The 111,481-nt window shown below is 65.1% G+C and carries 108 protein-coding genes, 4 tRNA genes and 8 pseudogenes (2 of these 120 running past the window's edge); 61 read left to right on the forward strand and 59 right to left on the reverse strand.

Annotated elements, in window-relative coordinates; all coding sequences use genetic code 11:
- Both G5B40_RS08970 and G5B40_RS08975 read right to left on the reverse strand, forming a co-directional pair.
- A protein-coding gene (locus G5B40_RS08970) for a TAXI family TRAP transporter solute-binding subunit (RefSeq protein ID WP_165097687.1) crosses the window boundary here: on the reverse strand, positions 1-543 show its 5' portion. It extends 417 nt beyond the left edge of the window; only the first 543 of its 960 coding nucleotides appear in the window; its start codon is at positions 541-543; its stop codon lies beyond the left edge, outside the window.
- 236 nt (positions 544-779) lie between these two features.
- Positions 780-2,105, reverse strand: coding sequence for an aspartate aminotransferase family protein (locus G5B40_RS08975; protein ID WP_165097689.1), 1,326 nt, complete (start codon positions 2,103-2,105; stop codon positions 780-782).
- 136 nt (positions 2,106-2,241) lie between these two features.
- On the opposite strand from G5B40_RS08975, the gene G5B40_RS08980 reads away from it, so the two are divergent.
- From G5B40_RS08980 to G5B40_RS08995, 4 genes are all read left to right on the forward strand, one after another.
- A complete protein-coding gene (locus G5B40_RS08980) occupies positions 2,242-3,216 on the forward strand; it encodes an HpcH/HpaI aldolase/citrate lyase family protein (RefSeq protein WP_165097691.1) in 975 nt (324 codons plus the stop codon).
- A 126-nt stretch (positions 3,217-3,342) separates the two neighbouring features.
- On the forward strand, positions 3,343-3,831 hold the full coding sequence (locus G5B40_RS08985; RefSeq protein WP_165097693.1) for a heme NO-binding domain-containing protein: 489 nt from the start codon (positions 3,343-3,345) through the stop codon (positions 3,829-3,831).
- Positions 3,832-3,920: 89 nt separating this feature from the next.
- The gene (locus G5B40_RS08990) at positions 3,921-4,880 is read left to right on the forward strand and encodes an acetyl-CoA carboxylase carboxyltransferase subunit alpha (protein WP_165097695.1); all 960 of its coding nucleotides are present in this window, start codon (positions 3,921-3,923) and stop codon (positions 4,878-4,880) included.
- A gap of 281 nt (positions 4,881-5,161) precedes the next feature.
- A complete protein-coding gene (locus G5B40_RS08995; protein ID WP_165097697.1) occupies positions 5,162-5,569 on the forward strand; it encodes a carboxymuconolactone decarboxylase family protein in 408 nt (135 codons plus the stop codon).
- 6 nt (positions 5,570-5,575) lie between these two features.
- Here the strand turns inward: G5B40_RS08995 and G5B40_RS09000 are convergent, their stop codons facing one another.
- The 4 genes from G5B40_RS09000 to G5B40_RS09015 form a co-directional block, all read right to left on the reverse strand.
- On the reverse strand, positions 5,576-6,277 hold the full coding sequence (locus G5B40_RS09000; RefSeq protein WP_165097699.1) for a hypothetical protein: 702 nt from the start codon (positions 6,275-6,277) through the stop codon (positions 5,576-5,578).
- A gap of 180 nt (positions 6,278-6,457) precedes the next feature.
- Positions 6,458-7,549, reverse strand: a complete 1,092-nt coding sequence (locus tag G5B40_RS09005; protein WP_165097701.1) for a 5-(carboxyamino)imidazole ribonucleotide synthase — start codon at positions 7,547-7,549, stop codon at positions 6,458-6,460.
- Positions 7,542-8,036, reverse strand: coding sequence for a 5-(carboxyamino)imidazole ribonucleotide mutase (gene purE, locus G5B40_RS09010; RefSeq protein ID WP_165097703.1), 495 nt, complete (start codon positions 8,034-8,036; stop codon positions 7,542-7,544). The genes G5B40_RS09005 and purE overlap by 8 nt, the downstream gene beginning before the upstream one ends.
- A 61-nt stretch (positions 8,037-8,097) precedes the next feature.
- Positions 8,098-8,331, reverse strand: coding sequence for a YdcH family protein (locus G5B40_RS09015; RefSeq protein WP_425500079.1), 234 nt, complete (start codon positions 8,329-8,331; stop codon positions 8,098-8,100).
- Between the two features lie 87 nt (positions 8,332-8,418).
- Here G5B40_RS09015 and G5B40_RS09020 point away from each other — a divergent pair, with 87 nt between their 5' ends.
- The 8 genes from G5B40_RS09020 (at position 8,419) to G5B40_RS09055 (ending at position 15,165) form a co-directional block, all read left to right on the forward strand.
- Positions 8,419-9,243, forward strand: a complete 825-nt coding sequence (locus G5B40_RS09020) for a S49 family peptidase (protein ID WP_165097705.1) — start codon at positions 8,419-8,421, stop codon at positions 9,241-9,243.
- A gap of 3 nt (positions 9,244-9,246) precedes the next feature.
- Positions 9,247-9,459: a hypothetical protein gene (locus G5B40_RS09025; protein ID WP_165097707.1), complete on the forward strand. Its 213-nt coding sequence runs from the start codon at positions 9,247-9,249 to the stop codon at positions 9,457-9,459.
- A gap of 40 nt (positions 9,460-9,499) precedes the next feature.
- On the forward strand, positions 9,500-10,444 hold the full coding sequence (locus G5B40_RS09030) for a calcium/sodium antiporter (RefSeq protein ID WP_165097710.1): 945 nt from the start codon (positions 9,500-9,502) through the stop codon (positions 10,442-10,444).
- Positions 10,445-10,490: 46 nt separating this feature from the next.
- On the forward strand, positions 10,491-11,276 hold the full coding sequence (locus G5B40_RS09035; RefSeq protein WP_165097712.1) for an SDR family oxidoreductase: 786 nt from the start codon (positions 10,491-10,493) through the stop codon (positions 11,274-11,276).
- Positions 11,277-11,545: 269 nt separating this feature from the next.
- Complete coding sequence (locus G5B40_RS09040; protein WP_165097714.1) at positions 11,546-11,683, forward strand: hypothetical protein; 138 nt, start codon at positions 11,546-11,548, stop codon at positions 11,681-11,683.
- Positions 11,680-13,596, forward strand: a complete 1,917-nt coding sequence (uvrC, locus tag G5B40_RS09045; protein WP_165097716.1) for an excinuclease ABC subunit UvrC — start codon at positions 11,680-11,682, stop codon at positions 13,594-13,596. Before G5B40_RS09040 ends, uvrC begins: the two co-directional genes overlap by 4 nt.
- 73 nt (positions 13,597-13,669) lie before the next feature.
- Positions 13,670-14,149, forward strand: a complete 480-nt coding sequence (locus G5B40_RS09050) for a GNAT family N-acetyltransferase (protein ID WP_165097718.1) — start codon at positions 13,670-13,672, stop codon at positions 14,147-14,149.
- Positions 14,146-15,165 (forward strand): histone deacetylase family protein, encoded by a 1,020-nt coding sequence (locus G5B40_RS09055; protein ID WP_165097720.1) that lies wholly within the window; start codon positions 14,146-14,148, stop codon positions 15,163-15,165. Before G5B40_RS09050 ends, G5B40_RS09055 begins: the two co-directional genes overlap by 4 nt.
- Before the next feature lie 13 nt (positions 15,166-15,178).
- Here G5B40_RS09055 and G5B40_RS09060 read toward each other — a convergent pair whose 3' ends face one another.
- The 7 genes from G5B40_RS09060 to G5B40_RS21385 form a co-directional block, all read right to left on the reverse strand.
- A complete protein-coding gene (locus G5B40_RS09060) occupies positions 15,179-16,159 on the reverse strand; it encodes an ABC transporter ATP-binding protein (RefSeq protein ID WP_165097722.1) in 981 nt (326 codons plus the stop codon).
- The gene (locus G5B40_RS09065; protein WP_165097724.1) at positions 16,156-17,139 is read right to left on the reverse strand and encodes an ABC transporter ATP-binding protein; all 984 of its coding nucleotides are present in this window, start codon (positions 17,137-17,139) and stop codon (positions 16,156-16,158) included. The genes G5B40_RS09060 and G5B40_RS09065 overlap by 4 nt, the downstream gene beginning before the upstream one ends.
- 1 nt (position 17,140) lies before the next feature.
- Complete coding sequence (locus G5B40_RS09070; RefSeq protein WP_179961612.1) at positions 17,141-17,995, reverse strand: ABC transporter permease; 855 nt, start codon at positions 17,993-17,995, stop codon at positions 17,141-17,143.
- On the reverse strand, positions 17,995-18,969 hold the full coding sequence (locus tag G5B40_RS09075; RefSeq protein ID WP_165097726.1) for an ABC transporter permease: 975 nt from the start codon (positions 18,967-18,969) through the stop codon (positions 17,995-17,997). Before G5B40_RS09075 ends, G5B40_RS09070 begins: the two co-directional genes overlap by 1 nt.
- A gap of 53 nt (positions 18,970-19,022) precedes the next feature.
- Entirely contained in the window at positions 19,023-19,721 is a 699-nt protein-coding gene (locus G5B40_RS21375) for an ABC transporter substrate-binding protein (RefSeq protein WP_281350572.1), read from the reverse strand.
- 65 nt (positions 19,722-19,786) lie between these two features.
- Positions 19,787-20,020 (reverse strand): ABC transporter substrate-binding protein, encoded by a 234-nt coding sequence (locus G5B40_RS21380; RefSeq protein ID WP_211907435.1) that lies wholly within the window; start codon positions 20,018-20,020, stop codon positions 19,787-19,789.
- Between the two features lie 142 nt (positions 20,021-20,162).
- Positions 20,163-20,642, reverse strand: coding sequence for an ABC transporter substrate-binding protein (locus G5B40_RS21385; RefSeq protein ID WP_211907436.1), 480 nt, complete (start codon positions 20,640-20,642; stop codon positions 20,163-20,165).
- Between the two features lie 6 nt (positions 20,643-20,648).
- On the opposite strand from G5B40_RS21385, the gene G5B40_RS09085 reads away from it, so the two are divergent.
- From G5B40_RS09085 to G5B40_RS09125, 9 genes are all read left to right on the forward strand, one after another.
- A complete protein-coding gene (locus tag G5B40_RS09085; RefSeq protein WP_246209841.1) occupies positions 20,649-21,809 on the forward strand; it encodes an amidohydrolase family protein in 1,161 nt (386 codons plus the stop codon).
- 214 nt (positions 21,810-22,023) lie between these two features.
- Entirely contained in the window at positions 22,024-22,476 is a 453-nt protein-coding gene (aroQ, locus tag G5B40_RS09090; RefSeq protein WP_165097730.1) for a type II 3-dehydroquinate dehydratase, read from the forward strand.
- Positions 22,477-22,502: 26 nt separating this feature from the next.
- Complete coding sequence (locus tag G5B40_RS09095; RefSeq protein ID WP_165097732.1) at positions 22,503-23,441, forward strand: DUF2092 domain-containing protein; 939 nt, start codon at positions 22,503-22,505, stop codon at positions 23,439-23,441.
- Between the two features lie 15 nt (positions 23,442-23,456).
- The gene (locus G5B40_RS09100) at positions 23,457-24,080 is read left to right on the forward strand and encodes a hypothetical protein (RefSeq protein ID WP_165097734.1); all 624 of its coding nucleotides are present in this window, start codon (positions 23,457-23,459) and stop codon (positions 24,078-24,080) included.
- 259 nt (positions 24,081-24,339) lie between these two features.
- The gene (locus G5B40_RS09105; protein WP_165097736.1) at positions 24,340-25,764 is read left to right on the forward strand and encodes an amidase; all 1,425 of its coding nucleotides are present in this window, start codon (positions 24,340-24,342) and stop codon (positions 25,762-25,764) included.
- Between the two features lie 118 nt (positions 25,765-25,882).
- Positions 25,883-26,896 carry an alpha/beta fold hydrolase gene (locus G5B40_RS09110; protein WP_165097738.1) on the forward strand — a complete coding sequence of 338 codons (1,014 nt, stop codon included), beginning with the start codon at positions 25,883-25,885 and terminating at the stop codon, positions 26,894-26,896.
- 107 nt (positions 26,897-27,003) lie between these two features.
- Positions 27,004-27,711 (forward strand): ABC transporter permease, encoded by a 708-nt coding sequence (locus G5B40_RS09115; protein ID WP_425500090.1) that lies wholly within the window; start codon positions 27,004-27,006, stop codon positions 27,709-27,711.
- Positions 27,704-28,513 carry an ATP-binding cassette domain-containing protein gene (locus G5B40_RS09120; RefSeq protein ID WP_179961613.1) on the forward strand — a complete coding sequence of 270 codons (810 nt, stop codon included), beginning with the start codon at positions 27,704-27,706 and terminating at the stop codon, positions 28,511-28,513. Before G5B40_RS09115 ends, G5B40_RS09120 begins: the two co-directional genes overlap by 8 nt.
- Positions 28,510-29,337: an ABC transporter substrate-binding protein gene (locus G5B40_RS09125; RefSeq protein WP_165097744.1), complete on the forward strand. Its 828-nt coding sequence runs from the start codon at positions 28,510-28,512 to the stop codon at positions 29,335-29,337. Before G5B40_RS09120 ends, G5B40_RS09125 begins: the two co-directional genes overlap by 4 nt.
- Positions 29,338-29,399: 62 nt before the next feature.
- Here G5B40_RS09125 and G5B40_RS09130 read toward each other — a convergent pair whose 3' ends face one another.
- The 9 genes from G5B40_RS09130 to G5B40_RS09165 all read right to left on the reverse strand — a co-directional run bounded on the left by G5B40_RS09130 (position 29,400) and on the right by G5B40_RS09165 (position 37,582).
- Positions 29,400-30,257, reverse strand: a complete 858-nt coding sequence (locus G5B40_RS09130) for a helix-turn-helix transcriptional regulator (RefSeq protein WP_165103440.1) — start codon at positions 30,255-30,257, stop codon at positions 29,400-29,402.
- Positions 30,258-30,339: 82 nt separating this feature from the next.
- Positions 30,340-30,462 carry a hypothetical protein gene (locus G5B40_RS21390; protein ID WP_281350573.1) on the reverse strand — a complete coding sequence of 41 codons (123 nt, stop codon included), beginning with the start codon at positions 30,460-30,462 and terminating at the stop codon, positions 30,340-30,342.
- A 61-nt stretch (positions 30,463-30,523) separates the two neighbouring features.
- Positions 30,524-31,747, reverse strand: coding sequence for a formate dehydrogenase subunit gamma (locus tag G5B40_RS09135; RefSeq protein ID WP_165097747.1), 1,224 nt, complete (start codon positions 31,745-31,747; stop codon positions 30,524-30,526).
- Positions 31,748-31,847: 100 nt separating this feature from the next.
- Positions 31,848-32,441, reverse strand: a complete 594-nt coding sequence (fdh3B, locus tag G5B40_RS09140) for a formate dehydrogenase FDH3 subunit beta (RefSeq protein ID WP_165097750.1) — start codon at positions 32,439-32,441, stop codon at positions 31,848-31,850.
- Positions 32,442-32,455: 14 nt separating this feature from the next.
- Positions 32,456-35,356 (reverse strand): formate dehydrogenase subunit alpha, encoded by a 2,901-nt coding sequence (locus G5B40_RS09145; RefSeq protein WP_165097752.1) that lies wholly within the window; start codon positions 35,354-35,356, stop codon positions 32,456-32,458.
- 101 nt (positions 35,357-35,457) lie between these two features.
- Positions 35,458-35,640, reverse strand: coding sequence for a twin-arginine translocation signal domain-containing protein (locus G5B40_RS09150; RefSeq protein WP_165097755.1), 183 nt, complete (start codon positions 35,638-35,640; stop codon positions 35,458-35,460).
- Positions 35,641-35,690: 50 nt separating this feature from the next.
- Positions 35,691-36,308 (reverse strand): TorD/DmsD family molecular chaperone, encoded by a 618-nt coding sequence (locus G5B40_RS09155; RefSeq protein WP_179961614.1) that lies wholly within the window; start codon positions 36,306-36,308, stop codon positions 35,691-35,693.
- Between the two features lie 108 nt (positions 36,309-36,416).
- A complete protein-coding gene (locus G5B40_RS09160; protein WP_165097758.1) occupies positions 36,417-37,016 on the reverse strand; it encodes a DUF3306 domain-containing protein in 600 nt (199 codons plus the stop codon).
- The gene (locus G5B40_RS09165; protein WP_246209772.1) at positions 37,013-37,582 is read right to left on the reverse strand and encodes a DUF3305 domain-containing protein; all 570 of its coding nucleotides are present in this window, start codon (positions 37,580-37,582) and stop codon (positions 37,013-37,015) included. The genes G5B40_RS09160 and G5B40_RS09165 overlap by 4 nt, the downstream gene beginning before the upstream one ends.
- A 123-nt stretch (positions 37,583-37,705) precedes the next feature.
- Here G5B40_RS09165 and G5B40_RS09170 point away from each other — a divergent pair, with 123 nt between their 5' ends.
- The 5 genes from G5B40_RS09170 to G5B40_RS09190 all read left to right on the forward strand — a co-directional run bounded on the left by G5B40_RS09170 (position 37,706) and on the right by G5B40_RS09190 (position 42,309).
- On the forward strand, positions 37,706-39,682 hold the full coding sequence (locus G5B40_RS09170; protein WP_165097761.1) for a 4Fe-4S binding protein: 1,977 nt from the start codon (positions 37,706-37,708) through the stop codon (positions 39,680-39,682).
- 169 nt (positions 39,683-39,851) lie between these two features.
- Positions 39,852-40,061, forward strand: coding sequence for a DUF6494 family protein (locus G5B40_RS09175; RefSeq protein WP_165097763.1), 210 nt, complete (start codon positions 39,852-39,854; stop codon positions 40,059-40,061).
- Entirely contained in the window at positions 40,058-41,128 is a 1,071-nt protein-coding gene (locus G5B40_RS09180; protein ID WP_165097766.1) for an Mrp/NBP35 family ATP-binding protein, read from the forward strand. Before G5B40_RS09175 ends, G5B40_RS09180 begins: the two co-directional genes overlap by 4 nt.
- Entirely contained in the window at positions 41,125-41,829 is a 705-nt protein-coding gene (locus tag G5B40_RS09185) for a biotin/lipoate--protein ligase family protein (protein ID WP_165097768.1), read from the forward strand. Before G5B40_RS09180 ends, G5B40_RS09185 begins: the two co-directional genes overlap by 4 nt.
- Positions 41,830-42,309 carry a DUF6505 family protein gene (locus G5B40_RS09190; protein ID WP_165097770.1) on the forward strand — a complete coding sequence of 160 codons (480 nt, stop codon included), beginning with the start codon at positions 41,830-41,832 and terminating at the stop codon, positions 42,307-42,309. It begins immediately after the preceding gene.
- A gap of 5 nt (positions 42,310-42,314) precedes the next feature.
- Here the strand turns inward: G5B40_RS09190 and G5B40_RS09195 are convergent, their stop codons facing one another.
- Both G5B40_RS09195 and G5B40_RS09200 read right to left on the reverse strand, forming a co-directional pair.
- Positions 42,315-43,823, reverse strand: coding sequence for a phosphomannomutase/phosphoglucomutase (locus tag G5B40_RS09195; protein WP_165097772.1), 1,509 nt, complete (start codon positions 43,821-43,823; stop codon positions 42,315-42,317).
- The gene (locus tag G5B40_RS09200; protein ID WP_165097774.1) at positions 43,810-45,219 is read right to left on the reverse strand and encodes a mannose-1-phosphate guanylyltransferase/mannose-6-phosphate isomerase; all 1,410 of its coding nucleotides are present in this window, start codon (positions 45,217-45,219) and stop codon (positions 43,810-43,812) included. The genes G5B40_RS09195 and G5B40_RS09200 overlap by 14 nt, the downstream gene beginning before the upstream one ends.
- A 99-nt stretch (positions 45,220-45,318) precedes the next feature.
- Between G5B40_RS09200 and G5B40_RS09205 the strand changes: the two genes are divergently transcribed.
- The 3 genes from G5B40_RS09205 to G5B40_RS09215 all read left to right on the forward strand — a co-directional run bounded on the left by G5B40_RS09205 (position 45,319) and on the right by G5B40_RS09215 (position 48,146).
- Positions 45,319-46,656 carry a nucleotide sugar dehydrogenase gene (locus G5B40_RS09205; protein ID WP_246209775.1) on the forward strand — a complete coding sequence of 446 codons (1,338 nt, stop codon included), beginning with the start codon at positions 45,319-45,321 and terminating at the stop codon, positions 46,654-46,656.
- Positions 46,656-47,903, forward strand: a complete 1,248-nt coding sequence (locus G5B40_RS09210; RefSeq protein ID WP_165097776.1) for a glycosyltransferase family 4 protein — start codon at positions 46,656-46,658, stop codon at positions 47,901-47,903. The genes G5B40_RS09205 and G5B40_RS09210 overlap by 1 nt, the downstream gene beginning before the upstream one ends.
- A 66-nt stretch (positions 47,904-47,969) precedes the next feature.
- The gene (locus G5B40_RS09215; protein WP_211907437.1) at positions 47,970-48,146 is read left to right on the forward strand and encodes a zinc-finger domain-containing protein; all 177 of its coding nucleotides are present in this window, start codon (positions 47,970-47,972) and stop codon (positions 48,144-48,146) included.
- Positions 48,147-48,261: 115 nt separating this feature from the next.
- On the opposite strand, the gene arfB is transcribed toward G5B40_RS09215, so the two are convergent.
- On the reverse strand, positions 48,262-48,684 hold the full coding sequence (arfB, locus tag G5B40_RS09220) for an alternative ribosome rescue aminoacyl-tRNA hydrolase ArfB (protein ID WP_165097781.1): 423 nt from the start codon (positions 48,682-48,684) through the stop codon (positions 48,262-48,264).
- 255 nt (positions 48,685-48,939) lie between these two features.
- A complete protein-coding gene (locus tag G5B40_RS09225; protein WP_165103458.1) occupies positions 48,940-49,554 on the reverse strand; it encodes a queuosine precursor transporter in 615 nt (204 codons plus the stop codon).
- Positions 49,555-49,691: 137 nt separating this feature from the next.
- On the opposite strand from G5B40_RS09225, the gene G5B40_RS09230 reads away from it, so the two are divergent.
- From G5B40_RS09230 to G5B40_RS09270, 9 genes are all read left to right on the forward strand, one after another.
- Positions 49,692-49,766, forward strand: a tRNA-Glu gene (locus tag G5B40_RS09230).
- A gap of 683 nt (positions 49,767-50,449) precedes the next feature.
- Complete coding sequence (locus G5B40_RS09235; protein WP_246209777.1) at positions 50,450-51,457, forward strand: thiamine pyrophosphate-dependent dehydrogenase E1 component subunit alpha; 1,008 nt, start codon at positions 50,450-50,452, stop codon at positions 51,455-51,457.
- Positions 51,457-52,431 carry an alpha-ketoacid dehydrogenase subunit beta gene (locus G5B40_RS09240; protein WP_165097783.1) on the forward strand — a complete coding sequence of 325 codons (975 nt, stop codon included), beginning with the start codon at positions 51,457-51,459 and terminating at the stop codon, positions 52,429-52,431. Before G5B40_RS09235 ends, G5B40_RS09240 begins: the two co-directional genes overlap by 1 nt.
- Positions 52,432-52,456: 25 nt before the next feature.
- The gene (locus tag G5B40_RS09245) at positions 52,457-53,473 is read left to right on the forward strand and encodes a DctP family TRAP transporter solute-binding subunit (protein WP_165097785.1); all 1,017 of its coding nucleotides are present in this window, start codon (positions 52,457-52,459) and stop codon (positions 53,471-53,473) included.
- Between the two features lie 54 nt (positions 53,474-53,527).
- On the forward strand, positions 53,528-54,049 hold the full coding sequence (locus tag G5B40_RS09250; RefSeq protein ID WP_165097787.1) for a TRAP transporter small permease: 522 nt from the start codon (positions 53,528-53,530) through the stop codon (positions 54,047-54,049).
- Positions 54,046-55,344 (forward strand): TRAP transporter large permease, encoded by a 1,299-nt coding sequence (locus G5B40_RS09255; protein WP_246209780.1) that lies wholly within the window; start codon positions 54,046-54,048, stop codon positions 55,342-55,344. Before G5B40_RS09250 ends, G5B40_RS09255 begins: the two co-directional genes overlap by 4 nt.
- A 28-nt stretch (positions 55,345-55,372) precedes the next feature.
- Complete coding sequence (locus G5B40_RS09260; RefSeq protein ID WP_246209783.1) at positions 55,373-57,115, forward strand: thiamine pyrophosphate-binding protein; 1,743 nt, start codon at positions 55,373-55,375, stop codon at positions 57,113-57,115.
- Positions 57,116-57,136: 21 nt separating this feature from the next.
- Complete coding sequence (locus G5B40_RS09265; RefSeq protein WP_165097791.1) at positions 57,137-57,946, forward strand: hypothetical protein; 810 nt, start codon at positions 57,137-57,139, stop codon at positions 57,944-57,946.
- On the forward strand, positions 57,943-58,734 hold the full coding sequence (locus tag G5B40_RS09270) for an IclR family transcriptional regulator (RefSeq protein ID WP_165097794.1): 792 nt from the start codon (positions 57,943-57,945) through the stop codon (positions 58,732-58,734). The genes G5B40_RS09265 and G5B40_RS09270 overlap by 4 nt, the downstream gene beginning before the upstream one ends.
- On the opposite strand, the gene G5B40_RS09275 is transcribed toward G5B40_RS09270, so the two are convergent.
- The 13 genes from G5B40_RS09275 to G5B40_RS09335 form a co-directional block, all read right to left on the reverse strand.
- A complete protein-coding gene (locus tag G5B40_RS09275) occupies positions 58,724-59,797 on the reverse strand; it encodes a TonB family protein (RefSeq protein WP_165097796.1) in 1,074 nt (357 codons plus the stop codon). The two genes, G5B40_RS09270 and G5B40_RS09275, sit on opposite strands and share 11 nt — an antisense overlap.
- Positions 59,794-60,174, reverse strand: coding sequence for an ExbD/TolR family protein (locus G5B40_RS09280; protein ID WP_165097798.1), 381 nt, complete (start codon positions 60,172-60,174; stop codon positions 59,794-59,796). The genes G5B40_RS09275 and G5B40_RS09280 overlap by 4 nt, the downstream gene beginning before the upstream one ends.
- 4 nt (positions 60,175-60,178) lie before the next feature.
- Positions 60,179-60,562: an ExbD/TolR family protein gene (locus G5B40_RS09285; protein WP_425500080.1), complete on the reverse strand. Its 384-nt coding sequence runs from the start codon at positions 60,560-60,562 to the stop codon at positions 60,179-60,181.
- A 2-nt stretch (positions 60,563-60,564) separates the two neighbouring features.
- On the reverse strand, positions 60,565-61,182 hold the full coding sequence (locus G5B40_RS09290) for a MotA/TolQ/ExbB proton channel family protein (protein WP_246209784.1): 618 nt from the start codon (positions 61,180-61,182) through the stop codon (positions 60,565-60,567).
- A 4-nt stretch (positions 61,183-61,186) separates the two neighbouring features.
- Entirely contained in the window at positions 61,187-61,495 is a 309-nt protein-coding gene (gene hmuQ, locus G5B40_RS09295) for a heme-degrading protein HmuQ (RefSeq protein ID WP_165097802.1), read from the reverse strand.
- The gene (locus tag G5B40_RS09300; protein WP_165097804.1) at positions 61,495-62,313 is read right to left on the reverse strand and encodes an ATP-binding cassette domain-containing protein; all 819 of its coding nucleotides are present in this window, start codon (positions 62,311-62,313) and stop codon (positions 61,495-61,497) included. Before G5B40_RS09300 ends, hmuQ begins: the two co-directional genes overlap by 1 nt.
- The gene (locus G5B40_RS09305; protein WP_165097806.1) at positions 62,306-63,379 is read right to left on the reverse strand and encodes a FecCD family ABC transporter permease; all 1,074 of its coding nucleotides are present in this window, start codon (positions 63,377-63,379) and stop codon (positions 62,306-62,308) included. Before G5B40_RS09305 ends, G5B40_RS09300 begins: the two co-directional genes overlap by 8 nt.
- Positions 63,380-63,382: 3 nt before the next feature.
- Entirely contained in the window at positions 63,383-64,264 is an 882-nt protein-coding gene (locus tag G5B40_RS09310; RefSeq protein WP_165097809.1) for a heme/hemin ABC transporter substrate-binding protein, read from the reverse strand.
- Between the two features lie 314 nt (positions 64,265-64,578).
- Positions 64,579-65,295: an ABC transporter ATP-binding protein gene (locus G5B40_RS09315; protein ID WP_165097812.1), complete on the reverse strand. Its 717-nt coding sequence runs from the start codon at positions 65,293-65,295 to the stop codon at positions 64,579-64,581.
- The gene (locus tag G5B40_RS09320; RefSeq protein WP_165097815.1) at positions 65,292-66,026 is read right to left on the reverse strand and encodes an ABC transporter ATP-binding protein; all 735 of its coding nucleotides are present in this window, start codon (positions 66,024-66,026) and stop codon (positions 65,292-65,294) included. The genes G5B40_RS09315 and G5B40_RS09320 overlap by 4 nt, the downstream gene beginning before the upstream one ends.
- Positions 66,023-67,246: a branched-chain amino acid ABC transporter permease gene (locus G5B40_RS09325; protein WP_165097818.1), complete on the reverse strand. Its 1,224-nt coding sequence runs from the start codon at positions 67,244-67,246 to the stop codon at positions 66,023-66,025. Before G5B40_RS09325 ends, G5B40_RS09320 begins: the two co-directional genes overlap by 4 nt.
- Positions 67,233-68,501, reverse strand: a complete 1,269-nt coding sequence (locus G5B40_RS09330) for a branched-chain amino acid ABC transporter permease (protein WP_165097821.1) — start codon at positions 68,499-68,501, stop codon at positions 67,233-67,235. Before G5B40_RS09330 ends, G5B40_RS09325 begins: the two co-directional genes overlap by 14 nt.
- Positions 68,502-68,606: 105 nt before the next feature.
- The gene (locus G5B40_RS09335) at positions 68,607-69,848 is read right to left on the reverse strand and encodes an ABC transporter substrate-binding protein (RefSeq protein ID WP_165097823.1); all 1,242 of its coding nucleotides are present in this window, start codon (positions 69,846-69,848) and stop codon (positions 68,607-68,609) included.
- Between the two features lie 217 nt (positions 69,849-70,065).
- On the opposite strand from G5B40_RS09335, the gene G5B40_RS09340 reads away from it, so the two are divergent.
- Positions 70,066-70,989, forward strand: coding sequence for an aminotransferase class IV (locus G5B40_RS09340; protein ID WP_165097825.1), 924 nt, complete (start codon positions 70,066-70,068; stop codon positions 70,987-70,989).
- A gap of 96 nt (positions 70,990-71,085) precedes the next feature.
- Here G5B40_RS09340 and G5B40_RS09345 read toward each other — a convergent pair whose 3' ends face one another.
- From G5B40_RS09345 to G5B40_RS09355, 3 genes are all read right to left on the reverse strand, one after another.
- A complete protein-coding gene (locus G5B40_RS09345) occupies positions 71,086-72,642 on the reverse strand; it encodes a hypothetical protein (RefSeq protein ID WP_165097827.1) in 1,557 nt (518 codons plus the stop codon).
- A gap of 71 nt (positions 72,643-72,713) precedes the next feature.
- Positions 72,714-73,598 (reverse strand): glycosyltransferase family 2 protein, encoded by an 885-nt coding sequence (locus G5B40_RS09350; protein WP_165097829.1) that lies wholly within the window; start codon positions 73,596-73,598, stop codon positions 72,714-72,716.
- A complete protein-coding gene (locus G5B40_RS09355; RefSeq protein ID WP_165097831.1) occupies positions 73,595-75,964 on the reverse strand; it encodes a glycosyltransferase family 2 protein in 2,370 nt (789 codons plus the stop codon). Before G5B40_RS09355 ends, G5B40_RS09350 begins: the two co-directional genes overlap by 4 nt.
- A gap of 731 nt (positions 75,965-76,695) precedes the next feature.
- On the opposite strand from G5B40_RS09355, the gene G5B40_RS09360 reads away from it, so the two are divergent.
- Positions 76,696-76,772: transfer RNA gene (locus tag G5B40_RS09360), tRNA-Arg, on the forward strand.
- Positions 76,773-76,841: 69 nt separating this feature from the next.
- On the opposite strand, the gene G5B40_RS09365 is transcribed toward G5B40_RS09360, so the two are convergent.
- The 6 genes from G5B40_RS09365 to argH all read right to left on the reverse strand — a co-directional run bounded on the left by G5B40_RS09365 (position 76,842) and on the right by argH (position 83,377).
- Positions 76,842-77,138, reverse strand: coding sequence for a hypothetical protein (locus G5B40_RS09365; RefSeq protein WP_165097833.1), 297 nt, complete (start codon positions 77,136-77,138; stop codon positions 76,842-76,844).
- Between the two features lie 445 nt (positions 77,139-77,583).
- Positions 77,584-80,172, reverse strand: a complete 2,589-nt coding sequence (locus G5B40_RS09370) for a TIGR02302 family protein (protein ID WP_165097835.1) — start codon at positions 80,170-80,172, stop codon at positions 77,584-77,586.
- Positions 80,173-80,225: 53 nt separating this feature from the next.
- Positions 80,226-81,494, reverse strand: a complete 1,269-nt coding sequence (gene lysA, locus G5B40_RS09375) for a diaminopimelate decarboxylase (RefSeq protein ID WP_165097837.1) — start codon at positions 81,492-81,494, stop codon at positions 80,226-80,228.
- On the reverse strand, positions 81,494-81,793 hold the full coding sequence (locus G5B40_RS09380) for a DUF2834 domain-containing protein (protein WP_165097839.1): 300 nt from the start codon (positions 81,791-81,793) through the stop codon (positions 81,494-81,496). Before G5B40_RS09380 ends, lysA begins: the two co-directional genes overlap by 1 nt.
- A gap of 31 nt (positions 81,794-81,824) precedes the next feature.
- Positions 81,825-81,956 carry an LptM family lipoprotein gene (locus G5B40_RS21395; protein WP_281350574.1) on the reverse strand — a complete coding sequence of 44 codons (132 nt, stop codon included), beginning with the start codon at positions 81,954-81,956 and terminating at the stop codon, positions 81,825-81,827.
- Positions 81,953-83,377: an argininosuccinate lyase gene (argH, locus tag G5B40_RS09385; protein ID WP_246209785.1), complete on the reverse strand. Its 1,425-nt coding sequence runs from the start codon at positions 83,375-83,377 to the stop codon at positions 81,953-81,955. The genes G5B40_RS21395 and argH overlap by 4 nt, the downstream gene beginning before the upstream one ends.
- 30 nt (positions 83,378-83,407) lie before the next feature.
- Between argH and G5B40_RS09390 the strand changes: the two genes are divergently transcribed.
- Both G5B40_RS09390 and G5B40_RS21185 read left to right on the forward strand, forming a co-directional pair.
- Entirely contained in the window at positions 83,408-84,010 is a 603-nt protein-coding gene (locus tag G5B40_RS09390; RefSeq protein ID WP_165097841.1) for a TlpA disulfide reductase family protein, read from the forward strand.
- A 613-nt stretch (positions 84,011-84,623) separates the two neighbouring features.
- Positions 84,624-84,791 (forward strand): annotated as a pseudogene (locus G5B40_RS21185) (transposase); the annotation flags it as partial.
- 53 nt (positions 84,792-84,844) lie between these two features.
- On the opposite strand, the pseudogene G5B40_RS21190 reads toward G5B40_RS21185, so the two are convergent.
- Both G5B40_RS21190 and G5B40_RS21525 read right to left on the reverse strand, forming a co-directional pair.
- Positions 84,845-84,964 (reverse strand): annotated as a pseudogene (locus G5B40_RS21190) (IS5/IS1182 family transposase); the annotation flags it as partial.
- A 140-nt stretch (positions 84,965-85,104) separates the two neighbouring features.
- Positions 85,105-85,242, reverse strand: a pseudogene (locus tag G5B40_RS21525) (amidase family protein); the annotation flags it as partial.
- A gap of 272 nt (positions 85,243-85,514) precedes the next feature.
- On the opposite strand from G5B40_RS21525, the gene G5B40_RS09405 reads away from it, so the two are divergent.
- Positions 85,515-87,203, forward strand: coding sequence for a Na/Pi cotransporter family protein (locus G5B40_RS09405; RefSeq protein WP_165097847.1), 1,689 nt, complete (start codon positions 85,515-85,517; stop codon positions 87,201-87,203).
- Here G5B40_RS09405 and G5B40_RS09410 read toward each other — a convergent pair.
- Positions 87,200-88,138 carry a LysR family transcriptional regulator gene (locus tag G5B40_RS09410; protein ID WP_165097849.1) on the reverse strand — a complete coding sequence of 313 codons (939 nt, stop codon included), beginning with the start codon at positions 88,136-88,138 and terminating at the stop codon, positions 87,200-87,202. The two genes, G5B40_RS09405 and G5B40_RS09410, sit on opposite strands and share 4 nt — an antisense overlap.
- A gap of 201 nt (positions 88,139-88,339) precedes the next feature.
- On the opposite strand from G5B40_RS09410, the gene G5B40_RS09415 reads away from it, so the two are divergent.
- The 6 genes from G5B40_RS09415 (at position 88,340) to G5B40_RS09440 (ending at position 95,015) form a co-directional block, all read left to right on the forward strand.
- Entirely contained in the window at positions 88,340-89,092 is a 753-nt protein-coding gene (locus G5B40_RS09415) for an HAD-IIA family hydrolase (RefSeq protein ID WP_165097851.1), read from the forward strand.
- Positions 89,089-90,015: an ABC transporter permease gene (locus G5B40_RS09420; RefSeq protein ID WP_165097853.1), complete on the forward strand. Its 927-nt coding sequence runs from the start codon at positions 89,089-89,091 to the stop codon at positions 90,013-90,015. Before G5B40_RS09415 ends, G5B40_RS09420 begins: the two co-directional genes overlap by 4 nt.
- Before the next feature lie 4 nt (positions 90,016-90,019).
- On the forward strand, positions 90,020-90,901 hold the full coding sequence (locus tag G5B40_RS09425; protein ID WP_246209786.1) for an ABC transporter permease: 882 nt from the start codon (positions 90,020-90,022) through the stop codon (positions 90,899-90,901).
- A 47-nt stretch (positions 90,902-90,948) separates the two neighbouring features.
- Entirely contained in the window at positions 90,949-92,499 is a 1,551-nt protein-coding gene (locus tag G5B40_RS09430) for an ABC transporter substrate-binding protein (protein WP_165097855.1), read from the forward strand.
- Positions 92,500-92,561: 62 nt separating this feature from the next.
- Positions 92,562-93,389 carry a metallophosphoesterase family protein gene (locus G5B40_RS09435; RefSeq protein WP_165097857.1) on the forward strand — a complete coding sequence of 276 codons (828 nt, stop codon included), beginning with the start codon at positions 92,562-92,564 and terminating at the stop codon, positions 93,387-93,389.
- Between the two features lie 3 nt (positions 93,390-93,392).
- Positions 93,393-95,015: an ABC transporter ATP-binding protein gene (locus G5B40_RS09440; protein WP_165097860.1), complete on the forward strand. Its 1,623-nt coding sequence runs from the start codon at positions 93,393-93,395 to the stop codon at positions 95,013-95,015.
- Between the two features lie 77 nt (positions 95,016-95,092).
- Here G5B40_RS09440 and G5B40_RS09445 read toward each other — a convergent pair whose 3' ends face one another.
- A complete protein-coding gene (locus G5B40_RS09445; protein ID WP_246209787.1) occupies positions 95,093-95,455 on the reverse strand; it encodes a DUF2190 family protein in 363 nt (120 codons plus the stop codon).
- Positions 95,456-95,612: 157 nt separating this feature from the next.
- On the opposite strand from G5B40_RS09445, the gene G5B40_RS09450 reads away from it, so the two are divergent.
- Positions 95,613-95,813 (forward strand): site-specific integrase, encoded by a 201-nt coding sequence (locus tag G5B40_RS09450; protein ID WP_165097862.1) that lies wholly within the window; start codon positions 95,613-95,615, stop codon positions 95,811-95,813.
- A gap of 133 nt (positions 95,814-95,946) precedes the next feature.
- On the opposite strand, the gene G5B40_RS09455 is transcribed toward G5B40_RS09450, so the two are convergent.
- Positions 95,947-96,023, reverse strand: a tRNA-Pro gene (locus tag G5B40_RS09455).
- Between the two features lie 105 nt (positions 96,024-96,128).
- On the opposite strand from G5B40_RS09455, the gene G5B40_RS09460 reads away from it, so the two are divergent.
- Positions 96,129-96,203 (forward strand) — tRNA-Gln (locus tag G5B40_RS09460).
- Positions 96,204-96,386: 183 nt separating this feature from the next.
- On the opposite strand, the gene G5B40_RS09465 is transcribed toward G5B40_RS09460, so the two are convergent.
- A complete protein-coding gene (locus G5B40_RS09465; protein ID WP_165097865.1) occupies positions 96,387-97,652 on the reverse strand; it encodes a recombinase family protein in 1,266 nt (421 codons plus the stop codon).
- Positions 97,559-97,816 (reverse strand): annotated as a pseudogene (locus G5B40_RS21195) (IS21 family transposase); the annotation flags it as partial. The pseudogene G5B40_RS21195 and the gene G5B40_RS09465, both read right to left, overlap by 94 nt.
- A gap of 110 nt (positions 97,817-97,926) precedes the next feature.
- Here G5B40_RS21195 and G5B40_RS09470 point away from each other — a divergent pair.
- Together G5B40_RS09470 and G5B40_RS09475 are read left to right on the forward strand one after the other, a co-directional pair.
- Positions 97,927-98,082, forward strand: a pseudogene (locus tag G5B40_RS09470) (integrase core domain-containing protein); the annotation flags it as partial.
- A gap of 12 nt (positions 98,083-98,094) precedes the next feature.
- Positions 98,095-98,223: pseudogene (locus tag G5B40_RS09475) on the forward strand (IS6 family transposase); the annotation flags it as partial.
- Positions 98,224-98,321: 98 nt separating this feature from the next.
- Here the strand turns inward: G5B40_RS09475 and G5B40_RS09480 are convergent.
- The 3 genes and pseudogenes from G5B40_RS09480 to G5B40_RS09490 all read right to left on the reverse strand — a co-directional run.
- Entirely contained in the window at positions 98,322-99,263 is a 942-nt protein-coding gene (locus G5B40_RS09480) for a ketopantoate reductase family protein (RefSeq protein ID WP_211907438.1), read from the reverse strand.
- A 59-nt stretch (positions 99,264-99,322) separates the two neighbouring features.
- Positions 99,323-99,898, reverse strand: coding sequence for a helix-turn-helix domain-containing protein (locus G5B40_RS09485; protein ID WP_165097868.1), 576 nt, complete (start codon positions 99,896-99,898; stop codon positions 99,323-99,325).
- A gap of 83 nt (positions 99,899-99,981) precedes the next feature.
- Positions 99,982-100,862: pseudogene (locus tag G5B40_RS09490) on the reverse strand (transposase); the annotation flags it as partial.
- Between the two features lie 168 nt (positions 100,863-101,030).
- Here G5B40_RS09490 and G5B40_RS09495 point away from each other — a divergent pair.
- The 7 genes and pseudogenes from G5B40_RS09495 to G5B40_RS21200 form a co-directional block, all read left to right on the forward strand.
- Positions 101,031-101,570, forward strand: coding sequence for an amino acid synthesis family protein (locus G5B40_RS09495; RefSeq protein WP_165097870.1), 540 nt, complete (start codon positions 101,031-101,033; stop codon positions 101,568-101,570).
- Positions 101,571-101,586: 16 nt separating this feature from the next.
- A complete protein-coding gene (locus G5B40_RS09500; RefSeq protein WP_165097873.1) occupies positions 101,587-102,462 on the forward strand; it encodes a 2-hydroxy-3-oxopropionate reductase in 876 nt (291 codons plus the stop codon).
- An 85-nt stretch (positions 102,463-102,547) separates the two neighbouring features.
- Positions 102,548-103,693, forward strand: coding sequence for a TRAP transporter substrate-binding protein (locus G5B40_RS09505; RefSeq protein ID WP_165097875.1), 1,146 nt, complete (start codon positions 102,548-102,550; stop codon positions 103,691-103,693).
- An 88-nt stretch (positions 103,694-103,781) separates the two neighbouring features.
- A complete protein-coding gene (locus G5B40_RS09510; protein ID WP_165097877.1) occupies positions 103,782-104,354 on the forward strand; it encodes a TRAP transporter small permease subunit in 573 nt (190 codons plus the stop codon).
- On the forward strand, positions 104,351-106,252 hold the full coding sequence (locus G5B40_RS09515; RefSeq protein WP_211907439.1) for a TRAP transporter large permease: 1,902 nt from the start codon (positions 104,351-104,353) through the stop codon (positions 106,250-106,252). The genes G5B40_RS09510 and G5B40_RS09515 overlap by 4 nt, the downstream gene beginning before the upstream one ends.
- Positions 106,253-106,265: 13 nt before the next feature.
- On the forward strand, positions 106,266-107,552 hold the full coding sequence (locus tag G5B40_RS09520) for a glycerate kinase type-2 family protein (RefSeq protein WP_165097879.1): 1,287 nt from the start codon (positions 106,266-106,268) through the stop codon (positions 107,550-107,552).
- Positions 107,553-108,001: 449 nt separating this feature from the next.
- Positions 108,002-108,416 (forward strand): annotated as a pseudogene (locus G5B40_RS21200) (transposase); the annotation flags it as partial.
- Between the two features lie 143 nt (positions 108,417-108,559).
- On the opposite strand, the gene G5B40_RS21205 reads toward G5B40_RS21200, so the two are convergent.
- A complete protein-coding gene (locus G5B40_RS21205; RefSeq protein WP_246209789.1) occupies positions 108,560-109,456 on the reverse strand; it encodes a transposase in 897 nt (298 codons plus the stop codon).
- A gap of 53 nt (positions 109,457-109,509) precedes the next feature.
- On the opposite strand from G5B40_RS21205, the gene G5B40_RS09535 reads away from it, so the two are divergent.
- Positions 109,510-111,481: the 5' portion of a tetratricopeptide repeat protein gene (locus tag G5B40_RS09535; RefSeq protein WP_165097885.1), read on the forward strand. The gene runs 215 nt beyond the window's last position; 1,972 of the gene's 2,187 nt are visible here — the first part of the coding sequence; its start codon is at positions 109,510-109,512; its stop codon lies beyond the right edge, outside the window.

Here is a 111,481-nt window from a genome sequence, read left to right on the forward strand (position 1 = left end):
CGCCGCCGACTGTTCGGCGGGCTTCAGCTCCGACGCGAGGGCGAAATCGTCCATCGTCCAGCCCATGGCGTTCAGCACGACCTCCATCGTCGCGCGCTGGCCGGAGCCGGGATTGCCGACATTGACGCGCTTGCCCTTAAGGTCCTCGAAGCTTTCGATGCCGGCGTCCGCGCGTGCGATCACGGTGAAGGGTTCGCCGTGCACCGAGAAGACCGCGCGCTCCTTGTCGAACTTGTCGCCCTCGAACTGCGACGTGCCGTTATAGGCGTGGAACTGCCAGTCGGACTGGGCGACGCCCATGTCCATGTCGCCGGCCTTGATCGCGTTGATGTTCGCGATCGAGCCGCCGGTCGATGGCGCGGTGCATTTCAGATTGTGGTCGGCCGTGCCGCGGTTCACCAGCCGGCAGATCGACTGTCCGACGACGTAATAAACGCCGGTCTGGCCGCCGGTGCCGATGGTGATGAACCGCTCCTGGGCCAACGCGCCCTGCGCGCCGAGCGTCAGCGCCGCTGCGGCGGCCGCCAGTTTGAGTACTTTCATCTCAATCTCCCTGATCGTTTCTCGCGCCCGGGGAATGATCCCGCGCTTCGTCGCGCAATTCGGTCTGGCGACGAAAAACCGAAGCGGCGGGCGCCGCCTAGCTTCGTCACACCGACGTTAACAGGTGAAAGCGGGAGCGCAACCGTATTGAGGCCTTACGCCCAACTCTTCTCACTGGACGAGAATTCGTAACCGCGCTTATAGTTGCGACCGTCGTTCATCAGATATTTCAAACATCAACTACTTATCGCCGCACCGATCGCAGTGTCGAGCCGATCGACAAGCATCTCCATCTCCGCATCCTCAATGATGAAGGGCGGCGCGAGCAGGACATGATCGCCCGCGCGCCCGTCCACCGTGCCGCTCATCGGATAGCACACCAGACCGGCTTCGAAAGCCGCCGCCTTCACTTTCGCAGCGATCCGGCGCGCCGGGTCGAACGGCGTCTTGCTCTCCCGGTCCGCGACCAGTTCGACGCCGCGAAAAAGCCCGCGCCCGCGCAGATCGCCGACATGCGGATTCTGGCCGAACCGCTCTGCGAGCAGCGCCGCGAATCTTTCGCCTTTCTCGCGCACCGTCGGGATCAACCCGCGTCCGAGCAGCGCCCGCACCACCGCCAGCCCCGCGGCCGTCGCGGCCGGATGGCCGAGATAGGTGTGGCCGTGCTGGAAGAACCCGCTCCCCGCCTCGATCGTGCGATAGATCTCGCCCGAGCAGAGCATCGCCCCGATCGGCTGGTAGCCGGCGCCGAGCCCCTTGGCGATGCAGATGATGTCGGGCGCGACCCCCTCCGCCTCGCAGGCGAAGAGATGGCCGGTCCGCCCCATGCCGCACATCACCTCATCGAGAATCAGCAACACGCCGTAGCGGTCGCAGATCTCATGGATGCGTTTGAAATAGCCCGGCGCCGGCGTCAGCGCCCCCGCCGTGGCTCCGACCACCGGCTCGGCGATGAACGCCATCACGCTTTCCGGGCCGAGGCGGAGGATCTCCGTCTCCAGCTCGTCCGCGGCGCGCCGTCCGTATTCCTCCGGGCTCTCGCCCTCGCGCATCAGGCGGTATTCGTAGCAAGGGTCGATATGGGAGACGTCGAGCAGCAGCGGTGCGAACTGCGCCCGGCGCCATTCATTGCCGCCCGCCGAAAGCGCGCCGATGGTGTTTCCGTGATAGCTTTGCTTGCGGGCGATGAGCTTTCCGCGCTCCGGCTCGCCCTTTTCGACGAAATACTGCCGCGCGAGCTTGATCGCCGCTTCGGTCGCCTCCGACCCGCCGGAAACGAAATAGACCCGCTCGATCCCCTCCGGCGCATGCTCGATCAGGAGATCGGCCAGCGCCTCCGCCGGCTCGGACGTGAAGAAGCCGGTATGGGCGAACGCAATCCGGTCGAGCTGCGCCTTGATCGCTTCGATCACCTCCCGGTCGCCGTGGCCGAGACAGGAGACTGCGGCCCCGCCAGAGCCGTCGAGATAGCGTTTTCCGTCAGCGTCGATCAGCCAGCAGCCTTCACCGCCCACGGCGACGGGCGGGAGGATGCGGGTGTGGCGAGGAAAAACATGGCTCATGGCGAAACTCCTTCCGAGTCGCCGCGCAGCATACACGCCTCGACGCGCGCCGCTCCAGAATTGACATGCGGCGGCGCAACACAATAACCCTCACAGCCGGTCCTCCGACACATTCTTTCGCACCGAAAGGTCCCCGATGAGCTTCACAGTCCAGCCCGCCGGCCCCGCACGCCCGAACCGCTGCCAGCTTTTCGGCCCCGCCACGCGCCCGACGATTTTCGAGAAGATGGCGGCTTCGGCCGCCGACGTGATCAATATCGACCTCGAGGACAGCGTCGCCCCGGCCGACAAGGCCGCAGCGCGCACGACCGCAATCGAGGCGGTGAACGACGTTGACTGGGGCGCGAAGACCCTTTCAGTCCGGATCAACGGACTCGACACCGGATTCTGGCACCATGACGTCATCGACCTGATCGAGAAGACAGGCGACCGGCTCGACCTGATCATGATCCCGAAAGTCGGCAACGCGAAGGATATCTACGCCGTCGATGCGCTGGTCTCGGCCTGCGAGCAGGCGGCGCGAAAGTCCAAGCGGATCGGCTTCGAGGTGCTGATCGAGACTGCGGCCGGCGCGCAGAATGTCGGCGAGATCGCCGCCGCTTCGCCCCGGATCCAGTCGATGAGCTTCGGCGTCGCGGACTACGCCGCCTCCATGGGCATGAACGTGACCGGAATCGGCGGCACGCAGGACGACTATCACATGCTTGCAAACGACGAGGGCCGCACGGTCAACATGGTCGATCCCTGGCACTACCCGATCGCTCGCATGGTCGCGGCCTGCCGTCAGCATGGCGTGCTGCCCGTCGATGGGCCGTTCGGCGATTTCTCGGACGATGAGGGGTTTCTCGCGCAGGCGAAACGCTCGGCGACGCTGGGTTGCGTCGGCAAATGGGCGATTCATCCGAAACAGGTGGCGCTGGCGAACCGGGTATTCACCCCGACGCCGGCGAAGGTTGAGCACGCCCGCCGCATCCTCGCCGCGATGCGGGCGGCGGAGGAAGGCGGCCAGGGCGCCGCGGTGCTCGACGGCAAGCTGATCGACCTCGCCTCGTCGCGCCAGGCGCGGGTGATCGTGACACAGGCGGAACTGATCGAGGCGGCGGGCGGCTGAGCCGCCCGCAACCGACAAGTGTAGTTCTGCACTCCCTCGCGCGCTCGTCCGGGTCTTATATCCGGCCCTGAAGATGTTTGTGATTCGAAGGGGGGGGGCGCCGTGCTTGGCCTGATGAAGTCAGAGTTGCGAAAGTTTGCCCGCGACATCGCCACCGCGGATATCGCCGCGCGTTTCGAACAGATCGGCGACGATCGGTCGCTGCCGGAAATGATAGGACGCCTCGCCGAAATGACTGGCGAAGCGACCGGCGAGCTTCGCCACGCCTTCGGGCGCCGCGCATTCGAGCGGTTCGCGGAACTCTACCCGGATTTCATTCCGACCAATGTCGGGGCGCTCGACTATCTGCTGACCATCGAGCGGCATGTTCATGACGAAATGCGCTTTCTCTATCCAACCGCGCAACCACCCCAACTCTGCTGCGAGAGGGTCTCGGAAACCCGCTTGGTCATTCGCTACAGCTCCGAGGAACCGATCGCGGAGATGTGCGCCGGCATGCTCGAAGCCGCGCTGGCGCATTTCGAGGCCCGCGCCCTCGTGACCCGGCGGGACGAGACGGAGTGCGCCGACGGAGCGGCCGCGGTGTTCGATGTCGCGCTCCTCCCCGCGGCCTGAATCCGAATGGGTCGCCGGAGGCGGGCGCGAATTGCAATCGACCACCCCTCCGGACTATATCCCGGCGCATGAACGCGGCGGAGCGCAACATGCAGAGCTATCTCGAATTCGAAAAGGATCTCGCCGATCTTGAAGGAAAAGCGGTTGAGCTCCGGATGCTCGCGAAAAAGGGCGGCGGCGTCGATGTCGAGGGTGAAGCGAAACAGCTAGACGCGAAGGCGGCGCAACTCCTCGCCGAACTCTACTCCAACCTGGACCCCTGGCAGAAATGTCAGATCGCCCGTCACCCGGCGCGCCCGCACGCGCTCGCCTATGTGAAGACGCTCTTCACCGAGTTCACCCCACTCGCCGGCGATCGGAATTTCGCCGAGGACCATGCGGTGATCGGCGGCCTCGCGCGGCTCAACGATCGTCCGGTGATGGTGATCGGGCAGGAGAAAGGCGCGGACACCAAATCGCGGATCGAGCGGAATTTCGGCATGGCGCGGCCCGAAGGCTACCGCAAGGCGGCGCGGCTCATGGCTTTGGCGGACCGGTTCGCGCTCCCTGTCGTGACGTTGATCGACACGCCCGGCGCCTATCCCGGAAAAGGGGCCGAGGAGCGTGGCCAGTCCGAGGCGATCGCGCGCTCGACCGAAATGTGTCTGAAGCTTGGCGCGCCGCTCGTCGCGGTGGTGATTGGCGAGGGCGGCTCGGGTGGCGCGGTCGCGCTGGCGGCGGGCGACCGCGTGATGATGCTGGAGCATTCAATCTATTCGGTGATCACGCCTGAAGGCTGCGCCTCCATCCTCTGGAAGGATGCCGAGAAGATGCGCGAGGCGGCGGCGGCGTTGAGACTGACCGCGCAAGATCTAAAAAAGCTGGGTGTCGTCGATCGGGTGGTTAAGGAGCCGACCGGCGGCGCGCAGCGCGACCCTATGGCTGCGATCAGGGCCGTTGGAAACGCGATCGACCAGGAGCTGAAAGGGCTTGCCGGCAAATCGCCGGAAGAGCTGCGCGCCGCGCGCCGGAAGAAATTCCTGGAGATGGGCGATGCGACCCTGCAATAACAGGCGACGGAAGACTGGGCGGAGTCGGCGTTCCGCGGCTTTTTTGGAACGAATTTGCCTCCGGGGGCTTTTCTAATTCGTATTGCCGCTCCACATTGAAAGAAGGGTGCGGGTGGAATTGCTCGATCCGGACAGAGGGAGACGAACCTTGAAATGGTCCGACATCGCCGACGCATTATCTGAATGGCTCGACCGGGTCGCCGGCGGGCACGCGCCACAACCGGTTCCCGTGAAGGTCCGCGACGACCACGCCCCGCGCCGGCGTTGAACGGGCGCGCGGGATGGCGACCGTCAAGCTCCTCACCGACGATGAGTTGAGCGCAGACGCCGCGGCTGTGTTCGCGGATATCCGCGCGACGCGCGGTTCCGATTTCGTGAATAATTTCTGGCGCTCGCTCGCCAACGATCCGCCGACGCTCAGGGCCACATGGGAGCGGCTGAAAGCCGTCATGGGTTCGAGCGACGAAGGCGGACTCGATCCGCTAACGAAGGAACTCGTCTATATCGCGGTCTCGATCGCGAACGGCTGCACCTATTGCGTGCACTCCCACACCGCCGCAGCCCGCGCCAAGGGGCTGACCGACGCGCAATACGGTGAGTTCCTGCAGGTCGTCGGCATGGCGTCCCAGACAAACGCTCTGGTGACCGGGCTTCAGACCCCTGTGGACGATGTTTTCAAGCCGGAGTAGGCTGGCTCAAGCCAGCCATCCCGCATAGCGACGGATGAGGATCGCCGCCGCGATCGAGCCGCCCGCGACAACGAGATAGAGCGGCCAGCCCTGCAGACCGGATCGCGCGGCTACCGCCGCGACCGCCGGATGGATGAGATATATGCCAAGCGAAGGCGATCCCAACCAGGTCGAGTCCGGCGTTCCCGGCCGAGCCGCCAGGATGGCGGCAAGGACGACGAGAGCGGCGATGCCGAGTTTCCACACCGTCATCGGACCCGGGCCCAACGACGCGGCCAGCACCACCGCCACGACAGCGAGCGCGAGCACGAGCGATGGCGACCACCAGCGCATCGCCAGGCCGACAATGGCGGCCGGCGCGACGAACATCCATTCCCGCAACGGGGGCGAGAGACTCACCGCCCCGACGCGCCAGAATACAATGAATCCGATAACGACCACCGCAACCCGCGCGATTGTGGATTCCAGAACCTGGGCTAACGCGACGAACGCGAATCCGAACGGCAGAAACCAGAGATGGATCGAAGGGCCAGTCGTCAGCATCCACCAGTCGAACTCGTCTGACAGCGGATGACCGCTCGCAATCGCGTCCGCCATCTTGAGCGCGCCGTAGATAGCCGACCATATCAGCCAGGGCGTCAGTAATCGGCGCGCGCGCTCGGCAAGCGGCCGGCCTGCGCCGAAATAGACGAGAAGCATCATGAACATCAGTAGCGCGGCATGGCCGACCGCGGCGCCCGGGGCTCGGACATGAAACCAAAGGATTCCAAGCGCGCCTACGAAACGGAGCCGATCGATATCGCCATACCGCGCGCTTCGCGCCGACCTTCCGCGAGGCTCCGCCACCGCTTTCCCGGGCTCGGTCGGAAAGCCCATGGTCTTATAAGCCTAGAGGGAGGAAGACGGAGCGGCGATCGCCCGCAGCCGGGTTGTGTGACCCATCTTGCGCCCCGGCCGCATCTCCGCCTTGCCGTAGAGATGGAGCGCCGTGCCCGGCGCGGCCGAGAGCCGCGCCCAGTCCAGCGCCTCGTCGCCGATCAGGTTCTCCATCACCGCATCGGCGTGGCGCGCGGGGTCGCCCAGCGGCCAGAGGCATACCGCCTTGACGTGCTGGCGAAACTGGTCGTTCGCGGTCGCCTCGATGGTCCAGTGGCCGGTATTATGGACGCGGGGCGCGATTTCGTTGACCAGCAGCGCGCGAGAATCCGTCTCGAAGAATTCGACGCCGATCACCCCGACATAATCGAGCGCCGCGAGAATGCGCGCTGCGATTTCCTTCGCCGCCGCCGCAGTCGCCGCGTCACAACCGGCCGGAACCGTAGTGCTTCTGAGAATACCGTCTTCGTGGACGTTCTCGCCCGGATCGAAACAGGCGACGGCGCCGTCCGCGCCGCGCGCCGCGATCACACTGATCTCACGACTGAAGCGAATGAGCCCTTCCAGAACCGCCGGCGCGCCGCCCATCGCGGCGAGAGCGCCGGGCGCGTCGCCGTCTCCGGCGATCCGCGCCTGCCCCTTGCCGTCATAGCCGAAGCGGCGGGTCTTGAGAATCGCCGGCGTTCCGACCCTCTCCAGCGCGGCAGCAAGAGATTCCGCGTCGTCGACCGGGGCGAAGGGCGCGGTGGCGACGCCGATGCGGTTGAGAAAGCGTTTCTCCGTCACTCTGTCCTGCGCCACCGCCAGCGCCTTGCGTCCGGGCCGAACCGGAACCAGTGGCTCCAGCGCATCCACGACCGCCGCAGGCACGTTCTCGAACTCATAGGTCACGACATCGACGGCGCCGGCGAAGGCGCGGAGCGCGCCCGCATCGTCCCAGGCGCCCCGGGTGCAACGGGCGACGTCGGCGGCGGGCGGGTCCGCCTCGGGCGCGTAGACATGCGCCTTCAGCCCGAGTTGCGCCGCCGCGATGGCGAGCATCCGGCCGAGTTGTCCGCCGCCGAGAATGCCGACGGTTCCGCCTGGCGCGACGGCGTCAGTCATCCTTCGGCTCTTTGGCCACCGCTGCGGTCTGCGCCGCGCGCCAAGCCTCAAGCCGCGCCGCCAGCGCCTCGTCCGTGGTCGCGAGAATCGCGGCGGCCAGAAGCCCGGCGTTAGCCGCGCCCGCCTCGCCGATCGCCAGCGTCCCGACCGGCACGCCCTTCGGCATCTGGACGATGGAGAGCAGGCTGTCGCGACCCGACAACGCCTTCGAAAGCACCGGGACGCCAAGAACCGGCAGCCGCGTCTTCGCCGCGATCATCCCGGGCAGATGCGCGGCGCCGCCAGCCCCCGCAATGACTACGCGCAGGCCGCGCTCCGCCGCCGCTTCGGCATAGGCGAACATGCGGTCCGGGGTGCGGTGCGCGGAAACGATCCGCGCCTCATGCGCGACCTCCAACGCCGACAGGATCTCCGCCGCGTGACGCATCGTCGGCCAGTCGGACTGGCTTCCCATAACGATACCGACGAGGGGGGCGGGCTCGACCATGCAACTCTCTCCAAGATCTGGCCCGCACTATAGCCGCCGACGGGTGCGCGACAAGCGCGCCTCAGGCGATGATATCGGGGGTGAGCTCGTCCTCGAGCCGCGAGATTTCGTCCTTCAACGCCAGCTTCTGTTTCTTCAACCGCCTCAGATCCAGCGAATCGCGCCCTGCGACCGAATGCTCCAACGCGGCGATCGCATCGTCGAGCGAGCGATGCCGGCGGCGAAGCTCCTCCAGCTTAAAGCGGAGAACCTCTCGCCCGTCCATCAGGTTGCCCGATCCGGTCATGTCTCGCATGTTACTCCACGCCCCGTAGGGCGGATCCCGCCGGAAAGCCCGTTCCGCCAGTTGTCCGCACGCCGCATCACGCCTAAATAGGCCTCCATGTTGAACGCTCTCAGCGACGGATTCGCAAGTCTCATCAAACGCCCGCCGCTGGTGAGCGTGCTGCGCCTGAACGGCGCCATCGGCGCCGCCGGGTTCGGTCGCGGATTGACGGACGCCGCGCTCGCGCCGCTCATCGCGCGCGCCTTCGCGCCGAAACGGCTCGTCGCCGTGGCGCTTTCAATCAACTCTCCGGGCGGCTCGCCGGCCCAGAGCGCGCTCATCGCGGCGCGGATCAGACGGCTGGCGGATGAGAAATCCGTCCCCGTGTTCGCCTTTTGCGAGGATGTCGCGGCGTCGGGCGGGTATTGGCTGGCGACGGCCGGCGACGAGATTTACGCCGACGCCAATTCAATTCTCGGCTCGATCGGCGTGATCTACGCCGGGTTCGGCTTTCATACGCTCCTCGAGAAGCAGGGGGTCGAGCGGCGCGTGCACACCGCCGGCCGGTCGAAATCCATGCTCGACCCGTTCCGCCCCGAGCAGGCCGACGACGTGGAGCGGATCAAGCGCCTTCAGGGCGTTATCCATGGCAATTTCATCGATCAGGTCCGCGCGCGCCGTGGTGCGAAACTCGGCGAGGGCGACCTCTTCACCGGTGAGATCTGGGTCGGGCGGGAGGCCGAGGAGATCGGCCTGATCGACGGGATCGGGCATCTTGTCCCAACCATGAAATCCCGCTTCGGCGACAATGCGAAGTTCAACGTGATCGAGCCGAGACGCAACCTCTTCCGGCGTCTCGGCGCACCCGGGGTGGAGGAGGCGCTGGGAAGCGCCGCCGGGCTGATCGAGGAGCGCGCACTTTTCGCGCGCTACGGGCTCTGAACGATGCTGACGAAGATACTGATTTTCGTCGCCGTGCTGATCGGCGTCTTCGTCGTCGCCCGTATGGGCGCTTCGAGCGCGATCAAACCGAATCTCCGCTCCAAAAAGAAAGCGTCGAAACTGAAGGACGCCGAAGATCTCGTCCCCTGCCCGGTCTGCGGCGCCTGGTCGGCGCGCGGAGAGGGCTGTCCCTGCGGCGGCGCCCCGACACCATGATCGAGGCCGCGCGTTCCGATTCCGTGAGGCGCGACGCCTCATGCTGATTGACCTTTCGCTGGTATTCGCGGGCCTCGCGCTTCTGGTTTTCGCCGGCGATGTTCTCGTCAAGGGCGCCGTATCGCTCAGTCTTCGACTGGGCGTGCCGGCGCTGGTCGTCAGCCTCACCGTCGTCGCGTTCGGCACCTCGGCGCCTGAACTGCTGGTTTCGATCGAAGCGACGCTGGACGGGGCGACCGACCTGGTCTTTGGCAATATCGTCGGCTCCAATATCGCGAACGTCTATCTCGTCCTCGGCATTCCCGCGCTGATCGCGCCGATCGCGGTCAGCCAGAACGGCGTGATGCGCAACTTCGTGCTGATGATCACGGCTTCTCTGCTGCTACTCGCCGTCTGCGGCTATGGCGGCCTCTATTTCTGGACCGGAATCGCCTTTCTCTCGCTCCTCTGCGCGGTGCTCTACGACACCTATTTGATGGCGATGAACGGCAAGGTCGCGCTCGATCTCGAAGAGATGGCGCCCGATTGCCTTTCCGGCCCGAAGATCGCGGGGTGCATCGCAGCAGGGGTGATCGGCCTGCCGATCGGAGCGCATATGCTGATCGCGGGCGCACAATCGGTGGCGATCACTATGGGCGTCTCCGAGGCGGCGATCGGGCTCACGCTCGTCGCCGTGGGAACGTCGCTGCCGGAGTTGGCGACGACGGTCATGGCGGCGCTGCGCCGGCACGCCGACGTCGCCATCGGCAACGTTATCGGCTCCAACATGTTCAACATTCTCGGCGTGTTCGGCGCCGCCGCGCTGGTCGGCGACCTGCCGACGCCGCCGGGGTTTCTCGAACTCGACCTCTGGATCATGCTGGGTTCATCGTTGATCCTTGCGCCCTTCATCATCATGCGGCGAGAGATCGGCAGGATCGCGGGGCTGGCCTTCATCGCCGCCTATGTCGTTTACTGCGTTCTGGCGTTGGGTCCGCGCATGTGACCGGTCGGGCCGCGCGTCTCAGGCGAAAGCTGCGAGGAGGATTGGGATGAAACCGGGCGCTGCGCTTGTCACCGGCGGCGCGAAACGGCTCGGCCGCGCCATGGCGCTGGCGCTGGCGGAGGACGGATGGGACGTCGCGATCAGCTATCTCGGTTCCAAGCCGGAAGCGGAGGCGACCGCGGACGAGATTCGCGCGTTCGGCCGGCGCGCCGCCGTCCTCTCGGCCGATCTGACGGTGGAAGCCCAGACGGAGGCGCTGATCCCCGCCGCAACCGATGCGCTCGGCGCGCCGCTCACCTGCCTCGTCAACAACGCCTCGATCTTCGAGTTCGACGATCTCGATTCGATGAACCGCAAGGGCTGGGACCGGGCCATAGAGAGCAATCTGCGCGCGCCGGTTCTTCTCACGCAGCAATTCGGCGAACAGGCGCCCGCTCCAATGACCGACGCCGCGGGCGAGCCTGCCGCCGGCGCGGTCGTGGTCAACATGATCGACCAGCGGGTGCTGAAGATGACGCCGAAGTTCATGTCCTACTCGATCGCAAAATCGGCGCTCTGGGCGTTCACCCGCATGGCGGCGCAAGGGCTCGCTCCGCGCGTCCGGGTGATGGCGATCGGCCCGGGGCCGACCCTGCGCGGCCTGCGCCAGTCGGAGGCGCATTTCGCAGCGCAGCGTGCGGCGACCATACTCGGCCGCGGCGCCGGACCCGACGAGATCGTGGCCGCGCTTCGCTTCATCCTCGCCTCTCCAGCGCTCACCGGGCAGATTCTGGCGATGGACGGCGGTCAGCACCTCGGGTGGAGAACTCCGGATGTGCTTGGCGTCGAGTGACTTAGAAGCGCCGCCTCAGAACCGCTTGAAACCCTCCGAAATCGACTCGACAAGCTGGCTTTTCCACTTTCATGCGCTTCGTGAGCGATTCGTCATCCGGCCGCGAATATCATCGCAGCGTGACAACTCGACATTCTTAAAGGCCAACAAATCCAAAAGGTTAACGTGGCAGCCTGTTTTTTGGGCAACCTGGCAAAACCGTTACGATTCCTTCATGAATCCGGACCGGGTCGATATTATGGACAGATTTATCCACAGGAATCGGGGATATGAAAATCGTTGATCCGGCGCAGGAACTGGGGCAGGCGCTACGCCGCGCAGATTCGCCGCAGCGCAGCGTCGTGCCGCTTGCTACGCCGGAAGCCCTGTCACGCCTGACCGAAAACCGGATAGACTGCCGCCGATGACCGAAACGAACGCGCCACAGTCCCCGCTTGGCTTTGACGAGGACGCCTCCAACCTGGCCCGCGACGCGACGACCGGGCCGGAGGTGATCCGAAGCTATCTTTTGCGCCTGCCTGCGCGTCCCGGGGTCTATCGGATGCTGGGGCTGAAGGGAGAGGTTCTCTATGTGGGCAAGGCCCGCTCACTGAAAGCCCGCGTCTCAAACTACACCCGCCTTCAGGGCAACAGCACGCGCATCCAGCGGATGATCCTCTCGACCGCGTCGATGATGTTCGTCACCACCCCGACCGAGACCGAAGCTCTGCTGCTCGAAGCCAATCTCATCAAGCAGCTCAAGCCGCGCTACAATGTCATTTTGCGCGACGACAAGAGCTTCGCGCATATCGTCGTCGGCGCGGACCATCCGTTTCCGCAGATCAAGAAGCATCGCGGCGCGCGCACGCGCGCAGGGCGCTATTTCGGCCCGTTCGCCTCCGCCGGCGCCGTGAACCGGACGCTGAACCAGTTGCAGAAGGCGTTCCTGTTGCGGACCTGTTCCGATTCCATGTTCGAGAACCGGACCCGGCCCTGCCTTCTCTATCAGATCAAGCGCTGCTCGGCCCCTTGCGTCGGACTGATCGACGAGGCGGATTACGCGAAGCTCGTCAAGGACGCATGGCGTTTTCTCGAAGGCCGTTCGACCGGCGTGCAGGAGGAACTCGCGGTGCGAATGCGCGAAGCCTCGGCGGCGATGGAGTTCGAGCAGGCGGCGATCTATCGCGACCGGATCGCCGCGCTCACCCGCGTCCAGCAGAACCAGGGCGTAAACCCGGAAACCGTGGAGGAGGCCGATGTCGTCGCGGTCCACGCCGAGGGCGGGCAAGCCTGCGTGCAGGTGTTCTTTTTTCGCTCTCATCAGAACTGGGGCAACCGCGCCTATTTTCCCCGCACCGGCTCCGACGCGCCCGAGGAGGAGATCCTCGCCGCGTTTCTCGCGCAGTTCTACGTCGGCAAGACGCCCGCGAAACTAGTGCTGACCAGTCATGAGCCAGAGGATTCCGATCTCGTCGCCGAGGCGCTGAGCCTCGCGGCCGGGCGCAAGGTCACGCTCGCGCGCCCACAGCGCGGCGAAAAGCGGCTTCTGCTCGAACACGCGCTGACCAACGCGAAGGAGGCGCTGGCGAGGCGTATGGCCGAGAGCGCGGCGCAAACGAAGCTGCTCGCCGGGGTGGCGGAGGCGTTCGGACTTGAGAGCCCGCCACGCCGGATCGAGGTTTACGACAATTCGCATATCCAGGGCGCGCACGCCGTCGGCGCCATGATCGTCGCCGGGCCCGAGGGTTTCGAGAAGAAAGCCTATCGCAAGTTCAACATCAGGAACGCCGCCGTCACCCCCGGCGACGATTTCGGCATGATGAAGGAGGTGCTGACAAGGCGCTTCCAGCGCCTGCTTCGTGAAGATCCGGACCGCGAGAGCGCGGAATGGCCCGACCTGATCCTGATCGACGGCGGCGCCGGACAGGTCGCCGCGGTGCGCGAGGTGATGGCGGAACTCGGGGTCGAGAACGTGGCGATGATCGGCGTCGCGAAGGGGCTGGAGCGCGACGCCGGGAAGGAGGAGTTTCACAAGCCGAGCGGCGGGCGTCCGTTCATGCTGCCGCACCGTGACCCGACGCTCTATTTCGTCCAGCGTCTGCGCGACGAGGCGCACCGTTTCGCGATCGGCGCGCATCGGGCCAAACGCTCGAAAGCGATCGGACAAAACCCGCTCGACGACGCGCCGGGGATCGGCCCAGCCCGAAAGCGCGCCCTACTCGCGCATTTTGGCTCCGCCAAGGCGGTCGCGCGCGCCGGACTCGCTGACCTGAAGGCGGTGGAGGGCATTTCCGGTAAAATGGCGCAGGCGCTCCACGACTTTTTCAACGACGGAACCTGAGCGGGGTGGTGTTGACGAGCGCGCCCGAAAGACCGCACCCTGCGGCCAATGCATTCCGAAGGCCGCGCCCACGATGACCGCCCTTGCGATCAGACAAGCCGAGGCGAAAGACGCAAGCCGCCTCAACGCCGCCCTGAATGCGCTTTCAGCGCATCTCGGCGACCGGCACCGGGCGAAAGACTCCCATATCGCGAAGGCGGGATGGGGCGACGCGCCCGTCTTTCGCGCCGTGCTGGCCGAAGAAGGGGCGAAAGTCGTCGGCGTCGCGCTATACTCGGCGATCTTCTCAACCATTCGCGGCGGAACCGGGCTCTATGTCTCCGACCTTTGGGTTGCGGAGGATCTGCGCGGAACCGGACTCGGGAAGCGGCTGCTCGCGGCAGCCGCCGGGGATGCGGAGCGGGTTTGGGACGCCGGTTTCATGAAGCTCTCCGTTTATGAAAGCAATGAAGGCGCCCGCGCCGCCTATCTGCGGATGGGCTTCACGGCGCACGAAAATGAAACGAACCTGTCGCTCGACGCGGCCGGACTGGAGCGATTGAGGACAGAATGAAAGCCGTATTCGACGAGCGTCAGTGGCGCCACGACCCGAAGCACTTCATGGCGAACGGGGCGATTTCGGCCAACCCGGAGCAACCGGAGCGGATTCGCGTCCTGCACGAGGCGGCGTTGAAGGCCGGCTGCGCGTTCGAAGCGCCCGCCGATAGCGGCCTCGGCCCGATCGCCGCGATTCACAGCGCTGAATATCTTCAGTTTCTGGAGACGATCTATTCCCGCTGGCGCCGGATCGAAGGCGCAGGCGAAGAGGTCATCCCGAACATTCATCCCGACCGGCGCGCGGCGGGCTACCCGAAATCAGCCGTCGGGCAAGCGGGCTATCATCAAGCCGACACCGCTTGCCCGATCGCCGAGGGGACATGGGAGGCGGCTTACTGGTCGGCGCAGACCGCTATCCACGCCGCGGGTCTCGTGCTGGCGGGGGAGTGCGCGGTCTACGCTCTCTGCCGCCCGCCGGGGCATCATGCGTTTGGCGACATGGCCGGGGGTTTCTGCTTTCTCAACAACGCCGGGATCGCCGCCGAGCGGCTCCGCGCCGCCGGCCTTCGTCCGGCGATCCTCGATGTCGACGTGCATCACGGCAACGGCACGCAGGGCGTCTTCTATGCCCGGGACGACGTCTTGACCGTCTCCATCCACGCCGACCCGGCGCGCTTCTATCCGTTCTTCTGGGGCCATGCGCAGGAGCGCGGCGAAGGGCCGGGGCTTGGCGCGAATTTCAACCTGCCGCTAGAACGCGGAACCGGCGACGAGACGTATCTGGAGGTGTTGGCGGCCGCCCTCACCCGTATCCGCAGTTTCGGCGCCGACGTGCTCGTCGTCGGGCTTGGACTCGACGCCCATGTCAACGATCCCTTCAAGGGCCTCGCCGTCAGCACCAGCGGCTTCGCGCGGATCACCGCCGCGATCCGGGGCGCCGGCCTTCCGATGCTGCTGGTTCAGGAGGGCGGCTATCTTTCCGACGATCTCGGCGCGAACCTGACCAGCGCGCTAGAGGGCGCCGTCGGCTGAATTCCGGCCGCCTTCAGGCCGCGCCTTCAGGAAAATGGCAGGCGACGCGCCCGGCCCCGAGCGGGGCGAGTTCCGGCCGCTCCTCCCGGCAGATCGCCTGCGCCTTCGGACAGCGCGCGGAGAAGGCGCAGCCAGGCGGCGGGTTGATCGGGCTCGGCGGGTCGCCCTTCAGCTTCGCCGGCCGCACATAGCCCCGCGATTTCCGCCGCGCGAGCGACGGCGCGGCGGCCAGCAGCGCCACCGTGTAGGGGTGGCGCGGCGCGCTGAACAGCGCCTCGCGAGGCGCCTGCTCGACGATCCGGCCGAGATACATCACCGCGATGTCATGACAGATCTGCCGCACCACGCCGAGGTCGTGGCTGATGAACAGGAAACTCAGACCCAATTCATCTTGCAGCTTCACCAGAAGATTCAGGATCTGGGCCTGAATCGCGACATCGAGCGCCGAGACTGGCTCGTCGCAGACAATGAGTTTCGGATTGGTCGCCAGCGCCCGCGCGATGGAGATCCGCTGGCGCTGCCCGCCGGAGAACTGATGCGGAAAGAGATTGAGCTGATCGCGCCGAAGCCCGACCAACCCAAAAAGCTCCTCGACCCGCGCATCCCGGCTGGCGGCGTCGCCGACCTTCAGAAGGTCGAGCGGTTCGCGAACGATATGATTCACCCGGTCGCGCGGATTGAGCGAGGAATAGGGATCCTGAAAGATAAGCTGGATGTCTTTGCGCCGCTCGCGCATCGCCTCCGGCGCGAGGGTGAAAAGATCCTCGCCCTGAAACAGCACCTTGCCGGTCGCGGGGCCGGTCAGCCGAATCGCCGCCATCGCGGTTGTTGTCTTGCCGGAGCCGCTCTCTCCGACGATGCCGAGCGTCCGGCCCGCCTCCAGCACGAAATCGACGTCGCGCACGGCGGAGAGGTGCTGGCGCGGCGCGAACAGCGAACGGCGCGGCATCGGGAAACTGACGGTCAGCGCGCGGGCTTCGAGGATCGCGCTCATATCCGCCCCTCCTCCACGGCGTGGCAGGCGGCCGGGTGACCCGCCTCGCCGGAGAGGCGCGGCGATTCCCGGTCGCACCGCTCGAACCGATATGCGCAGCGCTCGGCGAAAGCGCAACCGTCGCCGAGAAGATGGAGCGGCGGCACGACGCCCGGAATCTCCGCCAGCGGCGGCGGCGTCCCGCTCTCGCCCTTGCCGATATTGGGGATGCAGGCGATCAGCCCGCGCGCATAGGGATGTTTCGGATCGTCGAGAATGGCGTCCGCCGCGCCTTCCTCGATCACCCTTCCGGCGTACATCACCGCCACCCGGTCGGCCATTTCCGCGATCGCGCCCATGTCGTGGGTGATGAGGATGATCGCCGTGCCGAGATCGCGCTGGATGTCGTTCAGAAGGTCGAAGATCTGCGCTTGCACGGTGACGTCGAGCGCCGTCGTCGGCTCATCCGCGATCAGCACCTTCGGACGACACGAGACCGCCATGGCGATCATCACCCGCTGGCGCATGCCCCCTGAAAGCTGGTGCGGAAAATCCGCCGCGCGCCGTTTCGCTTCGGGAATCCCGACGCGGTCGAGAAGCGCCACCGCCTCCTTCATCGCTGCGCCGCGGCCGGTCTTGCGATGCAGCATGATGGCCTCGGCGATCTGATCGCCGGCGGTGAACACCGGATTGAGCGAGGTCATCGGCTCCTGGAAGATCATCGCCATCTCGGCCCCGCGCAACTGGCGCAACCGGCGCGGCGAAGCGCCGATCAACTCCTCGCCATCCAGCCTGATCGAGCCGGCGGCGACCCGCCCGGGCGGCGAGGGCACCAGCCCCATCGCGGAGAGCGCGGTGATCGACTTGCCGCAACCGGATTCCCCGACGACGCCAAGCGTCTCGCCCGCTTCCACCTGAAGTGAAACGCCGTCCAGCGCCGTCACCGGACCATAGCGGGTGGAAAACTCGACCCGCAGACCCTCGATATCGAGAAGCGCCATCTCAGCGCTCCCTCAGTTTTGGGTTGAAGGCGTCGTTCAGCCCGTCGCCGATCAGCGAAACTGCAAAGACGGTGAGAAAAATGGCGATTCCCGGAAAGGTCACCGGCCACCACGCCGTCAGGATATAGGCCCGGTTCGCGCCGATCATCAGCCCCCAGCTCATGGTGTTCGGATCGCCAAGCCCGAGAAAGGAAAGCCCGGCCTCGAAGAGGATCGCGACGCCGATGGTCAGCGTCGCCGAGACGATCAGCGGCGGCAGCGCGTTCGGCAGGATCACCCGCCACATGATCCGCCCGTTCTGCGCGCCGATGGCGCGGGCGGCGGTGACATATTCGAGCCGCTTGATCTTCAGGAACTCCGCCCGCGTCAGCCGCGCGGTCTGCGGCCAGCTCACCACGCCGATGGCGATGGCGATGATGGTGAGCGAGGGTGAGAAGAGCGTCACCAGCACCATCGCGAAGAGAAGCGCCGGCAGAACCTGAAAGAACTCGGTGAAGCGCATCAGCGCGTTGTCGACGCGGCCGCCGAAATAGCCGGACATGGCCCCGATGGAGACTCCGATGACCATGGTCAGCAGCGCCGCCGCACCGCCAACCGCCAGCGTCGGCCCGCCCCCCATCAGAAGTCCGGCGATGAGATCGCGGCCGAGATAGTCGGTCCCGAGCATGAATTCCGGCGTCACGCCCGGCGGCTCATGCGGCGCCCAGACGATCTCATAGGGGTCGCCGCCATAAAAGAGCACGCCGTAGAGCGTCAGAAGAACGATCACGATCAGCAAGCACAGCCCGGCCATCGCCGGCCTGTTCCGCCGGAACATGATCCAGGCTTCGCGGATCGGGCTCTGGGCTTCGGCCATCAGTTCTCTCCCCGAAGCCGCGGATCGGCGATGCGATAGGCCAGATCGGTGACGATATTGGCGATCACGACCATCGCCGCGGCGCAGAACAGAACGCCAAGCAGCAGCGTGTAATCCCGTCTCAGGATCGCGTCGAACGCCAGCGTGCCCATCCCCGGCCAGTTGAACACAGTCTCGACCAGCAGCGCGCCGGAGATCAGGCCCCCGAACTGCAACCCGGCGACTGTGATGATCGGCAGAGCGGCGTTGCGCAGCGCATGATGGAAGAGCACCGAGCGCTCGGAAGCGCCCTTGGCGCGCGCCGTGCGCACATAATCCGCGCCGAGCACGTCCAGCATCGAGGCGCGCGCCAGCCGCGCATAGATCGCGAGAAAGATGACCGCCAGCGAGAAGGCCGGCAGCGCGAGGTGATGCAGGATGTCGATCATCCGCTCAATCCAGCTCGCGTCGCGCAGGCGGATATCCGCCATTCCCTCGACCGGGAAGATTGGAATGATGGAGGCGAAAAGGATGATCAGCATGATCCCCATCCAGAAGACGGGAACCGCGTACCCAATCGTCGAGATGACGGCGACGACGCCCGAAAGCGGCCCGTTCGGCTTGCGCGCGGCCATGACCCCCGCCGCGGTGCCGATCACGATGGCGATGATTTGCGCGGCGATCACCAGCAGAAGCGTCGGCCCGATCCGCGCGCCGATCAGCTCCGCCAGCGGCCGGTTGAAGAAGTAGGATTCTCCGAGATCGCCTTGCGCCATATCGCCGAGATACCGCCCGAGCTGCACATAAAGCGGCTGATCCAACCCGTAATCGGCGCGGATCGAGGCCATTACCTCCGCCGTGGCGCCGCCCATGTCGCCGGCGATCACCTCGGCCGGGTCGCCCGGCGCAAGACGGATAAGAAAGAAGTTCAGGATGACGACCCCGGCCATCAGAAGCACGCCGTAGCCGAGTCGTCTGATGATGTACCCGGCCATGTCGCCTCCCCTTCAGCGAGCGCCGGGCGACAGGGCCGCCCGGCGCTCGCGCGTCATTCTTTCGGCTCTTTCCAGTAAACCTCATCCATCGGCGACATCGGCCCCCAGATTGTCAGCGGCGGATCGCCGAGCCGCTTGTCATAGGCGGTGTGATAGGGTGAAGCATTGATCCAGTAGACCGGCATGTCTTCGGCCACGATGCGCTGGAACTCGGTGTAGAGCGCCTTGCGTTTCGCCGGATCGACCTCCACCGCCGCCGCATTCAGTATCTCGTCGACCTTCGGGTTGGAATAGGACTGGGTGTTGGACCAGATCACGCCCTTGACGATGTTCGAGGAGAGGTAGGTGCGATGGACGCCGATCACCGGGTCGCCCCAGTTGAACACCACATCCATCGTCATATCGAAATCATGGCCGGAGATGCGCCCCGCCCAGGTCGGAAAATCAGGCGAGGGCCGGACTGTGACGTCGATCCCGATCTTCTTGAGCTGTGATTTCAGATATTCGGCGACGTTCTTCTGCTGCTCGTCGACACCGGGAAGATAATCGACGGTCAACTCCATCCCGTCGCCGAACCCGGCTTCCGCCACTAAAGCGTTCGCCTTGTCGAGATCGACGTCATAGGGCTCGATCGTCTCGTCGAAAAACGGAGAGGATTCGATGATCGGGCTGCGCTGCGGTTTGGCGACGCCGCGCATCAGCGCCTTGGTGATGAACTCCCGGTCCACCGCATAGGCGATCGCCTGGCGCACCCGCTTGTCCGAGAGCTTCTCGGACGCGGTGTTGAACGCGAGCCAGTTATCGGGCCGATGCCGGCTTAGCCCTGATCGGTCACCTCCAGCCAGTCCACCGCTTCCATCCGCTTGATTCCGGTGGAGGTGGTGATGAACGGAAACATGTCCGCCTCGCCGTTTTCCATCGCGATCATCAGCGCGTTCTGGTCCTTCACGATACGAATGATGATCTCGTCGAGCTTCGGATAGCCCTCACGGAGGAAATTCGGATTCTTCTTCAGGATCGTCGCCTCGCCCGGCGTGAAACTCTCCAGCATGAACGGCCGGAGCCGACCGGCGCGGTGTTGGCGGGGTGGCTCTTCATGCCCTGCCCGTCATCATAGATGTGCTTCGGTATGACCGGGGCGAGCGCGGGTGAGAGAGCGAGCAGGAGCGCCGGGTGCGGCTGCGACAGCTTGATCACGGGGTGTAGTCGTCCGGCGTCTCCACCGCCTCGACCGGCGCGAACATGGTCTTGAAGGGATGGTTCGCCTTCGTCGTCTTAATCGAGAAGGCGACATCTTCGGAGGTGACTGGAACCCCGTCATGGAAGGTCGCGTTGTGAACGAGGTTGAGCGTGACCGTGAGCCCGTCCTCCGACACATCCCAGCTTTCCGCAAGATAGGGCTGCGGGTTCCAGTTCTCGTCATATCGCAAAGGCGAGGCGAAAATCTGCGTCGACGGCATCGCAGTGGCCGTGCCGGACTGCACCGCGCCGTTCAGATGCCGCGGCGCCTGGGTTGACAGAATAATCAGTGAACCTTCCGCCTTCAGCGGCGCGAATGGCGCCAGCATGGCGAGAATAGCGGCGGCGCCGACTGCGCCAAGCAATGGGGCGGCGACCAGATCGACGAGCGGCTCGCCGGGGCGGTGCTGACGCCCGGTTTCGTCGAGGGGCACGCGCACATGATGGCGGGGGCGATGTGGCGCTATCCCTATGTCGGCTATCACGACCGGATCGACACCGATGGCAAACTCTGGCCCGGCCTCTCCGCCATCGACGATGTCATCTCCGGGCTGAAAAAGGCCGCGAAAGCGATGACCGTCGCCGGCGAGCCACCGGAAAAACCGCTCTTCGCCTGGGGGTTCGACCCGATCTTCCTGCCAACCGAGCGGCTGAACCGCCGCCATCTCGACGCCGTCTCGGCGACCCGCCCGATCGTCGTCCAGCACTCGAATTTCCACCTGCTGACCGCGAACTCGCCGGCGCTGGCGCTTGCGGGCTACACGCGCGAGACCAACGTCACCGGCGTCGCCAAGGGGCCGGATGGCGAGCTGAACGGCGAATTGCAGGAAATGGCGGCGATGTTCCCGTTGATGCGCCGGGTGGGTGTGGATTTCCGCGCGCTCTCCGCCCATCTCGACAGCATCAAGGCCTTCGCCAGCATCGCGCGGCAGACCGGCACGACAACGATGACCGACCTGCACGCCGAACTTCCCGACAAGGACCTCGCGACGCTGTTCGCCACCACCGGGGCGGCGGATTTACCGCTCCGCATCGTGCCGATGCTGGGCGCGGCGATGATGCCGCCGAAAGAGGTCGGCCCGCGGGCGCTGGAGCTCAGGGCGAAAGCCACAGACATGCTGCGGCTCGGCGGCGTGAAACTGGTGCTCGACGGCTCGATCCAAGGCTACACCGCCCGGCTCCGCTGGCCCTATCACGTCAACGGCGCGCCGAACGGCATCTGGGTCATCGCGCCGGAACAGGCCGAGGAACTGATCCTCGAGCCGCGCGAAGCGGAAGCGCCGAACGCCTCAGACCACGATCATGCGCACGGTCACGATCACGGCGCGGCCTATCGGTCGTGGTCGACGACGGGCGGCTATCTCACCCGCGCGGATCTGGAAGCGCTTCTAAACGGCCCGCCGGCCGGACTCTTCCGTTTCAAAGGCCGCATCGCGCTCAAGGGCGGCGGCGCGGTCAAGGCGCATCTGGTCGGCCGCCTTCACGAGTTGACGCCATGCGACGCCGCGCCGACCCGCGCCGTCGCGATCGGCCTTGCGCCCGCTTTCGAGCCGGAAGCATTCCGCCTGCGCTGGGATCGGATCGTCTCGCCAACGCCATGAGACGACTAGCCCCCGAGACGATCCGCGAACCCACGCGCGAGGCCATGCATCAACGCCACTGCGTCAGCCCCGGCGCAGAGTTTTCCGATCTCACGCCCGAGCCGGGGCGCGAGCGAGTCGCCGCCGCGAATTCCGGTCGCCCGTCCACCGGCAAATGCTGTATGTCCGGCGGGTCCCATCGGTTCACCATGCAGAAACGACCGAAAGCCCCGATATGCCAGAACTCGTCTATATCCTGAACGGCCCCAACCTGAACCTCCTCGGCAAACGCCAACCGGAGATCTATGGGCGCGAGACGCTCTCGGATGTCGAAGCCGCCTGCCGAGAGACGGCCGCCACGTTCGGCCTCGATATTCGTTTTCACCAGTCAAACGCCGAGCATCAGATCATTGACTGGATCCACGAAGCGCGCGAGGCGGCCTGCGGCGTCGTGATCAACCCCGCCGCTTTCACCCACACTTCCGTCGCGATTCTCGATGCGCTCAACGCGTTCGAAGGGCCGGTTTTCGAAGTGCACATCTCCAATGTCCACAAACGCGAATCGTTTCGCCACCATTCCTATGTCTCGCACCGCGCGGACGGCGTGATCGCCGGGTTCGGCGTCGATGGCTATACGCTCGCGCTCCGGCGCCTCGGCGCGCTGATCGCTTCGCGCCGCGACGCCTGACGCCGCGTCCCCGGTGTGAAGGAGTCGTGATTTCAATTGCGAATTGCGCCGGATTGTTCAATCCTCAATCAGCGTGGGAACATTTGGCGCGCCCCCGCCCGCCATATTTCGCGCCGCCGACAGGCGAAAGAACACGATTTGAAAGGCGAATTATGACCAGAACGATCTTCAGTCAGGGTGCGAGGCTGGCCGCCGCCGCGGCGTTTGGCGCCGCGCTCTTCGCCGGCGGCGCCGTCGCCCAGAACGCTGAAACCACCACCGAAGCCGCCGACGAGGCGCCGGCTGTCGATCCGGAGGTGGTGCAAGCCGTAAAGGATATGGGCGCTAAACTGCGTGAATTGCCGGCTTTCTCCATCAAGGCCGCCCTGTTGTGGGAGGAGGTGTTCGAGAGCGGCGAGAAGACCGCGGTCATCGAACAGGTCCGGATCGACGCCGACCCGCCGCACGGATTGCGGATCGAGCGATTTTCGGAAGAACGGTCGCGCATCTTCTATTTCAACGGCGAAAAAGCGACGCTCTGGTCGCCCAAGATCCGTTACTACGCCGATGCCGAGTTCAAGGGCACGATCGCGGAAATGATCGCGTTCGCGTCCGAGAAACATGATCTCGAACTGCCGTTGGCGGATCTCTTCCTCTGGGGCACCGAATCGGATGATTTCGACGCCATCACCGCCGCGCGCTATGTCGGCCAGACCCTCATGGGCGATCGCGTCTGCGATCATTATGCGTTCCGGCAGGAAGATATCGACTGGCAAATCTGGATCGAGGACGTCGAAGCTCTGCTGCCCTGTGGGTACATGATCGTCGACAAGACGGACGACGCGCACCCGATATTCCAGGCTACCGTGACGGTGACCCCAAAAACGGAATTCGCCGACCAGCGCTTTACCTTTGCGCCCCCGGAGGAGTCCCAGCGGATCACTTTCGCGACGGCTGAAGACATGACCGCTAAAGACAAAAAGTAATTCAGGAGAACCGAAATGCGGTTTCTTATTCCATCGATCGCCGCCGTCGCGCTGGCGCTTCCGACCACGCCGATCATGACGAACTTCACCGCCGCCGTCGCGCTCACGGCGCCTCTGGTCCTGACGATGTCGGCCGAACCCGCGGAGGCGCGCGGCGGCAGAGGCGGCGGCAGAGGCGGCGGAGCGCGTGGGGGCGGCAGAGGCGGCGGAGCGCGAGCCGGCGGCGGCCATCGCGGCGGCGGCGCCGTCCGCAGCGGCGGGCGCCAGAACGTCCACAAGAACGCGAACCGCGGCGGCAACCGCAATGCGAACGCCAATCATAACCGCAACAACAACACCAACCGAAATCGCAACAACAACGTCAACCGAAACGTCAATCGCGATATCGACCGCTCGCGGCACGTGGATATCGACGTCGATCATCACTATCGTGGCGGCGGTTGGGGCTATGGCGCCGGAGGCTTCGTCGCCGGCGTGGCGACGGCCGTTACGATCGGCGCGATCGTCTCCACGCTTCCGCCGAATTGCACGACCTACACCTATTCCGGCATCGGCTACCGGGAATGCGGCGGCACGTGGTATCAACCGCAATATAGCGGATCGAACGTGACCTATATCGTGGTCAACGATCCGCGATAAGACGCCAGCCGGCGGGCGCGCCACGCCCGCCGGACAAACCGCTGTTCAAGACGAAAGCATGTGATCGGGCGTCGCCACGGAGCCGGAGTTTTTTTCCGAATGCCGAGGTGAGTCGCCAGGCGCGGCGGACGCGCAAAGAGCGGGACGGCGCACATTCCGCCAGGATCGTGTTTGACACGCGCCGTGGTATTCGCACCTCCTGACATGACACTGCGAAACCCGACGCTTTCGTCGGCGGCGGAATAAGGGGGGTCGCCCGATGATGACGCATGACGAATGGGTGGATCAGGATCTCGTCGGGCTCGCGGCGCTCGTCGCCGCCGGCGATCTCAGCCCGCGCGACGTGTTGCTGACCGCAATCCGCGAAATCGAGGCGATCAACCCCGCCATCAACGCCGTCGTCGTCACCCAGTTCGAAGAAGCCCTGGCTGAACTCGACGCGCGAAAGACGCGACCGCGCTTTCTCGGGGCGCCATGGCTTGCGAAGGATCTCCACGCGCCGGTGAAAGGCCTGCCGCTCGCCAATGGTAGTCGACGCTTTAAGGGGCAGGTCTTCGATTTCGATTCGACCACTTTCAGTCGCATACGCGCCGCCGGCTTCGGCATTCTCGGCCGCACCAATTCGCCCGAGTTCGGGCTGTCCGTCTCCACCGAGCCGGATCTCTGGGGGGCGACGCTCAACCCCTGGAACCCGGGCCGGAGCGCCGGCGGCTCCAGCGGCGGATCGGGCGCTGCGGTCGGCGCGGGGCTGCTGCCGGCCGCGCACGCGACCGACAGCGCAGGTTCGATCCGGGCGCCGGCCTCGTGCAACGGCGTCGTCGGGCTGAAACCCACGCGCGGGCTGAACGCCTTCGGCCCGCACCGGGGCGACCCGAATTTCGGCATGAGCCACGAGCACGCCGTCACACGCTCGGTGCGCGACTGCGCCGCCCTCCTCGACATCACCACCGGCCCGGATGTCGGCGCGCCCTATTTCACACCAAAGCCCGAAACCCCGTTCGAACGGCTGATCGAGACCCCGCCGAAGCAGCTTCGCATCGGGTTCATCACGCAGACATTCGACGGAAAACCGGTCCACGGCGAATGCGCCGCGGCGGTCGAAAGAACCGCCAAGCTTCTCACGGACATGGGCCATCACGTCGATGCGGCGGGGCCGGATTTCGATTCGTCCCTCCTGACAGACACGATGATCCGAATCCTCTTCGGCTCTCTTGTCGCGATGTTTCCAGGCGATCCGGGGGCGGAAGAGGAATTCGGGTTGGAGCCGATCACGCGCGCAGCGCTCGCTTTCGCGCGCGAGACGACACTGGCCGAGCATCTGACCCGGACCATGGTGATGAACCGGGAGGTGCGGAAACTCTCGGCGTTCTGGGAGCGGTTCGACATCCTCGTCACGCCGACGATGGCGACGCCGCCGGTCCCGCTCGGAACGCTGGACACCCGCCATGACGATCTGGAACGGTTCCTTGAAACGCTTTCCAGCGTCTGCCCGTTCACCGCGCCCTTCAACGCCACCGGCCAGCCGGCGATTAGCTTGCCGATGCACATGACGCCCGACGGGCTCCCGGTCGGCGTTCAGTTCGTCGGTCGCTTCGCGCGTGACGACACAGTGCTCGCCCTCGCCGCGGCGCTGGAGCGCGCGGCGCCCTGGGCCAGGCCACCCACCGTTAGCGCCAGCGCCTAGGCGACGCCGCCGGCGCGGCCCCGGATCGGAAAGACCGCGCTGGCCGATCATCGCTTCCGCTGGACCTCAACCGCCGCCGCGGCCTAGCGTTGCGGCGAAGCGAAAGGGGAGGATACAGATGAACGAGCTTCAGATTTTCGAGCTGGGGCCAGTGACGCTCGCCTCGGGCGTTCGCCTCCCCGCCGCACATCTCGCCTATCGGGTCTATGGCGAACTGAACACCGCGAAATCGAACCTCATTCTCTATCCGACCTCCTATGGCGCCCATCATACTGACATAGACTGGCTGATCGGACCGGGGCGCATCCTCGACCCGGAGACCCATTGCATCGTCATTCCGAACCAGTTCGGCAACGGGCTCTCAACCAGCCCAAGCAATTTGCCGGAACCCTTCACGCATGGCCGCGCGCCGGTTTTCACCCATCTCGACAACATCGCGGCGCAGGATCGGCTTATACGCGAGGAACTCGGCGTCGAGCGGATCGCGCTCATCTATGGTTGGTCGATGGGCGGGCAGCAGGCGCTCCACTGGGGCGCGCTTCACCCCGACCGGGTGGAGCGGATCTGCGTCACCTGCACCTCCGCCCGCACCAGCCCGCACAACAAGCTCTTTCTTGAGGGTCTGCGCGCCGCGCTGACCGCCGACCCCGGCTGGTGCGACGGCTGGTTCCGGGACCGCCCGATTCGCGGTCTCCGCGCCTTCGCGCGCATCTACGCCGGCTGGGCGATGAGCCAGGCGTTCTACCGTGAGGAAGTCTGGCGTGAGGCCGGTTTCGCTTCCCGCGAGGATTACCTGATCCGCGCGTGGGAGGGGAATTTCCTGCGCCGCGATCCGACCGATCTCCTCTCGATGATCGAAACCTGGATCCGCTCAGATATTTCCACGAACGAGACCTACAAGGGCGATCTTAAGGCTGCGCTCGGCGCGATCCGCGCGCCGACGATCGTCATGCCTTCCGACACCGACCTCTACTTCACCGCAGAGGACAGCCGGATCGAAACCGCGTTGATGCCGAACGCCGAGTTGCGGCCCCTCCGCTCGATCCACGGCCATCGCGCCGGCAACCCGAGCGACTCGCCCGAAGACGAAGCCGCCATCAGGGGCGCCGTGCGCGAGTTGCTCGCCCGCTGAATTAGTCCGCGCGGAATCATCTCCCAGAGGACTGAAGAAACGCCTTCTCCGCTGGATTATGTGTGGTTTTCATGCATTCTGTCCCGAGCACGGGAGAGAACGCACAATTGCAGGATTTCGCCACCACGCTCGCCAGCGCATTCGGGCTGATCTTCGTCTGGGACCCGGACCTGGTCGAGATCATCGGCCTTTCGCTCCGCGTCACGCTGGCGGCGGTCATTCTCGCCTGCCTGATCGGACTGCCGCTCGGCGCGGCGGTGGGGGCCTTCCGCTTTCCGGGGCGCACGGTCGCAACGCTCGTCCTCAATTCGATGATGGGCCTGCCGCCCGTCGTCGTCGGGCTCTTCGTCTATCTCCTGCTCTCCGCCTCCGGCCCTCTCGGCGTGCTCGGACTTCTCTACACCCCCACGGCGATGATCATCGCGCAGACGATCCTCGTCACCCCGATCGTCGCCGCGCTCACGCGGCAGGTGGTTGAGGATCTGAACCGCGAATATGCTGAGCAATTCGCCTCGTTTGGCGTCCGCCCGATCGACCGCGCGGCCGCGCTGCTCTGGGACGCACGCTACAGCCTTCTCACCGTCGCGCTCGCCGGGTTCGGCCGGGCGGTGGCGGAGGTCGGGGCGGTGATCATGGTCGGCGGCAACATTAACCATGTCACGCGGGTCATGACGACGACGATCGCGCTCGAGACGTCGAAGGGCAATCTGGAGTTGGCGCTTGCGCTCGGCGTCATTCTTCTGACCATCGCCCTGGTCGTGAACGCCGCGGTGATGACGCTCCGCGCCTCGGCGACAAGGGCGGCCTATGCCTGAACTCCTGCCGATTAGCCACGACGCGACGGTGGTGGAGAACGCGTTCGCCCCGCCTCTGATGGAGACGCGCGGGCTCGTCTTCGACGCAGGCGGAAAACGGCTGATCGACGGGGTCGAGCTTTCGATCCGACCCGGCCGACTGACTGCCGTGATGGGGGCGAACGGCGCCGGAAAAAGCCTGCTGCTGCGCCTGATGCATGGGCTGATCACGCCCGGCGCCGGCGCGGTCCAATGGCGCGGGCGCCCGCTCGACCGCGCGGCGCGTCTCAAGCAGGCGATGGTCTTTCAACGCCCGGTGATGCTCCGCCGTTCGGTCCTCGCCAATATCCGCTTCGCGCTCGCCGTTCGCGGCTTCACCGGCGCCGAGCGCGCGCGACGAGAGGCGGAGGCGCTGGAGCGAGCCCATCTTGGCGCCCTCGCCCGCAGCCCGGCCCGGGTGTTGTCAGGCGGAGAGCAGCAGCGCCTCGCCGTCGTCCGCGCCCTCGCCTGCGGGCCGGAGCTGCTCTTTCTCGACGAGCCGACCGCCAGCCTCGACCCCGCTTCGACCCACGCGATCGAGGCGCTGATCCGCGAAGCGCGGACCGAGGGCGTGACCGTGGTCGTCATCACCCATGACCTCGGCCAAGCGCGGCGGCTCGCCGAAGATGTCGCCTTCCTCCATGAGGGCCGTCTGACGGAGTTCGGCCCGGCCGCGCGCGTCCTCGACGCGCCGCGCTCGGCCGCGGCGCGGGCCTGGATCGACGGCCGCCTTTATCTCGAACACGACAACCATCCGACGACAAGCAAGGGAGACGCCCCATGATCAGACGCTCATTTCTCGGACTCGCCGGAGCGGCCATTCTTGCCCTCGGCGCGGCCGCTCCGGCCGTGGCTCAGGACAAGTTCATCATCGTGCAGTCGACAACCTCCACGCTGAATTCCGGGCTGTTCGATCATCTCCTGCCGCTCTTTACCGAAGAGACCGGCGTCGAGGTCCGCGTCGTCGCCGTCGGCACCGGGCAGGCGATCAAGAACGCGGCGAATGGCGACGGTGACGTGCTTTTCGTCCATGCGAAACCGGCCGAGGAGAAATTCGTCGCCGCCGGCGACGGCGTGGAGCGGTTCGACGTGATGTACAACGATTTTGTCATCGTCGGTCCGCCCTCCGATCCGGCCGGCGTCTCGGGTTCGAGCGACGTCGTCGCGGCGCTCACCAAGATCGCAGAGGCGGAAGCCCCCTTCGCGTCTCGCGGCGACGACAGCGGCACCAACAAGGCCGAACTGCGGCTCTGGAAGGAGGCCGGGATCGACGTCAGCGCCGCTTCAGGCGGCTGGTATCGCGAAACCGGCTCCGGCATGGGCGCGACGCTCAACACCGGCACCGGCATGGGCGCCTATATCATGACCGATCGCGCGACCTGGATCTCCTTCGGCGCGAAGGGCGATTACGAGGTCGCTGTCGAGGGCGACCCGAAGATGTTCAACCAGTACGGAATCATTCTGGTGAGCAAGGACAAGCACCCGAACGTGAAAGCCGATCTTGGCCAGATGTTCGTCGACTGGGTTATTTCGGATGAGGGCCAAGCCGCCATCGCCGCCTACAAGGTCGATGGCCAGCAGCTCTTCTTCCCCAACGCCGGGAGCTGAATGGCGGCGCGGCGGGCGCCTCGTCTGATCCGACGCGCCGTCCGCCTCCGCCCGACAAGCGCTTAGGGCGAGAGCCAGCGCACCGCGCCGAGCCCGCCGACGTCGTAACCACTGAGCGCCGCAGCCTTTTCCGCGAACGCCGGCGTCGCAGCGAAGGCGAGCAGACGCTGAACCGGCTCGGTGAAATACGACCGCCGATCGATCAGCAGATCGAACCGTTCCTCTGCGAGCGGCGTGAAACCGAGCCGGTACTGACGCGCCATCGCCGCCAGTCCGAACGCCGCGTCCGCCTCACTCGAAGCGACCGCCGCCGCGGCTTCGCTCTCGGTCCGCGCCAGCCCGGACGCCGCGACGAAATCCGCGGTCGACATTCCTTCCGCGGCGAGAATCCGGTCGAAGAGCGCGCGCGCGCCCGCTCCTTCCTGCCGCAGCGCCACCCGACGACCACGAAGATCCGACAGCCGCGCCCCTTCCAGCCCATCGCCGAGTATCAATCCCTGGGACCGGGAGGCCCAGCCGATCAGCACACAGCCCCTGACCCCGCGCGCCGAAAGCGCGGCGATGTTCCAGCCCTCGTCATCGGGTATATGGAGGCCGGCGAGCGCCGCCTCGCCCGCCGCGAACCGTTCCAGCCCGTCCGCGCTGCCGTCCAGCAACATCGCCAGCCCGCCGTCGCTCTCACGCGCCGCCCAGTCGAGAAGCGGATCGTGCGATCCCGCGAGCACCGCCGGACGCGGCCGATCGCCCCCACCCGCGTCGCCCTCGATCCACGCGACGATCTCGGCATTCGGGAAAAGCAATTTGCCAGTGATCCGGCGATGCGGAATCTCACCCGCCGCGGCGAGGTCGTAGACCTTGCGCTCCTTGACCCGCAGAAGGTCGGCGACTTCCCTGGTTGTCAGATATTGCGGCGGTGACAGGGCGCTTTCCTCCGCTGGACCGGCTCCGGGCGGGAAAGATGTCCCGAATCCGTCACCGGCTCAAGCGGCGCGAGGCGCCGACTCAGTCGCTCAATCGAACCGAGGGCGCCTCGACGCCCGCGCGCGGGTTGAGTTCGGAAAGACCGAAACCCGCGCCGACGCCGATAATGACGACCGCCAGAAACGCGACGAGAATGACGCGCATGTCTTGCTCCTCAATCCCCTGACGCCGTAGCGAGTTTCCGCCATGCCCCGACCCGCATCACCTACTCCGCTGGCGTCGCCGCGGCGCCCTTGCGGCCTTCGGCCTCCAGTTCCTCGACCCAGAGGTTGTGATGCTCTCTGGCCCACTGAAGATCGACATCGCCAGACTCCATCGCGTCGAACGCGCCCTCCATGCCGATCGTGCCGATATAGATATGGCCAAGGATGACCGCCATCATCAGAAAACCGATGGCGGCGTGCCAGATGGAGGACAGCTGCATTTCTGCGTGCGGCGTCAGTGTTTCCGGCAAGGCGTCGAGCCCGAAAAAGCCTGGCAGGCCGAGTTCGTTAATGAAGCCGAAGGTCTTGGCGAACATCGGGATCTCGAAGGGGAAGATCAGCGAAAGGCCAGAGGCCGACACCGACGCGCCGAGGATGATCACCGCCCAAAAGACGATCTTCTGGCCCGCGTTGAATTTCTTCGCAGGCGGATGCGTCCCCTTCGTGAACAGTCCGCCCCCCTTCAGCAGCCAGACGAGATCATGCCTGCTCGGGATGTTGTGAAGAACCCACATCACGAAGATCAGAACGAGGCCCAGCATGAACGGCCAGGCGACATTGTTGTGAATCCATTTTGACCCGATCGCCAGAGGCGAAAAGAACTCATGCCCGAACCACGGGATAATCGCGACGCGGCCAAAGAGCGTAATCAATCCGGTCAGCGCGAGGAGAATGAACGAACCGGCGGTCAGCCAATGACCGAAGCGCTCGATCGCGCCGAAACGCAAGATGCGAACGCCGCTTCGCCCCCCCTCGATCCGGACCCGTCCGCGGATCAGATAAAAGAGCGCGAGAAGCCCGAGCGTCCCCAACAGCAGATAGCCGCCATATTCGCGCAGCGGCCCGGCGCGGAACTTCAGCCATTCCATCCCACTGTCCTGAACAAGTATGGCGTCCCGCGCCTGCCGGGTCGAGACGATGGTGTCTGCCGTCCCGTGGCGCAACATCGACCAGATTTCGCTATCGGAGGCGCCGCCGCGGGTTTCGAGCGGGCCAACCAGCGCTTCGGCGTTCCCCATCGCATCGTCGCGCGCGGTCGTCGGCGCCCCCGCGGCGCGCTGGCGGGCGAGGATATCCTCCAGCGTCTGCGCGCCTCCGGTCGCATTCCGGCCCTGAAGCGCCTCAGCGCCCGGGAGCCTCAGACCAAGGTCCTGCGCCGAGGCCGGGAGCATCCCGGCGAAGGCGAAGCCGATGATGAACATGAGGGTTGCGATAATGCGCGCCATTGGCGTCTCCGTCCGGAACGTTTCGCCGCTGTCTTCGTAACAAGGCGGGCGGGCGCTTTCACGCACCCGCCCACCCCGCATTCCCGTCAGTTCTTCGGCGTCAGCCGCCCTTCTGACCGTAGGCCGTCCCCCAGCCCCAGGCGCCGGAGCCGAATCCGCGGGCGACGACCCGCTCGCGGTAGATATCGCTCACATCGTCGCCATCGCCGGCGAGCAGGGCCTTGGTCGAGCACATCTCGGCGCAGATCGGCAGCTTGCCCTCGGCGATCCTGTTGCGGCCGTATTTCTGGAACTCGGCCTGCGAGTTGTCCTCCTCCGGCCCGCCATTGCAGAATGTGCATTTGTCCATCTTGCCGCGACTGCCGAAATTGCCGGCCTGCGGATATTGTGGCGCGCCGAACGGGCAAGCATAGAAACAATAACCGCACCCGATGCAGAGATCCTTTGAGTGCAGAACCACGCCGTCATCGGTCTGGTAGAAGCAATCCACCGGACAGACCGCCATGCAGGGCGCGTCGGAGCAATGCATGCAGGCGACCGAGATCGACCGCTCACCCGGCTTGCCGTCATTGATCGTCACCACCCGGCGGCGGTTGATGCCCCAGGGAATCTCATGCTCGTTCTTGCAGGCGGTCACACAGGCGTTGCATTCGATGCAGCGCTCGGCGTCGCAGAGGAATTTCGCTCTCGCCATTTCTCATTCCTCCCTTACGCGGCCCAGATCTTGCAGAGAGTGGCTTTCGTCTCCTGCATCTGGGTCACTGAATCGTAGCCGTATGTCTGCGCGGTGTTCGAGCTGTCGCCAAGCACATAAGGATCGGCGCCGTCGGGATATTTGTGCCTTCGATCCTCGCCCTGGAAATGCCCGCCGAAGTGGAACGGCATGAATGCGACGCCGACGCCGACACGTTCGGTCAGCAGCGCCATCACCTTGACCTTGGAGCCTTCCGCCCCCTCGACCCAGACCTGCGCGCCGTCGCGCAGGCCGAGATTGTTGGCGTCGCGCGGGTTGACCTCGACGAACATGTTCTGCTGCAACTCGGCCAGCCACGGGTTCGAGCGGGTCTCCTCGCCGCCACCCTCGTATTCCACCAGCCGGCCGGAAGTGAGGATAATCGGATAATCCTTCGAGAAGTCCTTCTTCTGGATCGAGGCGTAAAGCGTCGGTAGGCGATAAAACTTCCGATCCTCATAGGTCGGATAATCCGCCACCAGATCGCGCCGGCTCGAATATAGCGGCTCACGGTGGAGCGGCACCGGATCGGGGAAGGTCCAGACCACGGCGCGGGCGCGGGCGTTGCCGAAGGGGGCGCATTCGTGCTTGATCGCGACCCGCTGTATACCGCCGGAAAGATCGGTCTTCCAGTTTGTCTTCGGCCCGGCGATCCCGTCGATCACGGCGCGTTCCTCCGCGGTCAGATCGCCGTCCCAGCCGAGATCCATCAGCATCTGCATGGTGAACTCGGGGTAGCCGTCCTGAATCTCCGAGCCGAGCGAATAGACCCCGTCGGCGAGCAGATTGTCGCCGTCACGCTCCACCCCGAACCGGGCGCGGAAGGTCAGCCCGCCATCGGAGACGCGCTTGTGGGTGTCGTAAAGCAGCGGCGTGCCCGGATGCTTCATTTCGGGCGTGCCCCAGCATGGCCATGGCAGACCGTAATAGTCGCCATCCGCCGGGCCGCCATTGGCCTTGAGCGTGGTCCGGTCGAATGTATGCTGGTTCGCCATGTGAAGCTTGAGCCGCTCCGGCGACTGGCCGGTGTAGCCGACGGTCCACATGCCGCGATTGAACTCGCGGGTGATATCCTCGACATTCGGCTGATCCTCGCCGTCCATCGCGATATTCCGGAAGATCCGATCGGCGAAGCCGAACTTCTTAGAGAACTTCGCCAGGATGTCCTGATCCGGCACACTCTCGAAGAGCGGCTCGAAAACCCGGTCCCGCCACTGGAGCGAGCGATTGGAGGCGGTGACCGAGCCCCGCGTCTCGAACTGGGTCGCGGCCGGAAGCAGATAGACGCCGTCCGTCCGGTCGTGGAGAATGGCCGAGACGGTCGGATAGGGATCGACCACGACGAGAAGATCGAGCTTCTCCATCGCGGTCTTCATCTCGGCGCCGCGGGTCTGGGAGTTCGGCGCGTGACCCCAGAACACCATGGCCCGCACCTTGCTAGGCTGGTCCATGTTCTCGACGTCTTCGAGAACGCCGTCGATCCAGCGGCTGACCGGGATACCGTTTTCATTCATTAGCTTGAGATCGGCGCCGTCCTTGCCGGCCCCCGGCACCGTGGCGAACCGGCCCTTGAGCCAGTCGAGATCTTCCTCCCAGACCCGGCTCCAGTGCGCCCAGGCGCCCTCCGAGAGCCCGTAATAGCCCGGCGTGTCATGACTGAGCACACCGAGATCGGTCGCGCCTTGCACGTTGTCGTGGCCGCGGAAGATGTTCGCGCCACCCCCGGAGACGCCGATATTGCCGAGCGCGAGTTGAAGCACGCAATAGGCGCGCGTGTTGTTGTTCCCGTTGGAATGCTGGGTGCCGCCCATGCACCAGATCAGAGTGCCGGGCTTGTTGTTCGCCAGCGTCCGCGCCACGCGGCGCATCTGCTCCGGCGGGACCCCGGTGACGCGCTCCACCTCCTCCGGGTTCCACTTCTTCACTTCGGTCCGGATCTGGTCCATGCCCCAGACGCGTGTGCGGATATACTCCCTGTCCTCCCATCCATTCTCGAAGATGTGCCAGAGAAGACCCCACATCACAGCGACGTCGGAGCCGGGGCGGAAGCGGACATATTCGTCGGCGTGGGCGGCGGTGCGGGTGAAACGCGGATCGCAGACGATCAGCGGCGCGTTATTCTCCTCCTTCGCCTTCAGCAGATGCATCAGCGAGACCGGGTGCGCCTCGGCCGGGTTGGCGCCGATGACCAGCATCGCCTTCGAATTGTGTATGTCGTTGTAGGAATTGGTCATGGCGCCGTAGCCCCACGTGTTCGCAACCCCCGCAACCGTGGTCGAATGGCAGATCCGCGCCTGGTGATCGACATTGTTCGAGCCCCAATAGGCCGCGAACTTGCGGAAGAGATAGGCCTGCTCGTTCGAATGCTTGGCGGAGCCGAGCCAGTAGACCGCATCCGGCCCGCTCTCCTCGCGAATCGAAAGCATCTGGTCGCCGATCTCGTCGATCGCCTCCTCCCAGCTGACGCGGGTCCATTCGCCGTCCACCAGCTTCATCGGATATTTCAGCCGGCGCTCGCCATGCGCGTGTTCGCGAACCGAGGCGCCCTTGGCGCAATGCGCGCCGAGATTGAACGGGCTGTCCCAGCCCGGCTCCTGACCGATCCAGACGCCGTTGGAGACTTCCGCCATGACCGTGCAGCCGACGGAACAGTGCGTGCAGACCGACTTGATCGTCTCGACCGCGCCGTCGGTCGCCGCCTGCGCCTCGGCCCGCGTCACCGTGCCGCCCAAGGCGCCGAGTCCGGCGAGCCCGCCTATCGCGAGGCCCGAGCCGCGCAGGAACGCGCGGCGATCTACTGATTTCTCGGTCACGCCCGACAGGATCGACCCATTCCGGGCGCCACGCGCGATCCCGCCGGTTTTTTTCCTGAGCATCGTATTCTCCCCGTGCTGGGTCCGTCCCGGACCTTGCTTGGTGTCGTGTCGGTCTTCGCCGGACCCGCGCTCTCGCGGCCGGCGATGTCAAATCCACCCGGTCAGAAGCGGGCGCTCTCCAGATAGGCTTTCACATGCGCCGTCTTGCGCAAACCCTTGCCCACGGGGCGCGTTTCCGCCGCCGCTTTCTCCGGCGCGCCGGCGACCGCCGCGGCCGTCGCCGGCGCGGCGACCGCGAGCTTCAGAAAATCCCTGCGGCTCTCGCCCTTCTTTTTCCCGCTCATTCGCTCTCTCCTTTCGCCGCTCGCGCGCGAGCCGGCTTCAATTTCGTCAATCAGTTCGAGCCGCCGGCCATCCGGAACGCCTCGCGCTCGATCTCCATGAACGTCGCGCCGATCGCCCCGACGGGCGCGTATAGAACCGAATTCTTCGCGCCCGCGAGATCATCGAAGAAATGACCGGCCCAGGGCGCGGCGAACCGGTTGAAGAACTCCCGCTGGCGCTGAAGGTCCGCAGCGACGAAGAACCGCCCCCGGATCAGGCCGGCCATCATCTCGCAGATCGAGGCTATGTTGTCCTCCGGCTCGAAGACGTTCGGCGCCCTCACGATCCCGAGCCGGCCCATTTCGTTCCTGAGCATCGCCAATGGTTTCTCATTGAGAAAACCGGTCATGTAGAAACTGGCGTAGGGCAGCAACTCTCCCCGCCCGAGACCGACAAAGAGCTTTTCGAACTCGACCTTCGCGGCGCGCTCGCCGGTCGTGGCCGCGATGCGCGCCAAGGCGCCCGTCGCCCGGCCGAGTGGCGTATCGTCGCCGGTGAGTCCGGCCGCCTTTTCCAGCAGGTCTTTCGATGGTGGTCGGGCAAGAAGCGCGCCAAGAAAATCGTAGAGATCCGCGCGTAGCGCGTCTTCTTCGCCAATCCCGGCCTGAGCTGCGCTGGCGCTCAACATCACTCCCCGATCCTGGCCGCTTCAATAGCGACTCAAAAATGTTCTGGCCAAAGCCTAAGCCTCACCCAGCCGTTTGGCCAAGCAAAATCCCGGCCGGTCGCGAAAAAGCTACTTCTCGCGCCGAAACGCCATGCGTTTGCGGGTCGGTCCCGCGACCTCGTCAACGCCGGACTCGGCGCGCGCCGCTTTTTGGATATCCGCCGGCGTGTCAGGCGCCGAAAGCGGTTCCGTGTCCGCCATGGGCTCCTCCAGCGTCGCCGGATCCGGTTCGACGGCGTCTTCGGATTCCGGCTCCACCGGCTCCGTGAGCTCGCGCAGCATTCCGGCGCCGACGCGATAGAGCGTCTTCATGTCGGCCCGCACCGTCGCAGCGTCGGTAAAGTCGTCACCATGATCGACGAGGCCGTCAAGATTGGCGAGAACCGGATTCAAGCGCCAGAGCCTGCGCAGCGCCATGCGCCGAAGCCGTTCGGGCGCCGCCGCCTGCATGAAGCCCCGCACGTCGTCACCCGGCTCCAGCGCATCCGGATGCTTGAGGCCAAGCGCTTCGAGGATCTCCTCGTCCGAGCGCTGGTCAGTCCCTTCCGGCGACCCCTCCTGCGCGCCGTTCGGCGGCGCCGGCGGCTCGTCGTCAGGGGCGACGCCCGCCTCCGCGTCGCGTTTTCGCCGCGACCAGCGGCTCAGGAAATCATCCTCCCCGGCGCTCATCGGGGTTCCGTCTTGCGCGCTGTCGGGGCGCGAAAAACATTGGAAGCGGAGCGGACTCGCGGATCGGCGCCGCCCTCGACGGCCTCCCGCTCCGCCCATCGCTTCCTCTGGCGTTTCACGAAAGTCTCGTCGCGATGATGGCGCGCGACGAAATCGCTGATCCAGGCGACCAGCCCCGGCGGCGCCGGAACCGGTTCGACCAGTTCCTCGCCGCTGTCGGCGTAATCCTGCGCCTCGAAGGCCGACGCGGTGATCGCCGAGAGCTCCAGCCTGTCGTCCGCGCCGCCGGGCTTGCGCAGCACGACGAACACCACGGGCGGCTCCGCGCTCAGAGCAACGAGATAGGCCTCCGTGTCGGTACGGTGAAGCGTCAGCGTCAGCGTGCCGGCGTGAAAATCCACCGCTTCGCCGTTCTCCACCGCCTCCCGGCGCAATTCTCGCCAGTCGGCCGGGCCGGCGCCGGGCAGAACGCCGATCACGCGCCATGAGAATTTCGCCCAGCGAGTGACGCCGGGCGAGCGGCGCAGGATGACGCCAACCGGCATGGAGATCGACTTTTCGGTCATCGTCCTCGCTGAACGCCCTTTGCTCTTTGCCAAGCTACGCGACCGTCGCTAACCTCGCCGGACGTCCAAGTGCTGACAGGCCAGACGGCCGAAGTCCAGTTCCGCAGATCGAGAGGTGAACGCATGGCGCCCCGGCTTTTGCTATGCGACTGCGAGAAGACCCAGACGCTCGACGCCAAGGCGATCGAGCGGGCGACCGGCCTCGCCTGTTCGCGCGTTCACACATCGCTTTGCGCCACGGAAAGGGGCGAGGCGGCGCAGCTCATCGCATCGGGCGAGGTTATCGTCGCCTGCGGACAGGAACACGCATTTTTCGAAGCGCTCGCGGAGGCGGTCGGCGCTCCCGACCCGCTTTGCGTCGACATTCGCGACCGCGCGGGCTGGTCCAAGGACCGCGCGTCGAAGGCGCCGAAGATCGCGGCTCTTCTCGCTATCGCCCGCCTCGCGCCGCCGCCGGAAAAAACCTTCGACGTCGTTTCCGAGGGGCTGTGTCTGATCCTGGGCGAAAGCGCCGTCGCGCTTCCCACAGCTGCGCGGCTGGCCGACGCGCTCAGCGTCACCTGTGTCCTCTCTGACGCGCCCGAACCGCCAACCGCGACGCGACGCGCCTTCGACACGCATCGCGGGCGAATTCGCTCCGCCAGCGGCGCGCTCGGCGCGTTCAGCGTCACATTCGACGGGTTTGAGGAGGGCCGCCCGGGCGGCCGCGAACCTGGTTTCGCGCCGCCGACGGACGGCGCCGAATCAGAATGCGACATCATTCTCGACTTGAGGGGCGGGCCGCCGCTCTTTCCTGCGTATGAAAAGCGCGAGGGCTATCTTCGCGCCGATCCGGGCGATCCCAACGCCGTCGCCCGCGCCGTCTTCGATGCGGCGCAGATGGTGGGGACGTTCGAAAAACCGCTCCACATCGCGTTCACCGAAAGCCTTTGCGCCCATTCGCGCGCCGGGCAGACTGGCTGCACCCGTTGCCTCGATCTATGCCCGACCGGCGCCATCGCGCCCGATGGCGACTCGGTCAGGATCGACCCGCTGATCTGCGCCGGCTGCGGCGCATGCGCCGCCGTCTGCCCGTCGGGCGCCGCCGCCCACGACAACCCGCCGGCCGCACATGTGTTCGCCCTCACACGCATCGCCGCCGCGGCCTATCGCGACGCCGGCGGCGATGCGCCGCGGCTGCTCGTGCACGATTCGGCTCACGGGCGTGAAATGATCTCCCTCGCCGCGCGCTGCGGCCGGGGCCTTCCCGCCGACGTCGTTCCGCTGGAGGTGGAGGCGCTGGCCGGGTTCGGCCACGCCGAAATGCTCGTCGCTCTGGCGAACGGCTTCACCACGATCGACATGCTGCTCGGCCCGAAAGCCGACCGGCAAGCGATCGAACCGCAGATCGAACTCGCCGCTGCGCTCGCCAACGGCGCGGGCGTGGGCGCCGGACGGATTCGCATGCTCGATCCGGTCGATCCCGACGCGCTCTCGGACGCGCTCTACGTCACGGCTCCGCCAGCGCTGAAGCCAACGCCCATTCTTCCGCTGGACGCCCGCCGCGCGGCGACGCGTCTCGCGGCGAAGGCGCTTGCGGGCGAAGATACGCCAGCGCCCTACGACTTGCCGGGCGGCGCGCCCTATGGCGCGGTGCTGCTAAACCAGGACGCCTGCACGCTCTGCCTCTCCTGCGCCTCGCTCTGTCCGACCGCGGCGCTCACCGACAACCCCGACAAGCCGCAATTGAGGTTTCAGGAGGACGCCTGTCTTCAGTGCGGGCTCTGCGCGACGATCTGCCCCGAGAATGCGATCACGCTGGCGCCGCGCATGAACCTCGCCGACGCGGCCTTCTCCCAGATCGTGCTGCATGAGGAGGAGCCCTACCCCTGCATTGAATGCGGCGCGCTTTTCGGCGTCAGGAGCACGGTAGAGCGCATCGTCGAAAAGCTTGAGGGCAAGCATTCGATGTTCACCAATTCCGACAATACGCGCCTGATCCGCATGTGCGACGATTGTCGTGTGAAAGCCCAGTATCATGGCGAGAGCGCCCCGCTTTTCGGCGGAGACCGCCCGCACGTCCGCACGACACAGGATTATCTCGACGAAAGAAAGTCCTGAGCGAGCGCGCCGCTCGGCCGAACGCCGGCGGCGGGCGGCGGACCTCATGCCCATGCGGATGCCGCCGCCTCGATCCGGCATTGCCTCGCTCGCCGAATGGCCAATACTCATGCGGGCTCGCGCGGGCGGGGCTGGCGCTGAAGCGACAAGCAAGACGAAGGGAAAGACGATGACTGATGACGCGTTCAACATGTCGATGCGGAAATTCCTGAAGCAGGTGGGCGTGACCTCCCAGCAGGAAATCGAGAAATCGATCCGGAAGGCGCGCGAGGCCGGGACGCTGAAGGGCGGCAAGGTCAGGGCGAAAGTCGTCCTCACCATCGAGGAGACCGGGCTCAGCCACACCGTCGAAGGCGACATCCAGGTCGCCGACACGTGAGCCTGACCCGCGACGCCGTCGTCGCCGCGCTCCGCGAGGTGACGGACCCCGAGAGCGGCGCGGACCTGATCTCCGCCGACATCATCCGCGCGCTCAATATCGATGGCGGGACGGTGCGCTTCGTCGTCGAGGGCCGCGATGGCGCGATGACCGAGAGCGCGCGCAAGGCGGCGGTGGAACGGCTGGAGGCGCTCGCCGGCGTCGAGAAGGTGCTGGCGGTCGCCACCGCCCCGGCCGCGCCGAAGGCGGCCAAGGGTCCGCCGCCCGAACTGAACATCGGCCGGCCGAAACAGCAGGGGCCGCAGAAGATACCCGGCGTCGAGCGCATCATCGCCATCGCCTCCGGCAAGGGCGGCGTCGGCAAATCCACCGTCGCCGGCAATCTCGCGGTCGCGCTGGCGGCGGAGGGGCGGCGCGTCGGGATGCTCGACGCCGATGTCTACGGGCCGTCGCAGCCCCGCATCCTCGGCGTCTCCGGCCGCCCCGCCTCGCCTGACGGCAAGATCATCATGCCATTGCGTAATCATGGCGTGACGATGATGTCGATCGGGCTGATGACGGCGGAGGACGAGGCCGTAGTCTGGCGGGGCCCGATGCTGATGGGCGCGCTTCAGCAGATGATGAACCAGGTGCGATGGGGCCGGCTCGACGTGCTGATCGTCGACCTGCCGCCCGGCACCGGCGACGTTCAGATGACGCTGACGCAGAAGTTCGAGGTGACCGGCGCGGTGATCGTCTCGACGCCGCAGGACCTCGCGCTGCTCGATGCTCGAAAAGCGCTCGACATGTTCGCCAAGATGAACACCCGCATCTTCGGCATGATCGAGAACATGTCGACGCATATCTGTTCGAATTGCGGGTTCGAGGAGCACATCTTCGGGCATGGCGGCGCGCAGGCCGACGCGGAGCGGCTCGGCCTCCCGTTTCTCGGCGAGATCCCGCTCGACATCGAGATCCGGAAGGCCGCCGATGGCGGCGCGCCGATCGTGGTCTCCGCACCCGAAAGCCGGCAGGCGCTGGCCTTCCGCGCCATCGCGCGCGAGCTGATCGAAGCCGGCGCAGGATGAGTGACCTTTCCTTTCCGCCACTCTTGCGCGGCGAAACGGCGCCGGACCCGTTCCGCCACGCCGTCGCCGCCGCGCAACAGGGCGCCGACCCCGGTCTGATCGCGCATAACGAAAGCGACGAGAAACTCGCAGCCGCGCTAATCCTCGCTCCCGAATGCGCGCTTGAGGATGCGATGGCGATGGTCTTCGCCTGCGGGCTCGGCTTCTCCGACGCGCTCGGCGCGCTCGCACCGCCGGAACTCGCCGCTCATCTGGCGTGGCCTGACGGCCTTTGGGTCAATGGCGCGCGCTGCGGCGGCTTTCGCGCGGCCGCTTCCACCATCGACCCGGAGGCCGAACCCGCATGGCTGGTGATCGGCGTCGAGGTTCCGCTCGCCCCCATCGAGGGCGAGCCCGGCCGCGCGCCCAACCGGACATCGCTCCATGAAGAGGGCTGCGGCGATATCCCCGCGCCGCGCCTCATCGAAAGCTGGTCCCGCCATATGCTGGTCTGGATCAATTACTGGCTCGACGATGGCATGGCGCGCCTTCACGCCGAATGGCGCGCGCGGGCGTGGCGGCTGGGAAAGCAGGTTTCGTTCAGCCTCAAGGGCACCGCGCAGACCGGCGATTTCATCGGGATTGACGAGCGCGGCGGAATGCTCTTGCGTGACGGAGCCGCGACGCGCCTCATCCCGCTCACGGCGATGCTGGAGGACTGAGTGCGAAAGCTCGCCCGGACGATCCATTTCGACGAGAGCGACCGCAACGTCTTCGCCCGCCCCGCAGCGAGCGACGAATGGGCGCTCTCGGGCGGCTTCGAGTTCTCGAACTGGACTTCGGGCGAACTGACCGGCAAGGCGCGACAGGCGTTCGCGAACGGCTGGCTCGGGCTGGAGAGCTTCGGGCGCGCGACTTTCGTCGCCGTGGCGAAGATCGAACAAGAGGAACTGGACGCGCTCACCGAGTCGCTGGCGGCGCATTTCGAGACCTACTACGGGGCGCCCGGCCGCGAAGCAGCGCTCGCCGCCGCACGCGAAGAGATCGGGTTCATGGAGGAACTCTGCGAGGACCAGGAACCGAACACGTTACTGATCGTTGAACGCGAACTGACCGATGCAGGCGTGCGCGAAAAATTCCGCGCGATCAGACCGCAGGATGCGGACATCACGCAGGTCGCCGTTCACGGCGCGGGGGAGTAGGCTGCTCAGAAACTCTGATCGTATTCGCCGACCTCCGGCTGGCGCCGGATGATCGAATCCAGATCGTCGAAAATCGCGCGGAGCTGCTCCTCGCTCGCTGTGCTTTCGCAGACCACGACAAGATTCGGGGTGTTGGATGACGCCCGCACCAGCGCCCAGTCTCCGCCCTCCAGTTGCACGCGGGCGCCGTTCACCGTCACCAGCCCCTCTATGGCGCGCCCGCCCAGCGTCCCCCCTTCCGCGGCCAGCGCCTTTAGATCGGAAAGCACCCGCTCCACCACGTCGTATTTCACATCGTCCGCGCAGAATGGCGACAGCGTCGGCATCGCATAGGTCAGAGGCAGCGACGCAACGAGATCGGAGAGCCGCTTGTCCGGACGCCGGTCCAACATCCGGCAGATCTCCACCGCTACTCGCATCCCGCAATCGTAGCCTCGACCCAGCGGGGGGGCGAGAAAGTAGTGCCCCGATTTCTCGATCCCCGCCAGCGCCCCGGTCGCGGCGACGCGGGCCTTCATGTGGCTGTGACCGGTTTTCCAGTATTCGGTCGTAGCGCCCGCCTCGATCAACTCCGGGTCGGTGGCGAAAAGCCCGGTCGATTTCACATCCGCCACGAAATGCGCAGGCGCATGCGTCTTCGCCCAGTCGCGCGCCAGCAGGACCCCCATCTTGTCGGCGAAAAGCTCCTCGCCGCGATCGTCCACGACGCCGCACCGGTCACCGTCGCCATCGAAACCGAGCGCGAGATCGGCGCCCGATTCCTTCACCGCCCGCGCCATATCGTGGAGCATCTCCATCGCTTCGGGGTTCGGGTTGTAATGCGGAAAGGTGTAGTCAAGCTCAGCGTGAAGCGGCACGACCTCCGCACCGATCCGCTCCAGCAGCGCCGGCGCGAACGCCGCCGCGGCGCCGTTGCCGCAGGCGCAGACCACCTTCAGTGGCCTCGAGAGCCGGATACCGCCGGCGAGATCATCGAGGTAAGCCTCGCCGACGCCCCTTTCCCGCACCACGCGTCCGCCCGGCCGCTCGACGCCTGCGCCGCCAAGCACGATATCGCGCAGGCGCGCCATCTCCTCCGGCCCATGCGTCAGGGGCGGCTTCAGCCCCATCTTCACCCCGGTCCAACCGTTCGGATTGTGGGAGGCCGTGACCATCGCCACCGGATCGACGCCCAGATGCGCGCGCGCGAAATAGGCGGTCGGCGTCAAACCGGGGCCGATGTCGTGCACCACGGCGCCGGCGCGAACCAGCCCGAGGATGAGCGCGGTCTTCACCGCCGCCGAATAATCGCGGTAATCCTGACCGACGACGATATCCGGCCCGACGCCGGCCTCCGCCATCTGCGTCCCGAGCCCGAGGCCGAGCGCCTCCACCCCCGCGAGGTTGATTTCCTCCGGAAAGCGCCAGCGCGCGTCGTATTCGCGAAAGCCCTTCGGCGCGACAAGCGCCTCGGAGAGAAAGGCCCAGGTGTTCGGAACGAGATCGGCGCGCGGGCGCGGCTCAGTTTCGGTCATAGATGTCCTCGTAGCGGATGATATCGTCCTCGCCGAGATAGGCGCCGGTCTGAACCTCGATCAGATACATGGGAAGCTTGCCGGGGTTTTCCATCCGGTGCACCGCGCCCAGCGGGATATAGACCGACTGGTTCTCGGTCAGCAGCTTAACCTCTTCGCCGACCGTAACCTTCGCAGTGCCGGCGACGACGACCCAGTGCTCGGATCTGTGGACATGACTCTGAAGCGAAAGCAAGCCACCCGGTTTCACGCAGATCCGCTTCACCTGGAATCGCGAATCCATGCACAGCGTCTCATACCAACCCCAGGGCCGGTGAAAACGCGGATAGTCCGTCGCCTGCTGAATCCCCGCCGCCTTCAGTTCCGCGACCAGCCCCTTCACTTCCTGCGCGCGGTCCATATCCGCGACCAGCACCGCATCGCGCATGGCGACGGCGACGATCCTGTCGAGCCCGAGCCCGATCAGCGTCATCCCCGGCTCCTCCGTACGCAGAAGCGTATCGCGGCAGTCCTTCGCGATCGCCGGGCCGGAGATGGCGACGCCATTCGCGTCCCGCTCCGCCGCCTCCCAGAGCGCGTCCCACGCGCCGAGATCGGACCAGCCGGCGTCGAGCGGCGCCGCGGCGAGTCGGTCGGCCTTCTCCATCACCGCGAAGTCGATCGAGATGTCCTCCGCCTCGGCGTATTCCGGCCCAAGACGCAGAAAACCGAGATCCTCGGCCGCCGAGTCCAGCGCCGCGCGGCAAGGCGCGACCAGCTCCGGCGCGTAGCGCTCGAACGCCGCGATGACATCGCCGACGCGCATCAGGAAAACTCCGGCGTTCCAGAGATGCCGCCCGCTCACCGCCATCTCGGCCGCGCGCGCAGCGTCGGGTTTTTCAACGAAGCGCGTCACCTCGGCCGCTTCGCCCTCCGTCGCCGGCTTAAGGAGTTCGAGATAGCCATAACCCGTCTCGGCCCGCGTCGGCGGTACGCCGAAGGTGACGAGCCGCCCTGCACGCGCCGCTTCGACCCCGACTTCTACAGCGGCGTGAAACGCCGTCACGTCGGCGATGACATGGTCGGACGGGGCGACAAGCATCAGGGCCTCAGGATCCGACGCCAGGCTCAGCGCCGCGACCAGCACGGCGGCGGCGGTGTTGCGTCCGACAGGTTCGATCATCACCTGCGCGTCCATCAACCCGATCGCCGCCGCCTGCTCCATTGCAAGGAAACGGAAATCCGCCGCGGTCATCACGAGAGGGGCCGCGAATCCCTCGCCCGACAGCCGCCGCAACGTCGTCTGATAAAGGCTCTCCGCCCCAAGAAGCGGCGAGAACTGCTTTGGGAAGGCGGCGCGCGAGGACGGCCAGAGCCGCGTCCCCGAACCGCCGCAGAGAATGACCGGATGGATCATATCTTAGCGCCTCCAAACGCCTGCGCGCGATGCGGCGCGCGCACCCACAGCCGAAGCGGATGGTTAAGGTAGGACGGTGATATTCGCAAGGAAACCCTTATGCTTGGCAAAAACCCGCCCGATCTGCTACGGCGTTCCGCGGCGCGGGCGAAGACAGGATGGGACGTCATGGAGATCGTGATTTTCGGACTGGGCTATGTCGGCTTCACCGCCGCGTGCTGTATCGCCAGCGAAGGCAACAAGGTGACCGGCGTCGATGTCTCCGAGCGCAAGGCCGCGAGCGTCAACGCGGGCCGCGCGCCGATCGTCGAGCCCGAAGTCCAGAAGATGCTGACGACCGCGCTCGACGCCGGGCTGATCACCGCGCGCACCTCGATCGGCGACAGCCTCGATTCCGCGCAGCTCGCCATCGTCTGCGTCGGCACGCCCTCGGCCGCGGACGGCTCGCACAACATGGGTTATATCGCCGATGTGACGCGGCAGATCGCCGCCGCGGTCAATCCCGACCGCGCCGAACCCCTCTCCGTCGTATATCGATCCACGATCCGTCCCGGCACGATGGAGGAATTGATCTCGCCGATTTTCGCGGCGCAGCTCGGCCCCGACTGGGGGCGCGCGGTGCGCCTGGTCTACAACCCTGAATTCCTCCGTGAGGGTTCCGCCGTAAAGGATTACTTCGCGCCGCCCAAGATTGTCATCGGAACGAAGGACGGAACGCCCGACCCGGCGATGGAGGCCCTGAACGCGAATATCGACGCGCAGACCTTCAACGTCCATTTCCGCGAAGCCGAGTTCACCAAGTTCGTCGACAATTCCTGGCACGCGGTGAAGGTCGCGTTCGCCAATGAAATCGGACGGGTCTGCCTCAATCTGGGCATGTCCGCCGCGAAGGTGCACGAGATTTTCGTCTCCGACACCAAGCTCAACATCTCACCCTATTATACGCGTCCCGGCGGCGCGTTTGGCGGATCGTGCCTGCCTAAGGACGTGCGCGCGTTGCAGTATATCGCCGCCGACACTGGCGCGAACACGCATCTCGTAGACAGCCTGATCCGTTCGAACGAAGCGCACAAGCACCGCCTGTTCGAATATGCCGCCGAAGGCCTCGCCCCCGGCGCGCGCGTTCTTCTCGCCGGGCTCGCCTTCAAGGCCGGAACCGACGATCTTCGGGAAAGCCCGAATGTCGATCTCGCCCGCAAACTCCTCGCCGCCGGCTTCCAGCTGGAGATTTTCGACCCCGCGATCGACGCCGACATGCTCATCGGCGCCAATCTCGGCTACGCTTACAGCCAGTTGCCATCGCTTGAGCGGCTTCTGGTCGACAAGACCCATGCCGAGAGCATCCGATATGACCGCGTGCTGGCCGCCAACGCCACGGTGAACGCGCTCGATCTCGGGAACGCGTCCGACAGGCGCGACCTCGGCCGGCTCGATTGATGACCTCCTCCGCCACGCCGAATCTCGACCGCATCCGGGCGACGCGTCCGCTCGCCGAGCGGCGCATCCTGATCATCGTGGAGAACCTCCCGCTCCCTTTCGACCGGCGCGTCTGGCATGAAGCGCGGACGCTGACCGCCGCGGGAGCCGAGGTCTCGGTCATCTGCCCGACAGGCAAGGGCTACGAGGCGCGCTATGAGGAGATAGACGGTGTTCACATCCACCGTCATCCCCTGCCGATCGACGCCAAGGGCGCGTCCGGCTACCTGCTCGAATACGGCGCCGCGCTTTGGCACGAGATGCGTCTCGCGCTGAAGATTCGGCGCGCGAGGGGCTTTGACACGATCCAGGCCTGCAATCCTCCGGACCTGATGTTCCTCGTCGCGCTGCCCTTCAAATGGTTCGGCGGCGCGCGCTTCATCTTCGATCATCACGACATCAACCCAGAACTTTACGAAGCGAAATTCGGCAAGCGCGGCTTCTTCTGGAAGCTGATGGTGATGTTCGAGAAACTGACCTTCCGCGCCGCCCAGGTGGTGATCTCCACCAATAACTCCTATCGCGACATCGCCATGACCCGTGGCGGTAAAGGCGCCGAGGACGTGTTCGTCGTCCGCTCCGGGCCCGATCTCGGCCGGCTAGAGGTGATGCCCCCGGACGCGAAATGGCGGAACGGACGCGCCCATATGGTCGGCTATGTCGGCGTGATGGGGGATCAGGAGGGGATCGACCTCCTGCTCGAAGCGGCGCGCAGGATCGTGTTCGACATGGGCCGCGACGTCCAGTTCGTGCTCGTCGGCGGCGGTCCGGTGCTCGACGGGCTGAAGCAGCAGGCGGCCGATCTGGGCCTTTCAGATCACGTCACCTTCACCGGCCGCGCGCCGGATTCCGAGCTTTTCTCCGCACTTTCTTCAGCGGATGTCTGCGTCAACCCGGATCGGGTGAACCCGATGAATGACAAGTCGACGATGAACAAGATCCTAGAATACATGGCTTTCTCCAAACCCATCGTGCAATTCGAGGTGCGCGAAGGGCGCTACTCCGCCGGCGACGCCTCGCTCTACGCCCGCCCGAACGACACCGCCGACATGGCGTCGAAGATCGTCGCGCTGCTCGACGATCCGGCGCGCTCGGCGGAAATGGGCGCGATCGGGCGCAAACGCGTCGAGTCTGAACTGAACTGGGACCACCAGGTCGAGCCCCTGGTCGCCGCCTATCTGCGCGTCGCGGAAAAGCGCCCCCGCTAAGGCGCGGCTTGCTGTCGCCGCGCCCATCGCCTAAATCCGATGACGTCGCAACGAAGGATTGTCCAGATGCCGATCGAAGCGCCCGAAACACAGGAAATCGACTCGCGAAGCGTCGCCTGCGACGGTGGCGGCGGCGCGCTCGGCCATCCCCGCGTCTGGCTGACAGTCGGCGCGAAGGGCTTTGTCGAGTGCCCCTATTGCGACAAGCGTTTTGTGTTGAAACCCGGCACGGGCGGACACTAGAGCGCGCCTCCCACCGGATCGTCTCTGGTTCAGACTGATGGGGTTTCCCCGCCTCTCCCGCATTGCTGTCGAGCGCGAAAACCGATCCTCTCTATCCGCCCGAACCTGAAACGGGTCAGCTTTCGGAATCTGGCGGCGCTCGCAGGGCCTTCACCTTGCCGCGCCGCGCTTTCGAATCCAGCCTGCGGCGTTTCGAGGCGAGCGTGGGCCGCGTCCGGCGACGGGGTTTCGGGCGAATGGCGGCCTCGGCGATCAGAGCGATCAGTTTTTCCAGCGCCGCCTCCCGGTTCCGGCCCTGCATGCGATGTTCGGAGGCGGTGACGATCAGCGCGCCGTCGACCGTCCAGCGCCGGCCGGCGAGACGCCGAAGCCGGGCCTTCACCTGATCCGGCAGGTGCGGCGAACGGGCGGCCTCGAAACGCAACTCCACCGCGGTGGAAACCTTGTTGACGTTCTGTCCACCCGGCCCCGAGGCGCGAATGAAGCTTTCGATCAACTCCCATTCGGCGATTTCGATCTCGTCGGTGACGCGGATCATCTTTGGCTCCGTGCCGGGGCGGCTGAATGCAAAAGGGCCGCTCGGTGCGAGCGGCCCTCCTGAGTATCCCGGGCGTCGGCCGGTGCGGGGCTACCCCCGCAGGCCGCGCGCATCACCTGAAAGAGGGCTGCCCCTTTCCGTCAGCACGCTGCGTTCCGTCCGAAGCTCCGACGATCTCATGATGCATCAGACCACCTCCTTTCAGTTGTTGCGACTGCGAGAAACATGTGGCCGAACGAGAGGAAACGCAAGCCTTTATGCGTGACGACGCGCGAGCGCCCGAAACGGGACCAGCGCCAGAAGCGCGAGCGCCAGCTTCACAGCGAAATCCGCCGCCGCGAGCGATATCCAGAGCGGCAGGACCGGCCCCGCGCCCATGAATGGAACCACCGCCCGCGCCCAGCCGTTCGGGTCCGCGGGCGCCAGGAACATGAACGCGGCGGAGAACGCGACGGAAAAGAAAATCACGGTGTCGAGCGCGGAACCGAACAGCGACGAGACCAGCGGCGCGCGCCACCACGCACCGACGCGCAACCGGTCGAACACCGCGACATCGAGAAGTTGCGCCGACAGGAACGCCAGCCCGGAGCCGAGCGCGATCCTGAATGTGACCAGCGGCTCGCCAAACTCGTTCAGGAACCGGCTGGCGATGAGCGAACACAAGACGCCGATTGCGAATCCGGCGAAGACCACGCGCCGCGCCGCGCCAACGCCGAGAGCGCGATTGGTGAGGTCGGTCACCAGAAACGCGATCGGATAGGTGAAGGCGCCCCAGGTCAGCCAATCGCCGAACATGTGCTGGACGAGGATGTTCGAGGCCACCACCACCGCCGCCATGGCGGCGACGCCGATCAACATGGGGCGGGTGATCGTCATTCTTTATCCTCGCGCGGCGACAAGTCGGGCCGATACCTCCATTACCGGCGGGGCGCAAGCCGCCGACACCGGACGGCAGAGGCCTCTTGACGCGGAGCCCGAGTCTTTCTAGGTGAGGGTCCACGCTGCGCGTCCCGTTCGTCTAGCGGTCAGGACATCGCCCTCTCACGGCGAAAACAGGGGTTCGATTCCCCTACGGGATACCAGCGGCGTTTCACCTAGAATGACGCCGCGAAGGAATCGGGTTCAGTTTGGAATTCATCCGGTTTCCGCTGATCCTGAAGGGAGATTTCCACCTTCCTCGTCGTCTGCCTCCCTGTTCTCCAATTCCCAGCGCTCGCCGCCACGCCATTTCGTACGGATCGGCGCATAGGCTCGGGTTTTCGTATCCGGCATCGGAATCACCCTCTTTCTACGATTTCGTCCATGCGTCCGCGCGCGCCCGTAGCGACGGGGAATGAACCCTTCAGATCCGACACGGGGCGTTGGGCGCGTCACCCACGCCAGCGTCGATTCCGCGTTCGATCGAGAATGCGGGACCGCACGGAAAACCAGCCGCCCGACCGCAGTTCGCCACATTCGCGATAGCCGGCCGGGCAAGCTCCGCTCGACGCGCGCCGGCGTGGTCTTCGCCTTGAGGCCCGGGGGACGCTGACTGAGCAACGCTGCGCCCCTAGAAACGGCGCATGCTCTGCGTGACACGGGCGGTAGAGGGCGTCTTGACCGAATTTTAGTTCCATTTTATGAGAAATTGGTTCCGTATTGTGGAACACGCCATGACGCGGCGCGGACGGGAATACGCTGGGCGACAGGGCCGCGCCGCATCGTCTGGGCGTAGCGCCGCGGTCCGGGTTTCGTACGACGCCGCGCCAAGAAGGGGAGCGCCGGAGTGTCAGCAGCTCAACCGCCGCGAGCGCCCAACCTGAATGTCGAACGCTACCGCGGCTTCTATCAAGAGATGCTGCGAATCCGCGAATTCGAACTAGCCGCGATCCGGGCGGCGGAAGCGAATCTCGTCCTCGGCGCGATTCATCCGTCGATCGGGCAGGAGGCGGTCGCCGTCGGGGTCTGCGGCAATCTCGAGCGCGCCGACATCATCCTCTCCACCCATCGCGGGCATGGTCACACCATGGCGAAGGGCGCCGATCCGCTGACCATGATGCGCGAGTTGATGGGCCGCGCCGGCGGCACGAGCCAGGGCAAGGGCGGCTCGATGCACATTGCGGATTTCGGGGTCGGGATGCTAGGCGCCAACGGCGTCGTCGCCGCAAATATCAACATCGCCGTCGGCGCCGCTCATGCGATCAAGCTGAGGGGCGGCGATGAGGTCGTCATCTGTTTCTTTGGCGACGGCGCGACCAATCGCGGCCCGTTCCTCGAAGGGCTGAACTGGGCCGGCGTTTTCAACCTGCCAATCCTCTTCGTCTGCGAAGATAACGGCTTCGCCGCCACGACGCGCACCAGCGCGATGACGGCGGGCGCCGGGCCAGCGGCGCGGGCCGCGGCGATCGGGATCGAAACCGCGGAGGTAGACGGCAACGATCTTGTCGCCGTGGACGAGGTCGCGCGCGATCTGATCGCTGAGGCGCGACGTGGAAAACCGCGATTCCTCCTCGCCCGCACCTACAGGCTGACCGGGCACACCAGCTTCGATCCGGCCGCCTATCGCCCCTCCGACGAGGTGGATGCGCGCTGGCGAGGCGAGCCGATCGCCGCGATCCGCAGCGCGCTTCGCGACGCCGGCGAGGAAGAGGCCGATCTCGACGCCATCGCGGAAGCCGCGAAAGCGGAGATGATCGCGGCCTTCGAAGCAGCCAAGGCGACCGACTGGCCGGAGAAGGCGCTCGCCTACGCCGATGTTCAGGATATCGGCGACCCGCGCGAGGGAGCGTTCTGATGGCGACGATCACCTATATCGAGGCCGGCAGACAGGCGCTCGCGGAAGAGATGCGGCGCGACCCCCTCGTCTGGGCGGTAGGCGAAGACCTCGGGCGCGGCGGGGTTTTCGGGCAATACAAGGGGCTCGTCGACGAATTTGGCGCGGACCGGATCTCTGACGCGCCGATCTCCGAAGCCTGTATCATGGGCGCCGCGGTCGGCGCGGCGATGATGGGCGCGCGCCCGGTCGTCGAGATGCGGTTCTCCGATTTTGCGCTCTGCGCCGTCGATGAACTGGTTAATCAGGCGGCGAAGGCGCGCTACATGTTCGGCGGCCAGACACGGGTGCCGATGGTGGTGCGCGAGCCGATCGGCATGTGGCGCTCTTCGGCGGCGCAGCATTCGCAATCGCTGGAAGCATGGTATGCGCATGTTCCGGGGCTCATCGTTGCGGTTCCCGCCACCCCGGCGGACAATTACGCGATGCTGAAGGCGGCGATCCGCGCCGACGATCCCGTCGTTTTCATGGAACACAAGAATCTCTGGCCGCTCGAGGGCGACGCACCCGAGTCCGACGCGCCGGGCGTATTCGGCAAGGCGCGGATCGCCCGGAAGGGCGACGATCTCACCATAGTTTCCTGGTCGGCGGCGGTTCACGTCGCGTGCGAGGCCGCGGAGACGCTCGCGGCGGAGGGAATCGGGGCAGAGGTCATAGATCTGCGCTCGCTCTGGCCATGGGACCGCGAGGCGGTTTTCGCCAGTCTCAAGCGCACCGGGCGGCTGCTCGTCGTCCACGAGGCGGTCGCCGTCGCCGGGTTCGGGGCCGAAATCGCCGCGAGCGCCGCGGAAACGATGCACCGGGATCTGAAAGCGCCGATCCGCCGGCTGGGCGCGCCGCGCATCCCGATAAGCTATTCGCCCGGCCTCGAGGACGAGGTGCGGGTGACGGCGGCGGCGGTGGCGAAGACGGCGCGCGAGATGATTGCTGACTGAAAAAACCGAAAGAGGGAGACGACCGATGCAGATAATGAAACTGGCGCTCGCCGCGGGGCTCGCCGCGATGACCGCGGCGCCCGCGCTCGCCGCCGACTACAAGGAAGAATACAAGATCTCGACCGTCGTCCCTGCGCCCTTCCCCTGGGGGATCGCCGCCGAGACATGGGCGGAGATGGTGGGCGAGCGCACCGACGGGCGCATCAAGATGAAGGTCTATCCGGGCGCGCAGCTGGTCTCCGGCGATCAGACCAAGGAATTCACCGCGATGCGTCGCGGGATCATCGACATGGCGGTCGGCTCCACCATCAACTGGTCGCCGCAGGTGAAGGAGCTGAACCTCTTCTCGCTGCCCTTCCTGATGCCGGATTACGCCGCCATCGACGCGCTGACCCAGGGCCCGGTCGGAGACAAGTTGTTCGAGATTCTGAGCGACAAGGGCGTCGTGCCCCTCGCCTGGGCCGAGAACGGGTTCCGGGAGGTCTCCAACTCGCAAAAGCCGATCCACACGCCCGAGGATCTCGCAGGGCTGAAGATGCGGGTCGTCGGCTCGCCGCTCTTCAACGACACCTTCACCGCGCTCGGCGCCAACCCGACGCAGATGAGCTGGGCCGACGCCAAGCCGGCGCTGACCACCGGCGCGGTGGACGGGCAGGAGAACCCAGTTTCCGTCTTCGCCGTCGCCAAGATCTACGAGGTCGGTCAGAACAACCTCACGCTCTGGCATTATGTCGCCGATCCGCTGATCTTCGCGGTCAATCAGGATGTCTGGGACAGCTTCACGCCCGAGGATCAGGAGATTGTCCGCCAGGCGGCGATCGACGCCGGCGCGAAGGGCATCGAGATCGCGCGTGAAGGCATGACCGGGAACGACAAGTCCGCGATCGAGGCGATCGAGGCCAAGGGCGTCGACGTGGTCGAACTGACCGAGGAGGAGCGTCAGGCCTTCATCGACGCGACGCGCGGCGTCTATGACGAGTGGAAGGAAAAGATCGACCCCGAACTGGTCGACATGGCCGAAGAGTCCATCGCCAACCGCTGATCCGAACCAACCGGGCGGACGGCATTCGTCCGCCCGCTCATATCGAGAACGCGCATGTCCGATAGCGGCCCCGAAATCCACGAAGGCGAATCGACGCGCGGAACCGCCGATCACACCCGCGTCTCGATCTCCATCGAACGCTCGCTCGCCGCGGCGGCGATGGCCGCGATCTGCTTCATCAGCTTCGCGAATGTCGTCGTCCGCTACGCGACCAACGTGTCCTTCGCCTTCACTGAGGAATTCTCGGTCTTTCTTCTCGTCCTGCTGACCTTCATCGGCGGCTCGCTCGCCTTCGCGACGAACGAGAATATCCGCATCGGCTTCGTGCCGGAGCATTTGTCGCCACGCTGGAAACGCGCCTGCGACGTCGCGGCGCTTCTGGCGTCAATGCTGATGTTCGCGCTCGTCCTGCGCTATAGCGCCGAGCTCTCCTGGGACGAATACCGTTTCGAGGAAACCTCGCCCGGTCTTGGCTATCCGAACTGGATCTACACGATCTGGCTGCCGATCCTCAGCGTCGCGATCATCGCGCGCCTTATGGGAAGGCTCAACGCCTTGCTGCGAGGCCGGCTGTGATCGCAGCGAATTTCCTTCTTCTTGGGGTTTTCGTTCTCCTTCTGCTGATCGGCGCGCCGATCGCCGTCGCGCTCGGCCTCGCCGGTGCGGCGGCGGTCGCGGTCGGGCTCGACCTCAACACCGTGGCGATGATCGGAACCAACACCTACGCCTCGGTCGCGAAATATCCGCTGATCGCGATCCCGCTCTTCGTGCTGACCGGGATGGTGTTCGAGCGCTCCGGCGTCGCCGGCCGGCTGGTTACCTTCGCGCAGGCGATCGTCGGGCCGCGCAGAGGCGGGCTCGCCATCGTCGCGACACTGGTCTGCCTGATCATGGGCGGGATGTCGGGCTCCGGCCCGGCGGACGCGGCGGCGGTCGCCACGATCATGATCCCGTCGATGATGAAGGCGGGCTATCCGCGCTCCTTCTCCGCCGGCCTGATCGCCGCCTCGGCTTCGACCGCGATCCTCATCCCGCCCTCGATCGCGCTGATCATCTATTCGATCCTAGTGCCCGGGGTGGACCTTCGGGCGCTGTTCGCCGCCGGTGTCTTTCCCGGCGTCCTCGCCGGACTCGCGGTGATCATCCCGACATTGATCATCAGCCGGGTGAAGAATTTCGGCGCCGCCGAACATGGCGAGCGTCCGCCGTTCTGGAAGAGCCTTCGCGAAGCGGTTCCGGGGCTCATGGCGCCGGTCATCATTCTCGGCGGACTGCGTTCGGGGCTTTTCACCCCCACCGAAGCCGCCGCGGTCGCTGTCGCCTATGGGTTGTTCGTCGGGGTCTTCCTCTATCGCAACATGAGCCTCGGCGATGTCTGGCGGGTGCTCGCCGACAGCGCGGAGATTTCCGCCGTGGTGATGATCATCATCTCGCTCGCCGGGCTCTTCGCCTGGGCGGGCTCGACCCTAGGCGCCTTCGATCATGCCGCCGCGGCCATCCTTTCGGTCAGCGATGACGGCTCGCTGGTGCTGATCATGATCATGGTGGTGCTGCTTTTTGCCGGGATGATCCTCGACGGGGTTTCGATCTATCTGATCACGCTGCCGCTGCTGATTCCCATCGCCATGGCGTTCGAGTGGAACCTCACCTGGTTCGGCATCCTGATGGCGATGAACATCGCCATCGGTCAGTTCACACCGCCGGTCGCCGTCAACCTGATGATCACCGCCCGCATCGCCCGCGTGCCCATCGAGGAGACGATCCCATGGGTGCTCTGGCTGATGCTGACGATGGGCGGCGCGCTGCTTCTCGTCATTCTCTTTCCCGGCATCGCGCTCTGGCTCCCTGAAATGCTCGGCTACCGCGTCTGACATGAACTCTTCCGCAGGAGACGACCCCGTGACCTCTTCCGAGATCCCCAATGAAATGACTGGCGGCGAGGCGCTCGCCCGTATCCTGAAGGCGGCGAAGCCGGGGCCGATGTTCGGCATGGGCGGCTTTCAGCTTCTGCCGTTCTACGACGCCGCGCGCCGGATCGGGCTGAATCACAACCTGATCAATGACGAGCGCTGCGCGGTCTTCATCGCCGACGCTTACGCCAAGGTCTCCGGCCGCGTCGGGGTCTGCGACGCCACGCTGGGGCCAGGGGCGACCAATCTCGTCACCGGTCTGGTGGAGGCGCTGAACGCCGGCTCGCCGTTGGTTGTCTTCGTCGGCGACACCCACCGGATGCATTCATGGAAGAACATGACGCAGGAATCGCGGCAGGTCGAAATTCTCCGCCCGGCCTGCAAGGAGTTGATCCGCGTCGAGATGATCGAGCGGCTGCCCGAGCTGGTGAAGCGGGCCTTCCATGTGGCGACCTCAGGGCGCCCCGGCCCGGTCGTCGTCGATATCCCCGAAGATATCTGCCACGACACCTTTCCCTTCGATCCCGCCGAATTCGAGATCGACGAGGCGCTCGCGTCATCCCCGGCGCTACGCTGCGCGCCCGCCGCGGCCGATCTCGCACAGGCGGCCGACATGCTGGCGAAGGCGAAGCGGCCTCTGATGCTTTGCGGCGGCGGTGTCCATATCAGCGGCGCCGCGAAGGCGGCGGAGGCGCTGGCGCGCGCCATCAACCTCCCCGTCGCGCACACCATGACCGGCAAGGGCGCGATCGCCTGCATCGACCCGCTCAGCGCAGGGCTTTTCGGGCGCTACGACCGAATCGCCAACGCGCTGATCGAGGAATCCGACTGCCTTCTCGTCACCGGCTGCAAGCTCGGCGAGATCGCGACCAAACGCTACAGCGTGCCGGCGGCCGGCAAGACCGTCATCCACCTCGACAACGTGGCGGAGGAATTCGGCCGGACTTTCTCGCCGGCTCTCCGGCTCTGGTCGGACGCGCGCGAGGGGTTGACCGGTCTCGCTAGCGCGTTGGCCGACCGGGCGGATGCGATCAAGACGCGCCAGCAGGGCTACGCTGATGAAGTGGCGGCGAAGATGGCGGAATGGCGGAAATCGGTGGAGCCGCGCCTCACCTCCGGTGAGCGGCCGATCAACATGGCCCGGATGCTGAACGAGGTGAACAAGGCGATGCCGGCGAACGGCGTCCTCGTCGCCGATGGCGGTTTCGCGGCGCATTGGGGCGGCCTGCTTTATGACACCAAGGAAGCCGGGCGCGGCTTCGTCCCGGACCGGGGGTTCGCTTCGATCGGTTACGGCCTGCCGGGCGCCATGGGCGCCGCGCTGGCCGCGCCGGGGCGACGCGTGATCGGACTGACCGGCGATGGCGGCTTCAACATGGTGATGGGGGAGTTGGAGACCGCGCGGCGGCTGAAGCTGCCGCTAACGGTGATCGTCGTCAACAACGCCGCCTCGGGCTATGTGAAGGCGTTGCAGCACCTGATGTATGGGCGGGACGCCTATCAGTCGAGCGACCTTGAAGAGGTGAACTACGCCAATGTCGCCACGGCGCTCGGCTGCCTCGGGCTGCGGGTCGAGAGCCCGGACGATCTGGCCGGCGCGCTGGCTAAGTCCTTCACGAACACCGACGGACCGACGCTGATCGATGTCGTCGTCACCCGCGACCCCGCGCACATGCTGCCCGGCGTCGACAATCGCACCGTGCAGGTGAAAAAGGGCGACCGCGTCGCCTGAGCCGCATCGAAAGGAGCGCACATGCTGGGCGGCAATCGCGTCATCACCGCTGACACGGCGACCAGTCTGCCCGCCCGCGCGGCGGGGGCGATGGTGGTATGCGGCTCGCATGGCGGACTATATCCCGGCTACCTGCTCGCGAAAGCCGGGGTGCGCGCGGCGATCCTCTGCGACGCCGGGATCGGACGGGAGGAGGCCGGAATCGCCTCCCTGCCCTATTTCGCCGCACTTGGGATCCCCGCCGCCGCGGCTTCGCACCTCTCCTGCCGCATTGGCGATGTCGACGACATGCTGGCGCGGGGAACGATTAGCCGGGCCAACGAAATCGCCGCGCGCCTTGACGTTCGCCCGGGCGATCCCGTCGCCGAGGCGGCGCGGAAATTGGCGGCCGCGCCCGCAACCGTAACCGCCGCGCCGCCATCCATCGGCGAGGGACGCAACGCCGTCGATCAGGCGGGCCGGCGCCCGATCCTCCTGCTCGATTCAGCGGCGATGGTCGGCCCCGGCGACGAGGGCGCGATCATCGTCACCGGCTCGCATGGCGGGTTGGTCGGGGGGGATCCGGCGAAGGCGCTGAAGGCGACGGGCTTCGCCGGCGTCTTCAACGACGCGGGGATCGGCGTCGAAAACGCCGGCCTGGCGCGGTTGCCGGCGCTGGACGCGCGCAGGATCGCCGCCTTCACCGTCGCCGCCGACAGCTGCCGGATCGGCGATGCGCGCTCCAGCTTCGAGGATGGCGTGATTTCCGCCGTGAACGAGGCCGCCCATGCGCTCGGCGCACGGGTCGGCGCGCAAGCGCGGGGCGTACTGCTCGACTGGGCGGCGCGATGACGGCCAGCCGGCCCGGCGGCGACGCCTCGGTCAAATCCGTGCAGCGCGTCGCCACGATCATAAGGCTTCTCGCCGGCGAAGCCGCCGAAGGCCTGCGACTTTCCGACGTCGCCCGCGAAAGCGGCCTCGGCAAGGCGACGACCCACCGCCTGCTCACCGCGCTGGCGGAGGTCGGTTTCGCCTATCAGTCGGCGGCGACGAAACGCTATCATGTCGGCCATGAGATCGTCCGGCTCGGCGCGCTCGCGGCGCGTCACGATCTGGTGGAACTGGCCCGCCCGTCGCTGTTGCGGCTGGCGCGGGAGACCGGCGATACGATCTTTCTTTCTGTCCGCGAAGGGCTGGAGGCGGTCTGCCTCGATCGTCAGGTCGGCGCGTTCCCGATCCGGACACTAACGCTGGACGCCGGCGACCGACGCCCGCTCGGCGTAGGAGCCGGCTCGCTTGCACTCCTCGCCTTTCTGCCGTTGGAGGAGATCGCGGAGATCGTCGCCGGTAACGAAGAGCGCCTGGCCGGGTTTCCCGGCTTCACCCCCGAAGACCTCCACCGTCTTGCGCGGGAGACGCGCGCGCGCGGCCATTCCTTCAATGACGGACGCATCGTCGCCGGCATGTGCGCGATCGGCGCGCCGGTTCTCGACGCCTCCGGACGCGTCGCGGCGGCGATCAGCGTCGCCGCGATCAGCGACCGGATGGGCGACGACCGCGCGCCGATGATCGCCCGGCTCATCAAGGAGGAGGCCAAGCGGCTCGGCGCCTGCTTCACCCGCCCGGCGTCTAACGTCTGAAAACCACCGGCAGCGCAAACTCGAAACTTGCGCCCGACAGGCCATCGGGCGCGGCGGCGTAGGGCGCAGCGTCGCGCACCGCCCGGATCGCCGCCTCGTCCAGCGCTTTCGAGCCAGAGCTTTCGCGAACATGCGAAGACACCAGCGCCCCGGTCCGCGCGACCCTGAGCGCCACCATAGTGACGCCGGTGCGCCGCACGTTTCGTGGAAATCGCTTCCGCGCCTCGACCTCCCGCCGGATGGCGCCGCCCCAGAGCTGCGCGAGCGCCGCTGAAGCGCCCGAACCAAGCGCCTGATCGGCGCCGCCGGAGCCCGCCTCCGCTCCGCCGCCGTCCCCCGCGGCGAGCGACGCCGGCGCGCTGTCGCCGGCGCCGTCATTCGCCATCTCGTTCGCCGCCGGGGCCGGGTTGGTCTCCGGCGGCGGGGGCGCTGGCGCCGGCTTCGGCTTCGTCACGGTCTTTGGCGGCGCCGGCGCGCGCTCCGGGCGCGATTGCGGCGGGGGTGAGGCCTCGGGCGCGCTGGTCTCTTCAGGCTCAGGCGGCGGCATGGCGTTCTCCGGCGCGCGCGGCGGCGCGGCGCGGGCCCGCGGCGGCTCCGGAGCGGCGGCCGGCTCAAGGCGAGCGATGCGCTCTGCCACAGGCTTCGGCGGCGGCGCCTCGGTCGTTTCCGGGCGAAGGAGCTCTGCGAGTTCGACCGGGGTGTCGGGAACCGGTTCCGCCAGCGCCTCAAACGAGGGCGCTGTCAATGCGTCCGGCGGCGGCGCACTCTGCGGCGGCTCCTTCAGGCGCGGTGTCGCCAGACCGGCGCGCGGCGTTTCGACCGGGGCGATCTCCGGGGGGCTGGTTTGCCGCGAAGCGGCAGGCGGCGCCGCGATCTCGGGCGTCCGCTCCCATTCCGCGACCAGCGCGACAGTCTCGGGCGCGGCGCCGGCGAGGGTGATGTCGGCCGCGCCGCCGACGCCGCCGGCGGACGGGCCGTCATCGGCGGGGCGCGCCCAGAATACGGCGAGGTGCAGACCTGCCGCGAGAGAGGTGAAAAGAATCGCTTCCGCCAGACGTTTCATCGCGGCGCCGTCACGATCTCGACCCGCTCGACGCCCGCTTCCGAGATTTTTCTCAGCGCGGCGGCGAGAGTCGCGGCCTCCATCCCCGCATCGGCCCGAACGAGAAAGACCTCGCCCGCCGCGGCTTCCTTCACCGCGTCCAGCGCGGCATCTCCGCGCGTGTCGCCGAATCCCATCTCGCCCTCCGGCGAAAGATAGAGCGTGACCGGGCCACCCGGCGCAGCGCCCCTGTCGGCGCCGGGCGGGGTGATCTCGAATGGTTCCGGCGGCGCGATCTGCGCCGTCATCAGGAAGAAGATGAGCAACAGGAAGACGACGTTGATCATCGGCACGAACGGCTCGGCCATCGGTCGTCGGACGGGCGGAGAGAAATCCATCGCGCTACTCCACCAGCACCAGAGCGCTGAACCCGGCTTCGGTCAGCCTTTCGGCCACGTCGATCAGCCGCTGGACATCCGCGCCGTCCCTCGCGCGCAGGACAATCGTATCGTCTGGCGTCGCCGTCAGCGGTGCGAGCGCCGAGGCGAGCTCGTCCCCGGCCACCGGCGCGCCGTTGAGCGTCAGGCCGTCAGGGCGGATATCGACCAGCCGCGGCGGCCCGCTCCAGTCGCCCGAGGAGCCGGCGAGCGGCAGCGGAATCGTCTGATCGAGCCCGAACCGCGCCGCGAGCATGAAGAAGACGAGAAGCAGAAAGACCACGTCGATCATCGGCGTGAGGCTGGGCCTGCGGCGCCGGGGCGCTTCGCCGAAGGTCAACCGCTCCATGGTCAGATATTCCTTCCGGCGGTGAAGATACGGCTCGCCGCGTCCTCGAGGTCGAGCCGGATGCGATCGATCACGCTCTCAAACCAGGTCAGCGCGGCCGAAGCCGGAATCGCGACGGCCATGCCGGCGGCGGTGGTCAGCAGCGCCTCCCATATCCCACCGGCGAGGGCGGCGGGATCAGCGCGCGAACCAGCCTCCTGTAACGCCTGAAAGGCGGTGATCATGCCGAGAACGGTGCCGAGGAGGCCGATAAGCGGGGCGATCGTCGCGATCAACTCAAGCCCGCGCAAGCCGCTTCTAGCCGAAGCAAGCTCAGCCTTGGCGATGCGGGCGGTCTCCTCCCGCGCGGCCTCCTCGACAAGCGTGGCGCGGGCGCGGAGCGCGCCGCGCACCACCCGCGAGCGGACCCCGCGCCGCCCTTCGAGCATCGATAGCGCGACCGCGCCGTCGCCGCCGGTAAAGGCGTCTATCGCGAGGCGGGCGCGGTTCTTCGACCAGGCGCCGATCAGCGCCAGTCGCCAGACTTTCCAGAGGATCAGCGCCGCCGCCGCCACGGAAAGCCCTGCGATCGCCCAGATCGCCGGGCCGCCGAGCAGCAAAAAGTCGCGAAGATCGGCCATCCGGTCAGGCGCCCTCGACCACTGAAAATCCTTCGAATTGAGGATGCCCGTCATAGAGCCTGTCGTTCGAACCGGCGTTCTTGTGGGCGGCGCGGAAGTTCTCGGATTTGGTCCAGGCGACGAAATCCGCTTCGCTCTCCCATATGGTGTGAGAGGCGTAGAGCGTCTTGCCGTCGGTCTCTGGCCCTTTCATGAGATGAAACTCGACAAAACCGGGCACGTCATCGAGTCGTGACTTGCGGTTGCGCCAGACATCCTCGAACTGGCTTTCCTTGCCGGGGAGAATCCGGAAACGGTTCATCGCAAGATACATCAGTAGACTCCTTCAGTGGCGTTCCCACGCAACGGCGGGGTTCCAGGGTAAACCGGCGCCACGCAGAGCGCGCCGTCGGGGCTGTCGAAAAGCCGCATCGGCGTTTCGTATACATCGCTCAACCTGTCCGGGGCGAGCGCGCCGCGCGGCGCCTCATCCGCGACGACCCGCCCGGCCTGCATCAGAACGATCCGATCGGCGAAGGCGGCGGCGAGCGAAAGATCGTGAAGCGCGACCAGAACCGCCGCGCCCTCGTCGGCTGCGACGCGAGCGGCGCGCATGGCGCCGATCTGGTGCGAGAAATCGAGCCCGGCGGTCGGCTCGTCAAGGAGCAGCGCGCGCCCGAAACCGGCCCGTCGCCCCGCATCGAGCTGGGCGAGCGCGCGGGCGAGATGAGCGCGGCGCTGCTGGCCGCCGGAAAGCGCCGCCACCCCGTCCGACGCCCGGTCGGCGAGACCGACCGAATCCAGCGCGCGGCGGACGATCTCGACTGCTTCGGCCGGTGGAATGGCGAGCGGTATCGCCAGCCCGGCGAGCGCGAAAACACTGAACGGCGCGGCGAGGCTGGGGTTCTGCTCCAGAGCCGCCCGGCGGAGCGCGAGATGCGCCGCCGAAAGCGCCCGCACGTCTTCGCCGCCAATCACCGCTTCACCCGCACCAGGAGCGATGTCGCCAGCCAGCGCGCCGATGAGCGTCGACTTGCCGGAACCGTTCGGCCCGCAAAGCGCCACAAGTTCCCCCGCGCCGACGTCGAGATCGGCGGCGACGACCGCCCGCCGGCGGCCGAAGGCGACGGAGATCCCGCGCGCCTCAAGCATCGGAGCGGCCCATTCGCGACACGATCAGCCAGAGGAAGAACGGCCCGCCGATGAGCGCGGTCGCGAGGCCGATCGGCGGCTCGGCCGGGGGCATGGCGGTGCGGACCAGCAGATCGGCGCCGAGTGTCAGCGCCGCGCCGCTAAGCGCCGCCCCGGGCAGGATCGCGGCGTGATTCGGCCCGACCAGAAGGCGCGAGATATGCGGCGCCACCAGCCCGATGAAGCTGATCGGCCCCGCCGCCGCCGTGACCGCGCCGACCGCCAGGGCGGTCAGGGCGCCGATCCGGCGTTTCTCCCGCTCGACATCAATACCACTATGCCGGGCGGCGCGCTCGCCGAGTTGAAAGAGATCGAGCCCGCGCGCCCGGCGCGCGAGAAGAAGCGAAGCCGGGGCGGCGAAGATCAGCGTCGGGCCAATGACGGCCCAGCGCGCGCCGCCGAGCGAGCCCATGGTCCAGAATGTCAGTTCGCGAAGCTGGGCGTCATCGCTCAGATAGACCATCGCGCCGACGAAAGCCCCTGCGATGGCGTTCACCGCGACGCCGGCGAGGATAACCGTCGCGACCGAGACCCCGCCCCGGCCGCGGGCGACGAAAAAGACGAAGCCGGTCGCCGCCGCCGCGCCGAAAAAGGCGGCGACAGGCAGGAGATAGGGCCGGATCACATCCGGCGCGCCGCCGAACAGCGCCTCGCCGAGAACGATCACCGATACCGCGCCGACCGTCGCCCCGGCGGATACGCCGATAAGACCGGGGTCCGCCAGCGGGTTGCGCAGTACGCCCTGCAAACAGGCGCCGGAAAGGCCGAGCGCGGCCCCGACCAGAATCGCGAGAAGCGCGCGCGGCGCGCGGATCTCTATCAGGATCACGGTGGTCGCCGGCGCCGCTTCGCCGATGACGGCGCCGACGATTTCATCCAGCGTCAGGCGCACCGGGCCATAGGCGATCTCCGCAAGGAGCAACCCGGCCGCAAGCGCAGCTATGAGAGCAAGGATGCGCGCCCGCCGGCCCGGAAACCGCGATGAGGCGCCCGCATCCGCGCGGGAGATTGCCGCAGCCCGGCTCATCGCTCAGAGGCCCGCCGCGCTGAGGGCTTCCGGCGGATGAATCAGCCGAGCGAGCGTCTTCACCGCCTCCGGCGCGCGCGGGCCCATGCCGAGAAGGAGGAGCGCGTCCATCTCGACGCCGCGTCCGGCGCGCCCGGCCGGGGTGATGGCGATGTCGGGGCGCGCCATCACCTCCTCCATGCCACCCAGACGGTCGGAATGGGCGTCGGTCATCAGGATGATCTCCGGCCCGGCGGCGATCATCGCCTCCCGGTTCATCGGCTTGTAGCCGTCGATCGCGGCGGCGGCGTTCACCCCGCCGGCCTCGCGGATCACTTCGTCGGCTCCAGTCCCGGCGCCGCCGACCAGCGGCGCGCCGTCGCTGAGTGTGAGGATGAAGAGGATGCGCGGCCGGTCTTCGATCCGGGCCACGGCATCTCTTACACGGGCGAGCTCGGTCGCGTAGGCTTCCGCCAGCGCCGCGCCGCCCACCGGGTCGCCAATCGCATCGCCAACGAACCTGATCTTTTCCGCAACATCGTCGAGATTCCGCGTCTCCGGGGCCGTGGCGATCCTCAGACCCGCCGCGCCAAGGATTTCGATCGCCGCGGGTGGGCCGGCGTCGGGGGATGCGAGAAGCAGATCAGGCTGCGTCGAGAGCACGCCTTCGGCCGACAGACGCCGCAGATAGCCGAATTGTGGGAGCGCGCGCGCGGCCTCGGGCCAGGAGGATGTTGTGTCGACCCCGACCAGTCTTTCCTCATGACCAAGCGTGAAGACAATCTCGGTCAGCGCGCCGCCGGCGACCGCGATCCGCGCCGGTGCGGCGACCGCCTCCTCAGCGCTAGCCGCGCCGATACCGGCGCTGAGCGTGAGCGCGACGGCTAGAAGGGCGGCGTACTTCATGTCTCTATCCGTATCTTTCCGTCCGCGACAGCCGGGCGCGACAGCCGGGCGAGCCCGCGCGCCTCGCGCCATTGTCGATCATAGTGGTTCTTGGTTTACCCGACTAATACTGTCAAGTTTTGAATTGTCGAAAATCGGGGGAACCGATATGCGAGCCGGGCCGAAAGTTCTCGTTCCGACCACGGGAGCACGGCATTGGCGGCGCGGATCGAAATCCGCTTCATCGCCGAAGCGCTGTCGCCTTGTCTTGCGACTGGCCCGCAATTCGCGCGTTTCGGCGGATGGAAGAAGGCACCCGCGAACGCATCCCGTGGTCAGGCGACCCAGAACGCCTTTTCGAGGTCTTTGAATTCACTCGCCGGACCCTCGTACTTGTTGCGACCAAGCTCCAGCACATAAACGTAATCGGCGATCTTTAGCGCCTGGCGGATTTCCTGATCGACCAGCAGGATGGTCAGGCCGTCCTTCACCGCGAGATCGGTCAGCATCACGTAGACTTCGTTGGCGAGCATCTTGGAGAGCCCGGCGGTCGGCTCGTCCACAAGCAGCATCTTCGGCTCCGCCATCAGCGTCCTGCCGATCTCCACCATGCGCTGCTGGCCGCCCGAAAGCTCCCCCGTCGCCTGTCGGCGCTTGTCGCGAAGCGCCGGAAAGCGCTGGTAATTCGCCTCCAGCTTCCGGCGCACCTGCGCGCGGTCGCCACGAAAGGTCCACCCGCCAAGGAGGAGGTTTTCCTCGACCGTCATGTCGCGAAAGACGCCGGGCTGCTGCGGGATATAGGCGAGGCCCTTGAGTATTTTCTCGTGCGTGGGCACGTCGCGCACGCTTTCGCCTTCGAGCAGCACGTCGCCCTTAAACGGGGCGAGAAAGCCGAATGCGGCCTTCAGCGCAGTAGACTTGCCTACCCCGTTGGCGCCGAGGATCGCCGTCACCTGGCCGCGCCGCGCAACGACGTTCAGATCAGAAAGGATGTTCAGGTCCCGGTAATAGCCGACATCGAGATCGGTCAGTTCCAGTACTGCGTCGGTCACGCGTCCTCCTCCTCGTCGACGCCGAGATAGGCCTCGATGACCGCCGGGTCGCGCTTTACCTCGTCGGGCGGGCCGTCGGCGATCATGTCTCCGAAATTGAGAACCAGCAGGCGCTCCGACAGCGCGAACACGGCGTCCATCTGGTGCGAGATGATGATGATCGCCTTACCGGCCTCGTTCACCCGACGAATATAGGCGTAGATGATCTCCATCAGCTTCGGGTGCACACCGGCAAAGGGTTCGTCGAGGATCACCACGTCCGGGTCGAGCATCAGGAGGCGCCCCAGCTCCAGCAATTTCTGCTGACCGCCCGAAAGCGCCTGAGCGTATTCGTTACGCAGGTGGTCAAGCGTCAGAAACTCCAGCACCGACATGGATTTGTCGCGCAGCTCGGCGGCGCCCCCGGTGCGCCCGAGGGCGAGCGCCGGCACCGCGAGATTCTCCAGAACCGTCATCCGCCGGAAGGCGCGGGTCACCTGAAAGGTCCGTCCCAGACCCGCGCGCGCCACCTCGAATGGCTGCAACTGATCGATCCGCTGGTCATTGAGATAGACCGTGCCGGAATTTGGCGTCACCGCGCCGTCAAGCACATTGGTCAGGGTCGTCTTGCCGGCCCCGTTCGGGCCGATGAGGCCGATCAGCTCCGGCCCGTTCACCTCGAAGCTGACGCCCTTGAGAACATGCAAGCCGCCGAAGCGTTTGTGGAGATTACTGACCTTGAGATGGATCATGACGCGCCCTCCCCCGCCCCACCCGACTGGCGACGGGCCACCGTCTCCGCCGCCACATGGCCGCGGGTGAAGCGGGTGATCAGCGGCGCGATCAGCCCGTTGCGGAAAAAGCGCAGCGTGATCATCAGGAGTATGCCGAAGAAGACCAGCCGCCAGACCGTCATGTCGATCACATAGCCGCCGATTTCGATATTACTCCGCAGCATCTCCAACGCGACCTGAAGGATGATCGCGCCGATCGCGGCGGCGACGAAATTCTCCAACCCCCCGATCACCGCCATCGCCACCACCAGGCTGGTCTGCAGCAGGAACAGCATGTTCGGCGTGACGATGCCGACATAATGCGCCTGAACCGCGCCGGCCGACGCCGCCATCGCGGTGGTGATGGTGAATACCAGCACCTTGTAGCGCGTGGTGTTGACGCCGAGCGCCGCCGCCGCGTCCGTATCCTCGCGAAGCGCGCGGATGAAAAGGCCGAATTTAGACCGCGCGAGCCAGGCCATGATCGCGAGACAGGCGAGCAGAAGCCCGAGCATGATGAAATAGGGGGGGATCTTGTCGGTCGGCCCGAAATGACGGCCGAACACGGTCAGCCCGTGCTCGAAAAGCGGCGGCAGCTCCATCCCCGCCTGCCCGCGCGTGATATCGATCTCGGCGGAGATCGTCGCCTTGACGATCTCGGAGAACCCGAGCGTGAAAAGCGCGAGATAGGCGGCGCGGAGCCTCAATACGAGAATACCGACGAGAAAGCCGAAGAGCCCACCCAACAATGTGCCTAGCACGATGCCGAGCGCGACCGGCATTCGCGTGACCTGAACCGTATCGCCCCAGCCCGCCATCGCCTGGCGCAGGCAGTCCTGCGTAAGCGTCGTCGAGGTGACGCCGATCGGATCGACCACAACCAGCCATGTCGAGCCGATCTGAATCTCGGCGCAGAGCCCGGTAGGTTCCGGCGAGAGGTAGAAATAGTGGCAGAAGAGCGCCGTCGTGTAGGCGCCGATCCCCATGAACGCCATGTGGCCGAAGGAAAACTGCCCGGCGTAGCCCGACAGCATCGACCAGCTCGACGCAAGGATCGCGTAGAAGAACGCCGTGATCATCACGTGCATCAGATAAGCGTTGTCGGGCCCGTCGAAGATGAAGGGGAAGGCGAACAAAAGCGCCAGAAGCGCCCCGCCCGCGATCAGTGGTATACGGCTTGGGGCGTCACTGCGCACCATGGGCGCCTCCCGCGAAACGGCGGCCGAAGAGGCCTGTGGGACGAAGGAGAAGCGTGAGCGTCAGCACGATCATCCCGTAGGCGGGGATGTAGGATGCGGCCTTTTGCGGGTCCGGCACGCAGCCCGTTCCGGCCGCCTCCACCAGCCCGACGAGAATCCCGCCGAGGAACGCGCCGGGGAGCGAGCCGAGCCCGCCGAGCACGACGATGACGAAGGAGCGCATCGCCGGAATGTTGCCGACCTGCGGCAGCCATGAAAAGGCCTGCACCAGCAGCGCGCCGGCGAGCGCCGCGATCATGCCGCCGAGCGCGAAGGCGAGCATGTTCATCCGGTCCGGGTTGATTCCGGCGATGGCCGCCGCCTCCCGGTCCTGGCTCACCGCGCGAAGCGCGCGCCCGGTCCACGTGCGATGCAGGAGAAACAGCAGCGCGATCAGTACGAAGATGCAAGTCGCCGCCGCCATGAAACGCGGGTTGGGGATCGAGACCGTCTCGAACAGCGTCAGGTTCCCGCGCGAGGTTTCCAGAATCCACGGATCATCCGCCGAGGGCACGCCGATCTTCGGGAAATCGAAGAAGCGCCGCACCTTGACCGGGCTCGCCCCCGCCACTGCCTGCACGAAATACTGCACGGTGAAGGCGAGGCCGAAAGTGACGAGAATGCCGTATTCGACCGGCCGATCGATCTGCCCGTGATACATCGGAGTGAGGAAGAGCCGTTCGAACACCGCGCCGAGCACGAAGGCGGCGGCGCACGCCCCGAGCACCGCGATCAGCGGGGAGATTCCGGGGAACCAGACAGCGGTGATGTAATAGACCAGCATCCCGCCGATCATGTAGAATTCGCCATGCGCGAAGCTGACCACCCCGAGTATGGAGAAGATCAGCGTCAGCCCCAGCGCCATGAAGCCGTAGATGATCCCGATCATCAGCCCGTTGGTGAACTGCGAGGCGACGAAAGCGCCATTGGTGACGCAGATATTGCCCGGGTCCGCGAAGGCGAACGCGGCGGCCACGAGCAGCACCGTCAGGACAGCCGGCGCGATGGAAAGGAAACGCCCGAGCGACGGCGTGGCCGCCCAGAGCGGCGCGAGCCCCACGGGCCCGAGCGCGGCGCCGGTCATCGCGCCGACGAAAACGGTGTTGGACGTATCCAGATCGCGATGAAGATAGCGCGCCCGTATCGTCAGCGCGCCGACTGCGCCCCAGAAGATCATCCAGGCGATCACGCCCCAGAAAAGGCCGGGAGCCTCCATGCCGTTCCCCTCATCCCGCCACGCCGCGCCCGAAGGACGCGCGTCTCTCGCGGACGGCCCTGAGGAGGGCCGCCCGCTTTGCTCATGCGATGAGCGTCTTCGCCATCATTCGTTGACGTAGATGGGATCGGCGGTCTTGTAGGCGTCCGGCCAGACGATCGCGGCGTCGGTCGAGCTCTGACCCTCTTCCTGGTACTGGATCACGGTCAGCGCCGGGTCGGGCCACTGATGCCACCATTCGTTCCCCTTGCCGTCCTCGGACGGGTCCTTCTTCGTTCCGTAAGGGAAATAAATCTTGCCGAGCGCTCCATCATACTCGATCGACTCGAGCGATTCGACGATGGCGTCGCCGCCGGTCTCTCCCGCCGCTTCGATCGCCTTGGCGAGAACGACGATGGAATCGTAGGCCTCCATCGCGTAGCTCTCGACATCGGCCTTGCCGGTTCTCTCCTTGTATTTCGCGGCGAAGGTCTTGCCCGCCTCGCTATACTGGCTCTCCGGCACGCCGATGCGCTGGAGGAAGGCGTATTGCCCGTCGGGAACATTGCGCCAGTAGGTCGCGCTCTCCAGCGCGTCCTGCCCGGTGATGAACGGCAGGTCCAGCGGCCCGATGCCGGCGTCGGCGGCCTGCTGGGTGAAGTTGAACGCCGCCTCGCCGGTGGCGAGGGTGATGATGATGTCCGGGTTCTCGGCCTTGATGCGCTGGATGATGCCGGCATAGTCCTGCGTGCCGATATCGACCGAGAAGGTCGCCGCCTCGACATTACCGGACGCGAGGCCCTTTGTGGTCTCCTCGGCGGCCGGAATGCCGTAATCGGTGTTCTCAGTCAGGATCACCGCCTTCTTCACGCCCGGCGTCAGCAGCGAGAATTTCCATAGCGTCGCCGAGGCCCAGGAGGAGAGCGGGGCGATGCGGAAGATGTATTTCTGCTTGTCGCCGGTGATGGTGTCGTTCCAGGTCTCGGCGAACACCACGGGCACGCCGCGCGCGTCGGCTACATCCTTGGAGGCGACGCCGACCGAGCTGTGATAACCGCCGCCGACCGCGACGACGCCGTCCTGCGAAATGAGCTTCTCCATCACCGCGGCGGCCTTCTCGGGCAGCCCCTCGGTGTCGCCGATCACCACTTCGATATCGCAGCCGAGAACGCCGCCGGCCTCATTGACGTCATCCTGGGCGACCAGCATCGCGTCGCGCATCGCCTCGCCGCCCACCACGGTGCCGGGAGCGGAGAGCGGCGCGAGCCCACCGATCTTGATCGGGCAATCGGCCGCGAAGGCTGGCGCCGCCGCCAGCATCGCCAGAACAGCGACCGCGCCGAGCGCGGGTTTTTTCGATACTTTCATCATGTGCTCCCTGTTGAAGCGGTTATGCGCCAGTCGTTCTTTTCGGCGTTAAGTCCCCTGCCGACCGTGACGCGATGCAAGCAGCTAAACAGGGAGTTCACGAAAACTCAATCCGTCGTGTCCGCATATCGCTGATCGGCGAGGGTGACGGCGGGGCTTGCCGGCGCGCGCGTCCCGGTATTGAGTCGCGGCGCAGGTTGAAGCGTGGAGCCGAGAGATGACCGACCGACCGAATGAGCGAACCGTCTGGTTCAACGGAGAATACATGGCGGAAAGCCGGGCGGTGGTGCCGTTCCGCGACATGAGCTTCCTGATGGGCGACGGCGCCTTCGACCTGACGCGCACCTTCGGCGGCAAGGTCTTCCGGCTGGAGGCGCATTGTGAGCGGCTCTACCGATCGCTCCGCGCGCTTCGACATGAGCCGCCGATGCCGCTCCAGGAGATGATCGACATCACGGCAGAGGTTCTGAAGCGCAACATGCCGCTTCTGGAGGAAGGCGGCGATTACTGGGTCGGCCAGCGCGTCAGCCGCGGGGTAAAGAAAGTCTCCGGCGACAGCTGGGACCATTACGGACCGAACGTGATCGTCGAATGCATGCCGCTGCCGCTCAAGGAGCGCGCGCCGCTCTATCGCGACGGGATCGAGGTGGTCACACCTTCCGTCCGGCGCACGCCGCCCGAATGCCTGACGCCGCGCGCGAAAAGCCATAATTACCTCAACCTCATCATGGGCGACATGGAGGTCCACGCGCAGAACCCCCGCGCCTGGGCGGTCCTGCTCGACACCAAAGGCGATCTTTGCGAGGGGCTGGGGAGCAATCTCTTCTTGGTCCGCGACGGCGAATTGCTGACTCCGCGCGAGAAATACGTCCTGCCCGGCGTCTCCCGCCAGACCGCGATCGACATGGCCGCGAAGCTCGGCATCCCGTTCCGCGAAGCGGATCTGGACATGTATGACGCATTTAACGCCGACGAGGCGTTCATCACCTCGACCTCGCTCTGCATCTGCCCGGTGGCGAGCGTGAATGGCGTGAAAATCGGCGACGGGCCATATGGGCCGGTGACCCAGAAGCTGATCGACGCCTATGCCGAGCACGTGGATTTCGACTTCGTGCGCCAGCATCTCGACCAGTTGGACTGACGCGAAAGATAAGGGTTCGGGAACGCGGAATCCCGAATGGCGCAGCGGGCGGCCCCCTCCCTGATCGCGCCGCCGCGCGTCAGCAGCGATCGCGGTTCAGGAGCGCTTCATCTTGTGGAGGACTGGGTTGATCCCGGCCTTCAGCGCCCGGGGGTGATTGAGGTAGTATTCCAACGTGTCCAGATCCGGACCGGGCGAGCGGCCCTCATAGACCCCGTGCAGGACGAAATGCCGGGCCGGGCTCATCTTCGCATTGCGGACATCGGGATAGGTTTTCAGATACCAGTCGGCGTCGAAGTGCTCCGAAGCGGCGACGGTCGCGACCCGGCGACGCTCTTCGGAACGGCCCACGCCGAGCAGGGCGGCGACGCCGCGCAAACCGGCGAGGCGCTTCACCTCCAGCTCGCGAAGCGCAAGCCGAACCCGCATTTTCGCGGCCTGCGTCCTGGCCTGGTCGAGACGATCCCGCAACCTGTCAACCGACTTCAGGTATCTGGCCTCTTTGCGCTGAAAGCCCATGATCTCGTGGGTCCAACGCGCGCGAACCTTTTCTTCGAGTGAGTCCCGCTCGCGTGTAAGCTCGGCATAGGCCGCCTTCACCTCCGCCAGTCCCTTCTCCTCCGCGCACGTCCGCTCACGGAGCGCGCCGCTCCCTTCCGCCCCTTGATCCGGTTCCGGCGCGGCCAGACCCGGCGAAGCCGCCCGCACGCTCCCGTTTTCCCCGGAGTTGTTCAGTCTTCGCGTCAACTCGCGGTTCTCGTGATTCACATCGCGGATACGCTGCGCGAGAATCTCCAACTCGTCTTTCATCTCGGGAGTCTCCTTTTCTGACTCTGCGGCCAGTCTGGATATGAGCGTGAGTCGGGCTTCCATCGCGTCGCGCGCGTGGAAAGGCCGTCCCTCCGGATGCAGATCCCGGATCAGATCGGCGAGGCCGACCATGAGCCGCGCGTAATCCGCCCCGTCCAGCGCCAGAATCTCTCCGAGCTGGCCGCGCTTTCCGCGGATGGCGTCATCGAGCCGACGAAGCGCAGCGGGCGGGTCGTCGGCCATCTCGGCGGCGCCGTGGTCGAGAACGCCGGAGTGCGCCGGGATCGCCGCTTCCCGCCGCCCGGGATCCGCTGCGCCGGCCAGAAGCGCCAGCGCTTCGACCTGCGCGTCGGGCGCGCGCGCCCAGCCTTCATAGGGCAGAACAAGCGTCTCCGCCGGCGCGTCCCGCAGGATATAGAAGCTCCGCAGCGCATGGATCTCCTGCGCGATCTCCGGTGAACAATCGCAAACCCGCGTCAATGAACGCAGGACACTGGCCGCGTCGCGCGTCGTCCAGACAAAGCGCAGATCGAGTCCGATCCGCTCCGCGGCCTCGATCCAGAGCGGCAGGAAGACCGAGCCGAGCGGGAGTCTCGCGACGAACCCTCGCCCCTCCGCTGCATTTCGCCTTCGCACCATGTATTCCACCGCCCGATCGACGGCCTCACGCGCGGCGAGGTCATCACGCCACTCGCTCAGCCGAAGCCCTTGCAAGACGCCGGGAGCGCGCGCGAGGGCGCGCATGCAGTCTCCGATCGCAATCGATTCGCCAGCGCCGCGCAGGTTGGCTTCATCGGTGGGAACGGGATCGTCGGGCGGCGACAGGCCCAATTGCTCCAGCATCTCCACCGCCAGAGAAGCGCCGCTGCGGCCCGTCCCGATAATGAAAACAGAAAATGGTTTGGCGGCGATCGTCATTGCTGAATAAGAATATCCAAATATTCAATCCGTTTCATATTGCTGATGCGCCCTCGACGCCACAACCGCGGCGTGACGCCCGTCCGCAACCCATGGGCCAGGTCGGCGTCCAGACCAAGATCGGCTGGCGTCAAACCGGCCGTCGCCAGTGCGGAATTCGCGATCTGTCGATAAATGCTGAACGACCAGTCCACTTTACGCGCATACTCGGTGTGATGGGTCAGACCGCTGGCTCGAAATTTCTCCCACAAGCCTTCGCTTCTTATGTGGCGCAGCCAACCCTCCGGGCGCGGCAAGACCCAGATCGGCAGGCCCTGCTCACGCGCCAGCATGCTGAGCCTCAAATCGACCATCACCCCGGCGAAGAAACTGTCCGGATCGAAGCGCAGCGTTCTCTGGTCAAACCCAAAGGTGCCGCTGCCCGCCAACGAACAAAGGTGCATTTCTCGCACTGACCTGATCGCATCGAACGTATGCGTACGTTCGAAATACCAGTCCGAATTGGAGGGAAACACGCCTCCATGCGTCGTCACCGCGCACATTCCGCCGCATTTTGCGATAAGGTCGCAATAGGTTTGAACATAGTCGGGCGGAAAGATGAAATCGTCGTCCAGCGTCAACACGATGCTGTCGCGGACGAACTTGAGGGGATATATTTTTCCGTTGGCGGAGAGATCACCACGATGCTCCCGCCCGTCCAGAACCGTCACGTTCGATAGGCGCGAAATATTGGGAAAACCGTCTGTCGTTTCGTTCGCGTAGATAAAAAGATGATCGAGTTGCGGAGCAATAGACGCGATTACCGGCGCGATCAGAGGATAACGGGCCAGAAACGTCGCCATGGAGCCTATGATCGCGTTGGAAAACGTGCGGACGCTCATAGCTGCGCATCCAGTCTTTGAGCAATTGAGCCGGCGGAGTAGATCCGGAATTGCTTCATCACGTTGGGGTCTACAGTCATGTGCCAAGTATGCTGGGATTCATTCTCAGATCGAAAGACGACGATCGATGTCGTGTCGCCGCTCATGACCGTGACGCCCGCGTTCAGAAGCTTCGCGACCCAGTTTGAGTCGGCGGAGTTTCTATCCGCGGCGGAAAACGGCAAGCTCAGCCACATCTTGTCGCCAGATAGCGACGCTCCTGAAACATGCCCGAACTGGAGAACCCTGTTGTAATTCTGGGTCAACCTGAGGCGGCCCTGGGTTTCGTTCGTTGCGCTGAAAAAGAAGAATGTCGACTGCCGCCCGACAGAATCCGCCTGCGTCGCGACATAATAGCTGATCGTCTCCTCAAGATAGGTGCGGCTGTAGAAATCGTCGTCATCCATCTTGGCCCAGTAGCGACCGGTAGACTGCGCGATCGCGCGATTCAGGCATTCGCCGATATTGGCCGATTCCGGCAGAACGAAGACATGCTCGTTCTCTCGCGGCTCGGGAAGTTCGTCAGGGACTTCGCCCGTGTTCAGGACCAGGATCAGCTCCTTGTTCGGCCAACTCTGCTTGCGAAAGCTCTCGAAACAATGGGCGAGCAGCTGTGGGCGTCTGGTGATCAGAATAGAGCTGACGCGGGGCTCGTCGAAGCCCTCCGGAAACGGGTCGCGGCCGAAAATCGCCATCCGGTCCGGCATTTTCCAGACATGGCTCTCCACCACCTTGCGCATCAGCCCGCGCCAGCGCCGCTCCAGCACCCAAGGGGTGCGATAGAGCGCCTGAAGCTCGATCAGGTCGATCACATTGCGCACGCGATCCAGCGCCCCGAGCAGCGGCTCGTCGCTTCTCGGGTCGCCATAGAGGACCGGCACGGCGCCCGAGGCGATGGCGTCGAGCGCGGCGACGAGCAGCTCGGAATCACTGCGGAGGCTTTGTGCAGGCAGGAGGACGAGATTCGCGGATTGCAGGATCAGCCGCTCCTGCGCCCGCGTGTGTGCGCCAACGCTCTGTCGGTCTTCGCGCCGGATGCGCAGCCCCAGCGAAGCCGCGTTGAAAGCATATCGCAGCTCCATCAGCAGCATCGCCGCGACGCTGTCCGCGACGATCAGAGCCGCAAAATCAGGATACTGGAAGATATCCGCAACCGCCGGAACCAGCATTCTGTCACGCTCCCGCTTCCGCAGGCTCCCGACGCTGCAGGCAGTCGGGCAGGTCGCGCGGCGCACGCGGTGGATCTTCTCTTGGAGGTCGTCCCAGACCCCGGCCCATTCCTCCGCGCGCCCCTCCAGCACGACGCGCGCGGCCCGCTCGGCGGCGCCGCGCCAGCACACGGCGATCCCGGGCGCGCCGGTGAGCCAGAGATGGACCGGCGTCCCATGCGCCTCCGCGAGATCGAAGAGCGCCGCGCCGGCGTCCGGCAGCCGGCCGTCCAGCGCCGAAAAGGCGAGCGGCCAGTCACGGTCGTCGTCGTCGCCGCAGCCGGCGCCCGCCTCGATCACGATCAGATCGAGATCGAGCAGACGCAGTTGCTCCGCCGCTTTCGTCTGGCGCAGCCGATAGAGCTCGGCCATGCCTTCAAGCCGCTCATACCCCCGGTCCGAACCGATGAAGCCAACCTTCGGAAGGTGCTCGGTCTGCGAGCGCAACCTCTCCATGCGGCGCTGGTGATCGGCGACGGCGGCGTCCAGATCCTCGGGATTCAAAACGCCGCGCCAATCGCCCCGCGGCTCAAACCGCCGAGCGATGCTTTCAAGCTGCCTGCGCGGCGTCACGGTCAGCGCACGCGCAGCCGGGTCGCGCTCGTTCAACCCAGGCAGGGCGGCCTTCAGCAGAGCGATGCGCCGCAGCGACACGTCTTCGATTTTCTTGATGAATGACCCCGCCACCGCCGCGCTCGCCCAGTTAACGTTGAGCGGCTCAACTTCGAGCCGCAGGATCGCAATCCCGTTGGGAACCGGACCGATCCGGACCTCCACCGCATCCGGCGGCGCGATGAAGAAGCGCGAGGCGAGCGCGCCCGCCATGACCCCATCGCTCAGTTCAATCGGCGGCAGCGTCTCCAGTTCGAGGGGGTCGAGTCCGGGGATCAACACCTGATCGCAGATCAGGCGCGGGTCGACGAGCGCCCCGTCCGCGTCCCGGAACTCGAGCGGAACCGGTGTGAGGCGGAGCCGCTCATCCCCCTCGCCCGCCTGCAGCGCGGCACGAAGTTCGTAGACGCCTCCCATCCTGACCGGGCGGACATGCGCGCCGCCGTCGGACGTCCGGTCGCCCGCACCCAGTGACTGTCCCTCCAAATACTTATCCACGCTGAGCATCCGCTTCTCTTTCGCGCTCGTGGGCCGACGCTCGGCATGGCCAACTTTCGGAGCGCTATGCAAAAAAACCATAGACCAGTCAATCGTGGGTCGCGGTTATCCGTCATGCAACGCCGACCATGGTGGTAGCGCACTCCATACCGCGGGACACGCCTAAAACCATATTAACCGCCTCCATCGCGGAAAGCCGTTACTTATAATGAATTTTCACGAAACCCGCGCTCACCTGATATTGATAGACACTTTTCTTTGTCACTTCCTGCTGAAGCCAAATCAAGCGACGCAGCGCATAAGGGATTCTTTCACGAATCTACTGAGCGCCCGAACAGAGAATTCAGGCTGCGGGCCAATGTGGTCGGGATTTTTCGCCGCGATGCCGCTGTCCCCGATCGCTTCGGAACCCCACGCGGGGACAGGCTGACGAGGGGAGAGGGGCCGGCCCGAGTGTACGGCGTGGAGAACCTTTACCGCCATTCGCGGCCCGACACCAATCGGCGCCCGGTAATCACCGTCGGACCAGGACCGGAGGAGCAAGTTGCGCCACCGCCGAGAGCCGCTTAGCCTCGTATCAACATCGCTTTCGCGCATGCGGAGTTTGAACTGGGAGCGCTCGCGAGATCGCGGATCATGTTGCGAGCGCATTTGGCGTCCCAGCTGCTTTACGCTCTTGCAACGATGCGGCGGCGCGGCTAAGCAGCATGAAAATTCGCCGCGTTGGTCGCGACGAGTGGGCGCCGATAGCTCAGCTGGATAGAGCACCAGACTACGAATCTGGGGGTCGGGGGTTCGAATCCTCCTCGGCGCGCCATCTCACATATGTCGCCATAAATGCCACCTTAGGCCACCAAGAATGGGGCCAAATTAGTTGTGCTTTTCCTTATATTCCAATCTCCTGATTGGAACCGCATTGCGTGTACGAACGATTCCCCGAAGGCATGTCGAGGCTTACCACTTTGGGCAGCTGTACTTCAGCCAAGACCCTTTCGCGTTCCAGTTCAGGGATCCGCTTCTCACGGGCCAAAATCACAGAGCCGTTGCTCGCATCGACGATGCGATCAAGTGACTGATCGGTCTGCTTCTCACGCTGCTTGACGCCTGTTCTGAGGCCCTTCGAAACCTCAGAGCTTTGAGAAAGACGCATGCCGGCTGACCTGCAGCCGAGCCCAAGAGCCACCCGGATCTCATTCTGGTTCAGAAGTTCGGCCGATGCAATTCTATGCGACGATGACCTGGCGCTTGGAGTCGATGCCGTGGCTGCGGTGTCCGGGCATGAGCTTTCTTTCAAACAAAGCCCGGACCCTATCAACCGCAGGCCGCCCGATCAGTCCAATCCGAGGGCGTGCTTCAGTACGGACCCAATTCTGCATGCCGGTTCACGTCCGAGGGAGTTGGGCCTCCGCCGGGCGCCCTGAGGGGGGGGTAGGGCGCCCTGGCGGAGGCCGGTGCGAGCGCCGCGTCGCTCTCCATCGGCACAGGGAGGAAATACCGGCGAAGCCTGCGATCTGCGGTTTGCGGGTCGCCCCGCGCTCACCATCCGCAGATAGGTTCCGCCGGCGTCCGGCGCCACGGACGTTCGGGCAAGCCCGCCATGCCCACGGAACATAGCTCAGAAAGCGTGGTCAGAACCGCTCGAGGAGCCGGTCGAGATAGTCGAGTTCCTCGGGCGGCCGGCTGCGTTCGCCGGCGCGGCGCCTGATCTCCTCCTGCAGCTCCCGCGCCCGTTTGCCGAGCGTGGCGCCGGGCACCCGCACCGAATCGCCGTCGAGAGGCCCGTCGGTCGCGCGCGGCCGACCGAGCGGATCCTCGCGGTTCGAATCGCGCCCGCGCCCGTCGCGACCGGCCTGGTCGCCGTCGCCGCGCCCCTCCGCCTCGGCGAGGTCCCGGCCCATCTCGCGCCGCCCCTCGCGCAACTGATCGAGCGCACGCACCTGATCGTCCACCGCCTGACGCTCGTCGCCGCCCTCCAACGCATCGACCGCGTCGCCCATGGCGCGATCCGCCTCCTCCAGCGCGCGCCGCGTCTCTTCGCCGACGGCGCCGGGCAGGCCGCTCCTGAGTTGGTCAAGCAACTGGCGCAACGCCTCCTGATCGCGGGCGATCTGGCCGGCGCTGTCGCCGCCGCCCTCGCCTTGCCCCCCCAGCCCTTCGCCCCTGCCTTCGCCATGGCCCTGATTGCGATGCTGGCCGTCGCCCTCGCCCTGCCCTTCTCCGGGGCGCTGCCCCTCGCCTTCGCGCATCTGGTCGAAGGAGCGGTCGGCGAGGCCCTGCTGCTCGCCGATCATGTCGCCGAGCTCGTTCATCATCTGCTCGCCCTGCCCCGGCTGGCCCTGCCCCGGCTGCGCCATCTGGAGGTTCTGCATCATCTGCTGCAGCGCCTGCATCATCTGGCGCGCCAGCTCCTGCTGGCCGTTCCTGATCGCTTCCTCGAGCTCCTGCAGCATCTTCTCGATGTCGTTCATCGTCATTGTCTGCTGATCGCCCTGTGGCGGCTGCTGCGGCTGACCGTTCGCCTGATCGCGAAGCGCCTCCTTCATCATCTCGGCCATGTAGTCGCGCATGGCCTGGCGAAGCTCCTCCATCAGGCGCGCCAGTTCCTCCTCGGACGCGCCGTTCTCGATCGCGTCCTTCAGCTTCTCCTGCGCCCGCGCCAGCCGCTCGGCGGCTGAGGAGAGATCGCCGTCCTCCAGCCGGACCGCCGCCTTCCACAGGAGATCGACGATGGATTTCGTCTCCTCCTCCAGCCGGCCATCCTCCAGCGCGATTTCGAGCCGGCGCACCGCCACCCGCGCGACGAGAAAGGCGGTGTCGTCGTCGAAAACCTCCTCCGGATACATCATCACCGCCTCCAGCACGTCGTAAACGCGCGGCGCCGTGGCGGTGGAGAGGGCGAGCGCGCGCCGCTGTTCGATCAACGCCTTCGCCATCGGATGATGAAAACGGCGCGCCGGCAACAGAGCGCGCATCTCCGCCACACCTTCCTGCCCGGCGGCGTCGCGCGCGATGATGGTGTAGACGACCGGCGACCCCGCCCAGGGGTGCGCGGCCAAGTCCTCGATCAGCGTCTCCTCGACCTCGCGATTGGCGCCCGTCAACGGAAGCGGCAAGTCGAGCGTAATCGGATCATAGACAGTCGCGCCGCCCGACCGGGCCGCGATCCCTTCGCGCGCCGCCGCCTCGTCGAGCGTGATCGTCGCTTCGGCCGCCTGCACGCCATAATCGTCGCGCGCGCTGTAGGCCAGTTCCAGCGCGCCGCGTTCCCCCGCCTTCGGCGCGCCCTTGAAAGCGATGATCGGCGGCGCATCGGGGATCGCCTGAACAGACCAAGCGCCCATCTCGCGCTCGCCCTCCATCACCCGGATCACGCCGTCGTCCTTCATTCGAAAGACCGCGTCATAGACGCCCGCGCCCTTGTCTGCGAACGTCTCGCCGTCGCCGGTCGTCGCTTCCAGAACAGGCGGCTGTCCGGTGTCAAAGACCCGGAGTGAAATTTCCGTGCCGGCCGGAAGCTTCACCGGCGAGTCGCCTATCAGGCGCGTCAGGTAGATCGCGGTGACGCCGGTATAGGCAGGCGGCGTCGCCCAAGCCTCCAGCGTCGGAGCCGGGGCCGCCGGCCCGGCGTTCAGGGCACCCGGATTGAGCTGATCCGCCAGCCGCGCGCCAACTGCCCCTTCTGTTCCAAAGAACGCGATCAGTCCCGCCGCCAGCGCGATCAGACCGCCATGACGAAGCGCGTAAGGGTCGCGCTCAGAGACCCGAAAATCGGGCGCTCTCGCACGAAGCGCCGCCGCCCGTCCGGCCAGAAGCCGCTGATGCGCGCGCCAGATCGCCTCGGTGCCCTTGTCGCCCGAACCCGCGACCAGCGCGTCGGAATAGGTCTGCGCGGGGCGTCCCCGCGCGCCCTCGTCTAGACGCGCCAACGCCTCGCCCGGCGACGGGCGGCGCAGCGACCAGAGCCCACGCGCCAGAAAGAACAGCGTCGCCGCCCCGAACGCCGCCAGAAGCGCGGCGTGCCAAGCGGAAGGCAGCGCCGCCGGAACGCCAAGCAACGCCAACCCGAGAAAGAGCGCGACCAGCGCCCACACCGGCCAGAGCGCCCGGAGCGCCCTCTCGATCCAGAGCGCGCGCCGCGCGCGCCGCGCCTCACGCTCGACCGAAGCCTGCGCCAGCAGCATTTCCGTCGCCGTCGAATAACGAGACGTTCCGACCATCGGGTCTCCTCAGGCGCGCCGTGGGCGACGCTGCCGGCTGAGAGCGGCCCGGCCTATTCCAGCCAGCCGGGAATCCGCTCGCGTCCCAGCATTTCATCATATGTGGGGCGCGGACGCACCACATCAAACCGTGAACCGGACACCAGAACCTCCGGTATGAGCGGCCGACTGTTGTATTCCGACGACATCACCGCGCCATATGCGCCGGCGGAGCGGAAAGCGACCAGCGCCCCGGCCTCGACATTCGCCATCTCGCGCTGTCGCGCGAAGGTGTCGCCGCTCTCGCAAACCGGGCCGACAAGATCGACCGGCCCCACCGGCGCGTCAGCAGCGGGCTCGCGCACCGGCTCGACATCGTGCCAGGCGTCATACATCGCCGGACGGATCAGATCGTTCATCGCCGCGTCGAGAATCAGGAAGTCCCGCCCTTCGCCTTCCTTGCGAAAAATGACCCGGCTCACCAGAAGCCCGGCGTTGCCGGCGATCAGGCGCCCCGGCTCGATCTCGATCTCGCAGCCGAGATCACCGACCGTCCGGCGAACCACCTCGCCATAGTCGAATGGCAGCGGCGGCGCTTCGTTCGAGCGGCGATAGGGAATGCCAAGCCCGCCGCCGAGATCGAGCCGGCTGATCTCATGCCCGTCCTCGCGCAGAACTCCGACGAGCTCGCGGAGCTTCAGGAACGCGGCCTCATATGGCTCCAGCGTGGTGAGCTGGCTGCCGATATGCACATCGACGCCGACGACCGCGACCCCCTCCATCGCCGCCGCTTCGGCGTAGACCGCCCTTGCGCGCGCGATGGGAACACCGAACTTGTTTTCGGATTTTCCGGTGGCGATCTTGGCGTGGGTCTTCGCGTCAACATCCGGATTGACCCGGACAGCGACCGGCGCGACGCGGCCGGCGGAAAGCGCGACCGCGTTCAGCGCGCGCAATTCCGGCTCGCTCTCCACATTGAACTGGCGGATGCCGACATCGAGCGCGCGGCGCATTTCGGCCTCGGTCTTGCCGACGCCGGAAAAGACGATCTTGTCGGGCGCGCAGCCCGCCGCCAGCGCCCGTTCCAGTTCGCCCCCCGAGACCACGTCCATACCGGCCCCGGCGCGCACCATCACCCGCAACACAGCGAGGTTCGAATTCGCCTTCATGGCGTAGCAGATCAGATGCGGCAGGCCTTTCAGCGCCTCCTCGAACACCTTGAAATGCCGTTCCAGCGTCGCCGTCGAGTAGACGTAGAAAGGCGTGCCGACCGCATCTGCGATCTCCTCCAACGAGACATCCTCGGCATGCAGAACGCCGCTTCGATAAGTGAAATGATCCATCAGCGCGACCGGAGCCAGAGGTAGAGCGGCAATCCGCAACCGACGCCGACGCAGAGCGTCACAGGCAGCGCAACGAGGTTCAGCCAGCGCCGCGAACGCGCCGTCTCCCATATCGCCCAGGCGAAAAGCGCCGCCGCGGCGACCGTCAGATCGTAGACGAGACCGGTGGTCGCGTCGTTCACGTTCCACGCCTCGACCATCCCGCCGATATCGAACCCGAAGGCCACGAACCAGGAAAGGAAGTAATACATCGGCAGCGCTGCGCCCAGGGCCGCAAGCAATAGATAGATATGGCGCATGGTTGCTCCTCCGGCGGGGGCGCCGCGTTGGCTATTCGGCCGGTTCGGCGGTCTCCGCCGGCGCGGGCGTCTGCGGTTCGCCCTTGCGCCCGCAACCGACAAGCGATGCGCAGAGCACGATGAACGCCAGGACGATCAGCACGTTGCGAAGTCGGGGATTCATGCCAAGCGCTCCTTCCAGCGCGCGATCTGCGCCTTCACCTGATCCGGGGCCGTTCCGCCATGGCTGGTGCGGCTGGCGACCGAAGCGTCCACGGTCAGGACGCTGTAGACGTCATCCGTGATCCGCGGCTCGACCGCCTGCATCTCTTCAAGCGTCAGATCGGCGAGATCGACTCCGCGCTCCTCCGCCGCCTTCACCAGCGCGCCAGTGATGTGATGGGCGGAGCGGAACGGAATATCGAGCTTGCGAACGCACCAGTCCGCGAGATCGGTCGCGGTGGAGAAGCCTGCTCCGGCGGCCTCCCTCAGCCGCGCCTCGTTCGGCGTCATGTCGGCGACCATGCCGGTCATCGCCGCGAGCGCGAGTGAAAGCGCGTCGGCGGCGTCGAAGACCGGCTCCTTGTCCTCCTGCATGTCCTTCGAATAGGTCATGGGAAGGCCCTTCATCACCGTGGAGAGGGTGACGAAGGCGCCGGTGATCCGCGCCACCTTGGCGCGCACCAGTTCGGCCGCGTCCGGGTTGCGCTTTTGCGGCATGATCGAGGAGCCGGTGGTGAACCGGTCCGAGAGCTTCACGAAGCGGAATTGCGCCGAGGACCAGATCACCAGCTCCTCCGCGAAGCGCGACAGATGCGTCGCGGCGATTGAGGCGGCGGAGAGATATTCCAGCGCGAAATCCCGGTCGGCGACGGAATCGAGACTGTTCGCGGTCGGCCGGTCGAAGTCGAGCGCCTTCGCCGTCAGTTCCCGGTCGATCGGGAACGAGGTGCCGGCGAGCGCGGCCGCGCCGAGCGGGCATTCGTTCATCCGCGCGCGCGCGTCGCGAAAACGCGTGAGATCGCGGCCGAACATCTCGACATAAGCCATCATGTGATGGCCCCAGGTCACCGGCTGCGCGCTCTGCAGATGCGTGAAGCCGGGCATGATGACCGCCTCGCGCCCCTCGGCCTGCGCCACGAGCGCCCGGATCAGCGCCTCCAGTCCGGCGATCGCCTCGTCCGTCCGCGCCCGGACCCAGAGCCGGAAGTCCAGCGCCACCTGATCGTTCCGGCTCCGCGCGGTATGGAGCCGCCCCGCCGGCGCGCCGATCAGAGCCGTCAGCCGCCCCTCCACATTCATGTGGATATCCTCGAGCGCGCGGGAGAATTCGAACGTTCCGCCCTCTATTTCTGACAAGATCGTGAGAAGCCCGTCGCAGATCTGGTCCGCGTCGCCCGATGTGATAACGCCGGTGGCGGCGAGCATCCGCGCATGGGCGCGGCTTCCCTCGACATCCTCCGCCGCGAGGCGGCGGTCGAAGCCGATGGAGGCGTTGATCTCCTCCATCACCGCATCGGGACCAGAGGCGAAACGCCCGCCCCACATCGTGTTCTGGCCCTTCGGGGCCGGCGCAGTCTGGTCTGGTCTGGCTGTCTTGGTCATGCGGCCCCTGGCGGGTCGGAAGGAGTAAAAATGAACGCAGTGGTCACGGGCTTCATCGGCGCGATCCTATACGGCGCTCTCGCCGTCTGCGCCACCCCCGCCGCCGCAGGCGATCTGTCGGCCGACCAGATCGAGGCGCTGAAAGCCGCGCGCGCCGGCGACATGACGAAGCTCATTTTCCATGACTCCCCGAAGCCGCGGCTGGAGACCACGTTCGAGACCGGCGACGGCGCCCCCGTCTCCGTCGCCGATTACGAAGGCAAGGTCGTTGTCCTCGATTTCTGGGCCACATGGTGCCCGCCCTGCCGCGAGGAGATGCCCTCGCTGGACCGGCTGAAAGCCGCGATGGCGGATGAGGGCTTCGATGTCGTCACCGTCTCGATGGACCGCGCCAGCACGGAGAAGATCCAGGAGTTCTACGATTCGGTGGGCGTTGAGAACCTCGCGATCCACCGCGAGCCAAGTCTCCGGATCGGCTCCGAAGGCGCCATCCTTGGAATGCCGACGACCCTGATCCTCGACCGCAAGGGGCGCGAAATCGCGCGGCTTCAGGGCGACGCCGAATGGGACGGGCCGGACGCGACCGGGATGATCAGATCGATCATGGCGGCGCTGGACGGAAGCGAGAGCTGAAGCCGCCCGCGCGGCCGCCCCCACTTCACACGCGACAAAGCGCGTTATCGCGCGCGATAATGGGGTTACTCAGTTGATATATAACGATAAACAAAAAATTCACGCACGATAGCGCGGCTTTTTCCCTCAGTATCGCGCCCCTCAAAGCAGGGTATCGGTCGGCCAGAAAGACCGCGCCGCACCCGCGTCCGCAGACGAATTAGACGGCGCCGGCGCCACCCACCGGCCTCCCCGGCCCGCCGCCACATTTCGCAAGCCCCTTCCCTCCGCTGCGATACCGTCGGCTCCACCGTGCAGGCAAGCGGCGCGCCGGGCGCGAATTCATGGGGAAATGCGGGGCCCCGTTGAATGTAGACGCTCGAGCGCCACCGGTTTCGACCGCCCCCGTGAGAAAATTAGGGTTTGGAGCCAGAGGGCGAATCCCTCCACCCGCGCCGGATCCAGTGCAAGCGCGTCGAGATTTACGGAGAGGTCGCCGGGCGGCGATCGGGAGCTTGCGCAGATCTTTAGGGGAAAGTATGGCCCAAGCGTAAGCGGTTTCCCGACCCCACCTTTTGGTGCGCCTTACAATCTGCAAGTCCCTTTTCGGACGTAGATTTGTCTGGAGGGCTCCATGGGAGGTCGTCGGGACATCCATTTGGAGTCCGGTTTCGTCGGTGAGATTGTTGTTGGCGCCACGGGACATCGGCGCTGGCCGGACGAAGTGAAGGGCCGGATCGTGGCTGAGACGCTTGTCCCTGGCGTCACGGTCATCGAGGTGGCCGCGCGGTATGGCATGAAGGCCAATCACCTGTCGGAGTGGCGCGGCCGTGCAAGGCAGGGCAAGCTGGTCGTGCCGGACTTGGCGGGCGGCGGGAGCGGCGCGATTAGCGCCCTTTCCCGATCCCTCAGATCGCTTGGATATCGAGCCGTGTCCCGCTTATGCTCTCGCCGAGCGATGTCATCCCAAGGCATCTGATCCTCCCGTCCGTCTCGCAACGGCGGTGAATCACAAGCCTATGATATCGCTCATCTACTTTTTGGTCGGGCTCTAAGACGATGGCGCCGGCGTCGCTCAAATGACCCTTTGCGTCCGCATCTGGTTTCCAGTTCTCCATGACACGGCTGTTGAATGTTGCACGAATTCCGGCGGTTGCGACTAAATCCTTCAAACTGATGGGGATGCCCGCAAGAGGGCCGAGCGGCTTTGCGCGCTCATTGCGCGCCCCCCTTCGCATGGTCGCCAAAGGCATCTAAACCAATCCTAGCCGCCCTTGGGGGCACCCAAAGCATGTCTTTGGTCCGGGCTTGGTACAGCTTGACGGGCCGTGGTCGGCTCGTCTTGGTCAAAGGGGGCGGTGAAATCACTACGCCATAGGGCACGAAGTGGAACGGCTCACTGTATTGGGCAGTAGCGCTGGGACGGCTGATGAGCGGTATCTTCACCGGCATGCGATGCCTGCAGAGGCGCTAACGATGCTTCAGCTTTGGCGGGTAAAGTAAGGTCAAAGAATAGAAAAATCAGATGGTCATTTTGTCCTTCATTATCAGTCTGGCTGGCGCAACGATGCTGTTGTTGTTCTCTGTGCGGATGGTGCGCACAGGGATCGAGCGAGCGCATGGCGCATCGTTTCAGCGGGTGTTGCGCAAGCAGGCAAACCTGTTTGGCGCGGCCTCGACGGGCATGTCGCTTGCGGTTGTGATGCAAAGCTCGGCCGCGGTCGCCCTGTTGGCGGCGGGGTTCTTGGCCTCAGGCTACCTCAGCTTTCCCACGGCCTTGGCGATCATCCTGGGCGGCGATCTGGGTTCGGCTTTGATCGTGCAAATCCTGTCCTTCCCCATCGGCTGGATCGTAGCGCCGCTGCTGGCGGTGGGCGGGTGGCTGTCGGTCAAGGCCGAGAACCGCCGCCTGCGCCAGTATGGCCGGATCATCATGGGTATCGCGCTGATCCTAATGTCGCTGGGGCTACTGCGCGAAGCGGTCGAGCCGGTGCGCGACAGTGCCTTTTTACCGGCGGCTGCGGCCTATCTGGAGGCTGACCTGATCACCGCCTTTCTGGTCGGCGCAGTGCTAGCTTTTGTGATGCATTCAGGTGTTGCGGCGATCTTGGTTGTCATCACCTTGGTGCAGATCGAGGCGCTGTCCTTTACCGCCGGTTTCGGCATTCTGCTGGGGGCAAATCTGGGCAGCGGTCTGATCCCGGTCTGGCTGGCGCGCGGCATGGACATTGCGGCGCGGCGGCTGGTTGTGACCAATTTCGGACTGCGTGGGGCGATGGCGCTTGGCGCGCTGTTTCTGGTCAGCGCAACGCCGGTTCTGGAGTTTTTCGAGCGGCCCAATCTGGGCGCCGCGCAGAGTATCATCTTCGCCCATATCGGCTTTAACGTCGCGCTGCTCCTGCTGACTTTGCCGTTCTGCCGCCTGATCGAGCCGTTGGCCGTGCGGCTCTTGCCCGAGCCAAAAACGCGCGGAGATTTAAGCGCGCGAATTGCGCCGGGCTCGCAGCTCGACAAAGCCACGCTCGGCACGCCCGCCATGGCGCTGACCTGCCTGAAACAAGAGCTGATGCGGATGTCGGGGCTGGTCGAGGCGATGTTCCGCCCGTCACTGGAGATTTACCAGACCGACGATGCCAATCTGATCGGCTCCATTCGGGCAATGGACAGCCAAGTTAATGCCTGCCTGACCGAGATCCGCAATTTCGTTGCCGCTATTCCCCGCGAGTCTTACAAGAAATCAGAAGCGCGGGCGGCGCGGGATATGGTGGAATATGCGATCCGGCTGGAATCTGCGGGCGATGTGATCTCAAAACGCTTGACCGCGCTTGCCCAGCGGCTGCACGCGCGCGGCTGGGTGTTCCGCGCCGAGGGCCGGGCAGAGCTGACACAAATGCACGAGGGGATCATCGCGAATATCAAGCTTGCCGCGAATGTGCTGATCTCGAACGATCCAGAAAGCGCGCGGTTGCTGAGCCTTGAGAAGACCGACATCAAGACTGCTGAACGGGAAAGTCGCAAGCGGCATCTCAAACGGCTGCAAAATGGCAAGCCCGAAAGCTTTGAGACCTCCGACATCCATCTGGAAACCCTGCGCGCGCTGCGCGAGGTCAACAGCCATATCTCTGCGATCGCCTATCCGGTGCTGTATGAAACTGGCCAGTTGCTGGAAACGCGGTTGATTGAAAGAATGCCTCAGAACAGCTCGGCCTCTTAGAGTCGGCCTTTAGCTGCGAGCTGTGGCGTCAGGCCAGCGCTGGGGAAGGGGCCGGGCAGGCGCGCGCTACCCTTGATCTGAACGCAGCATCCGAAAAAGGCGTCTATCACCTCCATCTGCCGGTCCTTGGGCGCAAAAACGACCTCGGCGCTGCTGGTTTCCCCGTCGACTAGATCAATTTGTTGCACGTCCTCTGTGCGCCCGGTGCCAGTTTTCCAAACGAACCCCACGCCCATATCGTGGGCAACCGCCTCGTAGACGCCTTCGCGCGTGTCGAGTTTCAGCAAGGGTGCGGGTTGGACGTTATGGGACCGGAAGTATCTATCCACGACTTTCTGGGTCGAGGAGCCTTCGGAGCGAAAAATTAGACGCTCGCTCAGCAGGTCGCTGCAGGACAGCCCTTGCATGCTGGCGAAACGGTGATGCACCGGCACGATGGCGACCACCCGATTGTTCAGCAGAACCTTGCGGCGAAATCTGGGGTCTTTGGGGATGTCGGGCAAGATGGCGACATCAACGGTTTGATCCAGCACGGCGCGGATGATCTTGCGGAAAGATCCGGTGGCGACTTTCAACGTAACGTCGGGATAGGCCTTGTTGAATTTCGAGATCAGCTCCATCCCCGGCACCGCGTTGCCCAGTCCGATACTCAAATGGCCCTGAGCGAGATTCCCGTGATGTTTCAACATAGTTTCGAAGGCTTCGTGGTGCTGAATCGCCTGCGCGGCCGATTCGCTGGCCCGCTCGCAAAAGGGCGTGGCGATCAGTTGGCCGTTCTGACGGCTGAACAGGCTGATGCCGCAAGATTGCTCTAACTTTTTGATTTGTTGAGATACATTAGGCTGGGTGACGCCAAGCTTGCGGGCCGCTGCCGCGAATGACCCGGTTTCTGCGACGGCGCATAGTGCCTTCAATCGGCTGACTGACAAACTCATTTCGTCCCAACTATAGTAATGCTTTCGCCACCTAAAAGCGTAGCTTTGAAGCGCGCCTTAGAGCAACTATTTTTTGTTACATTCAGTCGCTAGCCCTAGAACATGCAGCCGGTGGTCAATGGCCACCGCTTCCAATTTTTTCACTTGCGTGGGGCATGCCGCGCAACGGTGCTTTGGCGCCGAACAAGAGAGGTTTGCCGGGTGACAATCGATTTTGCGCAGAACATTGAAACAAGCTCTTTTCTCGATGCGGCGCGGGTGGCCGATCGCAGGCTTGTGCTTTGCGATTTGGATGGGTGTCTGGTGTCGAGTGGCAAGGCGTTCTCTGATGCGCCGGATTTTGTGCAGACGTGCCGCGATCGCCTGTGGATTCTGTCGAACAACTCGACCCATCTGGCCCCGCAATTGGCCGGAGAGCTTGACGAACTGGGGGTGAGCATTGATCCAGATCGGATCCTGCTGGCCGGAGAGCAGACGCTGTTTCATCTTAGCCGTCAGCATCCCGGCGCAAAGCTCGCGCTATATGGTAGTCCGTCGATCCGCGGTCTTGCTGACAAACTGGGGTTCGATTTGGAAGCCGCGCGGCCCGAGATTGCGCTACTGTGCCGGGATACCGCGCTCCGCATTCCCGAACTGAACCAGATCGCGGCGCAGGTATTGGACGGTGCGACGCTTTGGGTGTCGAATCTTGATCGCTCGCACCCGTCACTACACGGCTACCCGATTGCCGAAACCGGCGCGTTGCTGGCGGCGATCAATGCGATGCTGGGCACTGTCGAGGCCAAGAGCATTGGGAAGCCCAACCCCTATAGTGTGCAGTGGGCCTTGGAACGCACCGGGGTGCCCGCGTCGCAGTCGGTGCTGGTGGGCGACAACCCCGAAACCGATGGGGCCGCCGCCCAAGCGGCTGGCATCCATTTTCTGCATGTTCAACGGGCGAGGGCAGGCTCATGACACTGTATATTCTGCGTACGCTGATAAAAATGGTGGTGACGCTGTTTGCCATTATCACGCTGGTGTTTTTTGCCACGCGCCTGTCTGGCAGCCCGCTTGATACATTTTTGGGCGATGGATTAACGTCTGAAGATCGCGAGATGATGATTTCCTATTTCGGGCTGGATGGCTCGATCTGGGAGCAATACCTGCACTACCTCAAGGGCGTGCTTGAGGGCAATTTTGGCCTATCCTTTATGGAGCGCCGCCCGGTGTCCGAGATCGTTGCAGAGCGGGTTGGCCCGTCGCTGCAATTGCTTGCCGCGGCTCTGGCGCTGACATTGGTGATCTCTTTGCCCTTTGGCGTGCTGGCGGCGCTGTTTCGCGACAAATGGATTGGCAGCGCGATCATGTCGCTGGCCTTTGTCGGCTATGCGGTGCCGAATTTTATCATCGCCACTTTCATGGTGCTGTTGCTTTCGTTCAAATGGAATTTGTTGCCGGTGGTGGGTAATGGCACCTGGGCGCATTTCATCATGCCGACCATTGCGATGTCAGGCGTGCTGATCGCCGCGCTGACCCGGTTTACCCGCAACGCGATGCTGGACGTGTTGGGCCAGGATTTCATGCGCACGGCGCGGGCCAAGGGTCTGCCCGAGGGTGTGGTGGTGCTCAAACACGGGCTGCGCAATGCCAGCATCACAGTGTTGTCAGTGCTGGGGCTGCAAATCGCGGGCATGGCCGCTGCGGGCAATGTGGTGGTCGAGTCAATCTTCTCTTGGCCAGGCATTGGCGAGTTGTTGGTGTCGTCGGCCATCACGCGGGATTATCCGGTGCTGCAATTCGGGGTGATTACCGTTGCGCTGGCGGTGGTGGTGATCAATGCGCTGACCGATATCGCCTACGCTTATGCCGATCCTCGCATTCGTTTGGGAAAGATGTGAGCCGATGAGCATGAGCACCGAAATGCCCCGTCGCAGCAAGCTGCGCAGCCTGTGGACCGAGGCCAATAGTTTTCAGAAAGTGGCGGCGGTTCTGGGGGTGATCCTGCTGTTGGCGGCGATCTTTGCGCCGCTGATCGCGCCCTTTGATCCGCTCAAGCAAAGCCTGATCTCGCGGCTGCGCCCGCCCATTGGGTTCGAGCGCTACAAAGAAGGGTTCCTTCTGGGCTCGGATGAGTTGGGCCGCGATGTTCTGACGCGCACGTTGTTCGGCTTGCAGCTAACGCTTTTGCTGGCGGTGATCGGGGCCTGCATCGGGCTGATGATCGGCGGGTTTCTGGGCATGCTGGCCGGGCTGCGCCGCGGCTTTACCGAAGATGTCATCATGGCAGGTGTCGATCTGCAAATCGCCATTCCCTTCACGCTGATCGCGCTACTGATCCTGTCGGTCTTTGGCACGTCGTTGACGGTGATGATCTGTGTTCTGGGCACCGCCGGGTGGGAGCAATATGCTCGCATCGTGCGCGCCGAGGTACGCAAGCTGACCAGCTTACCCTTCATTGAGGCCGCCAAGGCCAGCGGTGCGGCGCCGTTCTACATCGCCCGCCGGCACGTGCTGCCCAATATCATCTCGCCTCTGGTGGTGCAGTTCACGCTGTCCCTGTCGAATATCGTGATCCTCGAATCCACCCTGTCGTTCCTGGGCTTGGGCGTACAGCCTCCCACGGCGACGCTTGGGTCGATGGTCGGGTATGGCCGCGATTACATGCCCTCCGCCCCGTGGGTCGTCATCGCGCCTGCTTTGGCGATCCTTCTTCTCACCTATGTGGTGCAGATCCTCGGAGACTGGTTGCGAGACCATGTCGATGTGCGTCTACGCGACCGCTGAACAACAAGAGGCTTTCAAGGCCCGTCCTTTTAATCATGGAGACGGAAATGAAAAAACTACTTGTCACAACGACTGCGATCCTGGCGGCAACGGGCGCTTTCGCCCAGGAAATCACGGTGGGGGCCGCGAATGTTCCCAAATTTCTCGATCCCGGACGCGACCATTCGAACACAGGCTCGCAGTTCTATTACAACGCACTGGACACATTGGTTGGCCACGACCCGCACACGATCGAACAAATCTGGAAACCCGCTTTGGCAACGGAATGGAAGCTTGTCGAACCCAAGGTGATGGAATTCAAGCTGCGCAAAGACGTGACATTCCACAACGGTGAAGAGATGACCGCGGATGATGTGGTGTTCTCTTTAAACCGAATCTATCAAGCGACATTTCCGCCCTATCTGGTGCGCTCCAAAGACCGTCTGAGCAACTTTGTCGAAGCAACCAAGGTTGATGACTACACGGTGCGCGTGCGTGTTGAGCGTGAAGAGCCTCTTTGGGAAACTTTGATGAACCTGCAACAGGTCATGATCATCCCCGAAGACTATACGAAGGCGCTGTCGGGCGATCCTGATGTTGCCGAGGATGGTGACTATGAGGCGTTTAGCCTCGCGCCGGTCGGTACCGGGCCCTATGCGATTTCTGAATTCGTGCCGGGCGAAAAGGTGATCTACACCCGGTTTGATGATTTCTGGGGCGAAAAGGCCCCGTTGGAGAAAGCCTCGGTCATCCGGATGCCAGAAACTTCGGCCCGGATCACGGCGCTGAAAACCGGCGAGGCGGATATTATCACCAATATCGCACCGGACCAGTTGGCGTTGATCGAGAATGACGCTGATCTGAAAACTGAGGGCAGCGCGACGGCGCTCTTCCACGTCATGATCATGAACGTGAACCATCCCAAGCTGACCGATCCGAAACTGCGCCAAGCGCTGTCGCTGGCCATTGACCGCGATCTGCTGAACGAGGCGTTGTGGCTGGGTAAGGCGATCGTGCCGTCAAGCCACACGATGGTCGAAATGGGTGATTTGCATCAGCCTGATCTGAAGACCTTTGAATACGATCCCGAGAAAGCCAAGGCTCTGCTGGCCGAAAGCAATTACGACGGCGAAGAGATCATTTTTGACGCCTATCCTGTCTACTACACCAATGGTGTTCTGGCTGGTCAAGCGATCATAGAAATGTGGTCCGAGATTGGCGTCAAAGGCAAGCTGCGCGTTAGTGCCAAATGGAACGGCAATGATCCTGAAATGATGACCCGCAGTTGGTCCAACCCGATGTATTTTGCGGATCCGTTTGGCTCGTTCGGGGTGATGTGGGCGCCGGACGGCGCCTCTGAAAGCGGCGGCCGCTTCAATACGGATGCGGAGTATGCCGCGATCTGGGATGAGTTCCGTTTCTCCAGCGATGTTGCGGTCCGCAATGCGGCCTATGCCAAGCTGATGGACAGGATCAAAGCTGATCCTCCGGTTCTGCCGCTCTACCGCCCGTTTGAAAGCTGGGCGATGCAGAAAAGCGTGAATTGGAAGCCGCTGCCGGGGCATATCCCCTATGTGCTCGATTTCCGCGCCGGCTCTATCTCTCTGACTGATAGATAAGGTCAATAAAGGCGCGTGCCTCGGCCGGGCGCGCGTCAACTCTTCAACAAGGTACTCAAATCATGACTCTACGCATTGGCGTGATCGCCGACATTCACCACGGGACACCCAAATTTACCAAACGCGGCGACACCGCCTTGGCGCTGCTGGCGGATTTCGCAGAATGGGCCAATACCGAAGAGGTAGATCTTGTCTTGGATCTTGGCGACCGCATTTCCGATATTGACGAAGAGGCCGATCTGAAGCTGGAGGTCGAAGTTATCGACGCCATGCAGGCAATCAACGCGCCGATCCATCATGTTTGCGGCAATCACGACCGCGAATTTTTGAGTGTGGCGCAGAACGAAAAAATTCTGGGGCAAAAGCTGGAAAACGAGCTGCTGGATTTCGGTGATTGGCAAATCGCCCTTTGGCGCGCCGATGCCAAGATCGGGCGCTCGACAACGCCGCATAGTTTTCAGTTGCCGGAGCAAGATTTGCTGTGGCTTTCGAATGTGATGCAAAAGGCCAGCAAGCCGACTTTGGTGGTTAGCCATGTGCCGGTGTCGGGCCATAGCCAGATCGGCAATTACTATTTCGAATGTCGCCCAGAGGCCTCGCGCTATCCGCAATCGCGCCGCGCGCGCACGGCGCTGGGGCAGGCGCAGGTGCCGGTGCTCTGTCTGGCCGGCCATGTGCATTGGAACACGGTGACCACGGTTGACGGTATTTCGCACCTGACCCAGCAATCCCTGACCGAAAGTTTTTCAACCCGCGGCGAGCCTGCTGAGGCGTGGGGGATGTTGACGCTGGCGGATACGGTGCATTGGCAAGTGTTCGGATGCGATCCGTTCGAGGCGCGGCTCACCCCGCAACCGGGCCGTTGGACCCCGCCGATGGAGAGCTTCTAACCCATGTCTGACGCCCCAATTCTGTCTGTCGAAAACCTTTCTGTTTCCTTCGGCAGCCATGTCGCTGTGCAAGATCTTTCGTTCGATATCCGGGCGGGAGAAACCTTGGCGTTGGTGGGCGAGTCTGGTTCGGGCAAGTCCGCCACTGCTCTGGCTGTGATCCGGCTGATCGAACGCGAAGGCGGGCGGATCAAGCAGGGTACGATCCGGCTGGGGCAGGACGATCCGGTTGATGTGCATCTGCTGGATGACAAGCAATTGTCGAATGTGCGGGGCAACCGGATTTCGATGATTTTTCAAGAGCCGATGACCTCGTTGAACCCGGTGATGCGGATTGGCGAGCAGGTGGCCGAGGTTTTGCGCCGGCATCAGAATCTGTCGCGCGCAAAGGCGATTGCCGCGGCTGAGAAAGCGCTCGATCAGGTGCGCATCCCCGAGCCGAAACGGCGGTTGAGCCAGTATCCGCATGAGCTATCGGGCGGGTTGCGCCAGCGTGTGATGATCGCCATGGCGCTGGCCTGCCGGCCAGAAGTGTTGATCGCGGACGAGCCGACGACAGCGCTGGATGTGACCACACAGGCCGAGGTGCTGGCTTTGCTCAAAAGCCTTCAGGCTGAATTGGGCATGGCGGTCTTGTTCATCACCCATGACATGGGCGTGGTGGCCGAGGTCGCGAACCGCGCGCTGGTCTTGCGCAATGGCGTGACCGAGGAAACCGCCCCCGTGGCCCAATTGTTTGACGCGCCGCAATCGGATTATGCGCGCATGCTGATGGCCGCCACCCCGAAACTGGGGCAAGGAGTGATCCGAACCGCAGTGCCAGAGCAAGAGCCTGTTTTGTCGGTCAAAGGTCTGTCCAAAGCATTCCATTCCGGCGGCGGATTTTTTTCAAGAAGCACTCATTTTCAGGCCGTCAACAATGTGTGCCTTGATATCCGGCCGGGCGAAACTCTGGGCCTGGTGGGCGAATCCGGCTGCGGCAAGTCCACCCTGTCGCGCACCCTGATGCGCTTGATTGAGCCGGATCAAGGCTCGGTCGTGATCAATGGGCGCGACATTGTAGACATGAACAGCGAAGAGCTGCGCAAGCAACGCTCGAACATTCAGATGATCTTTCAGGATCCCTATGCCAGCCTCAACCCGCGCATGAAGGTCCGCGATCTGATCACGGAACCGGCCTATCTGCATAGCGGGCTTGGTCCGACAGAGCGCAGCGAACTCGCCGCCGAACTGCTGGTCAAGGTCACGTTGGAGCCGGAGGCGGCAGAGCTGTTCGCGCATCAATTCTCGGGCGGTCAGCGGCAGCGGCTGTGCATTGCGCGCGCCTTGTCGGTCTCACCCAAGGTGATCGTTGCCGATGAGGCGGTTTCAGCTCTGGATGTGTCCACCGCGTCGCGGGTCACGGCATTGATGCAGCAATTGCAAGACGAGTTGGGGATCGCGTTCTTGTTCATCAGCCACGACATTGCGATTGTCGAGCGGGTGAGCCACCGCATCGCGGTAATGTATAAGGGCGAGATTGTCGAAACCGGCCCGACCGAACAGGTGCTGCGCGCGCCGCAACATGCCTATACCAAAAAACTGCTCTCGGCCGTTCCGGCGCCTGTGCCCATGGCGGCGCGCTAGCTCTTTGGGCAGCGAGGCAGAGCTTCGCCTTTTCTATTTTTTCGATCAACAGGCTGGCTGGTTCGGCGGGCGGGATATCAACGATGTGCAGCGTATCCAGACCACCAAGGATTGCGTCGACCGCGATGGTGGCCAGAATGGCGCCCGTCGCGCGCGAAATCACTAATGCGCCAATGTCGCTGATCACCCGGTGCACGAAATTCGCCGCCAGCAACAGCCTCAGCGGCCACGCCGATCAGCGTAGTCGCAGTGGCGGTCTTGGTGAATTCCTTTTTGGAGTTGTCCCAATAGATCTTGTCACCGGCGGACCAGGCTTGGGATACGACCTTCTCCAGATCGAAGATGCCGACGAGCGCGGTCTCGACCGTCTCGGCATTTGCGGCGTTCCCTGCGGCGATGCCGAAGATGGAGCCGACGAGCAAGCCGTCGCCAGAGTTCACGGCGTAGGGCGCGGTCAGGGTGATCGTGTTGCCGGGCAGCGCGCCCTCAGATCAGGCCGCGAGATCAGCGTGCAAATACGCATGGATATTCGGGCGCCCTCGTGGCGGGTTTTTCCGGCGCCATTGACACTACTGGGAGCGCGATGGCGCCGAGTGGGTGGTGCATTGCCGCGGCAAGCGCGCGGAGTGCGTGAAGCGCGGCTTCCAGAAAGCGCGGCGGAACGCCGGCATCCTGTGCTGCACGCCGCACGACCTGCGGCGCACCGCCATCACCTGGGCCTGCCAGGGCGGCGCGCAGATGCAAGAGATCGAATCGTCCTTCGGCACCACCCCCGAGGAACTGCGCCGGACCTACTGAATCTGGCGCCCGGATTTTCAGAAGAGCGTGACGAAGCCGCCGAATCGCCAGAACGCAGGAAATGCAGGACGCCATTCTCGGGGGCAAGTCCGGGGGCGGTTTTCGGCCCTCTGGCCCAACCCCTTTAAATCATTGGTCGGAGTGAGAGGATTCGAACCTCCGGCCCCTGCCTCCCGAAGGCAGTGCTCTACCAGGCTGAGCTACACTCCGAACAGGCCGCCGTATAGCGCCGGGGTTAGGCGCGCGCAAGCCGCCGGGCGTGGATTTCAAGCGCTTGCGAAGCCCGCGCCCCAACGCTAGGTATCCGCTCGCTGCTGGGGCGTCGCCAAGTGGTAAGGCAGCGGCTTTTGGTGCCGCCATTCGCAGGTTCGAATCCTGCCGCCCCAGCCAGCCAGTCCCCTGCATTTGCGGCCTTCTTGGTCTCCTCCCGAATAGCCCCGTGTTTCCGGGGGTTAGCGGCGTGGCGCGATGCGGGAGATCGGTCTCCGGTGACGAAATGCCTGCGAAACGGCGGCGCGTCTCCAATCGCGAATGCTGCGGTTCACTTTGAAGGGATTTAGCGGCGGCGCGGGCTCAAAGATTCGCCGCCCAGGCGCGTTGCCCTTTCCAGAGTTCCATATGCGGCGCCTTTACGATGCGATCGGTGGTGAGCTCCAAGGGTTGCATTCCGGCAAGAGCATCGTCGACAAGGCCAGGGGCGAGAAACGCAAGACGAAGAACCTGGCCGACGCGCTGACGTGTCACCCGCTCGCGACCGGCGATGTCCTGGATTGAAGCGCCCGCCTTGACCTCTTCGAACCATCGCAACGCCTCGCCGATCTTCGTGATGAGGTTCCGGTCAATGTCCGGCGGCGCATCGCCAATGACGATGCGGGTCTCGACCCCACGCCGGCGGATCTGAATGTGGGCGATGATGGAGAGATGCGAGGGGTCGATGCGGGCGACGTCAATTTCGAGCAAGCTCGCGAGGACGTTCGAAGCCAACTCGATCGCGATCGCATCCGGCGAGATCGAGCCGCCGGCGATCACCTGCGCCAGAAGCGCGTTGCGGCGTTCGCCCCGCAGGCCTTCGGCAAGCTTCGCCGCAGAGCGACGAACACGTTCGATCTCGACTGCGGCCGGACTGTCGAGCAGCTTGATCGCGAACGCGGTCTCTTCCATGCGGCTGGCGATCGCCTCAGCGGAGGCCCGCTCCAGGCGTTCCGCGGACACGCGCCATCCCGATGCGTCCAGCGCTCCTCGGGGCGCGATCAATCGGTGCGAGACGTAGTAACGATACCGTCGTCCCTTTTTGTTCGCATGTGTAGGTGTCAGGCGGTCCCCTGTCTCATCGACGATCTTGGCGAGGAGCGGAGAGGGCGCCGAAACTGCAATCCGGCCTCGATCCTTCGCCGACTGATGAATGAGCCTCTCCTGAACGGCTTCCCACACATCCGTCCCGATGATCGCATCATGCGCGCCATCATAGGTCGTCTCCTTGTGGCGGATCCGGCCGATGTAGACGGGGTTAGTCAGCAGATGCTGGAGATGGCCACGTCCGTAGCGCGCGCCACCCACCGCCGTGCCCTGCAGTCCCGGCCGATGCTTGGTTCGCAGGCCCATCCGATCGAGTTCGGCCTGCACCGACCGGATCGAGCCGTGTTCGAGATAGAGTTTGAAGATCGTTCGAACGGTCGCAGCCTCCGCCGCATTGACGATAAACGTGCGACCCTTGGCGTCATAGCCGAGCGGCGCGACGCCACGCCCCGCAGGTCCTCGAAGATGCGCGTCAGCGTCACTCGCTCGCGGCTGCTGCGCGCCGCATTCGCTGCGAGCAGATCGTCGAGCGCATCCGTCCATGGCCCAAGTCTGGGTCGCGGCTGGACGCTGCGCTGATAGGCGAACCGCAGCACCTTCCTCACGACCTTCCGAGACAGCCGCAGCTCCCGGCGGATCTCCTTGATGGCCTTGCCCTGCACGAAACGCGCCCGGCGGATCTTGGCGCCCGTCTCCACAATCAGCATCCCAATCTTGGCTCCAGGATCATCCCTGGAAGCACTGTGGACCCAAGTCTCGGAGGGATCCCTTTTGGAAGCCGATCAGCCCCGAAACGGGGGCCCTATTCCAAGCCGATCAACATCTGGCTTATGCGCGGGCCGTGATCGCTGCCTGGGCAGCTGACTGCAACATCGAACGCCCGCATTCGGCCTTGGACGACCAGACCCCGGCCGACTACGCACGGACGCTGACCTCCGCAATCGCCCGCCCCGCTGCGCGAGATGAAAGTTCAGTGGCAGGTCAGGGCTTCAAATCCTTCGCTGCTGCGCAGGCGACCCTCGCCGGGATCGAGACCGCGCATATGTTCCGAAAGGGTCAGCTTGCTGGCGACGGCCGCATCGCCTTTCAGCAGTTCGCAGCGCTGGCAGGATAACTGTGTCCAGCAAAACGCTTGCATTTGGCCCGCAGATATCTTTGCGACACAACCGTCATGGCTCGCCTTTGCTGAGCCGGCACTGCCTGCAGGGTTGCTCAATCAGAGTGGACGGCGCGTAGGGCTTCGTATGCCTCCATATGGGTACTTGCGAGGCGCAGGATCGGCGCCGATACACCTGCTGACCGGGCACGCGAAAGCATGTCGGCGAGTATGTGGTCCTGCTCGGTCTTGCGGTTCTGCAATACGTCGCGCAGCATGGATGCGGCGCCCTCCGAGCGCTCATCGCTCAGCGTCACGAACGACGATTCGATGAATTCCGCAGCTGGCGGATAGCCGGAAGCCGTGGCGATCGCCGCACATTCCTCGAGCAGTTCCCGCGCGACCGCCTTGCCGTGCGTGGTGGCGGCAATGGCGCCGACAGGCGCGCGCATCATGCAGGTGAGCCCCGCATAAGCGGTCAGGAACACGAACTTCTCCCACATCTCCTGCATGATATCGGTGCTGAGCACCGGCGCGATTCCGCCACGGGACAGGGCGGCATGCACCCGCTCGGCGGCCCGGCCCTGTTCCGGACGGCGTGCCCCGAGGGCAATGCGCTGCAGGTCGTTGAGGTGCCGGATTTCGCCCTTGTCGTCCATTGTGGCGCCGATATGGCACAGACCGCCGAGTATGGCGGCCTGCGGGATCCTCTCGTCCAGCATGGCCAGATGCCGCACGCCGTTCAGGAGCGGAAGAACGGTGGTATCCGGCCCGATCGCCGGAAGGATCGCGTCGATGGCGGCGTCGAGGCCGGTCGCCTTGCAGGCCAGGACGACGAGATCGTAAATCCGGCCGGGCCGTTCTTCGGTATGCACATCGGCCTTCACGTCTCCCAGCGCGCTGTGGACGATCAGCCCGTTCCGGCAGAGCAGCGCCGCACGTTTCGTGCGAACAAGGAAGGTGACATCGGCGCCACCATCCAAGAGGCGCCCGCCATAATAGCCGCCGATGGCGCCCGCACCTAGGATGAGAATACGCATGTTGCGGGCGGTGGACATATCGCAACCTCCGGATCAACCGAGCGATATTGTCCACTATAGAGCACGCTACGGAACGATCAAGAGGTGTCGGCGACAGCGGCGTTGTTGACCATGATGTAGAACAGCGCCGTCTCGCTCTCCGACGGGTTGTCGAACCTATGGGAAAGGTGCGCCCGGTAGTAGATGGCGTCGTTGGTGTCGATATCGTATTGCGCGGCCCCCAGGTGGAGCCTGAGGCGGCCCACCGCAACGACAAGCGTTTCCTCGACGGCGTCGTGATGCGGCGGAAAGGTGCCGGAACTCTGGAGCGGCGGCAGGATGTTGGCGACGAAATCGACGCTGCCGTTCCCATGCGCGACGGGAGAAAGTGACCGGCGCTCGAACCCGGTTGTCGGCACGCGGAACACGGGCTGTTCACGTGCTGGCATGAACATGACGTCTCCGCACGGCTCTTCACCGCCGATCAGTTGCGAGATGCTGATCCCCAGCCCTTCGGCAAGACGCCCCAGCAAGGTGGCTGTCGGCGACACGGCGTCGCGTTCGATCTTGGACAGCATCGACTTGCTGACCCCGGTCCTGTCCGCTGTCTCCCTGAGCGACCATCTGCGGCCTTCGCGGATCTGACGGACGCGGGTTCCCAGTATCTGTGACATTCGGCCTTCCATGAGACGTCGATGCAGTAGTGAAGATACCATTAGAACGCCCGGAGCAACTCCGCCAGTGCGCACTAACAGGCTGCTGAAGAAGTCAGACGCCAGGTCGAGCCCGGGGGCGCCGATTGATCATCTCAAGCGCCGCCTTCCGCTCGCCATGCCCATCGGCGTGGGTCAGCTCTACCTGCGCGACAAGACCATTCCGGTTTTCCATCAGGGTATGTTCCATGAAGCATAGCATCGCCGCGGCGCCCGGCGACTTCTCGCAGAGCCGCGCATCCGGGTCCGTAACCGATGCATGGGTCGCGTTCTGGCGCTTCTCGCCTCGGAAGTTCACTTCGGCGTTGAGCGTCTCGCGGGGCGTGTCGGGCATCGATTGGATCTCGGTCTGCTGGGGCTGGTCGGTGTTGGCGGAGGTCTCGTCAGCTGGTGGCGGTGGCCCTCCGGGATCGTCCTCGCCCGGTGTCGCCCTGTCGCCCGTCGGCTGAAAGCTCTTCATCGACGCTCACGCCTTGACTAAGGCGCCGTCCACCGAAAAGTGCTCATCCGAGAGCAGCGGTCGGATCTCCGGGTGTGTCGGGATCGCGGCCGTCACCTTGCGCGACATATCAGTCGTCAGCCGCCGGTCGCGGTTCTTCGTGCACACCGTCGGCGCCCAGACAGCGTCGTCCATGCCTAACCCGACAAACCACCGGAACAGCAGATTGTGGTCCATCTGCTCCATCAACTGCCCCTCGGACCGGATCGAGAACAGGAATTGCAGCGGGCCCGCCCGGATCAGGCGCCCTGGTGCGATGGAGGGACGGCCGAAATCGGTGTAGAGCGCATTGTACTCGGCATCGAGGCTTGCCAACGCGATGTTCACGATCCGACGGGTCAAGCGCAGCGGGCGCCGTGCCGGAACGCGCTCCACAAGACCGACATAGCTGAACAGCCACCCCGCCGCCTCATCCGTCCCGCGCATCATCAGTCCCGCCGCTGCCGCCGAGCCAAGAGTGAATCGTGTTCTCGACACAGCGTCGAGCCCGGACTTTTTCAGCAGCCTGTTAAAGTGGACGTCATGCTTGACATGAGTGGACGCGCTGTCCACTATCGGACACGGTGCAACACAATTTCGGGAGTGAACGCTGTTATGACACTGACGATTCGCAAGGTTTCCATCTTCCAGGAAGATGTGAGTTACGATCAGCGGGAACTTTCCCGGCCGTTCCGACATGTCATCGTCGCAGCCGTGATCAAGAACCCGTGGGCCGGCGAGGGCTTTGTCGAAGACCTCAAGCCGAAGATCAACGAAGTTGCGCCGAAGCTGGGCGAGCTGCTTGCCAACCGGGCGGTTTCCATTCTCGGCGGCGCGGATGAAGCCCAGTCATTGGGCAAGGCGGCGGCCGTCGGTCTGGGCGGCGATTACGAGCACGCCAACGCGCTCATCCATACCACGCTTTTCGGCGATCCCTGCCGCAAGGCTGTCAACGGGTCGGCATGGATGGTGGGCAACCAGAAGGTGGCGCCCACCGGGCTGACCCTCGAATTGCCGATGGCGCACAAGGTAGATGCCAAGGATCAGACATTCTATCACACGATCCCGATCTTCATTCCCGACGCTCCCTTGGCTGACGAGATCGTCGTCGCGGTCGGGATGGCATCCGGCCCCCGCCCGAACGCCCGAATCTGAACTAGGGAGCCACCCAATGAAAATAGCCTTCATCGGTCTTGGCATCATGGGACGACCCATGGCGGCCCATCTGCTTGATGCCGGACATGAACTGACCGTTTACGACATTGCTGCGATCCCCGAGAACATCGCCGCGCGCGCTGCGACCGCGGGCAGCGCCAAAGAGGCTGCCGCGAAATCCGACATCGTGATCCTGATGGTCCCCGACACGCCGCATGTCGAGGCGGCCCTCTTCGGTGAGAATGGCGCGGCCGAGGGCCTGTCGAAGGGCAACATAGTGGTGGACATGAGCTCCATCTCGCCGTTGGCGACCAAGGATTTCGCCAAGCGCATCAACGACCTTGGCTGTACATATCTTGACGCGCCCGTATCTGGCGGCGAGGTCGGCGCCGAGAATGCGTCGCTAACCATCATGGTGGGCGGGCCCACCGACACGTTCGAGACCGTCCGGCCGCTTTTCGAGACCATGGGCAAGAACATCACCCTGGTCGGCGGCAACGGCGACGGACAGACCTGCAAAGTCGCCAATCAGATCATCGTCGGGCTGACGATCGAGGCCATCGCCGAGGCGCTGTTGTTCGCCGGCAAGGCGGGTGCCGATCCCGCCCGGGTGCGCGAGGCGCTGTTGGGAGGCTTCGCATCGTCGCGCATCCTGGAGCTGCACGGCCGCCGCATGGTCGAGCGGACGTTCGATCCGGGCTTCCGGATCAACCTTCATCAGAAGGATCTCAACCTCGCGCTGACCGGCGCGCGGGAATTGAACATGGGCCTGCCCAACACAGCGACGACACAGGAACTCTTCAACGTCTGCGCCGCCCACGGCCATGTCGGCAAGGATCATTCTGCACTGATCCTCGCGCTCGAGGAAATGGCCGGTTTCAGCATCGAATAGACGGGCCGGGAAACGGCCTGAACCGCCCGCCTTCCGCCCGTCCCGGGCGGGGGCGCCCCGCAACGACAAGTGGAGGAGATTTGTCATGGGAAACGACACGGAGAAAGTGAACCGGACGGCCGCGCGCAATGGGCTGTCGCGGCGAAAGATGATGGCGGGGCTGACCACCGGCGCCGTCGCCACCACGCTGGGCGCACCGCATATCGCACACGCCCAGGAAACCCGCACGCTGCGCCTGCAAAGCACCTTTCCCACCGGGGACATCCAGCACCAGTTCGCGGTCGATTACGCCGAAAAGGTCGATCAGATGTCCGGCGGGCGTCTCAAGATCGACGTGTTGCCATCAGGCTCGGTGGTTCGGGCGTTCGATCTTCTGGACGCGGTGTCGGATGACGTGCTCGATGCCGGTTTCGGCATCATCGCCTACTGGTACGGCAGGAGCGCGGCGCTCGGCCTCTGGGGAACCGGGCCGGCCTTCGGGATGAACTCCAACCTCGTCTTGGCCTGGCACAAGTATGGCGGAGGCAAGGAATTGCTGGCCGAGATCTACAAGAGCCTGAACCGGGATGTCGTCTCGTTCCTGACCGGCCCGATGCCGACCCAACCGCTGGGATGGTTCAAGAAGCCGGTGACCAGCGTCGACGATCTGCGCGGGCTCAAGTTCCGCACCGTCGGGCTGGCGATCGACATGTTCGAGGAGCTGGGCGTTGCCGTCAACGCGCTGCCGGGAAGCGATATCGTACCGGCGCTCGATCGCGGCGTGATCGACGCGGCCGAGTGGAACAACCCTTCCAGCGACCGGGCCCTCGGCTTTCCCGACGTGGTCAAGAACTACATGATGCAGAGCTATCACCAGGCCACGGAGCAGTTCGAGATCCCGTTCAGCGGCAAGACCTATCGCTCGCTGTCGCCCGACCTGCAGGCGATCCTGAAATTCGCCGCCGAGGCATCCGCCGCCGATATCAGCTGGAAGATGGCCGACGTGTATTCGACGGCCTACAAAGAGTTGCAGACCGAAGACGGCGTGAACGTCTATCGCACGCCGCCCGAGATCCTGCAGGCGCAGCTCGAAGCCTGGGAAAGGGTCGTCGAAAAGAGGTCGGCGAACGATCCCATGTTCACGCGGGTCTACGAATCGCAGCGCGAGTTCGCCAAGCGCGTGGCCGGATGGGATCTCGATACCAACCCCAACCGGCTGCAGGCCTACAACTTCATGTTCCGCAACGGTTGAGGCGCTGAATCCGCTCATTCCCGCGTGCGAAGAACCGGCGGCAGGGCGATGAACGTATCGTCGTCCTGCCACCGACCGGAGGAGGAACATGCTTCGTCTCGTCAGATTCATCGACCGCCTGAGCAAATGGGTCGGAAGGCTCGCCGGCTGGCTCATCGCCGCGCTGACATTGTTCATCACCGCAGAGGTGTTCTCGCGCTACGTCCTGCTAGAGCCGCATGCCTGGGCGACGGACGTGCAGATCATGCTTTACGGCTCCATGATCATGCTGGGCGGTGCGTTCACCCTGTCGCAGAACGCCCATGTGCGTGCCGATCTCATCTATGCCGCGCTTCGCCCGCGGGCGCAGGCGAGCATCGACCTCTCGCTCTACCTGCTCTTCTTCTTTCCCGGCATACTGGCGCTCGTCTATGCCGGTTTCTTTTTTGCTGAGCAGGCGTGGATCATCGGTGAGCGCTCGTCGATCATGGCCGACGGGCCGCCGCTCTTTCCGTTCAAGGCGACAATCCCGGTGGCGGGATTCCTGCTGACGCTCCAGGGGCTGGCCGAAGTCCTGCGCTGTATCATGTGCCTCATCAATGGCGAATGGCCGCCCCGCGCGGTGGACGTCGAGGAAGTGGACGTCGACAAGCTCAGGAAGATCGTGGAGGAGAGCAAGTGAGCCCCCGCAACGACGGCACCGGCACGAAGAAGACCGGCTCGTTCCCCCGCGGCTATCTGGGCGGTGCGCTCGCGCTGATCGCGCTGCTGGTGGCGGGCTACGTGATCCTGCCGGACCTTGCCAGCTGGCCGCGCCCGCAGCTCGGGCTGCTGATGCTTGGAATGATGGTCGGGATCATCCTCCTGGGCTTTCCGGCGGCATTTACTCTGATGGGGATGGGCGTGATCTTCATGCTGATCGCCTATGACGGGGATGTTGGCAAGACGCTGAACCTGACCGTTCAGCGCGCCTACAAGATCATGACGAACGACGTGTTGATCGCCATCCCGCTGTTCCTGTTCATGGGCTACCTCGTCGAGCGGGCGAACCTGATCGAGCGCCTGTTCCAGAGCCTGCACGTGGCGATGGCGCGCGTGCCGGGCGCCCTGGCCGTGGCGACGATGGCAACCTGTGCGCTGTTCTCGACCGCAACCGGCATCGTCGGGGCGGTGGTGACGCTGATGGGGCTGCTGGCGCTTCCGGTGATGCTGCGGGCCGGCTACAGCGAGAAGCTGGCGGCGGGATCCATCGCATCGGGGGGGTGCCTCGGCATCCTCATTCCGCCGTCCATCATGCTGATCGTCTATGGCGCGACCGCCAGCGTCTCGATCGTCAAGCTCTACGCCGGCGCGCTCTTTCCCGGTATCCTGCTGACCACGCTCTACGTGCTCTACATTACCTTTCTGGCCAAGTTTCGGCCCGATACCGCGCCGCCGCTGTCCGAGGAGGACCGCAAGGTCGAGCTAACGGGCAGCGCGCGGCTGTTCGTTCGCTCGGGCTCGCGCAACCCGCTGGCCGCCCTCTTTTCGGCAAAGGCCTGGCGCGCGGTCCGCGGGGGCAATCTCTTTGCCGTGGGGCGTTACGCCTTCGTCGTGTTGTTGCCGCTGCTTCTGAGCATCGGCCTCGTCGTCGGGGCGTATGGCACGATCAGCGATCCGGCGGCCGTGGTTTCCGCGCCGCAACCGCTCGGCTTCAAGACCACCATCGACTATAATGCGGGCACTGTCGGCGGCGCCAAGACGCCTGGCGCGGCAACACCGTCCAAGGCGCCGACGGCGGGAACATCCACGGGCGCCGCCGATGTGGGGGAGACGCTCGCCGACCAGATGGAGATCCCGGCATGGTTCTGGATCGTATCGCTCGTCACCCTGGGCGCGATAAGCCTTTACTACATCTTCCTCGATTTCCGCCGGGTCGAGACGTTCCGCCTGCTGCTCGGCTCGGTATTTCCGCTCACCTTGCTGATTGTCGCGGTTCTGGGATCGATCGTCTTCGGTCTTGCGACACCCACCGAGGCGGCCGCCCTGGGCGCGTTCGGCGGGTTCCTTCTGGCCGTGGTTCACAGACGGCTCAGTTTCTCGCTGATGAAGGAATCGGTATCGCTGACCGTCAAGTCCTCGGCGATGGTCTGCTGGCTGTTCGTGGGGACGTCGATCTTCTCGGCGGCCTTCGCGCTGCTGGGCGGAAATCAGCCCATCGAGGCCTGGGTTCTGAGCATGGACCTCTCGCCGTTGCAATTTCTGATCTTCGCGCAGCTTATCATCTTCTTCCTGGGCTGGCCGCTGGACTGGACCGAGATCGTCGTCATTTTCGTCCCGATATTCCTGCCGCTGCTGCCGCATTATCATATCGATCCGCTCTTTTTCGGCATCCTGATCGCCGTGAACCTGCAAACCGCGTTCCTGACGCCGCCGATGGCGATGGCGGCCTTCTACCTCAAGGGCGTCGCGCCGCCGCACATGAAGCTGACTTCGATCTTCCTCGGGATCATCCCCTTCGTCGGAATCCTGCTGTTGACGCTGATCTTGTTGTACATCTTCCCCCAGATTGCGATGTGGCTTCCCTATAAAGTCTATTAGGAGCGCGCCTGCCATGGAGAATCGGAACGAGGCGGCCTTCGCGCTGCTGCGCCGGATGTTCGATGCCGCCGTCGACGTCGCCAGATCCGCCGACGGGATCCGGGCGGTCCTGCCCGCCCCGCCCAAGGGACGCACATTGGTGATCGGCGCCGGCAAGGCCGGGGCGACCATGGCACGGGCGGTCGAGACCATGTGGCCCGGCCCGCTGTCGGGCGTGGTCGTGGTGCCGGACGGCTATTCGGATGAGACCGGGACGATCGAAATCGTCGAGGCGAGCCATCCCGTTCCAGACCGACGGGGCCTGGCGGCAAGCGAACGAATCCTCGCCGCCGTGGAGGGGCTGACTGCGGATGACATGGTCCTGTGCCTGATTTCCGGGGGCGGCTCGTCTTTATTGGTGGCGCCGGCGGCCGCGATCGGGCTGGACGACAAGCAGCGCATCACGTCGGACCTGCTGCGCTCGGGGGCCACGATACACGAGATGAACTGCGTGCGAAAACACCTCTCGCGTATCAAGGGCGGACGGTTGGCCGTGGCATGCCAGCCTGCGCGCGTCGTCTCGTTCATCGTTTCCGATGTTGCCGGCGACGATCTCAGCACCATCGCTTCGGGGCCGACGGCGCCCGACCCTTCCACCTCCGGCGAGGCCCTTGCCATTCTGGAGCGCTATGACGTGGCGGTCGACGGTGCGGTGCGCCGCTGGCTGCAAGCTGCGGAATCCGAGACGCCGAAAGCCGATCATCCGGCGTTTCACGATGTTGCCAATCATCTCGTTGCGACGCCTTCGCTGGCGCTTCTCGGGGCGGCGGATGTGGCCGAGGCCGCAGGGTATCCGGCGGTCGTTCTGGGCGACGTGATCGAAAGCGAGGCCCGCGAGGCCGGCCGGGTTCTGGCGGGGATCGCCTGTGCCGTCCGCGCAGGCACCAGTTCCCTGCCTCGCCGCTGCGTCCTCCTTTCAGGCGGTGAAACCACGGTCACGGTAACCGGAAAGGGGCGGGGAGGGCGCAACCGCGAATTCATCCTCGGCCTAGCCCTAGGGCTTGCCGGCGCCGATGGAATCCACGCCTTGGCGGCGGATACCGACGGCAAGGACGGCGCCGGCGATATCGCCGGTGCGATTGTCGGGCCGGACACGTTGAGGCGCGCACGGGAATTGGGGCTTGATCCCCATCTGGCGCTGAAAGACAACGATGCTGGACCATTCTTCGATGCGCTCGGTGATGCGTTGCACACCGGACCGACCTTTACCAATGTCAACGATTTTCGCGCCATAATCGTTGATCCTGGCCTGGCATCCTGACCCGGCCAAGGTTCGCCAGAGGTTTCGGCCCCGGCTTCTTTTCGCTCACATCCGGCACGTCATCCGCCATCTTGCAAGCTCCTGAAAACCTTCGGTCCTTTTCGAATCAGACTCTCGGATATCAGGCATGAGCCTGTGGACCTTTCCTGCGGGTGTTGTCATGTAAGGATGGCTCCGTTTGCGCAAGGGTTGATTTGAGCTGATTATGATCGTGCGGGTGCGGTCATGTGTGCGCGGTGCTTCTGACCGCTAGCCTTGATGAAGTCCGCTTGTCGGGTCTCAGGCACATTATCGAGCTGTATTGCCCTGGCGACACCTTGGGGTGTCCCTTCGGCGGTCCCGTTTGATCATCATCACTCTCAACGACCCTTGCATCTCGTCGTGGCGCCGGTGGAACGCTGAACCGCCCCGGGTTTGTCGGAGGCTCCAACTCTTGAAAGGATGGAGCTATGGGGGCCAAGAAAACATCCGAGACGTGTTCGCCTGAGATGCGCGAGCGCACCGTTTGGATGATTCTGGTGCACCAACATGAGCACGAGTCGCAGTGGGTGGCGATCTGCTCGACTGCGGCGAAGATCGGGCGCCGCAGAGAAACGCTGCGCAACTGGGTCTGGCAGGTCGAGCGGGACCAAGGCTCGCGACCCGGCGCCACTACGGAAGAGCGGGAGCGCATGAGAGCGGTAGAGCGAGAGAACCGCGAACGGCGACAGACCAAAGAGATCCTACGAAAGGCTTCTGCATATGTCGTCCCTCTCGGTCATTGCTTCGCAATCACCGAGAGGGCAGCGGGAGGGAGCGCGACCGCCCGTTCAAGCGATGTTCGCGCTCATCGACGATCATCGCAGCGTCTACGGGATCGACCCATGCGGTTGGTTCCGCAGAAGAGCTTCCTTCCTCGAGAAAATCTCGAAGCGCGCAAAAGACGTTCCGGGCGACCATCGCGTCGCAGCAATGATAGACGCAGGTTTCTCAGCCGAACCCCGCGGGTCTTGACCGCCGCCAGTGCCTCACATGTCCGCCGAGAGATCAGGTCGCGCTCCCCTTCGGCGATGAGCGCGATGATGCCGACGGTGAGATCGTTCGCCGCCGGCATGCCGCACCCCGAGCGCCCGCACCACGGCTTGCGCGATCGGGACCGAGACCGTGCGCTCGCCTTCGCGCATCGCCACCTCACGGTACGCCTCGTCGAGGATGATCGCCTTCAGGCGTTCGGGTTGCGCGCCCGATGCGATCGCTTCGACGATTGACGGAGCGAGCCATGCAAGCCGGAGAACCTGAGCGACCCTGCGCTCGACCTTGTTGCGCTGCTTGTAGCGGTCTTGGTCGTATTCGACCGACTGTTTGCGGTTCTCGCGGCCAGGAATGCAGGGCTCGATGCCCAGACCGGTCAACGCCTGGCGGAACCAGCCGCTGTCGCAGCCTCTGTCCGCGATCAGCACGTCGGCGTCCGGCAAGACAGGAAGCACGGTCGCCGCGCCGCGATCGTCGCTGACCTGACCTTCGGTGAGCAGCAATATCAAGGACTTGCCGTCCCCATCGCACACCGCGTGCAGCTTGGAGTTCAGGCCGCCCTTCGTGCGTCCGATGCGCCGGGGAAAAGCCCCTTTTTGAGCAGACTGGCTGCAATCCGATGAGCTTTCAGGTGAGTGGCGTCGATCATCACCGTCTCGGTCGCTACACTCCCCGCGGCCAATGTCGTGAAAATCCGATCGAATACACCCGCGAGGCTCCACCTGATGAACCGATTGTAGAGCGTTTTGTGCGGACCATAGAAGGAGGGCGCATCGCGCCACATCAACCCGCTCCTGATAACGTGGCTGTCCGCCATGTCCGGTCTCCTTAATGGCGAGTATCGCTCTCAAGCGGCCGGAACCAAACTGCGACAGGTCCAGTTTCTCCGGCATGCCGGTGGGCTGCGTCTTGACGTTAGCGTTCGCGATGGCGTCTGCTCGCCGTGATGACGAGTTCGCCCACCGCCCGGATTTTCTTTTCCTACGCCCGCCGGGACAGAGAGGCCGCCGACAGGGTGTTCGCCGCGCTCGAGGCGGCCGAACTGACGGTCTATCGCGACACCGAGCAGATCCTGCCCGCCGAGGACTGGCGCGGACGGCTCGAAGGGCTGATTGCCCGATCAGACGGAGTCCTCTTCGTGATGTCGCCGAACTCGGTGCGCTCCCCTGTCTGCGCCTGGGAGGTGGAGGTCGCCTCGCGCCTCAACAAGCGGATCGTTCCGGTAGTGATCGCCGATATTGGCGACGCCCTGGTTCCGGAAGGGCTTGAGCGGCTCAACTACATCTTTGCGACGCCGGCGCATGACTTCGACGCCGCCATCGCGAAGGCCGCCGAAGCGACGACCACGGATATCGACTGGGTGCGAACCCACACCACCCTCGGCGAGCGCGCCGAGGAATGGGCGGATGCGGGCTGCCCCCGCCGGTCGCGAATCCTCCGGGGCGACGAGCTTTCCGAAGCCGAGGCGTGGATCGCGGCCCAACCCGCCAACGCCCCGCCGCCGACCTCGAAACATCGCGCATGGATCGCCGTATCTCGGGCGGCGGCGACCCGTCGCCAGCGTTCATGGCTGATCGGCGCGCTGGCCGTGGCGGCGCTCTCGGCGGGCCTTGGCGTCTGGGCGGAGCTCAATCGCCGCATCGCGTCGGAACAGCGTGACCGCGCGGAGCTCATACTCGACCGAGGCAGCCAGACCGCCAACGATCTCGTCTTCGATCTCGCCCGGCGCTTCGGCGACCGCGAGGGCGTGCCCCAGGACCTCGTGCGGGACATGCTGGAGCGCTCGCGCGAACTGGTCGACAGGCTGGCCGTCGCCGGGGAGGATCGCCCCGACCTTCTGCGAAGCCGGGCTGCCGCCCTTGCGGAGATGTCGCAGACCCTCGCGCGACTGGGCGAGAATGAGGCCGCGCTGAACGCTGCTGGCGACGCTCTGGAGGCGTTCGAAGCACTGATCGCCGCAGACCCCGGCGAGCCGCAATGGCGAATGGACCGGCTCGTGGCGCTGGATCGGCTCGGCGACATCCGCCTCGCGCTCGGCCTCGAAACCGAGGCGGAGGAGGCTTTCGACGCCGCGCTCGCCTCGGCCCGCGAACTGGCCGGACAGCGCCCGGACGACGCCGCGCTGAGAGGTAATCTTGCGGTCGCGCTGGAGAAGACCGGTCAGATGGCGCTGAACGCCGGCGATGCTGCGAAAGCGCGGGCATCGTTCATGGAGGCGCTCGCGTTGCGCCGAGCGGTGAGCGGTGACCCGCACAAGAGAGATTCTCGCGGCGTCGCGGTGCTGCTCGAACGGCTGGGCGATGTGGCGCTGGCGGAGAACGACCTGCGCGGCGCGCTGGCATTCTACGGGCGCAGCCTTGTGGCGGCGGAAGCGCTGGCCGAGACGGCGCCGCAGGATACGCTTCTCGCGCGGGATCTCTCGGTCATTCACCAGAAGCTGGGCGACCTGTTGGTCACGGAGGACGATCTTGAGACGGCCGTCGTTCATTTCGAAGCGGACGCCGCCATCGCGAGGCGCCTGCGACAGGACGACCCGGCCCGGCTGGAATGGGCGCGGGACCTCGTCATTTCGGATGACCGGCTTGGTGTCGTGCGGTGGAGCCTCGGAGACGCCCCCGGCGCGGTTGAGGCGTTGGCGCGGGCCCATGATCTGGCGCGGGAGGTGGCGGCGGATGCGCGCAGTGACCGCGCTGACAAGGATCGAGCGGCCCGGATGGCGCAGAAACTTTCGCTTGCCGAGGCTGCGGCCGGCGACTCGCAGGCGGCGTTGCGCACCGCGCGGACCGGCGCGGACGATCTGCGCGGTCGCGTGGGAATGGAGGGGGAGTTGGCGGCCGCGCTGAACAATGTCGCTTGGTTCAGCCTGCTCTCGAACGACCCCGCAGGAGCGCTCGCCGCGGCGGAAGAAGCGCTCGCGC

The sequence above is a fragment of the Pikeienuella piscinae genome (assembly GCF_011044155.1).
Taxonomy (GTDB): domain Bacteria; phylum Pseudomonadota; class Alphaproteobacteria; order Rhodobacterales; family Rhodobacteraceae; genus Pikeienuella; species Pikeienuella piscinae.

Excerpts from the sequence above, each read along its gene's own strand:
- G5B40_RS08975 (WP_165097689.1), bottom strand. The coding sequence starts at position 2,105 with ATGAGCCATGTTTTTCCTCGCCACACCCGCATCCTCCCGCCCGTCGCC.
- G5B40_RS08980 (WP_165097691.1), top strand. The coding sequence starts at position 2,242 with ATGAGCTTCACAGTCCAGCCCGCCGGCCCCGCACGCCCGAACCGCTGC.
- G5B40_RS08990 (WP_165097695.1), top strand. The coding sequence starts at position 3,921 with ATGCAGAGCTATCTCGAATTCGAAAAGGATCTCGCCGATCTTGAAGGA.
- G5B40_RS08995 (WP_165097697.1), top strand. The coding sequence starts at position 5,162 with ATGGCGACCGTCAAGCTCCTCACCGACGATGAGTTGAGCGCAGACGCC.
- G5B40_RS09000 (WP_165097699.1), bottom strand. The coding sequence starts at position 6,277 with ATGTTCATGATGCTTCTCGTCTATTTCGGCGCAGGCCGGCCGCTTGCC.
- G5B40_RS09005 (WP_165097701.1), bottom strand. The coding sequence starts at position 7,549 with ATGACTGACGCCGTCGCGCCAGGCGGAACCGTCGGCATTCTCGGCGGC.
- purE (WP_165097703.1), bottom strand. The coding sequence starts at position 8,036 with ATGGTCGAGCCCGCCCCCCTCGTCGGTATCGTTATGGGAAGCCAGTCC.
- G5B40_RS09015 (WP_425500079.1), bottom strand. The coding sequence starts at position 8,331 with ATGCGAGACATGACCGGATCGGGCAACCTGATGGACGGGCGAGAGGTT.
- G5B40_RS09020 (WP_165097705.1), top strand. The coding sequence starts at position 8,419 with ATGTTGAACGCTCTCAGCGACGGATTCGCAAGTCTCATCAAACGCCCG.
- G5B40_RS09025 (WP_165097707.1), top strand. The coding sequence starts at position 9,247 with ATGCTGACGAAGATACTGATTTTCGTCGCCGTGCTGATCGGCGTCTTC.
- G5B40_RS09030 (WP_165097710.1), top strand. The coding sequence starts at position 9,500 with ATGCTGATTGACCTTTCGCTGGTATTCGCGGGCCTCGCGCTTCTGGTT.
- G5B40_RS09035 (WP_165097712.1), top strand. The coding sequence starts at position 10,491 with ATGAAACCGGGCGCTGCGCTTGTCACCGGCGGCGCGAAACGGCTCGGC.
- G5B40_RS09040 (WP_165097714.1), top strand. The coding sequence starts at position 11,546 with ATGAAAATCGTTGATCCGGCGCAGGAACTGGGGCAGGCGCTACGCCGC.
- uvrC (WP_165097716.1), top strand. The coding sequence starts at position 11,680 with ATGACCGAAACGAACGCGCCACAGTCCCCGCTTGGCTTTGACGAGGAC.
- G5B40_RS09050 (WP_165097718.1), top strand. The coding sequence starts at position 13,670 with ATGACCGCCCTTGCGATCAGACAAGCCGAGGCGAAAGACGCAAGCCGC.
- G5B40_RS09055 (WP_165097720.1), top strand. The coding sequence starts at position 14,146 with ATGAAAGCCGTATTCGACGAGCGTCAGTGGCGCCACGACCCGAAGCAC.
- G5B40_RS09060 (WP_165097722.1), bottom strand. The coding sequence starts at position 16,159 with ATGAGCGCGATCCTCGAAGCCCGCGCGCTGACCGTCAGTTTCCCGATG.
- G5B40_RS09065 (WP_165097724.1), bottom strand. The coding sequence starts at position 17,139 with ATGGCGCTTCTCGATATCGAGGGTCTGCGGGTCGAGTTTTCCACCCGC.
- G5B40_RS09070 (WP_179961612.1), bottom strand. The coding sequence starts at position 17,995 with ATGGCCGAAGCCCAGAGCCCGATCCGCGAAGCCTGGATCATGTTCCGG.
- G5B40_RS09075 (WP_165097726.1), bottom strand. The coding sequence starts at position 18,969 with ATGGCCGGGTACATCATCAGACGACTCGGCTACGGCGTGCTTCTGATG.
- G5B40_RS21380 (WP_211907435.1), bottom strand. The coding sequence starts at position 20,020 with ATGCTGGAGAGTTTCACGCCGGGCGAGGCGACGATCCTGAAGAAGAAT.
- G5B40_RS09085 (WP_246209841.1), top strand. The coding sequence starts at position 20,649 with ATGATGGCGGGGGCGATGTGGCGCTATCCCTATGTCGGCTATCACGAC.
- aroQ (WP_165097730.1), top strand. The coding sequence starts at position 22,024 with ATGCCAGAACTCGTCTATATCCTGAACGGCCCCAACCTGAACCTCCTC.
- G5B40_RS09100 (WP_165097734.1), top strand. The coding sequence starts at position 23,457 with ATGCGGTTTCTTATTCCATCGATCGCCGCCGTCGCGCTGGCGCTTCCG.
- G5B40_RS09105 (WP_165097736.1), top strand. The coding sequence starts at position 24,340 with ATGATGACGCATGACGAATGGGTGGATCAGGATCTCGTCGGGCTCGCG.
- G5B40_RS09110 (WP_165097738.1), top strand. The coding sequence starts at position 25,883 with ATGAACGAGCTTCAGATTTTCGAGCTGGGGCCAGTGACGCTCGCCTCG.
- G5B40_RS09120 (WP_179961613.1), top strand. The coding sequence starts at position 27,704 with ATGCCTGAACTCCTGCCGATTAGCCACGACGCGACGGTGGTGGAGAAC.
- G5B40_RS09125 (WP_165097744.1), top strand. The coding sequence starts at position 28,510 with ATGATCAGACGCTCATTTCTCGGACTCGCCGGAGCGGCCATTCTTGCC.
- G5B40_RS21390 (WP_281350573.1), bottom strand. The coding sequence starts at position 30,462 with ATGCGCGTCATTCTCGTCGCGTTTCTGGCGGTCGTCATTATCGGCGTC.
- G5B40_RS09135 (WP_165097747.1), bottom strand. The coding sequence starts at position 31,747 with ATGGCGCGCATTATCGCAACCCTCATGTTCATCATCGGCTTCGCCTTC.
- fdh3B (WP_165097750.1), bottom strand. The coding sequence starts at position 32,441 with ATGGCGAGAGCGAAATTCCTCTGCGACGCCGAGCGCTGCATCGAATGC.
- G5B40_RS09145 (WP_165097752.1), bottom strand. The coding sequence starts at position 35,356 with ATGCTCAGGAAAAAAACCGGCGGGATCGCGCGTGGCGCCCGGAATGGG.
- G5B40_RS09150 (WP_165097755.1), bottom strand. The coding sequence starts at position 35,640 with ATGAGCGGGAAAAAGAAGGGCGAGAGCCGCAGGGATTTTCTGAAGCTC.
- G5B40_RS09155 (WP_179961614.1), bottom strand. The coding sequence starts at position 36,308 with ATGTTGAGCGCCAGCGCAGCTCAGGCCGGGATTGGCGAAGAAGACGCG.
- G5B40_RS09160 (WP_165097758.1), bottom strand. The coding sequence starts at position 37,016 with ATGAGCGCCGGGGAGGATGATTTCCTGAGCCGCTGGTCGCGGCGAAAA.
- G5B40_RS09165 (WP_246209772.1), bottom strand. The coding sequence starts at position 37,582 with ATGACCGAAAAGTCGATCTCCATGCCGGTTGGCGTCATCCTGCGCCGC.
- G5B40_RS09170 (WP_165097761.1), top strand. The coding sequence starts at position 37,706 with ATGGCGCCCCGGCTTTTGCTATGCGACTGCGAGAAGACCCAGACGCTC.
- G5B40_RS09175 (WP_165097763.1), top strand. The coding sequence starts at position 39,852 with ATGACTGATGACGCGTTCAACATGTCGATGCGGAAATTCCTGAAGCAG.
- G5B40_RS09185 (WP_165097768.1), top strand. The coding sequence starts at position 41,125 with ATGAGTGACCTTTCCTTTCCGCCACTCTTGCGCGGCGAAACGGCGCCG.
- G5B40_RS09195 (WP_165097772.1), bottom strand. The coding sequence starts at position 43,823 with ATGACCGAAACTGAGCCGCGCCCGCGCGCCGATCTCGTTCCGAACACC.
- G5B40_RS09200 (WP_165097774.1), bottom strand. The coding sequence starts at position 45,219 with ATGATCCATCCGGTCATTCTCTGCGGCGGTTCGGGGACGCGGCTCTGG.
- G5B40_RS09205 (WP_246209775.1), top strand. The coding sequence starts at position 45,319 with ATGCTTGGCAAAAACCCGCCCGATCTGCTACGGCGTTCCGCGGCGCGG.
- G5B40_RS09210 (WP_165097776.1), top strand. The coding sequence starts at position 46,656 with ATGACCTCCTCCGCCACGCCGAATCTCGACCGCATCCGGGCGACGCGT.
- G5B40_RS09215 (WP_211907437.1), top strand. The coding sequence starts at position 47,970 with ATGCCGATCGAAGCGCCCGAAACACAGGAAATCGACTCGCGAAGCGTC.
- arfB (WP_165097781.1), bottom strand. The coding sequence starts at position 48,684 with ATGATCCGCGTCACCGACGAGATCGAAATCGCCGAATGGGAGTTGATC.
- G5B40_RS09240 (WP_165097783.1), top strand. The coding sequence starts at position 51,457 with ATGGCGACGATCACCTATATCGAGGCCGGCAGACAGGCGCTCGCGGAA.
- G5B40_RS09245 (WP_165097785.1), top strand. The coding sequence starts at position 52,457 with ATGCAGATAATGAAACTGGCGCTCGCCGCGGGGCTCGCCGCGATGACC.
- G5B40_RS09250 (WP_165097787.1), top strand. The coding sequence starts at position 53,528 with ATGTCCGATAGCGGCCCCGAAATCCACGAAGGCGAATCGACGCGCGGA.
- G5B40_RS09265 (WP_165097791.1), top strand. The coding sequence starts at position 57,137 with ATGCTGGGCGGCAATCGCGTCATCACCGCTGACACGGCGACCAGTCTG.
- G5B40_RS09270 (WP_165097794.1), top strand. The coding sequence starts at position 57,943 with ATGACGGCCAGCCGGCCCGGCGGCGACGCCTCGGTCAAATCCGTGCAG.
- G5B40_RS09275 (WP_165097796.1), bottom strand. The coding sequence starts at position 59,797 with ATGAAACGTCTGGCGGAAGCGATTCTTTTCACCTCTCTCGCGGCAGGT.
- G5B40_RS09280 (WP_165097798.1), bottom strand. The coding sequence starts at position 60,174 with ATGGATTTCTCTCCGCCCGTCCGACGACCGATGGCCGAGCCGTTCGTG.
- G5B40_RS09285 (WP_425500080.1), bottom strand. The coding sequence starts at position 60,562 with ATGGAGCGGTTGACCTTCGGCGAAGCGCCCCGGCGCCGCAGGCCCAGC.
- G5B40_RS09290 (WP_246209784.1), bottom strand. The coding sequence starts at position 61,182 with ATGGCCGATCTTCGCGACTTTTTGCTGCTCGGCGGCCCGGCGATCTGG.
- hmuQ (WP_165097802.1), bottom strand. The coding sequence starts at position 61,495 with ATGTATCTTGCGATGAACCGTTTCCGGATTCTCCCCGGCAAGGAAAGC.
- G5B40_RS09300 (WP_165097804.1), bottom strand. The coding sequence starts at position 62,313 with ATGCTTGAGGCGCGCGGGATCTCCGTCGCCTTCGGCCGCCGGCGGGCG.
- G5B40_RS09305 (WP_165097806.1), bottom strand. The coding sequence starts at position 63,379 with ATGAGCCGGGCTGCGGCAATCTCCCGCGCGGATGCGGGCGCCTCATCG.
- G5B40_RS09310 (WP_165097809.1), bottom strand. The coding sequence starts at position 64,264 with ATGAAGTACGCCGCCCTTCTAGCCGTCGCGCTCACGCTCAGCGCCGGT.
- G5B40_RS09320 (WP_165097815.1), bottom strand. The coding sequence starts at position 66,026 with ATGATCCATCTCAAGGTCAGTAATCTCCACAAACGCTTCGGCGGCTTG.
- G5B40_RS09325 (WP_165097818.1), bottom strand. The coding sequence starts at position 67,246 with ATGGTGCGCAGTGACGCCCCAAGCCGTATACCACTGATCGCGGGCGGG.
- G5B40_RS09330 (WP_165097821.1), bottom strand. The coding sequence starts at position 68,501 with ATGGAGGCTCCCGGCCTTTTCTGGGGCGTGATCGCCTGGATGATCTTC.
- G5B40_RS09335 (WP_165097823.1), bottom strand. The coding sequence starts at position 69,848 with ATGAAAGTATCGAAAAAACCCGCGCTCGGCGCGGTCGCTGTTCTGGCG.
- G5B40_RS09340 (WP_165097825.1), top strand. The coding sequence starts at position 70,066 with ATGACCGACCGACCGAATGAGCGAACCGTCTGGTTCAACGGAGAATAC.
- G5B40_RS09345 (WP_165097827.1), bottom strand. The coding sequence starts at position 72,642 with ATGCTGGAGCAATTGGGCCTGTCGCCGCCCGACGATCCCGTTCCCACC.
- G5B40_RS09350 (WP_165097829.1), bottom strand. The coding sequence starts at position 73,598 with ATGAGCGTCCGCACGTTTTCCAACGCGATCATAGGCTCCATGGCGACG.
- G5B40_RS09355 (WP_165097831.1), bottom strand. The coding sequence starts at position 75,964 with ATGCTCAGCGTGGATAAGTATTTGGAGGGACAGTCACTGGGTGCGGGC.
- G5B40_RS09370 (WP_165097835.1), bottom strand. The coding sequence starts at position 80,172 with ATGGTCGGAACGTCTCGTTATTCGACGGCGACGGAAATGCTGCTGGCG.
- lysA (WP_165097837.1), bottom strand. The coding sequence starts at position 81,494 with ATGGATCATTTCACTTATCGAAGCGGCGTTCTGCATGCCGAGGATGTC.
- G5B40_RS09380 (WP_165097839.1), bottom strand. The coding sequence starts at position 81,793 with ATGCGCCATATCTATCTATTGCTTGCGGCCCTGGGCGCAGCGCTGCCG.
- G5B40_RS21395 (WP_281350574.1), bottom strand. The coding sequence starts at position 81,956 with ATGAATCCCCGACTTCGCAACGTGCTGATCGTCCTGGCGTTCATCGTG.
- argH (WP_246209785.1), bottom strand. The coding sequence starts at position 83,377 with ATGACCAAGACAGCCAGACCAGACCAGACTGCGCCGGCCCCGAAGGGC.
- G5B40_RS09390 (WP_165097841.1), top strand. The coding sequence starts at position 83,408 with ATGAACGCAGTGGTCACGGGCTTCATCGGCGCGATCCTATACGGCGCT.
- G5B40_RS09405 (WP_165097847.1), top strand. The coding sequence starts at position 85,515 with ATGGTCATTTTGTCCTTCATTATCAGTCTGGCTGGCGCAACGATGCTG.
- G5B40_RS09410 (WP_165097849.1), bottom strand. The coding sequence starts at position 88,138 with ATGAGTTTGTCAGTCAGCCGATTGAAGGCACTATGCGCCGTCGCAGAA.
- G5B40_RS09420 (WP_165097853.1), top strand. The coding sequence starts at position 89,089 with ATGACACTGTATATTCTGCGTACGCTGATAAAAATGGTGGTGACGCTG.
- G5B40_RS09425 (WP_246209786.1), top strand. The coding sequence starts at position 90,020 with ATGAGCATGAGCACCGAAATGCCCCGTCGCAGCAAGCTGCGCAGCCTG.
- G5B40_RS09430 (WP_165097855.1), top strand. The coding sequence starts at position 90,949 with ATGAAAAAACTACTTGTCACAACGACTGCGATCCTGGCGGCAACGGGC.
- G5B40_RS09435 (WP_165097857.1), top strand. The coding sequence starts at position 92,562 with ATGACTCTACGCATTGGCGTGATCGCCGACATTCACCACGGGACACCC.
- G5B40_RS09440 (WP_165097860.1), top strand. The coding sequence starts at position 93,393 with ATGTCTGACGCCCCAATTCTGTCTGTCGAAAACCTTTCTGTTTCCTTC.
- G5B40_RS09465 (WP_165097865.1), bottom strand. The coding sequence starts at position 97,652 with ATGGACGGATGCGCTCGACGATCTGCTCGCAGCGAATGCGGCGCGCAG.
- G5B40_RS09480 (WP_211907438.1), bottom strand. The coding sequence starts at position 99,263 with ATGTCCACCGCCCGCAACATGCGTATTCTCATCCTAGGTGCGGGCGCC.
- G5B40_RS09485 (WP_165097868.1), bottom strand. The coding sequence starts at position 99,898 with ATGTCACAGATACTGGGAACCCGCGTCCGTCAGATCCGCGAAGGCCGC.
- G5B40_RS09495 (WP_165097870.1), top strand. The coding sequence starts at position 101,031 with ATGACACTGACGATTCGCAAGGTTTCCATCTTCCAGGAAGATGTGAGT.
- G5B40_RS09500 (WP_165097873.1), top strand. The coding sequence starts at position 101,587 with ATGAAAATAGCCTTCATCGGTCTTGGCATCATGGGACGACCCATGGCG.
- G5B40_RS09505 (WP_165097875.1), top strand. The coding sequence starts at position 102,548 with ATGGGAAACGACACGGAGAAAGTGAACCGGACGGCCGCGCGCAATGGG.
- G5B40_RS09510 (WP_165097877.1), top strand. The coding sequence starts at position 103,782 with ATGCTTCGTCTCGTCAGATTCATCGACCGCCTGAGCAAATGGGTCGGA.
- G5B40_RS09520 (WP_165097879.1), top strand. The coding sequence starts at position 106,266 with ATGGAGAATCGGAACGAGGCGGCCTTCGCGCTGCTGCGCCGGATGTTC.
- G5B40_RS21205 (WP_246209789.1), bottom strand. The coding sequence starts at position 109,456 with ATGCCGGAGAAACTGGACCTGTCGCAGTTTGGTTCCGGCCGCTTGAGA.